109 protein-coding genes and 3 pseudogenes (1 of these 112 running past the window's edge) are annotated in these 114,431 nt (G+C 55.6%); 41 read left to right on the top strand and 71 right to left on the bottom strand.

Annotated elements, in window-relative coordinates; genetic code table 11:
* The 3 genes from CKW31_RS09575 to CKW31_RS09565 form a co-directional block, all read right to left on the bottom strand.
* Positions 1-1,656 carry the 5' portion of a UvrD-helicase domain-containing protein gene (locus CKW31_RS09575; protein ID WP_095094106.1) on the bottom strand. The gene continues 57 nt to the left of window position 1, outside the view, so only the first 1,656 of its 1,713 coding nucleotides appear in the window; its start codon is at positions 1,654-1,656; the stop codon falls past the left edge of the window.
* Positions 1,653-3,533: an ATP-dependent endonuclease gene (locus CKW31_RS09570; protein WP_078566018.1), complete on the bottom strand. Its 1,881-nt coding sequence runs from the start codon at positions 3,531-3,533 to the stop codon at positions 1,653-1,655. Before CKW31_RS09570 ends, CKW31_RS09575 begins: the two co-directional genes overlap by 4 nt.
* Positions 3,534-3,795: 262 nt before the next feature.
* Positions 3,796-7,059, bottom strand: a complete 3,264-nt coding sequence (locus tag CKW31_RS09565; RefSeq protein ID WP_095094105.1) for an ATP-binding protein — start codon at positions 7,057-7,059, stop codon at positions 3,796-3,798.
* 60 nt (positions 7,060-7,119) lie between these two features.
* Here CKW31_RS09565 and CKW31_RS09560 point away from each other — a divergent pair.
* A pseudogene (locus CKW31_RS09560) lies at positions 7,120-7,340 on the top strand (transposase); the annotation flags it as partial.
* A 179-nt stretch (positions 7,341-7,519) separates the two neighbouring features.
* Here the strand turns inward: CKW31_RS09560 and CKW31_RS29815 are convergent.
* The gene (locus tag CKW31_RS29815; RefSeq protein ID WP_053051518.1) at positions 7,520-7,840 is read right to left on the bottom strand and encodes a hypothetical protein; all 321 of its coding nucleotides are present in this window, start codon (positions 7,838-7,840) and stop codon (positions 7,520-7,522) included.
* Between the two features lie 405 nt (positions 7,841-8,245).
* Here CKW31_RS29815 and CKW31_RS09550 point away from each other — a divergent pair, with 405 nt between their 5' ends.
* The 12 genes from CKW31_RS09550 to CKW31_RS09490 all read left to right on the top strand — a co-directional run bounded on the left by CKW31_RS09550 (position 8,246) and on the right by CKW31_RS09490 (position 20,202).
* Positions 8,246-9,793: an MASE1 domain-containing protein gene (locus tag CKW31_RS09550; protein ID WP_095094104.1), complete on the top strand. Its 1,548-nt coding sequence runs from the start codon at positions 8,246-8,248 to the stop codon at positions 9,791-9,793.
* Positions 9,794-10,687: 894 nt separating this feature from the next.
* Positions 10,688-11,461, top strand: coding sequence for a hypothetical protein (locus CKW31_RS09540; RefSeq protein ID WP_011348366.1), 774 nt, complete (start codon positions 10,688-10,690; stop codon positions 11,459-11,461).
* A gap of 31 nt (positions 11,462-11,492) precedes the next feature.
* On the top strand, positions 11,493-12,629 hold the full coding sequence (locus tag CKW31_RS09535; protein ID WP_095094103.1) for a type IV secretion system protein: 1,137 nt from the start codon (positions 11,493-11,495) through the stop codon (positions 12,627-12,629).
* A gap of 14 nt (positions 12,630-12,643) precedes the next feature.
* Positions 12,644-13,192, top strand: coding sequence for a DUF4189 domain-containing protein (locus tag CKW31_RS30320; protein WP_371856712.1), 549 nt, complete (start codon positions 12,644-12,646; stop codon positions 13,190-13,192).
* A gap of 362 nt (positions 13,193-13,554) precedes the next feature.
* Complete coding sequence (locus CKW31_RS09525; protein ID WP_095094101.1) at positions 13,555-14,085, top strand: hypothetical protein; 531 nt, start codon at positions 13,555-13,557, stop codon at positions 14,083-14,085.
* A gap of 65 nt (positions 14,086-14,150) precedes the next feature.
* Positions 14,151-14,741 (top strand): hypothetical protein, encoded by a 591-nt coding sequence (locus CKW31_RS09520; protein WP_095094100.1) that lies wholly within the window; start codon positions 14,151-14,153, stop codon positions 14,739-14,741.
* Entirely contained in the window at positions 14,738-16,108 is a 1,371-nt protein-coding gene (locus CKW31_RS09515) for a DUF6792 domain-containing protein (protein WP_095094099.1), read from the top strand. Before CKW31_RS09520 ends, CKW31_RS09515 begins: the two co-directional genes overlap by 4 nt.
* Positions 16,109-16,319: 211 nt before the next feature.
* Positions 16,320-16,838 (top strand): DUF4189 domain-containing protein, encoded by a 519-nt coding sequence (locus CKW31_RS30315; protein WP_095094098.1) that lies wholly within the window; start codon positions 16,320-16,322, stop codon positions 16,836-16,838.
* 76 nt (positions 16,839-16,914) lie between these two features.
* Positions 16,915-17,445, top strand: coding sequence for a hypothetical protein (locus CKW31_RS09505; RefSeq protein WP_095094097.1), 531 nt, complete (start codon positions 16,915-16,917; stop codon positions 17,443-17,445).
* A 65-nt stretch (positions 17,446-17,510) separates the two neighbouring features.
* Positions 17,511-18,101 carry a hypothetical protein gene (locus CKW31_RS09500; RefSeq protein WP_218192144.1) on the top strand — a complete coding sequence of 197 codons (591 nt, stop codon included), beginning with the start codon at positions 17,511-17,513 and terminating at the stop codon, positions 18,099-18,101.
* Positions 18,098-19,480 (top strand): hypothetical protein, encoded by a 1,383-nt coding sequence (locus tag CKW31_RS09495; protein WP_095094095.1) that lies wholly within the window; start codon positions 18,098-18,100, stop codon positions 19,478-19,480. The genes CKW31_RS09500 and CKW31_RS09495 overlap by 4 nt, the downstream gene beginning before the upstream one ends.
* 191 nt (positions 19,481-19,671) lie before the next feature.
* Complete coding sequence (locus CKW31_RS09490; RefSeq protein ID WP_218192143.1) at positions 19,672-20,202, top strand: DUF4189 domain-containing protein; 531 nt, start codon at positions 19,672-19,674, stop codon at positions 20,200-20,202.
* A gap of 108 nt (positions 20,203-20,310) precedes the next feature.
* Here CKW31_RS09490 and mobH read toward each other — a convergent pair whose 3' ends face one another.
* A complete protein-coding gene (gene mobH / locus CKW31_RS09485; protein ID WP_095094093.1) occupies positions 20,311-22,233 on the bottom strand; it encodes a MobH family relaxase in 1,923 nt (640 codons plus the stop codon).
* 450 nt (positions 22,234-22,683) lie between these two features.
* On the opposite strand from mobH, the gene CKW31_RS09480 reads away from it, so the two are divergent.
* Together CKW31_RS09480 and CKW31_RS09475 are read left to right on the top strand one after the other, a co-directional pair.
* Positions 22,684-23,640 (top strand): GGDEF domain-containing protein, encoded by a 957-nt coding sequence (locus CKW31_RS09480; protein WP_218192142.1) that lies wholly within the window; start codon positions 22,684-22,686, stop codon positions 23,638-23,640.
* 103 nt (positions 23,641-23,743) lie between these two features.
* On the top strand, positions 23,744-24,034 hold the full coding sequence (locus CKW31_RS09475) for a hypothetical protein (protein WP_019237341.1): 291 nt from the start codon (positions 23,744-23,746) through the stop codon (positions 24,032-24,034).
* Between the two features lie 155 nt (positions 24,035-24,189).
* Here the strand turns inward: CKW31_RS09475 and CKW31_RS09470 are convergent, their stop codons facing one another.
* On the bottom strand, positions 24,190-25,116 hold the full coding sequence (locus tag CKW31_RS09470) for a nucleotidyl transferase AbiEii/AbiGii toxin family protein (protein ID WP_095094091.1): 927 nt from the start codon (positions 25,114-25,116) through the stop codon (positions 24,190-24,192).
* A complete protein-coding gene (locus tag CKW31_RS09465; protein WP_095094090.1) occupies positions 25,109-25,867 on the bottom strand; it encodes a type IV toxin-antitoxin system AbiEi family antitoxin domain-containing protein in 759 nt (252 codons plus the stop codon). Before CKW31_RS09465 ends, CKW31_RS09470 begins: the two co-directional genes overlap by 8 nt.
* A 225-nt stretch (positions 25,868-26,092) precedes the next feature.
* Here CKW31_RS09465 and CKW31_RS09460 point away from each other — a divergent pair, with 225 nt between their 5' ends.
* The gene (locus CKW31_RS09460; protein WP_065628848.1) at positions 26,093-26,452 is read left to right on the top strand and encodes a DUF3742 family protein; all 360 of its coding nucleotides are present in this window, start codon (positions 26,093-26,095) and stop codon (positions 26,450-26,452) included.
* Positions 26,453-26,463: 11 nt separating this feature from the next.
* Here CKW31_RS09460 and CKW31_RS09455 read toward each other — a convergent pair whose 3' ends face one another.
* The 16 genes from CKW31_RS09455 to CKW31_RS09375 all read right to left on the bottom strand — a co-directional run bounded on the left by CKW31_RS09455 (position 26,464) and on the right by CKW31_RS09375 (position 40,989).
* Positions 26,464-27,987 carry a conjugal transfer protein TraG N-terminal domain-containing protein gene (locus tag CKW31_RS09455; RefSeq protein ID WP_176469846.1) on the bottom strand — a complete coding sequence of 508 codons (1,524 nt, stop codon included), beginning with the start codon at positions 27,985-27,987 and terminating at the stop codon, positions 26,464-26,466.
* Positions 27,988-28,002: 15 nt separating this feature from the next.
* Positions 28,003-28,350, bottom strand: coding sequence for a hypothetical protein (locus CKW31_RS09450; RefSeq protein ID WP_095094088.1), 348 nt, complete (start codon positions 28,348-28,350; stop codon positions 28,003-28,005).
* Positions 28,347-29,684, bottom strand: coding sequence for an integrating conjugative element protein (locus CKW31_RS09445; protein ID WP_349813152.1), 1,338 nt, complete (start codon positions 29,682-29,684; stop codon positions 28,347-28,349). Before CKW31_RS09445 ends, CKW31_RS09450 begins: the two co-directional genes overlap by 4 nt.
* A gap of 73 nt (positions 29,685-29,757) precedes the next feature.
* Positions 29,758-30,699 (bottom strand): TIGR03756 family integrating conjugative element protein, encoded by a 942-nt coding sequence (locus CKW31_RS09440; protein WP_218192141.1) that lies wholly within the window; start codon positions 30,697-30,699, stop codon positions 29,758-29,760.
* A complete protein-coding gene (locus tag CKW31_RS09435) occupies positions 30,696-31,118 on the bottom strand; it encodes a TIGR03757 family integrating conjugative element protein (protein ID WP_050554476.1) in 423 nt (140 codons plus the stop codon). The genes CKW31_RS09440 and CKW31_RS09435 overlap by 4 nt, the downstream gene beginning before the upstream one ends.
* 250 nt (positions 31,119-31,368) lie before the next feature.
* Positions 31,369-32,313 carry a bifunctional helix-turn-helix transcriptional regulator/GNAT family N-acetyltransferase gene (locus CKW31_RS09425; protein ID WP_095094087.1) on the bottom strand — a complete coding sequence of 315 codons (945 nt, stop codon included), beginning with the start codon at positions 32,311-32,313 and terminating at the stop codon, positions 31,369-31,371.
* 215 nt (positions 32,314-32,528) lie between these two features.
* Positions 32,529-33,167, bottom strand: a complete 639-nt coding sequence (locus CKW31_RS09420; RefSeq protein WP_238558450.1) for a DsbA family protein — start codon at positions 33,165-33,167, stop codon at positions 32,529-32,531.
* Between the two features lie 146 nt (positions 33,168-33,313).
* Entirely contained in the window at positions 33,314-36,190 is a 2,877-nt protein-coding gene (locus CKW31_RS09415) for a conjugative transfer ATPase (RefSeq protein WP_032699467.1), read from the bottom strand.
* Positions 36,190-36,624 (bottom strand): TIGR03751 family conjugal transfer lipoprotein, encoded by a 435-nt coding sequence (locus CKW31_RS09410; protein ID WP_095094086.1) that lies wholly within the window; start codon positions 36,622-36,624, stop codon positions 36,190-36,192. The genes CKW31_RS09415 and CKW31_RS09410 overlap by 1 nt, the downstream gene beginning before the upstream one ends.
* Positions 36,605-38,020, bottom strand: coding sequence for a TIGR03752 family integrating conjugative element protein (locus CKW31_RS09405; protein WP_095094085.1), 1,416 nt, complete (start codon positions 38,018-38,020; stop codon positions 36,605-36,607). Before CKW31_RS09405 ends, CKW31_RS09410 begins: the two co-directional genes overlap by 20 nt.
* Entirely contained in the window at positions 38,010-38,915 is a 906-nt protein-coding gene (locus CKW31_RS09400) for a TIGR03749 family integrating conjugative element protein (RefSeq protein ID WP_095094084.1), read from the bottom strand. The genes CKW31_RS09405 and CKW31_RS09400 overlap by 11 nt, the downstream gene beginning before the upstream one ends.
* Positions 38,912-39,598: a PFL_4703 family integrating conjugative element protein gene (locus CKW31_RS09395; protein ID WP_095094083.1), complete on the bottom strand. Its 687-nt coding sequence runs from the start codon at positions 39,596-39,598 to the stop codon at positions 38,912-38,914. Before CKW31_RS09395 ends, CKW31_RS09400 begins: the two co-directional genes overlap by 4 nt.
* Positions 39,595-39,993, bottom strand: a complete 399-nt coding sequence (locus CKW31_RS09390; protein WP_080721195.1) for a TIGR03750 family conjugal transfer protein — start codon at positions 39,991-39,993, stop codon at positions 39,595-39,597. The genes CKW31_RS09395 and CKW31_RS09390 overlap by 4 nt, the downstream gene beginning before the upstream one ends.
* A gap of 11 nt (positions 39,994-40,004) precedes the next feature.
* Positions 40,005-40,364 (bottom strand): TIGR03745 family integrating conjugative element membrane protein, encoded by a 360-nt coding sequence (locus CKW31_RS09385; protein ID WP_031424004.1) that lies wholly within the window; start codon positions 40,362-40,364, stop codon positions 40,005-40,007.
* 17 nt (positions 40,365-40,381) lie between these two features.
* Positions 40,382-40,615 carry a TIGR03758 family integrating conjugative element protein gene (locus tag CKW31_RS09380; RefSeq protein WP_031424003.1) on the bottom strand — a complete coding sequence of 78 codons (234 nt, stop codon included), beginning with the start codon at positions 40,613-40,615 and terminating at the stop codon, positions 40,382-40,384.
* The gene (locus CKW31_RS09375; protein WP_095094082.1) at positions 40,612-40,989 is read right to left on the bottom strand and encodes an RAQPRD family integrative conjugative element protein; all 378 of its coding nucleotides are present in this window, start codon (positions 40,987-40,989) and stop codon (positions 40,612-40,614) included. The genes CKW31_RS09380 and CKW31_RS09375 overlap by 4 nt, the downstream gene beginning before the upstream one ends.
* Positions 40,990-41,339: 350 nt before the next feature.
* Between CKW31_RS09375 and CKW31_RS09365 the strand changes: the two genes are divergently transcribed.
* The 3 genes from CKW31_RS09365 to CKW31_RS09355 are packed head-to-tail and all read left to right on the top strand — an operon-like array spanning position 41,340 to position 44,164.
* Positions 41,340-42,014 (top strand): hypothetical protein, encoded by a 675-nt coding sequence (locus CKW31_RS09365; RefSeq protein ID WP_095094080.1) that lies wholly within the window; start codon positions 41,340-41,342, stop codon positions 42,012-42,014.
* The gene (locus CKW31_RS09360) at positions 42,007-42,705 is read left to right on the top strand and encodes an RES family NAD+ phosphorylase (protein WP_256582546.1); all 699 of its coding nucleotides are present in this window, start codon (positions 42,007-42,009) and stop codon (positions 42,703-42,705) included. Before CKW31_RS09365 ends, CKW31_RS09360 begins: the two co-directional genes overlap by 8 nt.
* 16 nt (positions 42,706-42,721) lie before the next feature.
* Positions 42,722-44,164 (top strand): Shedu immune nuclease family protein, encoded by a 1,443-nt coding sequence (locus tag CKW31_RS09355; RefSeq protein WP_176469844.1) that lies wholly within the window; start codon positions 42,722-42,724, stop codon positions 44,162-44,164.
* Here CKW31_RS09355 and CKW31_RS09350 read toward each other — a convergent pair.
* The 27 genes from CKW31_RS09350 to CKW31_RS09220 form a co-directional block, all read right to left on the bottom strand.
* Positions 44,161-44,910 (bottom strand): TIGR03747 family integrating conjugative element membrane protein, encoded by a 750-nt coding sequence (locus CKW31_RS09350; RefSeq protein ID WP_095094077.1) that lies wholly within the window; start codon positions 44,908-44,910, stop codon positions 44,161-44,163. The genes CKW31_RS09355 and CKW31_RS09350 overlap by 4 nt on opposite strands.
* Complete coding sequence (traD, locus tag CKW31_RS09345; RefSeq protein WP_095094076.1) at positions 44,907-47,069, bottom strand: type IV conjugative transfer system coupling protein TraD; 2,163 nt, start codon at positions 47,067-47,069, stop codon at positions 44,907-44,909. Before traD ends, CKW31_RS09350 begins: the two co-directional genes overlap by 4 nt.
* Positions 47,070-47,073: 4 nt before the next feature.
* Complete coding sequence (locus tag CKW31_RS09340; protein ID WP_095094075.1) at positions 47,074-47,613, bottom strand: integrating conjugative element protein; 540 nt, start codon at positions 47,611-47,613, stop codon at positions 47,074-47,076.
* Positions 47,610-48,200 (bottom strand): transglycosylase SLT domain-containing protein, encoded by a 591-nt coding sequence (locus CKW31_RS09335; protein ID WP_218192140.1) that lies wholly within the window; start codon positions 48,198-48,200, stop codon positions 47,610-47,612. The genes CKW31_RS09340 and CKW31_RS09335 overlap by 4 nt, the downstream gene beginning before the upstream one ends.
* Positions 48,182-48,901: a TIGR03759 family integrating conjugative element protein gene (locus CKW31_RS09330; protein ID WP_095094073.1), complete on the bottom strand. Its 720-nt coding sequence runs from the start codon at positions 48,899-48,901 to the stop codon at positions 48,182-48,184. Before CKW31_RS09330 ends, CKW31_RS09335 begins: the two co-directional genes overlap by 19 nt.
* A 12-nt stretch (positions 48,902-48,913) precedes the next feature.
* Positions 48,914-49,558, bottom strand: a complete 645-nt coding sequence (locus CKW31_RS09325; RefSeq protein ID WP_256582544.1) for a hypothetical protein — start codon at positions 49,556-49,558, stop codon at positions 48,914-48,916.
* A complete protein-coding gene (locus CKW31_RS09320; protein WP_095094072.1) occupies positions 49,555-50,121 on the bottom strand; it encodes a PilL N-terminal domain-containing protein in 567 nt (188 codons plus the stop codon). The genes CKW31_RS09325 and CKW31_RS09320 overlap by 4 nt, the downstream gene beginning before the upstream one ends.
* Positions 50,122-50,301: 180 nt before the next feature.
* Positions 50,302-52,599, bottom strand: a complete 2,298-nt coding sequence (locus tag CKW31_RS09315; protein ID WP_256582543.1) for a DEAD/DEAH box helicase family protein — start codon at positions 52,597-52,599, stop codon at positions 50,302-50,304.
* Between the two features lie 164 nt (positions 52,600-52,763).
* Entirely contained in the window at positions 52,764-53,873 is a 1,110-nt protein-coding gene (locus CKW31_RS09310; protein WP_095094071.1) for a DUF6094 domain-containing protein, read from the bottom strand.
* A gap of 73 nt (positions 53,874-53,946) precedes the next feature.
* Complete coding sequence (locus CKW31_RS09305; RefSeq protein WP_095094070.1) at positions 53,947-54,597, bottom strand: hypothetical protein; 651 nt, start codon at positions 54,595-54,597, stop codon at positions 53,947-53,949.
* Between the two features lie 78 nt (positions 54,598-54,675).
* Complete coding sequence (locus tag CKW31_RS09300; protein WP_095094069.1) at positions 54,676-54,936, bottom strand: hypothetical protein; 261 nt, start codon at positions 54,934-54,936, stop codon at positions 54,676-54,678.
* Between the two features lie 9 nt (positions 54,937-54,945).
* The gene (locus CKW31_RS09295; protein WP_032699486.1) at positions 54,946-55,293 is read right to left on the bottom strand and encodes a hypothetical protein; all 348 of its coding nucleotides are present in this window, start codon (positions 55,291-55,293) and stop codon (positions 54,946-54,948) included.
* An 89-nt stretch (positions 55,294-55,382) separates the two neighbouring features.
* On the bottom strand, positions 55,383-56,054 hold the full coding sequence (locus CKW31_RS09290) for a DUF3275 family protein (RefSeq protein WP_095094068.1): 672 nt from the start codon (positions 56,052-56,054) through the stop codon (positions 55,383-55,385).
* A 53-nt stretch (positions 56,055-56,107) separates the two neighbouring features.
* Positions 56,108-56,935, bottom strand: a complete 828-nt coding sequence (locus CKW31_RS09285) for a DUF932 domain-containing protein (RefSeq protein ID WP_032699488.1) — start codon at positions 56,933-56,935, stop codon at positions 56,108-56,110.
* A gap of 149 nt (positions 56,936-57,084) precedes the next feature.
* Positions 57,085-57,996 (bottom strand): DUF3577 domain-containing protein, encoded by a 912-nt coding sequence (locus CKW31_RS09280; RefSeq protein ID WP_032699491.1) that lies wholly within the window; start codon positions 57,994-57,996, stop codon positions 57,085-57,087.
* Between the two features lie 334 nt (positions 57,997-58,330).
* The gene (locus tag CKW31_RS09275; RefSeq protein ID WP_095094067.1) at positions 58,331-58,696 is read right to left on the bottom strand and encodes a DUF3085 domain-containing protein; all 366 of its coding nucleotides are present in this window, start codon (positions 58,694-58,696) and stop codon (positions 58,331-58,333) included.
* Between the two features lie 63 nt (positions 58,697-58,759).
* Positions 58,760-59,557: a GTPase gene (locus CKW31_RS09270; RefSeq protein WP_095094066.1), complete on the bottom strand. Its 798-nt coding sequence runs from the start codon at positions 59,555-59,557 to the stop codon at positions 58,760-58,762.
* Between the two features lie 294 nt (positions 59,558-59,851).
* The gene (locus CKW31_RS09265; protein ID WP_031423966.1) at positions 59,852-60,565 is read right to left on the bottom strand and encodes a hypothetical protein; all 714 of its coding nucleotides are present in this window, start codon (positions 60,563-60,565) and stop codon (positions 59,852-59,854) included.
* Positions 60,566-60,693: 128 nt separating this feature from the next.
* On the bottom strand, positions 60,694-61,137 hold the full coding sequence (locus CKW31_RS09260) for a hypothetical protein (protein ID WP_095094065.1): 444 nt from the start codon (positions 61,135-61,137) through the stop codon (positions 60,694-60,696).
* Positions 61,138-61,233: 96 nt separating this feature from the next.
* Positions 61,234-61,620, bottom strand: coding sequence for a hypothetical protein (locus CKW31_RS09255; RefSeq protein ID WP_095094064.1), 387 nt, complete (start codon positions 61,618-61,620; stop codon positions 61,234-61,236).
* Positions 61,621-61,644: 24 nt separating this feature from the next.
* Entirely contained in the window at positions 61,645-61,872 is a 228-nt protein-coding gene (locus CKW31_RS09250) for a hypothetical protein (protein WP_371856711.1), read from the bottom strand.
* Positions 61,873-62,107: 235 nt separating this feature from the next.
* Complete coding sequence (locus CKW31_RS09245; RefSeq protein ID WP_095094063.1) at positions 62,108-63,613, bottom strand: DNA cytosine methyltransferase; 1,506 nt, start codon at positions 63,611-63,613, stop codon at positions 62,108-62,110.
* A 542-nt stretch (positions 63,614-64,155) separates the two neighbouring features.
* A complete protein-coding gene (locus CKW31_RS09240; RefSeq protein WP_095094062.1) occupies positions 64,156-66,177 on the bottom strand; it encodes a DNA topoisomerase III in 2,022 nt (673 codons plus the stop codon).
* Positions 66,178-66,343: 166 nt separating this feature from the next.
* Positions 66,344-68,350, bottom strand: a complete 2,007-nt coding sequence (locus CKW31_RS09235; RefSeq protein ID WP_095094061.1) for an ATP-binding protein — start codon at positions 68,348-68,350, stop codon at positions 66,344-66,346.
* 121 nt (positions 68,351-68,471) lie between these two features.
* Complete coding sequence (locus tag CKW31_RS09230; RefSeq protein ID WP_003413133.1) at positions 68,472-68,873, bottom strand: single-stranded DNA-binding protein; 402 nt, start codon at positions 68,871-68,873, stop codon at positions 68,472-68,474.
* A 68-nt stretch (positions 68,874-68,941) separates the two neighbouring features.
* A complete protein-coding gene (locus CKW31_RS09225; protein WP_095094060.1) occupies positions 68,942-69,487 on the bottom strand; it encodes a DUF3158 family protein in 546 nt (181 codons plus the stop codon).
* Positions 69,484-70,263, bottom strand: coding sequence for a PFL_4669 family integrating conjugative element protein (locus tag CKW31_RS09220; protein ID WP_218192146.1), 780 nt, complete (start codon positions 70,261-70,263; stop codon positions 69,484-69,486). The genes CKW31_RS09225 and CKW31_RS09220 overlap by 4 nt, the downstream gene beginning before the upstream one ends.
* A gap of 212 nt (positions 70,264-70,475) precedes the next feature.
* On the opposite strand from CKW31_RS09220, the gene CKW31_RS09215 reads away from it, so the two are divergent.
* Positions 70,476-71,261 carry a phospholipase D-like domain-containing protein gene (locus CKW31_RS09215; protein ID WP_256582539.1) on the top strand — a complete coding sequence of 262 codons (786 nt, stop codon included), beginning with the start codon at positions 70,476-70,478 and terminating at the stop codon, positions 71,259-71,261.
* Between the two features lie 86 nt (positions 71,262-71,347).
* On the opposite strand, the gene CKW31_RS09210 is transcribed toward CKW31_RS09215, so the two are convergent.
* Positions 71,348-72,331, bottom strand: a complete 984-nt coding sequence (locus CKW31_RS09210) for an IS5 family transposase (protein ID WP_095094058.1) — start codon at positions 72,329-72,331, stop codon at positions 71,348-71,350.
* 157 nt (positions 72,332-72,488) lie between these two features.
* On the opposite strand from CKW31_RS09210, the gene CKW31_RS09205 reads away from it, so the two are divergent.
* A complete protein-coding gene (locus tag CKW31_RS09205; protein WP_176469843.1) occupies positions 72,489-72,851 on the top strand; it encodes a hypothetical protein in 363 nt (120 codons plus the stop codon).
* Positions 72,852-72,931: 80 nt separating this feature from the next.
* Here CKW31_RS09205 and CKW31_RS09200 read toward each other — a convergent pair whose 3' ends face one another.
* The 7 genes from CKW31_RS09200 to CKW31_RS09170 all read right to left on the bottom strand — a co-directional run bounded on the left by CKW31_RS09200 (position 72,932) and on the right by CKW31_RS09170 (position 78,670).
* Positions 72,932-74,131: an STY4528 family pathogenicity island replication protein gene (locus CKW31_RS09200; protein ID WP_095094057.1), complete on the bottom strand. Its 1,200-nt coding sequence runs from the start codon at positions 74,129-74,131 to the stop codon at positions 72,932-72,934.
* A 3-nt stretch (positions 74,132-74,134) separates the two neighbouring features.
* Positions 74,135-74,695: a DUF2857 domain-containing protein gene (locus CKW31_RS09195; protein WP_095094056.1), complete on the bottom strand. Its 561-nt coding sequence runs from the start codon at positions 74,693-74,695 to the stop codon at positions 74,135-74,137.
* 12 nt (positions 74,696-74,707) lie between these two features.
* Positions 74,708-76,393, bottom strand: coding sequence for a ParB family protein (locus tag CKW31_RS09190; protein ID WP_095094055.1), 1,686 nt, complete (start codon positions 76,391-76,393; stop codon positions 74,708-74,710).
* Positions 76,386-76,646: a hypothetical protein gene (locus CKW31_RS09185; RefSeq protein WP_032699500.1), complete on the bottom strand. Its 261-nt coding sequence runs from the start codon at positions 76,644-76,646 to the stop codon at positions 76,386-76,388. The genes CKW31_RS09190 and CKW31_RS09185 overlap by 8 nt, the downstream gene beginning before the upstream one ends.
* Positions 76,630-77,499: a ParA family protein gene (locus CKW31_RS09180; protein WP_095094054.1), complete on the bottom strand. Its 870-nt coding sequence runs from the start codon at positions 77,497-77,499 to the stop codon at positions 76,630-76,632. Before CKW31_RS09180 ends, CKW31_RS09185 begins: the two co-directional genes overlap by 17 nt.
* 11 nt (positions 77,500-77,510) lie before the next feature.
* Positions 77,511-77,750, bottom strand: a complete 240-nt coding sequence (locus tag CKW31_RS09175; RefSeq protein WP_032699504.1) for an AlpA family transcriptional regulator — start codon at positions 77,748-77,750, stop codon at positions 77,511-77,513.
* A gap of 131 nt (positions 77,751-77,881) precedes the next feature.
* The gene (locus CKW31_RS09170; RefSeq protein ID WP_095094053.1) at positions 77,882-78,670 is read right to left on the bottom strand and encodes a protein kinase; all 789 of its coding nucleotides are present in this window, start codon (positions 78,668-78,670) and stop codon (positions 77,882-77,884) included.
* 877 nt (positions 78,671-79,547) lie between these two features.
* On the opposite strand from CKW31_RS09170, the gene CKW31_RS09165 reads away from it, so the two are divergent.
* From CKW31_RS09165 to CKW31_RS09155, 3 genes are all read left to right on the top strand, one after another.
* Complete coding sequence (locus tag CKW31_RS09165; protein WP_141230135.1) at positions 79,548-80,777, top strand: HEPN domain-containing protein; 1,230 nt, start codon at positions 79,548-79,550, stop codon at positions 80,775-80,777.
* Between the two features lie 216 nt (positions 80,778-80,993).
* Positions 80,994-82,061, top strand: a complete 1,068-nt coding sequence (locus CKW31_RS09160) for a hypothetical protein (RefSeq protein WP_095094051.1) — start codon at positions 80,994-80,996, stop codon at positions 82,059-82,061.
* 126 nt (positions 82,062-82,187) lie between these two features.
* The gene (locus CKW31_RS09155; protein ID WP_095094050.1) at positions 82,188-82,907 is read left to right on the top strand and encodes a hypothetical protein; all 720 of its coding nucleotides are present in this window, start codon (positions 82,188-82,190) and stop codon (positions 82,905-82,907) included.
* A gap of 161 nt (positions 82,908-83,068) precedes the next feature.
* Here the strand turns inward: CKW31_RS09155 and CKW31_RS09150 are convergent, their stop codons facing one another.
* Positions 83,069-84,709: an LA2681 family HEPN domain-containing protein gene (locus CKW31_RS09150; RefSeq protein ID WP_141230134.1), complete on the bottom strand. Its 1,641-nt coding sequence runs from the start codon at positions 84,707-84,709 to the stop codon at positions 83,069-83,071.
* A 958-nt stretch (positions 84,710-85,667) separates the two neighbouring features.
* Complete coding sequence (locus CKW31_RS09145; protein WP_141230133.1) at positions 85,668-86,318, bottom strand: hypothetical protein; 651 nt, start codon at positions 86,316-86,318, stop codon at positions 85,668-85,670.
* A gap of 471 nt (positions 86,319-86,789) precedes the next feature.
* On the opposite strand from CKW31_RS09145, the gene CKW31_RS09140 reads away from it, so the two are divergent.
* From CKW31_RS09140 to CKW31_RS09115, 6 genes and pseudogenes are all read left to right on the top strand, one after another.
* A complete protein-coding gene (locus CKW31_RS09140) occupies positions 86,790-88,154 on the top strand; it encodes a DUF1963 domain-containing protein (protein ID WP_095094047.1) in 1,365 nt (454 codons plus the stop codon).
* Between the two features lie 179 nt (positions 88,155-88,333).
* Complete coding sequence (locus CKW31_RS09135) at positions 88,334-89,272, top strand: hypothetical protein (RefSeq protein WP_095094046.1); 939 nt, start codon at positions 88,334-88,336, stop codon at positions 89,270-89,272.
* 205 nt (positions 89,273-89,477) lie between these two features.
* Positions 89,478-89,975 (top strand): DUF4189 domain-containing protein, encoded by a 498-nt coding sequence (locus CKW31_RS09130; RefSeq protein WP_095094045.1) that lies wholly within the window; start codon positions 89,478-89,480, stop codon positions 89,973-89,975.
* Positions 89,976-90,138: 163 nt separating this feature from the next.
* Positions 90,139-90,558 carry a hypothetical protein gene (locus CKW31_RS09125; RefSeq protein ID WP_095094044.1) on the top strand — a complete coding sequence of 140 codons (420 nt, stop codon included), beginning with the start codon at positions 90,139-90,141 and terminating at the stop codon, positions 90,556-90,558.
* Positions 90,559-90,745: 187 nt separating this feature from the next.
* Positions 90,746-92,866 (top strand): annotated as a pseudogene (locus CKW31_RS09120) (TonB-dependent receptor).
* Between the two features lie 123 nt (positions 92,867-92,989).
* The gene (locus CKW31_RS09115; protein ID WP_095094043.1) at positions 92,990-93,481 is read left to right on the top strand and encodes an OsmC family protein; all 492 of its coding nucleotides are present in this window, start codon (positions 92,990-92,992) and stop codon (positions 93,479-93,481) included.
* Positions 93,482-93,839: 358 nt separating this feature from the next.
* Here CKW31_RS09115 and CKW31_RS09110 read toward each other — a convergent pair whose 3' ends face one another.
* The 4 genes from CKW31_RS09110 to CKW31_RS09095 all read right to left on the bottom strand — a co-directional run bounded on the left by CKW31_RS09110 (position 93,840) and on the right by CKW31_RS09095 (position 98,263).
* A complete protein-coding gene (locus CKW31_RS09110) occupies positions 93,840-94,355 on the bottom strand; it encodes a Bro-N domain-containing protein (RefSeq protein WP_095094042.1) in 516 nt (171 codons plus the stop codon).
* A 592-nt stretch (positions 94,356-94,947) separates the two neighbouring features.
* Positions 94,948-96,063 (bottom strand): D-alanyl-D-alanine carboxypeptidase family protein, encoded by a 1,116-nt coding sequence (locus tag CKW31_RS09105; protein ID WP_095094436.1) that lies wholly within the window; start codon positions 96,061-96,063, stop codon positions 94,948-94,950.
* Between the two features lie 168 nt (positions 96,064-96,231).
* Complete coding sequence (locus tag CKW31_RS09100) at positions 96,232-97,602, bottom strand: HAMP domain-containing sensor histidine kinase (RefSeq protein ID WP_095094041.1); 1,371 nt, start codon at positions 97,600-97,602, stop codon at positions 96,232-96,234.
* The gene (locus CKW31_RS09095) at positions 97,586-98,263 is read right to left on the bottom strand and encodes a response regulator transcription factor (RefSeq protein ID WP_095094040.1); all 678 of its coding nucleotides are present in this window, start codon (positions 98,261-98,263) and stop codon (positions 97,586-97,588) included. Before CKW31_RS09095 ends, CKW31_RS09100 begins: the two co-directional genes overlap by 17 nt.
* Positions 98,264-98,421: 158 nt before the next feature.
* Here CKW31_RS09095 and CKW31_RS09090 point away from each other — a divergent pair, with 158 nt between their 5' ends.
* Positions 98,422-99,213, top strand: coding sequence for a substrate-binding domain-containing protein (locus CKW31_RS09090; protein ID WP_095094039.1), 792 nt, complete (start codon positions 98,422-98,424; stop codon positions 99,211-99,213).
* Positions 99,214-99,279: 66 nt separating this feature from the next.
* Here CKW31_RS09090 and CKW31_RS09085 read toward each other — a convergent pair whose 3' ends face one another.
* The 3 genes from CKW31_RS09085 to CKW31_RS09075 all read right to left on the bottom strand — a co-directional run bounded on the left by CKW31_RS09085 (position 99,280) and on the right by CKW31_RS09075 (position 103,444).
* Positions 99,280-100,548, bottom strand: coding sequence for an OprD family porin (locus CKW31_RS09085; protein ID WP_095094038.1), 1,269 nt, complete (start codon positions 100,546-100,548; stop codon positions 99,280-99,282).
* Between the two features lie 383 nt (positions 100,549-100,931).
* Positions 100,932-102,236 (bottom strand): CitMHS family transporter, encoded by a 1,305-nt coding sequence (locus CKW31_RS09080; protein WP_087264727.1) that lies wholly within the window; start codon positions 102,234-102,236, stop codon positions 100,932-100,934.
* 122 nt (positions 102,237-102,358) lie between these two features.
* A complete protein-coding gene (locus CKW31_RS09075; protein WP_095094037.1) occupies positions 102,359-103,444 on the bottom strand; it encodes a 4-oxalomesaconate tautomerase in 1,086 nt (361 codons plus the stop codon).
* A gap of 168 nt (positions 103,445-103,612) precedes the next feature.
* Here CKW31_RS09075 and CKW31_RS09070 point away from each other — a divergent pair, with 168 nt between their 5' ends.
* Entirely contained in the window at positions 103,613-104,503 is an 891-nt protein-coding gene (locus CKW31_RS09070) for a LysR family transcriptional regulator (protein ID WP_095094036.1), read from the top strand.
* A gap of 226 nt (positions 104,504-104,729) precedes the next feature.
* On the opposite strand, the gene CKW31_RS09065 is transcribed toward CKW31_RS09070, so the two are convergent.
* Positions 104,730-105,569 carry a suppressor of fused domain protein gene (locus CKW31_RS09065; RefSeq protein ID WP_095094035.1) on the bottom strand — a complete coding sequence of 280 codons (840 nt, stop codon included), beginning with the start codon at positions 105,567-105,569 and terminating at the stop codon, positions 104,730-104,732.
* A 643-nt stretch (positions 105,570-106,212) separates the two neighbouring features.
* On the opposite strand from CKW31_RS09065, the gene CKW31_RS09060 reads away from it, so the two are divergent.
* The 3 genes from CKW31_RS09060 to CKW31_RS09045 all read left to right on the top strand — a co-directional run bounded on the left by CKW31_RS09060 (position 106,213) and on the right by CKW31_RS09045 (position 108,405).
* Positions 106,213-107,034 (top strand): alpha/beta fold hydrolase, encoded by an 822-nt coding sequence (locus tag CKW31_RS09060; RefSeq protein WP_176469842.1) that lies wholly within the window; start codon positions 106,213-106,215, stop codon positions 107,032-107,034.
* 758 nt (positions 107,035-107,792) lie between these two features.
* On the top strand, positions 107,793-107,975 hold the full coding sequence (locus CKW31_RS09050) for a type II toxin-antitoxin system HicA family toxin (protein ID WP_095094432.1): 183 nt from the start codon (positions 107,793-107,795) through the stop codon (positions 107,973-107,975).
* Between the two features lie 22 nt (positions 107,976-107,997).
* Positions 107,998-108,405, top strand: a complete 408-nt coding sequence (locus CKW31_RS09045; protein WP_095094033.1) for a type II toxin-antitoxin system HicB family antitoxin — start codon at positions 107,998-108,000, stop codon at positions 108,403-108,405.
* Positions 108,406-108,439: 34 nt separating this feature from the next.
* Here CKW31_RS09045 and CKW31_RS29810 read toward each other — a convergent pair whose 3' ends face one another.
* The 3 genes from CKW31_RS29810 to CKW31_RS09035 all read right to left on the bottom strand — a co-directional run bounded on the left by CKW31_RS29810 (position 108,440) and on the right by CKW31_RS09035 (position 109,898).
* Positions 108,440-108,589, bottom strand: coding sequence for a hypothetical protein (locus CKW31_RS29810; RefSeq protein WP_176469841.1), 150 nt, complete (start codon positions 108,587-108,589; stop codon positions 108,440-108,442).
* The gene (locus CKW31_RS09040) at positions 108,582-108,941 is read right to left on the bottom strand and encodes a putative holin (RefSeq protein ID WP_095094032.1); all 360 of its coding nucleotides are present in this window, start codon (positions 108,939-108,941) and stop codon (positions 108,582-108,584) included. The genes CKW31_RS29810 and CKW31_RS09040 overlap by 8 nt, the downstream gene beginning before the upstream one ends.
* Before the next feature lie 543 nt (positions 108,942-109,484).
* Positions 109,485-109,898, bottom strand: coding sequence for a hypothetical protein (locus CKW31_RS09035; protein ID WP_095094031.1), 414 nt, complete (start codon positions 109,896-109,898; stop codon positions 109,485-109,487).
* Positions 109,899-110,096: 198 nt separating this feature from the next.
* On the opposite strand from CKW31_RS09035, the gene CKW31_RS09030 reads away from it, so the two are divergent.
* The 6 genes and pseudogenes from CKW31_RS09030 (at position 110,097) to CKW31_RS09005 (ending at position 114,370) form a co-directional block, all read left to right on the top strand.
* The gene (locus CKW31_RS09030) at positions 110,097-110,813 is read left to right on the top strand and encodes a LexA family transcriptional regulator (RefSeq protein ID WP_095094030.1); all 717 of its coding nucleotides are present in this window, start codon (positions 110,097-110,099) and stop codon (positions 110,811-110,813) included.
* A gap of 146 nt (positions 110,814-110,959) precedes the next feature.
* The gene (locus CKW31_RS09025; RefSeq protein ID WP_095094029.1) at positions 110,960-111,211 is read left to right on the top strand and encodes a DUF1654 domain-containing protein; all 252 of its coding nucleotides are present in this window, start codon (positions 110,960-110,962) and stop codon (positions 111,209-111,211) included.
* 289 nt (positions 111,212-111,500) lie between these two features.
* Positions 111,501-111,743: a pyocin activator PrtN family protein gene (locus CKW31_RS09015; RefSeq protein ID WP_095094027.1), complete on the top strand. Its 243-nt coding sequence runs from the start codon at positions 111,501-111,503 to the stop codon at positions 111,741-111,743.
* Between the two features lie 270 nt (positions 111,744-112,013).
* Positions 112,014-112,742 (top strand): annotated as a pseudogene (locus CKW31_RS30310) (MCP four helix bundle domain-containing protein); the annotation flags it as partial.
* 39 nt (positions 112,743-112,781) lie between these two features.
* Positions 112,782-113,645 carry a methyl-accepting chemotaxis protein gene (locus CKW31_RS30305; RefSeq protein ID WP_371856720.1) on the top strand — a complete coding sequence of 288 codons (864 nt, stop codon included), beginning with the start codon at positions 112,782-112,784 and terminating at the stop codon, positions 113,643-113,645.
* A gap of 428 nt (positions 113,646-114,073) precedes the next feature.
* Positions 114,074-114,370 (top strand): transposase, encoded by a 297-nt coding sequence (locus CKW31_RS09005; protein ID WP_095094025.1) that lies wholly within the window; start codon positions 114,074-114,076, stop codon positions 114,368-114,370.
* The last annotated feature ends 61 nt before the right edge of the window (positions 114,371-114,431 follow it).

The following is a 114,431-nucleotide window of genomic DNA, read 5'->3' as shown; positions in this document are numbered from 1 at the left end:
CCGAGTCACGCCCACCCGCAGTACTAAAAGATCCTGGGCGCAGATTTTTGGATCCTGCGGGGCTTTGGCAATGCGCTGGTAAAGGCCGTCGTAGATGATGACCTCATCGAACTCCTTCCCTTTAGACTTATGTAGCGTCATCAGATGGATGCCACGCCAGTCCTTCTGAGCTGCAGCGAAATGCTCCTGCATCAAGGCACTTCGGACTGCCTCTTCAGCCCCCATGTACTCTCCCTGGGCGCGCCACAACGCACCCAAATTGGTTCGCAATACTGAGCCTCGGTGCAGCAGTCGTAGGTAGCGAGCATCTGTTGCTACCTGCTTCAAGGCTTCCGCAGTGGACGATGCCAACAGGCCGCGCAGGTGTAACCAGTCTTCCGCAGGGTCGCCCGTTAATTGCAGTTGCCGCCGCAATTCTGAGATGCGCTGAACTTCGCTGACAATCAACAGGCGCTTGGAGCCGCGGATCTTTCCCGAGGAGAGGAACCCGCTAAGCGCACCCGCCAGGTCAAGCTCGGTCTGTGGGGTAGACCTGCCCCCGCGCCGCCCGCGAATGTGCGAGTGAAGTGCGCCGAGCATGCGGCTCGCAACATCGCCAGCGGTACCTCCCGCCAGTAACGTGGCGATAACGCCAGCGGCTAAAGCCGGCGGTTCAGCATCCATTGCGACGTCGTGATTTAGTGCTGGCAGACCATCAGCTGCAGAAGAAAGGTAGTCAGAAAACTCGAGCATCAGCCGCCTGGATGGCACCAGGATCGCGATCGATTTGTCAGGTACTTTTTTGAGGCGATCCAACGCCGAGAACACCGCGGCCTTGGCGGTGAAGTGCAGGCTCTTGCCATACATGAAGTCGTAACGCGTGATTTTGACCTGCTGGTAGGCCTTGCCCTTGTTTGCGCCAGTGAGCAGGTCATTCCCATAGGCCGTGATATCGGTACCGCTGCTGCGATGATTTTCACCCGCGAAATCGAAATGGGCGGCGCCGAAGTTCTCCAGAAAGTCTCCCACCCGCCTGGGATCAGCACCTCGAAACTCATAGATCCGCTGTTCGGGGTCGGCCAGTGCAATGAGGCGACTGCGCTTTCCAAGCTGCTGGATCAGCGCCCATTCATCACTGTTTGTATCTTGAAACTCGTCGAGGATGATGATGGGATAGGTGTCGGAGAAGATGGCGCTTAACCGATCACTGCGGCTCAGCAGTTCGCTGGCCAAGCTTGCGAACAAGTCGAAATGCAGGCGGCCCTCCTGTTCGAAAAGGCGTCGCTTCTCATTTTCGTGCTGGGCCTTATCGATATCTGCCAAATGCGCTGCTGCTTCGGGCGGTGGCAGAAGCTGCAGGTTCGGTCTGCCATTCAATAGATAGGCATGGCTTCGGAGAATGCTCCATGCGAAACCGTGGTACGTGCTGACCTCTAGTTGCTTCAGATCCTCGCGAGAGATCAGCTCAGAAGCCTTTTCGATGATGCGCGCTACGGTCGGTCTGGCGAAGCTCAAGAATAGGACCTTCTGGCCTGGCTTGAGTATTCCTGAACGAATCTCATTGCGAGCTTTGACCAGCGCGACGTGTGTTTTTCCGGCACCAGGGCCACCTAGCGCCAGGGCGTGCCTGGCGCACTCCAAAAAGTCGCGCTTTTGATCGCTCCACACTTTCGTCATGCCAGAGGCTGGGGCGGGGACGGTTGGAACTTCCCATAGGCGGGTGCCAATGGCGGCGACTCGGCTGCCGCCTCTGGGAGAGGGGGCACGCCGGCTAGCTGGGGAGGTAGTGGAGGCAGCGCAGGCAGCGGAGGTGGCTCAATGAAGTTCTTGATGGCTGCCAGCGTGGTTCTCACGTATTCAGGCATGTCACTGGCGGTTGGGCAGGAGGCGAGCAAGTCGCCGGCGTCGCCACCACCCTTGGCCCAGCTGAAATAGCTCGACAGAGCCGCCTGCAGATCGGCCAGCGGCGTTGCGGGCGTTGGCGTCCATGCCGCGAGATGCTGCGGCCAATCGCCGCCAGCAACTACAGCAGCAGCATAACTGCGGAGTGCGACCTCAGACACGCCATACAACACAAGGTTTTCGAAGCCCTTAGTCGCGGACTCATAGGCATGATCGACCGAGGCAGTGATGGTTGCGAGCGCCTCATGTGATTGCTTGTCGAACACCGCGAACACGATCTTGCCGAGAGACCGGAAAAATGCACCCAGAGGAGCGACATTGGTCTCGCCGCGAGCATCGACGATAGCCACTCCAAGGTTTTCGAGAGATTTGAAACGCGTGGGATCCAGCTCGGCAAGCCGGCGGGCGGCGGCAGGCAATGCGTCGAACTCCGTACGGCCCTCAAGCACAAGTACGTAGCGGGCAAGTAGAGCTTCGCAGAACCGAGCTTTAAACTCTGTGCGATAAGCCTTGGGCTTGACTGCTGGTGGGTATGTTGCAGGAACTCCGGTCATAACACCGGCCGTGCGCTTGAGAACCACCACCTGGACAGGATCGAACTCCTCCAGCACGTAGGGTGAGTGGGATGTGAAGATGGCCTGTGCCGACTTCTGGCGTAGCGAATTGATAATTCGTTTCTGGGTGTGTGGCGGAAGCGCGATCTCTGGCTCTTCCATCGCGAAGATCACGCTTTGCTTGAGTTCGGCGATGATAGACAGCAGAGCCAATACCAGCGTGTTAATCGTGCCAGTGCCTTGGTGCTGATATGGGGCGGAATAGACGGAGCCGTCCGGCCTTTTCGCGCCAGTGCCCATGAAGACAGTCAGGGTTCGACGGAGCATGTCGCGGGTGAGGTCCGAAACCCGCATGTGGGGTTGCTCTGCCCAGTCGGATGGTACGTAGTGCCGTACTGCATCCTGGACTGCGACAAGTAACTCGCCGATATCCTCGGTCTCTCCAACTGGCAATGCCCTCAGTTGGTCGAGCAAGTCTTCCCACATTGTCAGTCGTGTCTCCTTCAGCCGAAGGATTACGTCCAACAAAGAGCCTCGCTCTAGGCTGAGTGCGCGGGCGCCGGTACGTAGGGTGCGAAGATAAAGAAAACCGCACTTTCGTTTGTCGGGCGCAGAGAACCGCAGGTAGGAGCCATCCGGCATTTCGGGAGTGGCGTAAAAGGTATCGCCAGCGAAGTCGTCCTCTTCTACGTCATACCAGCCGTTGAAAAAGACGCGTATTGCTGCGCCAACATGGGGCGCGTCTGTTCCCTCTGGGGGAGCCCCTACAAGCAATGTCTTGGCCTGTGAATCCCACCACTCGATATGGTCGCGGAAATGCCGCAGCTGCTCATCGGAGAGTCCAGCGACAACAACCTCGATCTGGATCGGGACGACCTCGTTCTTGGCCGGATCTACATACGTACCTGCATAGAAATCGTGCTCATCAATTACAGGACGGCGACTCAGGCGCTCCGGGCCAAGTACCAGATCCACCGCCTCCAGCAATGTGGACTTGCCGGCGTTGTTGTCACCAATAAAAGCAGTGTGTCCATTGAGATGGACCTCACCGTAGGCGATGCCTCTGAAGTTCCGGACGCGAACACGCACAAGATGCACTTCGACCCTCCTTGACTAGCGGAAACCAATCTACTGATCCTAGTACCTCATGGTAGGTGCGATTCGACTGTATCGCCACTTGAGAGCTTCTTCGGGTCGATTCGCGTACCGCGCGCGCAACCACGGGCCGCTACTGGCCGATTTCTGCCGGTCAGGGTCGGCCAGCGGACTGGTCAAATCTGATGCCAACGACTGGTCAAGTCCATGCAATTACTCACAGTAAAGCGAAAAGTCCACCCCGCTATGCTGCTGTGAAAGCCCATTACTCGTGGGACCGAATATCCTGAGTCGGTAGCAGATCCATGACATCACAAAACAATCGCCGATGTTTCCAGTCATTCCTGTCGCCAACCACATAGAGGCGCCGCTTGGCGCGCGTCGCCGCCACGTTCAGCAGGTTTGGTTCCGAAACAGCCCAGTTGCGAGCGCCAGATCCTGCCGTGTTGCCCCCCAGTACGACTATGACGACCGATGCCTCTTTGCCCTGCATAGTGTGGATGGTGCCGGACACCATCTTGCCAGGGAGCATGCGCTTGAGGTTCTGCTGCACAGCCTTGAAAGGAGTGATGACCGAAATATCTTTCGCCTCTACGCCATCGCCCTGTAGCCGCTTGAGCAGGTCTCGTAGGACTTGGCCTTCTGCAGGCACCCAATTTCCTTCGGATGTACCACTGATATGGATCCACCCTGTCGGCAGACTGGCGCGGGTTTCTTTGTCGGCGCGCGGCGCGATCGTTCCATACACCATCGCTCCGTCGTAGGCGATACGGTTGGCGAGTGCATACATGGGCCTGTCGCAGCGGCGATGCACGACCAGTGGCAATCCTATCCAAGTTTTGCCACCGGCAGGCCCAGCCATGCGGCCCCAAGGGGTGGCTTCGTCGGCCAGTACCTGTGCAGATTTTTGGTTGGGAATCCAGTGCACATCAACGCCGTAACGTGTACGCATGCGTTCTAGCACTGCATCGGAGACGGTGACTATGGGCTTGAGTTGCAGAGGGTCTCCAACCAGCAACGCACGCCTGGACCGCCATAGCGCACCTACTGCAGCTTGAGGAGCGGCCTGACCAGCCTCATCCACGAGTAACCAGCCAATTTCACTTGCGCCCAATGAGCCAAACGAACGAGCGAATGATGCAAAAGTGCTGCTCAACACTGGAACGACCATGAACAAAGAAGCCCATGCCGAACGGATTGCGTCGCGCGACATCCCTTGAAAGCGTGAGCCACCCAACATCCCGTTAATCATGAACAAATTAGAGCGCAGTCTTGAAGCTTCCAGCTCGAAAAACGTCCGGTGGAGCTTCAATGCCTGGATGAAAACCCGCGCCCGAGCCTTCCGCCAGCCTTCAATGCGCCAGGGCTCGGCCAGTTCAATGACATCCCCACGCCCGATGGCATTGTCTTTCAACCAAGCGAGCAGATGGTCAGCCTGATGAGTGGTTGCGAGTTCAAAGGCATCGCTCGTAAGCGTTTTGTCCTGCTGCTGCGATCCCTGAAGCACTCGACGCGCTTCAGCGATTTTTCCTTCCACCTGGGCCTTTTCGCTATCGAGTTGTAGAGTGAGGCGCGTGATCCGCGCGAACTCAGCCTTAGCGATGTCATGCTGGCTTTCTAGCAGTGCCCGAGCGGTACTCCAATCGCGTCGAGCATTTCCGAGACTGAATAAATTTGACCAGAAACCGGGCTTTTTTGGCAGCTTCTCAAGCGCGTCAATACACTTCTTGAGCGCCATGTTGGCAGGGCCACCTTCCTCGTTATCCAAGCGCGAGAGTTTATTTGCTACCTCAATCAGCGACTGTTCGAATGCTCGGAGTTTTTCGGAGTCTTCGGCAATCGTCTTCCTGATTTTGAGAATAGCCAAGATCAGCTCACGAATTCGACCGGCGTCATTGCATGCTTTGCGTTCTTCCGCCTTGACGGCCTCGTAATCAGAGACAGCTTGCTGCCACAACGCTTGACGTTGCTCTGGGGAGCGGACCGCATTCGCTTCTGCACTCACATTGAGCCAGCCCCAAAAACCCTTCGGGCCCTTGTCCTCCTCGGGTGGTGCATCTTCGTTCTGGTTCTCGCTATCGTCAGCGTGTTCCGTCTCAGCAGAGGGAGTCGAAAAGAGTGCCTCCACAATGTTGTCGACTTCCTCATCAGGCTCTACCTCAGTCTCGTCTTCTACCTCCGCAGCAGCCTTGTCTTCGCTACCAAACGGGAGCTGACCATAGAAGTAACGATCGACGAACTTGTTGCGTCGTGCCTTGCTCCCCAATGCCCCAGAAATCAATCCCCACGCAGGTTTGCCCGAGACCAGCTCCCCCAGCTCGGCGAAGTACTCTGCTTCTGGCAACCAGCTTTCATCAATCTTGTCTCGCTGAGGCAGTTCGAGCGTGACATTTTCCACTGCACCGTTGTTGGATGAAGCGACCACGATTTCAAAGCCATAAAGTGCAGGATTGAGCTTGTAACTGTATTGCTGCTTACCACCGTCGTTGGCAGCTTCGCGTCCATCGCTCGCGAATGCATCTGATGCGCGACGTAGCTTGGCAAGCGTATCGGCGCGGCTGGTAATAATCGCTGCGATCAGGTCGCGCAATAGCGTCGTTTTGCCCGTACCAGGTGGGCCGTTGACGCCAAGCAGCCCGTGACCATCGGCAAGAGTGGACTGGATTGTGTTGACTGCTAGCTGTTGGGAATGTACTAGGCCCAAATGGTGTTCTGTAGGCCAACAGCTACTGGCATACGCATCCGGCATCAGTCGTCCCATCAATGGCAGCGACGCACGCTGATCGTCCATATGCAGGCGAGGCTTTGGATCGTGATGACGCAGGTACTGATCCAGTGGTTCGCTTTTCACCCCTCTGGAGATCGCATCGGCGACATCTGCAAGATCGTCCAGCAAAAAGCTGTTCAGCGGATCGTCTTCCGACTCGGGTTTGTCGGGCTTGATTGGTTGTGAGCGAAAGCGAAAACGATGGTGGTCCATCTCACCAAAAAAGCACCCCAACCCCAGGAACTGGAGGGTCCAGTGAGTCAGTTCGCGCAAGCCGGCGCTTGATACCTCACCCTCGAACAGAGTGTTAGCGTGCTCCCTGACTGTCTTTTGGTCAGTCTCGAACCCTCTAGTCCAATCTTTGCCGGTCAACACCCGCCCAAGAAACCACGCTTCGCTTGATAGAACGAAACTGTCATCGACCAGTCGCCCTCCCGCCGTAAATTTTGCCGCAAACACGGCTGACTCGCGAAACTTGGGTTCCTGGTAGCCCTGATCGGCGCCATACATCGCATCCAGCTTCTCGGCAACCAGACGACTGTCGTAAAGATGAGCATAGAGCGTGTGGCTCCATATGCGCTTCTTGGGCAGCTCCTGCTTACTGACGATACTTTCCGGGGTCCACGGAAGCAGCGGGCGCTGAATTGGCGTGTCATGGATAAACGCTTCGTATCGATTACTGCGTTTTTTCAGCTTGGGTGCTGATTGCGGTTGCAACAACTCGACCGCGTGCCAGTACCGGACGATGCTTTCTTGATCCATCAAAATGACTTCCCCTAGAGCGGGTTATGAACTTTGCCCTTGTCACACTAACGTATACGGATGAAGCCTCTTAAGCCTCATCCAACCGACATTTCCGAAGAAGAATGGGCCTTTGCTGCGCCGTATTTGACACTAATGGATGCGCAGGCGCCACAGCGTAAGTAAGCGCTACGCGCGATGTTCAACGCACTGCGCTGGATCGCACGGGCCGGCGCACCATAGTGATTTCTTCCCAACGATTTCCGCCTTGGAAGGCGGTGTATCAGCAACCTCAAAGTTGGCTGCAGAGTTCACTGTCCTGCGGGCGAACATACAAAGGTTGCGTGTTCACTTCCCACTGGCCGATGCGTAGGAACCCAATCGCACAGAAAGGCAATGCGCGATCCACATCGCGAACAGGAGCGTGGTGGTATTCCCGCAAAGTCTCAGAAGCATGTTTCTGAGTCAGCAGGCGTGCCCGTCAAGGTCTATAGCCCCACTTCGCGATGATGGCTTCCAAGATGGCTTGATTCGGTGCAGTCGCGCCTGGACATGTCGTCAGATATACCCGGCGTGCCGCCGCCGTGGCCGGCGGGTTGAAGGCCGGGCTCCATACCTGGATGGCGTGGAAGGTTGCGATCGGCGCTGCACATTCAGGAGACGGAGTGCCGAAGCCGGACATGCTGGACATGCAAAGAAAGACCGAGCAAGGATCAGGCGCCTGGGCGCGAGCTGGGGCGCTCAGGCCAAGGCCTAAAGCCGCAGCCAGTGCGAAAGTGGCGGCAGTGGTGCGTGGCTTCATGATGAATACCTCCCTGGTAGTGGTTGAAATGACGTGCTCGCTCTGACGTGGTGAATGATGGCACGCTTTGACTTGGCTGGGACGCCGTGTCTGGCGGCAGCGCTCTGTCCAAGCGTGCCACGGTGTCGTCCCTGTCACCGAAGAGCACACTGCTCATCGCGTGACCAAGCCGAACTGCATTCCAGGCTTTCGCCAACTCACCGCTCCCGCCACGACCTATGTCCATCGGATCAACCTGAGGGGTCCTGAAATATTTTTGCAGCTGGCTCTCCAACACACCTGACGCGCATCTGTGGCGTACCCGTTTCACAGGGGCTGTAGGGGCATGTACCGGTCTTGGTCACCCACACCGTTACGGCTTCCGCTCAGGTATGCTCTGGCGTCGTCAAAACTCAAGGTATTCCCATGGAAGGGCTGAAAAGTGTGACGCAGGGCCTGTTAACCGCTACGGCCTACTGCTTGGCGTTTCAACTGTCTTGGCACTGCTCACTGGATCAGTGGTACCTGCCAGCTGGCCTTCGGATCGCAGCGTTGCTGCTCGCCCCTTCTCGCTTACTGCCCTGGATACTGTTGGGCGATGTCGCGGCGTTGCTGATGATTCGGGTTCCCGCGATCAGCAGTGTCGGTGTCAATCCTACCTGGGCCTACGCAAGCCCTTGGATCCTGGTCCCGGCCATTGCTCTGGTCCCTATCGCTATTCGGGCAAGGTATGGGGCAGTACATCGTGCAGGAGCGTCACTGATCCCGATGCTTCTGGTCACGGCAGTCTGGGGCGCGCTCTGCACTCTGGGGACCAACATCATGCTCGATGGACCTTCGTCGGCAATCAGCGGCGTCAAGTTCGCCCGTTTCGCTGTAGGTGACTACCTCGGAATGTTGATGGTGGTCCTGCCGGTGCTTCTATGGATGCGCCGCCACGACGAAGAGACGCCCAGCCGCCTGACGCCTCATTGCGCACTGGCGGTTCTGGCGACTGCATTGATCTTTGCATTAGCAACACTGCCGCAAAGCAATGTTGCACGGTTGGGCTTAATGTCGTTGCTGATCGTTCCTGCCGTTCTACTCACCTGGCTGCATGGCTGGCGGGGCGCGGCCATCGGCGTTGTGCTGGCGAATACCGCTCTGGCATTTTCACTGCGAAATACGGGTGTGCTGGGGGCCTATGACTCAATAGGCTTTGTTGTGCAGGTGATGCTCGCAACAACGGCTACGGGACTATTCGTGCTGGGCGCGCGTATCTCCAGCACCCTTGCCGAAGTGCGCCTGCGTCTGCGAGGTGAGCAACAGGCATTGGATACGGCAAAACTGAGCTACCTATGGGCTGAGCGGGAATTGCGCGAGCACGTGATCGAGTACGTCGACATCGAGGTACAGATGAACCGACTACGCCGCGACATCGAAAGTCATCTCAAGTCACGCGGACAACATGAAGCCGCCATGCGGATGATTCGTACGGGCTCTATCCAATCGAAGATGCTGCACGAGTACATCAATGCTTTGTACCCGCTGGAGATCGAGACGCATGGGCTCTATCACGTTTTCCGTTCGCCAGGCTTCGCCAGTTCCAGTCACACAGAAATCCACCCAGTCATGCTTCGCGGCAATCCCATGCAATTGTCTGTTGGGCTGCAGCTTGCCGTCTACAGATGCACCCAGCAGGCGATTGCCTGTCTGCCTCCAGCAAGGCGTCATACCATCAAGGCCAGGGTCGGAAAACTGCGCGGGCTCCAGGGCATTGCTGTATCTATTTACGGGGATAAGCCAGAGAGCAAGCCTGCCAGTCGGACCACTCTTGAGAACACAGCAGAGTTGTCCAGCAGGGTGCGCTCGTATGGTGGCACCTGCCGGCGCCACCATACGGGCAAGATCAGCTTCTTTGTTTCCGAACCAACAGGGACACGATCAATTTTTAGGTACGATGAGCCAGCTGTTACCACGCGGGAGTATCTGTAGCAGCACCGTCATACCATCTCCTTCATATACGACTGTACCGCTCGGGCGTGAACCCGCAGCCAGGATCGTGGTGCGGTCTGCATCGATACCAACCGGCATGACCCAACGGGTACCGTCGATCCACCCGATTGCAGTTCGGACATCGCCACTAGGGCCATTGACTTGCAGGTAGCGGATCCCATCTCGCTCGAACGTATATACGTGCAAGGTGCTGACAGCCGAGAGATCAGTAGCAGAGGGACGACTGGCCCCCAGCCCTGTTGTTGCTGCAGCGGGGCTATGACCGACATCCGGACAGCATGCCGCCGCACTGTATGACAGTGCCAGTCCTAGCAGTCCCACAGCCACTTTTGCCGTACGTTGGAAGTTACGCATCACATGTCCTTTCCCCTCGAAGAGGGAGTGCTCGCCTGCGGTCCAGGCAGCTGCGACGGTACGCGATCCAGAGCTTTCCTCGGTTGACAAATATCGTGCGGACTCGACCGGGCACGCCATTGCAGAGGGTGGGGAATTGCCGTTTCCGGATGTCAGATTTTTCCTACCCAGGCAACCTTGTCCCTTGAGGTGGCGGCCGCTAGACGATGAGAGGACGGTCTGGAGGGGGAGCAGGTAGTAGCAATCTGCCTTGACCTATGCCAGAGTTCGACCCAACCTGCCTCAATAGCACATAAGGATAATGGCCCTAGCAGGCGCTCATCTCCGCACCCCCGGCGGCGTCTTTCTCGTCGCTGTGCCTGTGTCTGAACAAAATTCTCTCGCTTCATGATTGCGTTACGCGCTTGACTCCCCACCACCTGCCTGGGCTGCCTATCGCCTTCCGGGCTGTGCCCTCTATATCCCTCGTTTTGCTATCCCCGCCATCCATCTGCACCAACAAGACCGACGAGTCCCGCCATGAATGACCGCTCACGCCGCTCACGCCTTTCATTTTCACGTCTCGCCGCAGGCTTGTTGCTTGCGGCCGGTCTTAGTGTTGGGCCCGCGAATGCAGTGGGAGTGATTGTCAATGACCCAACGTCGATGGCGAAAGCCTTACAGGAGTACGCAGAGCAGGCTAAGCGATGGACCGAGACCCTCAAGCAGTATCAGCAGCAACTGGATCACTATCAGCAGCAGCTCATCAAGCTTCAGCGGTTGAACCTAGGGACCTCCACCATGGCTGACAACTTTGCCGAACGTCCAGAAGACTATGGCCTGGAAGACGACTGTCCTGGTGCCCCAAAGACTGGCCTCGCAGGGGTGCTCCAGCAATTCAAGTCTCTCGCCCCCAACATGAAAGGAAATATGGTGGAGGAGCAAATGAAGGTATGCACACGCATGGTGCTGGCAAAAAATGCCAAGTACAACGAGTCGGTACGCATGCTCAAGCGCCTTATAGAACGCAACAACCAGTTTAAAGCGATTGAGGCGCAGCGCGACCGAGGTGGCACCAGCCAAGGGGCGCTTGCTGCCAACGATAACGAAGTTCAGCGTTTCGTAGCACAAAACGCCATGGACCTGGACTACTGGCAGGCCCAGATGACGGCATATGACAGCTATATCGTCGGGCTCAAGGAAGACCAGTCGCGATTGGCCAGAAAAGCTTTGGATGGCGACCAAAACAGCTGGCTCAAACCGCTGGGACAGCTCGTGCAGGCCGCAACGCTGAAAGCCGCGTTATCCAATTGATCGCTACACCACGACAGACAGGCAGAAGGTAATGGACGCAATTCTCCACGGAGCGATGAACTGGTTGCAGCCTTTGGCGGATATCGGCCTCGGTGAGTTCGTTTTCTTCAAACTGGTCAACGACTACTTCAGCAATGAGATTCAAGAGTTCGGCTTGGAGTTGATGGGCCGCACTATGAAGTGGGTCAGCACCATCGCGCTGACGGTGACTACGCTCTGGGTGCTGATCGTGGGGTACCGCATCGCCACCGGTCAATCGCGCGAGAGCGCGATGGTCACCGTGGTCAAGGCCGCCAAGATCGTGTTCATCGTTATGATCGCAACGTCCTTCGGACTTAACGGCGGCGCACTCCATCAAACCATGACCCAGAATCTGGACAAAGAGATTCATGGCCTGTTTACGGGTGATGAAGACAGCACCGCCTCCGATGCGATCGACGAAAATCTCGCCTACACGCAGGTGGCGCTGACCGCGCTGGATGCGGTGCGCGTCGACCCAACCGATCCGGAGGCAATAGAGAAGAAAGGCCGCGCTGTATTGATGGCGGGCTTCGGCACCGCCAGTCCGCCGATGGCGGCTGGAGCGATGCTGCTGTTGTTCAAGTTCACTATGGCGTTCCTGATCGGGATCGGGCCAATCTTCATCTTGGCACTGATCTTCGACCAGACCAAAGACCTGTTCAAGAAGTGGTTGTTCTACGTGATCGGCACGCTGTTCTCGATGGCAATGCTGTCGGTGGTCACGGCGATGGTGCTGAAATTCACAGCAAAAGTGGCCGCGGCCTACTGGGCTGCCCAACTCATCACATTGGGCAATGCGGAAGGACTGTCTAGCCAAGCCCTGCAGCAGGGCGGTATAGGCCTGATCATGACCGGGTTGATCATCAGCGTGCCAACGTTGGCGGCCGCAATTTGGCAGGGGAATATGGGGACGTTCATGGCATATTCCGCTTTTGATCGTGGCGGCGCGGCAAGTCCTGGGCCGCAGGGGCAGCCTGCGGGGTCGTATATGCCGCAGCGAACCGCTCCCAGCTCTGACAGGGCGGACGATAGTATTCAGAGGACAACTAGCGCAGTAACCAGAACGATTGCTGGCGCAGATTCCACTGAGACAGCCGCTATCGGCTCACGCGGATTGGCTGGACAAAATCCTCGGAATCAAGTTTAGTTATCCAAATCGATATGCCTGAAAGCGGTTTAGATAAATATATGAAAAATAATTTCTTGGTGGCTTTTGCGCTTTTGATGGGGGTTGCCAGCCATAACGCTCATGCCGAGCAAGGGTGTCCACCAGGGCAATATCCAATTGGTGGGCAGGGTGTCGCTGCCTGTGCGCCTATCCCCCAAGACAACCCTACCCAGCAAGCGCCTCGCCCGAGTGGGAAATGGCTAAAAACTTGGGGGGCTATAGCAAGCGACGGTGGTGACAACTTGGGGGTCTCGAAGGGAAAGCTTAAGAAGACAGAGGCTCAAGAGGAAGCATTAGAAAAGTGTAAATCCGCAAGCGGAAAAGAGTGCACAATCGATTTCACATATGAAAATCAATGTGCATCCATTGCTGAGCCATATCTTGGTGAGAGAGCTGTAACAGGAATGCTTGCATATGCCAGAGGGCCGTCTAAAGAAGTTGCGAGTAGTGATGTGATATCGCGATGCCTAAAAGACAATAAAGGGTCTGAGTGCAGAGTTATATATACTGCGTGCTCTGAGCCTATTTTCAAGCCATATTAAATAAGTCAACTTTTACAAAAATTATATCTATACAGAAATGCAGACTGCTTGCGGCTTTCCTATTATATGCCATGGCCATCCAGTCACAGACCTAGAACGGCAGCGTCTATGAATTCACTCCCCATTACAAACAACAACTCATTCACCTTTTACACAGTTTATTTTCCAACGGATTGCTGGCTGCCGGTAAATCCTGCAACGGGCACTTAAATTGTGACCTATCCTAAATGTTTTAACCCCGTCTAGGCACAGATGTTTGCACGCGTGTGCTCAAAAGCGTTTACTTCAGGCATCCCTCAAAGCCGTCCCGTGCCCCTGACCACGTTCGCCGTTAGTTCACTATAGCTCGTAGGAACGATGTAATGGATAGCGTGTCTCCATCACAAAACTCACATTGGTACCAGTCACCCAAGGGCGTTCGAAGCTTGTTGACTATCCTGCTGATGTCAACCTTACTGACCTCGAGCTTGGTTGTCCTGGCCTATCGAACGTCATTTACGGTCCTGCTGGACCTTGCACAGTATGCGGCCACCATCTGTGCTGTATTGCACTTCGCTGTAGTGTCGATGCTGCTGGGGCTCATTGCAGGTGCTTTGACAGTTTGGAAAAAGCTGCAAGCAGAGGAAAAACATACCGAAGAACTGAAACAGCTTCGCCAGGTTATTGTCAGTGCGACTGCAATGACACTGCTAATGTTCATGCTTGCAGTAGCTGCGGCCTGCGTCCCCTTTGTGATGGATGTAATGAGGGAGATTCCAGAGTTCGGTGTAGTCTTCGCGATCATGCTCATTGCCTTGTTGATACATCGTGTCAACATCAACCGCATCTGTGGACGACTAGCGAACTCCATTGCAGCCGCACAGCGTTCTGCAAAGCGTACGATGGCGGCATGAAAAGGAAGCTGGAAATTAAAACTGCTTGCTCTCTTGTCTTGGTTTTCTTAGCAGGATGCAACCCCATGAATGCTGGCTCTGAAAGACACGGTACTGACGCGACCACCACCGACGGCGATCCGGTCTACCGCAAGAACCCGCATCCAACACAGGCATACCAGATCACGATGACCATCGAGGATGCGCCGGGACCGTTTGAGTGGGTATCGGGAACTGCGTTCTATGAGATGACGAATCGCGATGCGTGCACACCCATTGATCGCTCATTGGGCATGTCCACAAAGCAGAAAGAAGATGGGATTCCCATCAATTTCGAAAAGGTCAACGACGCCACATACGTGGCGAAGATTTATGCCGATGGCATGATCGATGCTGACTACTACGGCAAGGGGATGTGCAGCTTTGAACTCAATGGAGTTGGCATCTCGCTGAAAGCAACCGGTAAGCACGAAGATACGCGCTTTCAGCCAGCGCTATTTAAGAGTGAAATTTATAGCTCAGTCCCCAAAGTTACTTACTTTTGGAAAGGACGCTATCCGAAAGAAGATATCGACAACTTCCCCGATGGCGGCCGCCTTGCTATCGATCAATTCAATGATAATGCTCGCAACAACATCTTCAAAGTCACCCTGACTACTGAAAAGGTGATCCCATGAGTCTTACGAGCCAGCAGTACGCCGCACTTTCGAGAGATTCATACGACAAACCAAACGAAGTCGGAGTGGACAGCGGCCCTGTAGACATCGGTGGAGTCTTTTATAAGCGTCTTGAGTACCGTGACAGCCCCTCAGGCTATCAAGGCGTCATCTACCAACGTGTCGATACGAACGAGCTCATCGTCGCCCATCGTGGGACCGAGACTGAGCGTGAGCTCAAGCAGGATGGTGTCTACACCGATGGCGGCATGGTCGCAGCACGTCACAACCGCCAAGCCGCCGAAGCAATTGAGTTGACCAGACATGCGTTGGTCTATGCACAAAAAATCGGTAAGGACGGCGAAGCACCAGACGTCACCGTCACCGGCCACTCCCTCGGCGGCAACCTGGCCCAAGTCACCGCCCACCACTTCGGGCTCAAGGGCGAGACCTTCAATGCCTACGGCGCGGTTAGTCTGGACCGGCGCGTTCCCGAGGGCGGCACCGATGTCATGAATCATATGATGGCCGGCGATGCGGTCAGTGCTGCCAGCAAGCATTACGGCCAGGTCAAGCTATACGCTACCCAGCAGGAGATTGCCACGCTGGAAAAGGCCGGTTACGCCAATGACCGCAGTGTTTTGGACGCTCGCAATCCAGCTGTCGTCAAACCGCTCGCCGACTCGCACCGCATGCACAACTTCCTGTCCGTGGATGCCAACGACGCCCCGGACCGCTCGGTGCTGGAAGACCCCAAGGCGCAGCAGTTAGCCCGTCAATACGCGCCGATGATCGACAAATACCGCGATGACGTGGAGGTGTTGCGTGGTGGCGTAACGCTTGGTGCACGCGGTGGTTATGGCATGGCCGTCGATGCCATCGACCGTTTACGCGGCCCCCTGGAAACCGGGGCCGGAACGACAGAGATGGCGGCGGCACGCTGGCAAGAAGTGCAACAGCACATGCAAAGCGAAAACGCCCCGACGTATGTCGCGCCCGGCTGGAAGATTCCTATGGGCTCATCCGGCAGCGAAGTGGATGCACCGGCAGCGCTGCGTGGTCCGTTCGGTGAGCCTGTATCCGCATCGGTTCCCAACGATCAGCTTTATCAGGCCATCCACAGCAAGCTCCCCGCCGGCACCTCGCCGGCCGAGGCCATGCACGCCACGGTCGAAGCCAAGCGCGTGGGTATCCTGAGTGTCGATCAGCTGCAAAGCGTGACCGCGCATCAGGACGCTGTGTGGATCGTCGGTCAAACCCCGGGCTTCCGAGTCAAGGTGGACTTGTCCGAGGCAGTGCCTCCGTTGCAGGAGAGCATCCGCCATTCGCAGGCGCTAGACGCGCAACGCGCCCAGCCGGACATGACCCCGCCGGCGCGGGTGCTGTAAAAAATAGTTCATAGAACACTATTACGTCAGACCTGGAATAGGCTAGCCGCGTGTACCTTAATCGGCTTCAAGCTCATGAGCCATGGCATGAATTAGTAACCACGATCACTTTATCAGTAACCACATTGCGGATCTGGACGAGACCGAGGTCTGTGTGTTAAAGAAGCCGATATACTTCAGATGAATTAATTTATATTTAGGTCATGCATCTATGAGGCTTTGTGTTCTTTTGGTTTTTCCAATTTTATATCTTCCTATTACTGCTTGGGCTCAAGGCTGTCCGCCAGGGCAGTATCAAATTGGTGGGCAAGGAGCTATCGCGTGTGCGCCTACTCCCCAAGGAAGCTCTCAAGAGACTGCACCAGCACCTCGGCCGCTGGGGAAATGGATCAAGACTTGGGGAGCAATCGCACACGATCCGATAAACGGAACCCTTGGTGTTGCAGTAGGTAAAATGTCTAAGCGTGAGGCGCAGGGAGACGCGCGAGCTAAATGCATTGAGGTTGGTGGAACTCAATGTAAGGACTGGGTCAACTACGAAAATCAGTGCGTCGCAATAGCGGGGCCTCAAAAGAATGGGGCTAACGTTTCAGGAAGTCTCCATTTCGCGCGAGGCCCATCAATTGATGATGTTCAACGAGATGCAGTGAATAGCTGCTCATCAGCAAGTAGCATGCAATGTGGAACTCTTTACTCCGCTTGCTCGGAGCCGATTTTTCAAAAATATTGACTTCGAAGTTAAAATCAAAAACGTTGCCCCTGATCACGTTCGCCGTTAGTTAAATAGAGCTCGTAGGAGCGATGTAATGGATAGCGTGTTTGCCTCCCCAAATGCACATTGGTACCGGTCACCCAAGGGCGTTCGGCGCGTGTTGACTATCCTGCTGATGTCAACCTTACTGACCGCAAGCTTGGTTGTTCTGGCCTATCGAACTTCGTTCTCGGTCCTGCTGGACCTTGCACAGTATGTGGCCACCATCTGTGCTGTATTGCACTTCGCTGTAGTGTCGATGCTGCTGAGTCTCATTGCAGGTGCTCTGAAAGTTTGGAAAAAGCTGCAAGCAAACGGGAAAAATACCCGTGAATTGAAACAGCTGCGTCGGGGCATCGTTAGTGCAACTGCAATGACGGGTTTGATGTTTCTGCTAGCAGTGGGAGCGGCGTGTGTCCCCGCAGTGATGAAGATAATCAGACAAATCCCAGAGTTCGGGGTGGTGTTCGCTCTTATGATCATTGCCTTGCTAATACATGGCATCAACATCAACCGCACCTGTCGACGACTGACCGACTCAGTAACGGCGGCGCAGCGTGCTGCACAACGCACGATGGCGGCATGAACGGGTATCTGAGGATCAAGATTGTCGGTTGGTTTTTTCTAGTTCTCTTAGCAGGATGCAACCCCATGAATGCTGGCTCTGAAAGACACGGTACTGACGCGACCACCACCGACGGCGATCCGGTCTACCGCAAGAACCCGCATCCGACACAGGCGTACCGGATCACGATGACCATCGAGGATGCGCCGGGGCCGTTTGAGTGGATATCAGGAACTGCGTTCTATGAAATGACCAACCACAAGCAATGCACGCCAATCGAGCCGATTGCAGGTGTCTGGAGCAAATCTAAAGAAGATGGAATACCCATCCATTTCAAGAAAATAAACGAATCTACATATGTGGCGACGATCTACGCAGATGGAATGGTGGATTCAGACTACTACGGCAAGGGCGTCTGCCAATGGGAGCTAACTAGCGCAGATGTTTCGTTAAGAGCTACGGGCAAGCAGGAAGAAACACGATTTCAGCCAGGGATTTATAAAGATAAATTGCTTAGTGGCGAGCCGGTGGTGACATATTTCTGGTCTGGCGGTTATCCGAAAGATGAAATGGATAACTATCCCGACTCTGGCCATTCGGACCCCACTCAGTTCAAAGAAAGTTTGCGCAACCAGTTGTTCAAAGTGACCCTGCTTTCCACCAAGGAAACGCCATGACTCTGACTGCGCAACAATATGCTGCTTTGGCGAGCGATGTTTATGACGAGCCACGCGAAACCGGTGAGAATAGTCGAACGGTAGATATCGGCGGTGCTCCATACAAGCGGCTCGAATACGTTGATAGGCCTTCTGGCTATCAGGGCATGATCTACAGGAGGGTCGAAACAGGCGAACTTGTTGTCGCCCATCGCGGCACCGAGTTTGAGCGGCAACTCCAGCAGGATGGTGTGTCCGCGGATGACGGAATGGTTGCAGCACGTCACAACAACCAGTCAGACGATGCAATTGAATTGACCCGCCATGCACTGGAGACAGCTGAGCGACTAGGCAAGCGTGACGGGCACAAACCCGACGTCTTTGTCACCGGCCATTCCCTGGGTGGCAACCTGGCCCAGGTCACCGCCCACCACTTTGGGCTCAGGGGCGAGACCTTCAACGCCTACGGCTCGGTGAGCCTGGATCGGCGCATCCCAGAGGGCGGCACCGACGTGATCAACCACGTGATGGCTGGCGATGCCGTCAGCGCTGCCAGCAAGCACTACGGCCAGGTCAAGGTGTATGCCACACCACAGGAGATTGCCACTCTGGAACAGACTGGTTACGCCAATACAACCAGTGTTCTCGATGCGCGCAATCCGTTTGTGGCTATCCCACTGGGCGATTCGCACCGCATCCACAATTTCCTGCCAGTGGACGGCAGCGGTAAGCCGGATAGCTCGGTGCTGGAAAACCCTAAAGCGCAGCAGTTGGCGCAACAGTATTCGCCGATGATCGACAAGTACCGCGACGACGTAGCGTCGATGCGCCTCGGTGCCACGCTCGGTACACGCAGCATGCAGGCAATGACCTTGGCCGATGGCATCGATCAGTTGCGCGGCACGCTCGCACCCGGCGCAGGGCGCGCGGACATGGCAGCGGCACGCTGGGAGGAGGTACAGCAGCGTATGCAGAGCGAGTATGCGCCGACATATGTCCCGCCAGGCTGGAAGATACCTTTGGGTCCATCTGGCGGCGAAGTGGGTGCTCCGGCAGCACCGCGTGGTCGGTTCGACGAGCCTGCATCTGCATCGGTTCCCGACGATCCGCTTTACCAAGCCATCCACAGCAAACTCCCCGCCGGCACCTCTCCAGCCGAAGCGATGCACGCCACTGTCGAGGCCAAACGCGTGGGTATCCTGCGTGTCGATCAGTTGCAAAGCGTGACCTCGCATCAGGACGCGGTTTGGATCGTTGGCCAGACACCGGGCTTCCGGGTCAAGGTGGATCTGTCCGAGACCGTGCCTCCACTGCAGGAAAGCATCCGCCAGTCACAGGCCTTGGATGCTCAGCTGTCCCAGCCGGACATCGCGCAGCAGTCGCCGATGCGGGCGCTGTAAAGATCATTTAATAGAGCGCTATCACGTCAGTCGTAATGAAACAGGGTAGCCGCGTGTTCGCCGTTTTCGGCTTCAAGCTCATCAGATTGGGTAACCTCCATCACTTTATCAGTAGCGTTACTGCAGATATGGACGAGACTGACGTTTGTGTGTTAATGAAACCGATGTACTTCAGATGAATTAATTTATATTTGGGTAATGCATCTATGAGGCTTTGTGTTCTTTTGGCTTTTCCAATTTTATATCTTCCTGTAATTGCTTGGGCTCAAGGCTGTCCGCCAGGCCAGTATCAAATTGGTGGGCAGGGAGCTATCGCATGTGCGCCTATTCCCCAAGGAAGCTCTCAAGAGACTGCACCAGCACCTCGCCCGCTGGGGAAATGGATTAAAACCTGGGGAGCTGTTGCACTCGATGGAGAGGGTACCGTAGGAGTTGACTACGGGAAACTTTCTAAGCGTGAAGCGCAGAAAGGCGCCATCGCTAGTTGTGTAAAAGCGGGTGGAAAGGAGTGCCGTGATTGGGCTACCTATCACAATCAATGCGCAGCTGTTGCAGAACCTTACAAGGATGGAAAATCTGTTGGTGGGAAGCTGCAGTTCGTAGGAAACGCGGAACTCGAAGAAGCTAAAGCTGACGCAGAAAAGAAGTGCACCGCCGCTAACAACAACTCATGCCGGGTAATTTACTCCAATTGTACCGAGCAGATTTTTGAAAAATTTTGAAATCCATTGGGTGGATCCGACATCCGGTTTGACGTTCATAGCAGTGGCTCGGAGATAGACGTGAACGCTACTGGCTCACACTCAAGCACACCAATGAGGGGTACACCTTCAGTCATCAAGCGAAGTGGATGCGTCCGTATGGATCGGCGGTTGTAAGTTTCCTTCCCGGAGCGTCAGGTATGGGTTGTTTGGCGGAAGCTCCCCGAATACACCCTGCCAACGCTCAAGCAGGTAGCCGTGGAGCCGTCGCGATTTGCGAGGTCCGGTTACTTCGCACGTCCAGATGTTAAGGCCATTGGCTTGCTTACGGTGTAGATGCAATTTCTCAAATCTCTTTTGCGCCCACTGCCAATCCGCCATCTCTTCACGCTTTGCATAGTCAGCGATTTGAGGATGTTCTTGCGCATAGCGCTGAAACACACCTGGGCTCACCAGATAGACGGCATCCGCCACGATATGCACCAGCGCCTTAGCGTCGTTGATGACGAGTCGGCGCGATGCAATTGCCTGCTGCAGCCATGTCACGAAATGATCAGCTGACATTTGAGTTGATATCCCATTCGACTCATCCCTAGATGGGTGGTTACTAGTGGATATTGGATTTTCTTTCGCTGGGACGAACTCGCTCCCCTGGTGTGGCTTTCCGGGAGCTTCAGGGGTTGGCTGAAACGATGAGTTTTCTTGGTCATCGGCCTTCGGTTGATCTGGTGCCCCAATCATTGCCAGCAGTTCATCCATCATATCCGGCGCGTTTCTCGCTACGGGTTGTGTGCTCAAAGAAGGCTTCGATTCCAACGGTGGATTGGCTCGATCATCGGCGGTGTCCTGCATGGCCGAGTCAAGCAAGTCCGGCGCACTCTGGCCGGTTGCATCGGCACCTTGGCCTGCTTCAACAAGCACCGTCCCCGCGTAGGCGGCCGGCCGCCCACCAGCCTCCCAGATCAGAGCGGGCGAGAGCCGCAGTAACGTAAAGGCATGTGACCAGCCGCTTGAGCTGGTCACCGTTGCACGCCAGATCGCTTTACCGTCCGGAGCGGGCTGGAGCATGCGGTGCTCTTGAAGAACGTTGAACACAGCTGAGTTGTTCGCCGGGATGCCATCTATGCCTTGCGATAACAGGTGGGCACGCAACTTGTCCGAAACGGTCTTGCTCACCAGCCATAGCGCATCCTCCGTGAGCCAGCCATCTGATGCCTCTGGCTGGTTCAGCTTCAGCTGCTCTTTTAACAGGTAGCGCAGCCCCTCAAGCAGCTTGCGTTGCAATGCGTGCTTTGGTGCGGCCATCACCTTCGCCGGATCTCCACCGAGCTCCTGCGCAACCGATGCGCGATCAGCCTGGACCACCAATTCGCCAAGCATGTCAGCATGCTCATATTGGCCAGACAGCACGTAAAGCAACTGGGACCATAGGGCTGGATAGCCGCTGAGCCAGTCAAGCGCGGCGCTATCGAGTATCCGGGTGTAGAGCAATCCAGTCGCAGCCCCATGCAAGCGATATTCGCGACCCTCACGATGGCGAAAACGATACGGCTGACTCAGTGGTCCATGCCAGGGGTGCCAGATCCTCCCCCCCTGCAGCTCTACATGCAGATCGACAGCGATCTTGCCGATATCGTGTAGAAGCGCGGCATAAGCAACAGCTGCAGTCCAAGCTTCCGCTTGCGCCGCTTGGTCCTCAGGCGAAGCTCCTGCGGGAAGCAGGTGCGACTGTCGCAACTTCAACGCGAACGCGACGATTTCAAGGCCATGATCCAGCATGCCTCCCAGGTACGCGTGGTGATGGCTTTCAGACGCTGGGAATTGCTGCACAAGATCCGCATAGCGCTCAAGCGGGACTCGATAGAGCGTGTGGAACTGCTTGCGGGATAGAGAGGTACGCTGCCAGATATGTTCCAGAAGCTTCTGGCGTCGAGGTGTGGCCAGTAGTTCCGCTGCCGGCTTGGGCTGCAACAGCCCTTTGCTAAGCGCCGTCTCGGTCACTGCCGCAACAGGTGGCAGGACGGCGGCCTTTCGTTGAAACAATCTGAGCATGCCTACTCCCAGTGATGATGCAGGGCAGGGATGGCCTTTTTCCTTTTCCAGGTAGCCCCATTTCCCTTGGGCACCATTCCCTTAGCACCGCCCTTCTACCCTTCTGCCTTTGGGTTACACCATTTCCGCCAATCACTAGCGAGCATCAATCGGATGTGGGCGCTCCCCTTTTGCGCCTTTACCCGGCCTATCGGCTCAAGCACGCTGGCCGCAACCAGACCTCCTATGACTGAAAGCAGCTAAAGCCATGCTGGCATCAACGCTGCCGAGGCCTGGTCAGCATTGTTTCAATGAGTTAAAAATAACCCATAATGGATAGGCACGGATCAATGCATTGGACTGCAGCGGGCCGATGGCCACGGGCGATACCACGATGCAGATTTGCCACACATCGAGGCCTGGAGCATCAGCAGCAATGCCCCGATGCGCTTGGAGGAAAGGAGCAAGGACATGATGGTTCAGCATGAGGACGAACTACGCACCCCACCAAAGGCGAGCACCCTGCTGCGAGTGCTGAGCGCTCTTCCGTTCGGCATCGCGTGGGCCAGCTTTCCTGATGGAAAAATTCAGTACTGCAATGCGGAGTTCGTTCGTCTATTCGGCCACGACGCCAGCCACTTCCGTACAGTCGATCAATTCGTGGACAGTCTCTATCTTCATGAACGGCAGCGCGAGATGGTACGCAAGCGCTGGCTAGACATCGAATTGCATCACTCGGCACATCCTGTTGCGACCGGTGATATGGAGATTGATGTCGTGACCAGCGGAGGGTCAATCCGCACGGTGTTGCACTCGGGTTTGATACTTCACGACGAGAAGCTGGCGGTAGCGATCTTCAAAGATTTTTCTGGTGTGCAGTCCAATCGGCGGCAGCTTTTGGAGTTGATCTATCTAGACGATCTGACTGGTGTTTCCAATCGGCGTGGCCTTCGCGAGCGTTGGCATGCGGAGGTCTCCGAAGATCCGCAGCGTCGTCTTGCATTCCTCATGCTGGATCTTGATGACTTCAAAACCATCAATGATTCCTATGGACACGCGGTAGGTGACACCGTGCTTCAGATCATCGCAGAGCGACTGAAAGGGGCTGTGCGAGAGACAGACTTGGTATGCCGCCTCGGTGGCGATGAGTTCGGTATCTTGCTTGTTGCACCAAGTGACCTGTCTCATATCGAAATGGTCTGCAGCCGCATACTGGAGTCGGTGAATACGCCGCTTCTGGTGGACAACCTAAAACTTAGCGTCGGCGTCAGCATCGGCGCCTGCCTCTATCCAGATCAAGCTGCTGATAAGCACGAACTGCTGCGGCGCGCGGACCGGGCCCTGTATCAAATCAAAAGGACCGGGGGAAAAGGTTCCTGGCGCTGGTTCCAAGGAGAGCATCCAGTCGAAGGCCTGGCTATTTCTTGAGAGAAATGCAGTCTTCATACGTAGCGATTAAAGCAGTACCTACGCACAAGTTCTGAGTCAAATTTTGAGAGCAACTGGCGAACCAAAGGCCAAGGGGGCCGACATGAACCTTCCGAATGACAGCAGCTTGATTTCCGTGCCCGCAAGTAAGTCTTGCGAGCTCATCATACGGGGTGTGGCAGAATTTAAGGGGTTGAAAGATCAACGCATCTTTCTTGACTCACTGATGTTTCAGTGCGCTCTGTTGACCCGCATGACTGGCGGAGACAAGGAATATCACGCGTTTCTGGATCGTCTGCGAGACATGAGTTTCGAAGAGCTAGAGCACATTACCCATCCTCGCACGAAGCAGTCGCCTTCAGAGCACGAGGATGACATGTCCTTGCCAGCCTGATCGACTGTCTGCGATCAAGCCCCCACATTGATCATTCTGGGGCATCGCGACAGGTACCCGTGTCGCGATGCCGGACAAGCACAATGCCCAGCCTCCAGAAGCCTTTACCCGCTGCGGCCATGCTGATCTGGCGTGGCCTTTCAGCCGGACTAACCTCAGGTCCTGGATGCAGCGAGCGCAGCATCCAGGGCATCGGCCTGGGCCGCGAAATCACTAGGCCGACGCTGCTTGAACGTCCTTAGGTTGGTGAGCTTCCAACGTAATGCTGGCAACTGTTCGACGTACGCACACTGCAGCAATGACCACTCGGGCTCTCCCCTCGCCAATCCACTCAGGAAACCTCGGTGGGCCTCAGAGAGGCGCGCGGGCAATTCTTGCCGCAGCCGTGCACGAGTCTCCAGCAGTACACCCAGCGGGCAAGGCGTCTCTGTCATGCCCTGAAAGGCGCGCTCGTACTCCCCGGCGATGTCTTTGTCATTGCCGAACAGTACTTCGTGCGTAGGGCGGTTGTGGCCAGCCAGATAGACCACGAAGCATTCGATCATTTCATCGGTGATCCCGCCCGTTTCATACATCTGCCACGCGTCGAACAGATCACGCGGATGCTGACGATCCATCGCGGCTACCAACTTCCCTGCATAAAGCTCATCCGGGGCTAGGGTGGGGACGTCGAACTCGACTCCAAAACGGTCGCGCGTCCTGGCACTCAATGGCAGTCGGGTAATCGGAAGGACGGATCCGCGAAACACCACGTTGACCTCAACCTTAACCTGAGTGCTGTCATTCTCAGCAATCAGCTTCGTGTCGCCCAGATCTTTGCTGTGTATCAGTCGTGTTTGCACACCCATGGGTGCAACACGCTCTGCGATCGCAGCCAGCTCTTGGTTGATTGCTTGAAGTGCTTGATCACGGGGAACTTGCCAGGGCAGGTACACCACATCGATGTCGACGGAAAGGCGCGGCATATCCTGTACAAACAGGTTGATGGCGGTGCCGCCCTTCATGGCGAAGATGTCATTGGCGAATACAGCAGGAGCAATGTCCAGCAGAAGCCGAACAGTGTCAGCGTAGTGCTTATCCATGGGGGTTTAGGCTCAGCAAGGTGCCATCTTCCAGCCGGCTCATCCAGCGCCTGCTACTTCCGGTTCTGACCTGGTTGTGCTCAAGCAATAGGTCGACGTCGACGACACCTGACTCTCGTGCCCATGTCAGAAACAATCGCACGGCTTTTACACTGGTACAGCAGGAAAGCAGCTGTCCAAGCAGATCCTTACGCGGTGATCGAAGGCCATCAAAAATGTTGCGGCACTCCTCAAGGCTTTGCCTCGTGCCGGCGTCATAGAGCAGCTCCAGAACAGCTCGTTCTGGCACAGCTACCTGCAGGCCCTGGGGCTGTCCTGGGGGAGTGTGTAGGGTCTTTCCGGCGAGAGTATCGTCTGGCCAGTCGAAGAGCTTGGCCCCGACATAACGCGCCGGAAAACGCTCGGTGAACCAGGTAGGTATGACGAAACGGGCATCGCCCCAAAGAACGAGGATGTCCCACGACGCCAGGTTGTGGCGGACCCCCTGAAGCGCCAACGCGCTTTTCCCTCCGACGTGCAGGCCAGCCACTTGGCCTTGAAGGAAGCGCAGCGCGCCATTGACATCAAAGTCGTCGTTCGGGAATGCGTAGACGCCATGGGCGAGGCGTACGAGCCAGCCTCCCTCCACATAGCGGGCAGCCAGCTGTGGTGACACGCCAAACGATTCGAGCGTAGCTAGACCGAACGGCGCACCACGTGGGAGCTCAGCCTGAAGGCGTTTGATTAGTTGATGTCGTATAGTTCTACTCATATGTTAAATGTAAAACACAATCTAATCACCTGTCATCCCGATGCACACTTATCGGGAAAAAATAGCCTCATAGTTGAATTTCATGTGTAGATCTAATCATACTCGGCTGGTATGCATTGCCTAACCAGCTGAATCATGTGTCGGCCGAAGCTCATTGTTGGCACCCATGCCCGGGGAAAAAGGCAAACTGGACCGTACACATATCCCCCAAGATAGGTGACAGCCATGAAGACGAACCCTCAAAGCAGCAATCCGGAGAAGCTAGGTCGCTGGCTTGGCAACGCCTGGCGTTCCTATGCCATGGGCGAGCGGCGGTTGTTTGATCAGTTGGCATGCAAGGGTATGAGTCCAGCGGTCCTCAGGATCCTGTTCTGGACAGTAAAGCTAACCGTAATCGCTCTGCTGCTCTACTTCGTATTCTGGGTCGCCCTTCTACTGGTGGTATTGGTGGGCGCTGCGCGGTTGGCGAGTAACGCTGACTTAGGCGAGATGCCTGAGCCCGAATGGAAGAATGGACCGGCAGGTTTTGGGCTTTACACCTACGACGGCTTCCGTATAGACCCTCATGTCTCTGACGAGGATTGAGAGGATCTGGCTCACTTTTTCGAAATTGCGCCCACCACCGTACTGGCACCCTTCCCACCCGCTGCTTTGGCATCGCCAGTTGCACCGGCAAGTCCCTGGAGCACATTCCCTGCGCGAACACCCGCCCAGCCTAGTGCCATGATCCAGAAGGTAGGGAGCACGATAAACATCGTCCCCATCACGAACATCAGCAGCAGGTCGCCAAACGCATTGTTCAGGCCTGCAAGCGGGTCGAAGTTTGCATGCGGACGGTTGTAGCCAAAGCCCCACCCGTAAAGCGCGTCCAAAATAGTGCTGTCGATCCAACGGGCGAGCTGGAACCAGAAATCTACAAAGAACAATGCGAACTGCACGATGCTGACAGTCACCAACGTCTTCAGGTCGTAAGTCCCCACCACCAAGACCAGCGGTATGCAGATCACCAAGGCCATCTTCAACAGCGAAAGCACCATCGGCAAAGCCTGGCGCACCACATCCATTGCTGGGAAAGCTGCAAGCGAACCGACTGCAAGACCGACATCGCTGGCTGCACGATTGACGACGTTGGGCAATGTCTTGTCAATCTGACCGCCATAGTCGGTGTAGACAGAGCCTTGATTAAGCTTCTGCTGCCGCGGTGAAGCGATGGCTCGAATCACCGAGTCATCGACCTCCTGGCGACTCAAGAAACCAGCCCATCCAGCGACTCGGTTGAGCAGGTTTGGATCGACCTGAGACAGGAGCCGGGCACGCAATCCGTTACTGCCATCGCTCCACCACTGGCGACATGTCGGATAGCCCGCACCGCTGGGCACTTGCGCAAGACCCGCATCGCGATTGCTCTCGTAAGCCCAGCCGTCTCGCGGCGTCTTGGCGTGATAGGTGTCGTAGAAGCCGCTGGTATCAACGAAATAAGACGAGCCGATCCAGGACACATCATGCATTTGCGTGTCATCGAGCTGCGGGCGGTTCATGAACAACTTGGCACGTGCCGGCCCGTAACAGTCGTGCGTGAAGTCAGCAACTTCCTGAGCTAGGACCGGATCGTCAATGCGCGTGGCGTTGATATCCATCCGAATCTGGCGCACGTCGGTTCCGCATGGAATTGCAGCGACTGAGGCACCAGTGATTGCGCGCGATACTGCGTGTACGAAAGCCCACCAGACCGGCAACTTGGCACTCTGATTGTTGAGCGTGCTGAAAGACTGCGACCAACCGGTTGCTGCGGGTTCGGGCATGTTGACCTGACACTGCGTCGAACGTGTTTGGTCATACTTGATGGTGTTGAGGTCGACGTCGATAAATGGAATGCCGGCGAACATCACCACGACGATGGCAACCCATACCCTGTTCTCGATTCGCAACGAAGACAGGACGCCCTTGTTGCCTTCATCAGCCCCTTCGGCCTTCGCCTTCAGCCATTCTTGGACAATGATGGCCAAGAAAGGAATTGCAAACACACCACTGGAAACCAGCACAGCCCAGATTCCATTGTTGACGATCCAGCCTACCAGGGTGAGGTAGTACTCAAGGTAGTCAGTCGTGAAAAGCGTCATCGGCTGGATCTCCAATTACGACTGAAGCAATAAACTGATTTCCAGAGCGACGATGGCTGCAACGCCGGCGACTTCGGTGCGGATCAGCCGGTAACGCGCTTCGGAGTCTGGCTCGCGAGCGAGCAGCCGACGGCGCATCCAAAGCCAGCCGCGGGCCGTAGCTGCATAGAGAGCCAGCCGCCACACCAAAAAGTAACCGGAAGCGGCGGCCATCCAATGCTGCCAAGCGGTGACGCTGCCCACGAGATAGATACCGACCACGTTGGCTAGCAATGCCATAGCGAGCAATACCATGGTCCATAGCAGCACATGTGCCGTCTTCCGATTGAAAAGCCAGCGAAAGCGCAGCCACTCGAAATTCATTGCACCCGCCCTGGCGATGGCCGCTGCAATTGGTCGAGGCGGTCAGGGACGGGATCACCTTCGTAGACCCCACGCGAACCCGATGCCCTTGTACCGTGGCGCTGGATGATCGCCATCGGCGAGTTGTTAGCGAGCTCACGGCGTAGTTCAAGTTCGGTCTTCAAATTCTGGATCTCACGATCCAGCGTATTGCTCTCGTGGTTGATAGCCTCCACCGCAAGCTGATTGGCTGAAACATTGGGCTCTTTCTGCCCTGTCAGCAGCGTGCGTTGCAACAGCAATGCCTTCTCTAAAACAGAAGACAGCGCCACCTCTGAGGCCAGTCGGCGCGCGAGGATATCTTGGTCCGGTTCATCTCGCAGCGCTTCAATAACACCCCGGGTGATCGGCAAAGATGTGCTGCCGGCCGCGCGCAAATTTTCGAACGTGGTATTGCGGGTTCCGTCGATCAGCTCCTGCAGGGACTGCAATTTGGCTTCGTATTCTTCCTGGATAAGTGGCGTCAAGCCCACACCCGGCATGGTTTGAGTCTTGGTACAGTCTTCGCAAGTACGCTGCTCCTGCTCCCCCAAGACACGGGTTGCCCATTCAGTTGCTGCTTGCGGGGTGGGCCATGTCTGGCAAGCCAAGCTGTTGCAGCTAGTTGCATCTATCGACGAGGTATCGGTAACGCTGCGGCCATTGACCAGGTTGTAGCCCGCACGGGTCACGTCGGCGACCACTTTGATCGAGGACTGACCCGCACCACCAGCGTTATTGCCACCGACCCAAGGAACGCCGTCATTGCCACGCGTTGTTTCGGCCTGCTCGATAGCGGACACTGCATCGGTACTGGTCACCGCCTGGCGAAGAGCCATGCCCTCTGCTATCTGGTTCCAGCCGAGTTGGCCACCAGCCGTCTGGGCCATCCGTTCAGCCATAGCGCGACAGGTGAGTTTGGAACGGTCAAAGTCCAGGCGGGCCTGCAGCACGCCATTGGTCAACAGGTTGTACAGACCAGGGTCTGCGCGCTGGATGATCAAGGCGGGCAGCGACGCGACGGCACTCGTCGCGCTCTGAATCACGTTACCCATGATGTTCTGAAATCCATTCGTCAGCCCATTGAGCTGGTTCTGAATCGTCGTGCTGATATTCATATCCCCACAGACCAAATTGCTGTTCCAGCCAGCGCCCACGCCTATCGAGCGCATACCAGCAGCGCCGCTCATGGAGACGGCGTTGCCGCCACCGATTGAATACATGACCTCATCGCCGATCACGCTTCCACTGTTCTGGAAGCCACCGCTCTGAGCCCAGACAAATCCGCTTGCAAGGCCAAGTGCACACGTCAGCAAAACAAGGCGCGAATGTCCCTGTCGACGGCGGTGAAGTGGGGAAATTTCACGAGAGAATTTCATTGACGTGCCCTTAGTTGAAATCGACGCTGCCCAGGAAGACCTGACCTTGACGCTGGCAGCAGCTATAAGGGCGCCATAAAGCCCACGCGTAGTCGCCCTGCGCTGCCTGAGGCAGCAAGCCGCTTTGGGGGAATACCGCACAGGTAGAGGACAGGCGCGGTGTGAGTTGCTGCCACTTACCTGTTGAGGCATCGCTTTCTACCAACTCGCCAGCCGGCCAATAACCATCGCGACTACTGGCGAGCAGGGGCTGATAGACGTGAAGTTGGCCTCGACGCGTCACGATGTCGCCTGCGCGTTGCGCAACCACAGCGCCGGCCTTGTAGTCATCGGCCTGATGCAGAAATCCTCCGCGGGGGTAGACGGCGCCCCACAAATTCATGCCAGTACGAGAGCCTATCTCTCGCATGCCAGGGATGAGCGCTTCGGGGTAAACGACTTCTGGCAAGTTGTAGCGCCATGCAATCGTATCCAAGGTGCTGAGCAAGTAGGGCATGAAAGCAGTACCAGCACCTTCGCACGCATAACCCGATGCGCTGGCGAATTGACTGAAAACCTGCCCACCGGGGTGGCCGATCACATCCGCGTTTTTGAACTTGATCAGGTTGTTTTCGTTGTCATGATTGGTTGTTCCATCTCCTCCAGAGCGAGCAGTCGCGTTGGGCTTACTCATCGCACGCACTTCAAGCCAGGGATTTTCACCGACGTTGGAATAGCTGGAGACCACAGCATCTGGAACGTAATGACGTACTTTGATTGAGGTGCGAACCGTGCACCCCGTCAACGTGCAATAAAGCCAATAGCAAATGCCCACCACCCGATACTCCAGGCAGTCTGGCGAAAGCGTTGATGACACGATGCTGGCCGTATTTAGAGCGAAGCTCGACGTAGCACCGCACAGCAGCGCTGCAGCGGCACCCATTCGTAGTCGACGTGGAACACGGGCCATCATGGGGTTTTCCTGCGGTACTGCGCTACGCGCGCAAGTGCCCTGTCCAAGTTGGGCTCCCCATACACCACATAACTCTGGTCCACAACAACCGCTGGGAGCGTGGCGATGCCCAAACTCCAGGCGTCGGCAACGTCTTGGTAAGCACTACGAAGGCGTTGTTGCAGAGCTTGGCCACCGCGTTCTATGCGTTGCTGTACCAGCGCAGCGGCACGCTGGGGGTCGCTTGGAAGCTGCTCTGACAACTCGATTTCAAGCTGCTGGGCTTTGTCTAACTCTATGCGTCGTTCGACGGCCGCGTTGCCAGTCACAGAGTGCTTGGAGTCAGTGATTACCCAGACTTCTTGAGCCTCGGAACTCCCCGGAACCAGCATCGCCAGTCCGAACAGCGCGTGTCCGAAAACAATGTAGAGGTTGCGCATGGCGTGCTGCCTGGCAGTTGGAGACCCATGTAGTCCAACGCATCCGGCTGACACATACCACGAAGAATGAGTAATGCAGCACGCCCGCATTTCCTGCGTATCGCATCCAGCAAAAGGTCGATACGCTGTAACCGTCCGGCCTAGTCATCTACCCAGTCCCGCAAAGCCAAGACATGGTGTGCACTTAAATTTAAGTGGTCACTAGTTCTAGCCTTTTGTGCGAGTTTGCAGACTCTTCATAGAATGCTGCTCAGCGTTTACGCGTGAACTGTTGCTCAGTGACCGCCGTACCCCATTGATTGCCTTGCTCTTCATGAGTTAGCTCGAAACCCAACGATTCGTAGAGGCGCCGGGCAGCTTCCAACCCTTTGAATGTCCAAAGTTGTATAGCTGAGAAATTCTGCCGGTCGCAGAAATCTAATGCCTCGGTGAGAAGGTGACGACCTATACCGCCACCACGGCAGCCATCGTCAAGGATGAACCAGCGCAGGTGGGCTTCATCGTTTCCGAGATCCTCTCCGTCGATAGCCAGCGATCCCACAATCCGGCCAGCGCTCTCAGCGACCCAAATGGCGTTACGCGTATTGTTCAATCGTCCCGCAAATTCCGCAACGCCAGCTGCAACCTGACTCTCGAAAAACTGACCAAAGCCGGAATGGCGAGAGTAAAAGCTAGCGTGCATTTCGGCCATACGACCGATCAGGCCAGGGCGATATCCGGAAGCGATTTGAATCTTGGCTGCCGCCGTTTCAACTGTTTCTTGGCGATATGTCTTCAACGCTTGGGCATACGCGTTCAGTCCTTGGGCGATGGTCTGCTGTTCCTGTTGGGTGAGCGGAACCAGCGCTGACGAGACCTGCATCTGTCCGTAAGCATGAATTTCTTCGAGAGTGCGCTTTCCTTGCTCAGTCAGGCTGAGTTGTTTCGTGCGGCCATCCTCTTCACCTCGACTTTCTTCCAGCTCCCCAGACTGAATGAGCTTCGCAACCATCCGACTGACACTTGACTTTTCAAGCCCGAGCTCTTGCACGAGTTGAGCCGAAGTCAACGCTCCGTGTTCGCCTAACTCAAGCAGGGTGTGAACAGCGGAGGGCGAGTACCTCGTGCCCGCCAATGTAGTGCGCATAAAGCCCAGCTCACGAACCATCGTGCGTGATGCGGAGCGGACTTGTTCCACAACTGACGGATCGATCATTTCTGACGCCTCACCCAAATTTGTTGCGCCATACAACCATATTTAGTTGCAACGCACAACCATGCGCTCTGCACGCAGGCGTTGAATCCGATCAAATGCTCCCGCGATTGAAATTACGAACGAAGCACTCTTCTAGAGCAGTGTCCTCAGGCGGTTAGGCACCGTGATTCAAATCCTGCCAGTAATCAGCTCGGCCAGCAGGATAGTGCCTATCGCTAGGGCTCTCTAGTGAAGTGAGGCGTCGTGTCACTTGGGGTTTTTTCGCGGGAGCTTTGAGGCGCTTCAGACAATCGTGAGTCTGCCACAGCTTCCATGCCATTCTCAGGCGAGCTCAGTAGATCCATTGCGGATAGCAAAGCATCTCCAGAGACTGGACCCGTTAGGCTCATCGAGCGACTCGTTTTGTTGTCAATCAAGCGAAGCGAGGGAGTTGCATCAAAGCCATCATGGCGGGCTTGCTCGGCTTGCAAGCGCACTGCCGCGCCAGGACGATCACTTTTCAGGCACTCCCGCACGGCAGATTCATCGGGGTAACTCACACCAGCCGGAAGGCCTTGCCCGCCTCCTCGCGTATGCTGATAGACCCACTGCACGGCTTCCCAGAAACGTGCATGGCCGAACCTTTCTCCGACACACTCGACCCAGCGCGCTTCATCTCCCGCTGCCGGTTCGTGTATCGCCAAGGGCAGGTGATTCCACTGTAGGTTGACGTCAGGATGGGCATCGACCCAGGCGCGCAGGGTAGGTGTGTAGGTTTGGCAAAAAGGACATTCAAGATCCGCGTATACGACAACGGTAAACCGGGCTGTGCTTGAGCCGTGACGCCAGGGCGGGCCATCGGTTGGTTCAGGCATGGACGCACTTAGCGCTGTAGGTCGAGTCAAGACCAGCACGCTATAAAGCAGTGCTGCGAGCGCCGCAATCACAATCGTGGTCAAGCACCAGAAGCGCAGTCCCTTGCGAGGGCGAGCAGATAGGTGTTCGATAGTCATAAGGAATCTCAAACGAACAAGTCGTCGTATGGCAGTGGGCTAATGCCCCTGGCATGGTCGATCTTCTCGGCGATCCTGAAGGCTGCCTCAAGTTCGCCAATGCCAAACTCCTGCATCACCAGGAACCGCTCGGCTTTCTCTTCCGGCTCTGTTTGGGCCAATGCGAGGTAGAGGCTAGGCGGCACTGCACGGAACAAGACTTCCATCGACTTGGACAGAATCACCCCTTCGCTGAACTTGCCGGCCTCTTTGCGAGCAGACAGCATTAAGGCCTTCTGAGCGGGGTTCAACTCGCGAAAACGCGCGATCTTTTCAACCTCATCCGGCGGCATCGACAGGCAGATCCACCATTCGATCATGTTCAACATTGGTTCGGCGGACTTGGGCAGATCGTCCACGTTCTGAGTAGCCAGCCAGAACCAGGCGCCCAGCTTGCGCCACATCTTGGTGATCTTCACCACGTAGGGTGACAGCAGCGGATTCTTGGTGATGATGTGGCCTTCATCGGTCACGTTGACGATGGGCCTCCCCAGAAATTGATCACGCTCGGCAATGTTGTTAACTGTGCTGATCAGGGAGATGTAGGCAATCGACAATTGGGCGTTGTAGCCCTCACGCGCATACGTTGCTAGGTCCACGATGGTGACGTCAGCTTCCGGCCACGGGGTTCCGGGGCGATCAAACATCTCGCCGTCCGAGCCTTGGCAAAACATGTCCATAGCGTCCGCCATTTCAAGCAAACGGGAACGCCGGATCTCCGGAAGCGTTGAATCACGGCCGCGCTCGCGTAACGCTTCACGTACGTCGCGAGTGAGCACTGTGCGATTCTCTGCACTGCAACGCTGCGCAGCATCGAGTATGCATTGACGAATCAGCGAGCGGTCGGCGCGGGTCATTCGCGCCTCCTCCTTGTCCTCTCCCCCGGTAATCATCAAGCGTGCAGTGATTTCGAGCTCGCCCAGCACGTCGCGTTGCTCATCGGCCTCATTGGCGTCGGCCTGATCAGACAGCTCCTCTTCGAGGGCGTCGGCATCCAGCGTCTGCACATCGCTGGGCGTATCGATCAGTCGATGGGCATCAGCAAATGGCGCAAGACTCACGCCAGAGCCAGGCGCAAGCTTGACCCGGTTAACCGTCAGTCCAAGCCGCTTCGCAAAGTCACCGAATAGCCCAAAGGAATTCCCTGCCTCCACGATGAAAATGCGGGGCCGATAGATTGCGGCAACCTGATTCAGGATGTTATTCAGAGTTGCAGATTTGCCAGATCCAGTCGGGCCAAAGAGGAACAAGTGGGCGTTCATTTGCCGATCAAGCCGGTTGAACGGATCAAAGGTAATGACCCCGCCACCTCGGTTGAAAAAGGTGATGCCAGGATGTCCAGTTCCTTGGCTACGCCCCCAGACCGGCGCCAAATTCGCTGCATGTTGAGCGAACATCAGTTGGGTGTACCACTGCCGGCGATCCACGCCTGGGTTGTAGACGCAGGGAAGCCAACGGAGGTAGCTGTTGAGCGGCGCAACTTCGTCCTCCTCCCGTACAGGCTGCAACCCGGCATTGAGCATGACGTTGGCGAGCTGAAGCCCACGGCGATCAAGCTCGGATTCGTCACGTCCGTGCAGATAAAAGGCCAACGTGCCCCGATACAACTTGTGAGCGCTGCCAATCAGTGAGCGGGCCTCGTGCACGTCCTTGAGTGCTTGTTCCGAGGCGAGGGTTTCTCCAACCGCTTTCTTGGCCAAGTGGTTGAGGTGAGCCTCCAACACATCTTGCGGTGTTGCGACGAGCGTAAGGCACAGCGTCGTGTCTTCCGGCATTTGGTCGAACAGAGTATTGATAGCGTCACCTTTGCGGGTTTCGCCCGTGAGGTGGCCGGTTACCGGCGGCATACGCAAACGGTCGGTGACCATCACACGATGAGGGAGGCTATCGAAATACCACAAGCCTTGATCGACATCTGAGCGTGGATGGCCGAAGAACAGCCGCTGACTGAAGTCCACCCCGCTAGCCAGCTCAATTTCATCAGGCTCCGGGGTTTGCGGATAGGCGGCAAGCTGGTAGAAGCGCTCGCGGTCCTTGGCCTCGTGTCCCAGTACCGTCGGGTGTGGATTGAACCATCTCAACAACCACGCATGGATTGCAGGTGCACCGAGCCGGTTTGACTGAATGCCGGCGTTGCTCAAACCACCTACCAATCGATCGCACACAGTATTAAGGGCTTGCTCGGGCGTCTGTCCGCGACGCCTGCTCTGGCTTGAAGACCGCCGGTACACCACCATTCGTACGCGACGGGTCTGCCCACGCCAACGAAGACGTGTCACAACGCTGTCCTCAAACAAGCCACCTGGCTTCGCAACTGCTCGCAGGTGGTGAGCAAAAAACCTGAGATAAAAATTCGTAAATTTCGACTCCTTCGCACGGGGCTGAATGTAATCGTTCAGCGTCTGAAGGTATTGGTCGAAGTTTGCCTCGTCCTGAGCATAGAGCTGGACAACCCAAGGATTCTCGTCGAGCTCGTCGAAACTGTCCTGCAGCGCATTCTCCAGTGCATCACGGGCTTGAGCGAGCCATACAGCCTCTCGCCCCTCGGTGCCCAGCGGCGTCAGCTCAAAAAAAGCGGCGACTGACTGGCCGTCTTCGAGCAGCATGCACTGTGTCTCCGGCAGGAACTCCACCCAAGGCAGCAGTGCTACGAACGACGGAGCCACATCATAAAGTGCCTCCTCGTCGTCTGAAGTAGCCGGGGACTCGCGCCCAGCTTTACCAGGAGCTCGAATGCCTGCCTCGCGCAGCGCTTGTAGGTAGCGCTGCCAGCCGTCGGGGCTCCCATCGGCGCCAGGCATGGAATGGCATGCTTTTGGGCGTAACCAAGGGAGTGTCCAGGACATCAGTAGTCCCCCACACGCTCGCCAGGCATCGCGTACTGAATCCGCTGGTAAAGCGGAAACACAGTCGTATAGCCAGGCACCGGCACAGGGTCGGTACCGGTCAAATGTGGGAACACATACATCACCAGATCGGGATTGGGGAGGCGGTGAAACTGTCGATAGATTTCATTGGACGCCGTGCGTGTGTAACGAGATTGCTCTGAGGGAGCTTCGGCCAAGTCTGCCTCTTGCAAGGGCCGCCGCAGCGTCTGGCGTGCATCTAGCAACTGGCGACCAGCGATCTGGCCTAAGCCACCATCACCAGCCTCTTGCTGCCAGATGTCCTGCATGCTTTGTCCACCATGGGTCAACAATTGATCCTTGTCGGTCGCACAGCCGACGAGCGTCACCGCTGCCATGGCGAGCACCACGGGTTTAATCCAGTTCGAGCGCATGGGCTTCTCCTGCACGGTGATCGACCTTGCGGCCTTTGGTGTCGTAATCGATGGCTAGGGGCTTATCGAGGTGGACGGCAACTTTGGCGCCTGGCTGTACATACACCGCAGCGAAGGCCTGGCCGTAGAGTTTGTTAACCCAGCTCGACATTTCCTGGACACCACCGGCCAAGATCCGGCCGACCGCTTCCTGACCAGTGATGCCGACGGTTCCGACTGAGCCATCGGCTCCGACATAGGAAGCCCGGCCACTATCAGATTCGATCATTGAAGCGACGCCTGCGCCGGCAGCGGTGATCAGGGCTTGTGAGCCCAGATATTGTTGCGCGTTGCTGCGACGTTCGCCGTTGACACATGGGATGCCATAGGGATCGCTGATCCAGCCAAGACCTTCCTGCTGTTTGTCACTCTGCTGGTCGCCGTCCCGGTCCTCGGGGATCGTGCGGATGGTGCCGTCATTGAAGACAAAGGTGATGCTGCGCACCTGCCCACGCACGCAAGAAAGCGTCCAATCCCCTGCGGCGGTACCGCTGAACACTGCCCCTGCCACATCAGGGAGGTCGATGCCATTTGCGGTCAGGTTATCCGGGCCCACCAGTACCTTGAATGGATAAGGATCGTTGACAGTGCCATCGACCGGGACTCGACCGATCAGTGCAGTCATCGCCACCGAGCCCATTAATGTCGAGTTGGTTGGCACGGTGTAGACCGCTCTGGTCGTGGTTGCTCCGACGGCTTTGGCGCTGGCTTTAACGGTTGATTCGGCTGTCTCTTCCAGCGTGCGCTGGGCCGGGCCAAAGCTGGTTGGAAAGCTGGGTGTATCCCCGCTGCTTCGTCCATCAGTCTGCTTTTTGTCTTCGGGTTCCACCCAACGCATACCACTGCCGGAGCCAGACATGCCATCAGCGTCGCCATCGCGTAATCCCAGCCCCACAGGTAAATCGGCATTGCCGCCGGTGTTGCCGATCTTGTCCAAACGCCGTTGCAAATCCTGTAGCAAACCTTCGGTCTGCTGGCGTTCTGAGTTGAGCTGTTGCTGGTCACGACGCAGGTTGGCGCGCTCAGATTCCAGCGCATTGCCAATGCGTTGATCTATTGCAGATTCACGCTGGCGAAGTCGCTGATTCTCATCTCGTTGCGTCTTGTTGTCCGATGTGGCCGTCTGCAGCTCTGTACGCAGCTGCTTCACCTGGGCGACCAAGGTGGCTACCGTGTCGCGTGGTGTATCGCCCTCAATGCCCAGCGCCTTCATTTCTTCAGGGGTGAGTTGGGCACCCGCATCGGCGGTGGACGGGGCCTGATGAGCACCGCCGCCCGAAAATTGCCTGATGCCGAAGAACAACACCAGCAGTGCCACTGGAATCATCAACCACTTCAGCAAACCGTTACTGTGCATGGCCATATCCTTGCGCAGGCGCGGCCGGTTGCGGCAGGTTTACTGCTGGGTCGAAGCGCTGTATAGCTGGTAACAGTGACTGGGCCAAGCTACGACCACGAGTGACCACGTAGACGACTGTGGTGTCTTCTGACTGGCCGTGCGGTCCTAGGGCCGGATGCTGGAACGCCGCAGTCAGGATGTCGCCCTGAAGCGTACGCGGGTCAAGATCGATCCAGGTTCCGCTGGTATTGGTCAACTGGACGGCGGTGACCCATTGGTCCTCCAATCGCCAGGAGGCAAGCGCTGTAGCTTTGACCGGCAAGGTCGGTAACAGTGTCTCAAGCGGCAGGTTACGGCGCAGGTTCACACGCGTCACTCCAGGAGCTGCTTCGACGGTGCGTAGCGGCGCATAGAGATTTTGGGCGGCGTATCGCGTGAGGACTACTGCAACCGGAGTCTCGCGCTTGTCTTGAGCAGGCTGGGACTTGATGTCCGGATCAGCATCATCTGCCTCGGATGGCTTCTCGCCGTAGCGTGTTGACGTGCTGGGACCATCGACGATGCGCACCGGTTCCAAGGGAGGAACGCCCTCACCCCCAACCTGCGCAGTGATGTCGAGCAAAATCAGGGCTCCGGTATCGGCATCTTGCAGCTGCAGCCGGGTAGGCTCGATGGGTGCGTTCGCGCGCAGATAGACTGCGCCGCCTGCGCTCTGGACACGGAGACGCTCGCCTACGTTAGTCGGCACCCCGATGCGGACATTGCGATCAACGAATACAATTCGCTCTTGGTCTACGACCAGCGGAATAGCCAGAGGCAGCCGCTCCCAAGTCAGGATTTGAACCGCATGAGCCTGGGGCGTCATTGCGATGGCAATGACGGTGCTAAGCCAGAAAGCGAACTGATGCTTCATGGTTTCTCTCCTTGGGCATCCAGGCCACTTCGAGTCGGTGCAGGATCAGGTACATCGGGTGCTCCAATGCGCTGAGGCGCGCCGTCATAACAGTCGATCGCCAGACCGAATGGGTTGCGCGTGGGATCCACGTCGGTCCTCACCACTTTGATCAGATAGCGCACCAGAGCGCGCTTGACCTGTTCGGAGCCGTAGTACTCGTCCGCGCTGATGTCTAGGGTGACCACCCAATCGCGCTCTGATACGACGCGCACGCGGAGCCCAGGGTTGTCGCCGTAGCCGCGACCTGGAATTTCATAGATTCCGCGCACACGTTCGCGCAATTCACCCGCGTTACGCCGATAGTCGTAATCGGCCTGAAGGAATCCCTTGCATGCAGGCGTGAAGTACGGCGAAAGCGCATGCAGGTTGCGCGCGTAGTCGTTCTCGCCATTGGTCGGCCATCGGTTGAGTTGCTGGAATACGTAGAACGTGAAGGCATACACCGATTCCGGCGGCACCTCCCACCACTTGCGTGTGCTGCCAGAGCGCAGATCCGGCGGGACATGGACGGTGAGGTCGCGCGGCGCGCTCCACCAGCCACCGCCCATGACCAAGGCAATAATCAGCAGGGCTCCAACGCCAAGGCGCAACGTCTTGATGTGTGCCTGTAGGTGCATGACCTCGTTTTTGAATCGGCTCATCCTGCTTTCCTTCGAACCGACCAGAAACCAGAGCGGGTGACCAGCGCCTGCCCACCAACCCAACCGGCGACGGTGGGGTGACGCGTCGTCAACCACCACTGCAGATGTCGGTAAAGCCATGTGTCGGGTCGGCCGCGCTTCTGTCGACGCAGGATGCCTCCACCAACGAACACGCCAATAGCTACCGCTGCCACCATGAAGGTCGGTGCGAGCGCTATGGTCGAGAACATCCAGGATAGAGGTCCACCAACGACCAGCCCGGTCGCGCCGGACAGGCCGCAGCAGACCCACAGTTCATCTGCGGTCAGTCCACGCACCACCACTGGATGACGGTTGAGCCGGTGCGGCAAGAAAGACACTGTGCCGTCCTCTCGAACATGCGGGTAGTCGGACATGACCAGCCCCCTTACAGGATGCCGGTGGCTTCGGTGAGCAGCCAGATGCCGACTACGAGCAACACAGCGCCGATTGCCACCGTCAAACCGAATTGGCCCCAGGTCTTGCGACCATTGTGAATCTCGGCGTAGGTGCCATAGGCGTGGTAGCAGACCCCGATAAACATGGACGCCACCACCAACAGCGCCACCAGCAGCACGATGTCGTAGCCATAGTTACGGATGGTCTCCATGATCCCGTTGCCAGTGCCGCGCGAGGGATTCTCCAGCGTGGGAAGCCCTTGGGCTGAGGACACAGTTGGCAGACCCAGCACTCCAAGCGCAGATGCCAGCCGGAGAGAGATACGAGAGGAGAGAAAGCGCGTCTTCATGTTCTGTCCCTTCAAGATCAAGAGAGGAGGAAAAACGTCAGCACGATGTACATGGCAAAAAAGCGCACCACGACACCCAGGAACTGCCGTTGGTTGATTCGGCTCTCAGCCCAGCCCACATAAGCCGTGCGGATCGCCCATGCGCCCCAAAGCAGCAGAACGGCGAACACCATGCCGATCAGCACGGTGGTCATCGCGGCGGGTGCAATACCGCTGTTGGCTTGAAACGCCGAGACCTGTGCGCCGTTCATGGGGAGGAATCGGTATCGCCGGGCTGGCCCTCTGCCTGTTCGGCTCGGTATTGGCCGACGATTTCGACCGGATCTCTAGGCTGAGCTCGTGGCGGCGTGAGGTAGTCCTGTAGACCGACACGTACACGTGCTACGTCGGCGCGCAGCCGGCTGTAATCGAGGTAGTAGCGCTGGTCGGGGGCAACGACAGTTGAGGTTTCGCTGTTCTGGATCAGACGATCCAGCGCGTCGAGTTGTCGGAGTGCCGCGGCGACGTCCTGGCCCTGTGCAGGCGGGCTTGCTGCAGCTGCAAGGGGGTGCATGACCATGAAAGCAGTCAGGGTGAGTACCGGTGCGCTGCAGGCCACATATCGGCATTGAAATGAACGCATCATCGCGCCCTCCTCGTCAGATCAACAGTGGAGTGATCGTGACCGGGAGTGCGGAGGCAGACTCCAAAGAATAGGAACCCAGCAAACCCCGGATTGATTGAACACCGTCATTTTTTTCGCAAAAAATGCCTGACGATTGATGGGATTGCTGTGATGTAGCGAACTCTAGAGCGTCAGCGGCGTGTGTGGCCTTGGAGAGCAACCGGCCGCCCTGCTGATAGAAGACATGCTTAGCCCCCAATGCCTCGCTGGGCAAGGTGGGCTCAACGCAGTTGGATGCCCCCACCACCATTGAAAGTTATCTAGGATATGGTAGAGTTGGATAACCCATGTAACCCTTCAGGTACACGCTCATGAGCGCCGTTACAGATCATTCTGGTGTCTCCACCCTTGCTGGGACCCCCAAGGAAGTCAGGGCCCAGCTCGTCAATTCGCACGCAGATCGCGTTCTTGTGATGGAGTTCGAGCGCATCCAGCCGGGTGTTTTCGAGACCTTAATGGAGAATTTCACGAATGTGACGCGCTCGTTGCTGGACATACTCGGGGAGCGGCATGACCGCGAGTCGCTACAGCGTCTGGCAGAAGTCTTGGTGCCTCGCACTCCACCGTCACCGCGCCTGCTGAAGGAAGCTGCAATGCTGATTCAGGCCCGAAAAGCGGTGCTGGAGAGTGGCGACTGGTTAACGGCTTCCCATGTTGCGCAACTTGCGGAACTCAGCACACGCAACCCTAGTGCCCAGCCTAACAAGTGGAAGAAGCAAGGCCAGATCTTCGCCATCAATCATGGCGGCATCGATTACTTCCCTGGCTATGGCCTAGACAGTGCAGCGGGTTTTCGCCCCATCAAAGCTCTGGCTAAGGTCATAGAGATTTTCTCCGACCACAAGGACAGCTGGGGAATGGCCTACTGGTTTCGCTCCGACAACAGTTTTCTCTCGGGTAAAAGACCACAGGACGTAATAGCCTCATCGCCGGACCGTGTGATTGCGGCAGCCCACGATGAGGTCCAGGAGATCGCCCATGGCTAAACGAAAAGTTCCGCCAGTGGTCGATGGCCTAGCTACAGAAGGAGCGTCTATAACGCCTCCACCGCCGGGCACCCTTCACGTGACTCTGGAAGAATTGCCTAAGGATCAAGTGCTTCACCGGGTACATCTAGAAAAATATCAAGCGGACGAATTCAACCCAGGCTTGCATGGAAACGCGAGATTTAGCCCTATTCAGGATGAGCACGCGAATACAATACCGACCCTGTACGGCGGTACTACAAGGGACTGCGCATTGATGGAGACTGTTTTCCATGGCGTACCCCACACTGCGGGCTTCAAAAGTTTCGATAAGGGAAAGCTGGCGCATCAGATTCATTCAACTGTAGCGCTAACCCAACCGTTGAAACTGGTTGATCTGGCGAGTGTGCCTTTGCGCAAGCTAGGCATAACCCGCAAACAACTCATCGACACCGAAAAAGATCAGTATCCGGCTACACGAAAGTGGGCGGAAGCGATCCACAGCAAATGTCCTGAGGCCCAAGGTCTATCCTGGATATCGCGACAAGATGACTCGGCGCGCGCGGTGGTGTTGTTCGGTGATCGCATACCGGCTGGAGTTCTGATTCAAAAGGGTGATTCGCTTAGCCTGCTGAACGATGGCGATACTTACGACGCCGTACTTGATCTGGCCGACCGCATCGGCGTGGACATCATTCCCGGAAAAACCTGAAGAAGGTACGAGCGCAATGGTTGACGACTTCATCATGGACGACGAATCGGTGGGCGAGGAACCTGTTGCCGATCCGGAAAGCCGTGCCGCAAAGGACCAGGACCCTCCATCGATTGAACTGCGTTTCAAGCGAGTAGAAACGGCAGACGGTCCCCATGTGGAGGTCACAGCGATCCCTTCAAAAGAGGTACGCCACCTGCTCATCGATGATGTTCCCGAGACGCTGATCGCTCTGGTCATGGAGGACAACATCGTAATGTATCCGGTGAACGTGAACCCTACTAAGGCAGATTTCCTAAAGCCAAAATACGATCAGATCCATCAGATTATCTTGGATGGTTGTGGGCCAAATTTTCCGTTGCCTGAGGATCGATACTCGTTCGACGAACTGCTGGAGTCGTTGCCTGTAGGATTTAGCCGAAAGGCTATATATGGGCTTGGTTTAAAATGGGAATATCGGCTAATTCCTGCTGAATTGGCAAAAGTAGCAGGCATTAACACTATTAACATGTCACCCGGAAACCATGCCTTAATGGACTCTGGGTCATATGAGTTGGGCTATGCCCGTTTCGACGCGCTACGCAGGGGGTTAGACGGTATAACCCGACGTGCCCAACAAAGTGCGCTTGACGAACGCATCTGCGTGACACACAACGAACTCCTTAGCTCGATCGACGCGACCCTGTATCCAGTCAGGCAACCGCGCGTGAAAGCAGGGACCCTCGTCAAGATTGTGCAAGCCCAAGGAGATGGAAGCACACGCAACGCATCTGATCGCAAAGCCATCGTTTCAGCTGCGCAAAAAGATTTAGAAAGATCCGCTAAAGAAGAATTGGATACGGTGCTGGCCTTAGCTCAAAGCATCGAGCGGGTTGCGTTGAAAGAGCTGACCGAGCGGTTGGAGAAGATGCTCACTGGTAATCATCAGGAGGCTGCTTGGCAAACATTTTTCAACAACAATGCTTTCATTCTCGGACTGGCTTTTGCCTATCCGGTCTACCTTTTGCAGGATCAGGCCTTCATCGGCAACATCTCCCTTAAGGGCGACGGCCACAGCATTGTAGATTTTCTGCTGGCTCAGCGTTGCTCAGGCAACATCGCTCTGATTGAGATCAAGCATCCACAGACAAAGCTGCTAGAAAAAAATAATTATCGTGGATCTATTAAAGCGCCGCACCGTCAACTGACCGGAGCTCTCACACAGGTATTGCATCAGCGCTATACGTTGATGACAACCTTTGGCTCAAAGCTTAGCGACCCTGGTCTGGTCGGCACCGATGTGGCTGCCGTGCACTGCATCGTCATCGCGGGAAGATCACCAGAGACGCCAGAAGACCGGCGATCATTTGAGCTTTTCAGGAATGCCGCGAAGGACGTTTTGGTTATCACCTACGACGAGTTGCTTGAGAAGCTGAAACAGCTAAAACATATCGTGGATGCCTCTACAATCGAAGATTAAAGGTACTTTTTAAAGCTGCCAGCGGTGAGGTTCGTGACAAATCCCAATAGCGCAGCGCTTGGGAGCAAGATGAGCAGCGGGTGTACTGAAATCGGTAGCGCCAAGTAGATAACCCAAGGCAGGACCGCCAGCGGCATGAGCGAAGCCTTGGCGCGGTGGTAGATGAAGCCCGACTCCCGACCAGCGCCGAACTTGCGTACATCGCGACGCACCAAACCGTCCACGAAACCGACAAATGCCGCCATGACGAATAGCGGCAGCGTCAGCACCAACACCAATAGCCGGACCAAAAAAGTGAGCGCTGTAAACGCTGCGGCGATCAAGTAATTCTCCGCCCACACATACACCTGGCTGATGTAGTAGCGAAAATCCCGTGTCCCAACCTTGCTAGGGGCGCGGGCTCGCTCGGCAGTTTGCTCCATGCGCGAGAGTAAGCCGGTGCGAAGGAATATCCAGCGATAGCCCGTCTCTACCATTTGGTGCGCGGAACGCCCAGGTTCATGGATGACCGCACTACGGGTGAAATGCTTGGACAGGTGAGTGAATTCGTACTGCAGCATCTCTTGAGAGTGCCGCCATCCTTGCTCCTTCCAGAAAAAATGCATGCCCACGCATTCGATAACAATCGAAATCAGCAATGACCCAACCAGTACACCAAAAAGCCGGAACGGCAACGTAATCAGACCAACCAGCAGCCCGTCACGACGAACCTCCTGGCGCTTTGCGGTACTTGCCACGTCGCTCATGACAGCGGCTCGCGAACTACCGCTGCAGGCTCTGCTGCATCGTCTACCAGACTGTCGGGCAATCCCTGACTCTGCAGGGTAGGTGATCCAGAGTTTTCCCACCATTGGGCGGAGTCGCTGTAGCTCTGGCGCATGTAGCCTGCTAACTGCTGCAGATCCTTTGGCATGACCTCATCGGGATCGGGCGCTGGCAACGGCATGCGGATCTTCCACAGATTTCCACCTTGCAGAAGCGCAAAACACTGCCCCTTAGGCAGCCCCACTACTTGCGAAGGCTCGATCATCGGTACGCTGGACATGCTGATGCGATCTTGAGTGTTGGAGGTGAAGTCCGTGGTACCTCGGATGTCCGAGCTGTCGGTGGCTCCACTGACAATGGTTGTGGAATAAATCTCGACTTTCGGTAGCTGGCGGGTGAGCAGTTCCGCCGTGGCTGTCTCCCGCACACGCAGCATGAACAGGTTGTTGAAGTTGCCCACTACCTGACCGGCTTTGGCACGATTGCCGATGCGCGCCTCGATGTCGCTGAGGGTCTGGGTGTACGCGGTGACTTGGATGCCAGCACCACCGCCCTTGTTGATCATTGGAATGAACTCATCGCCCATAAGCTCGTTGAATTCGTCAGCATGAATGTTGATCGGCAACTTCTCACCAGGAATTGCGCCTGGCAGACCGTCATCGATACCGAACTTGTAGATATGGCCGGCGACCGAAACAAGATCCGAGAACATCGAGTTGCCCACTGCTGCGGCGACCTCAGCATCTGACAGCGCATCTAAGCCCACATAGACAACCGCGCGTTTGCGGATGATCTGCATCCAGTCGAAGATCGGTCGCGGGTCGGCCAAGTCGGAATAGTTCGGCGCCAGCAACTGGGCAATTTTGCCGCTGGTCAGCTTCTCCAGCAGTGGCAAGAGCGAGGCAACAATCTTATCGAAGTAGGTCCTGTCGTAACGTACCGCGCTGCGCAGGCCCTCCAACACGGGATCGTAATTGCGCACCTGCCCCAAGTACTGCTCCAAGGCAACAACGCGCTTCTCCCGTCCAATCATGTTGCGCGGCATGTTCTTGTCATTCAGTCGCGCTTCTATCTGGACAATCACCTCCCAAGCCTTTGGCTCATGTTTGGCAAAGTAATGCTGCGCATACTCAATGAACAAAGCATCGATATTGATGACGTGTCGTTGGATCAACAGGTAGTCCGGCCGCTGCCCCAGTTCAATGAGCGCGCGGGCGATGATGTTCACGAACCGCCAGGCGAACTCGCGAAAGGCAGCACTGTTGCCTTCGCCCGATAGCTGCCCTGCGATGCGCGTGGCAACTTCGGAAATACGCCCGAAACGGCCAACTGCGTTATAACGGGCGCTGATTTCGGGCCAGCCAAGGTGGAAGATGTAGAACTCCCCTTCTCGCCCGGCGCGCTTGGCCTCGACGTACATACGTTTGAGCAAGTCCGCATCACCTTTGGGATCAAACACAATCACCACCTCATGTTCCCCGGCTGGATTGCTGCGACGGATATCCTGAGTGATGAACAGCTCAGCCAACCGTGTTTTTCCAACACGTGTGGTTCCCAACACCAGCGAATGACCAACGCGTTCGCCTAACGGTAGGCTCACATCAGTTTCTTCGGGCTCTATGCCATGCAATCGAGGTAGCCCGCCCACAGGCGGGAGCGGCCGCACCGGATTGAAGGGCACATCCCAGCTGGTAATCCTGGCCAGGTTCAACAGTGGGAATGGCGCGAACTCCAGTCTTTCTTCCAGGCGCCGGGCCATACGGTACATGGGCGTTGGCTCGACATAACGTCGAAACTCCGGGCGATAGGTCTGCATCAGTCGGTGGGTGTGCTTCTGCTCCCAGAGAAAACCTTTGCCGATGAAAAGCCGTTGCCGGCTAACCGGAACGTCGCGGCTGGTCATCACGTAGCGCGGCAGGCGCCGGATGTTTCGGCGATAGCGCAGGATGGTCTGGGCCTGGCGCAAGCGGATAGCACCAAAGGCCAGAAAGGCCAGTCCGCTGCCGATCCCTAGGGCAGGGCTCAACGCAAGCGACCATGGAGCTACGAAGGAGAGAAAAGCCGCACCAGCACACACAGCTACGGTGTAGAGCTCAACCGCAGGGCGTAACAAGACTTCTACCGGCTGAGTTTGCGCCATGGCGTCACTGCTCAATGCCGGTGCTGGTAATCAGCACGGGGTAATGGCGTACGCCCAGCCGTTCGGCCAGATCATCGGCGGTGACTGCGGCGAGTTGCATGTCTGGCGCCAAAGCTCTCAGACTGGCGAGCCCTTGGGCTGACTCAACATTGACGAAAAGACCAACCGCTTTGCGCTCACGCAGTGCTACGGCATGAAGGCGCAACCAGGCATGCGATGCTTCATCATCTCCGACCAGAAAAAATGGCTGTAGCCCCGGAGCCTCTATGACCCTGCGAGTAACAGTGCCAGGAGTGAGCTTGGCACTGCGTACAGGCAGCATGTCTACTTCACCTACTGCTTTGATGGGCGGTATCGGTACAGCGACGGGGGGCTTAGCTGAAGCGGATGTACGCGGTTGCAGATTGAGCGCTTCGTAGTACGGTAATGCTGAGGCACCGCCAAGATCCTCGACGACTATCAAGGGCTCGCCTGCCAAAGCCATAGCGGGCAGAGTGAACAGCATCAACAGGCTTCGGGCATCCGCGATAAACCAACATTTCATGGTGATGTCTCCTTTCGAACGTTGAAGGTTGTTCGTGAAGAACCGCGAACGCGGTCAAGATGCCGGGCCACGCTTTGTCGATAGCGTGCGGCCGGTGCACCGCCTGCCGGACGGTGATAGCGACCAATCGCCAGTAACCAGTCGTCCCCCGGTATGTGTTGCTCCCGCAGGATTTGCGCTGCGATCGCCAAGTTGCCGTAAGGGTCGAGCAAGTCGCATGGGTGGCTGTAGCGATGCTTCTGATAGCCTAGATTGATCTGTCCCAAACCAGCATCGACGCGCGTCGAAGGCACCTTGCGCAACGCCTGCTGCAACTCGAAACAAGCTTCAGCACGGCTGGAGAAGCGCAATGACTCGCCTGCAACATTGACTGACCAAGGCCAGGGAATGATGCGCCCCCCTCGACGGATACCGCTTTCCTGGAGTGCAACTGCGTACAGCACCGTTGAGGGAATACCGGCACTCTGTGCCGCGAGCTGATAAGCAGGCGGTGGGATCTCCTGAGCATGGGCCGGCATATAGAGCATGCCGACAGTCAGCAGGAACATTGCGCCCGGCAATGCCAGTCCTAAGGTTGGCGTTGCCATTGACCGTTGACTTGGCGTACGACAGCAGGCAGCTCACCTGGTAGCCCCAGAGACAGCCAGCGACCGGCATCGTGGTTGAGGGTAATCGTGCGAGCGCTGACTAGGGATGCATCGATCTTGTTGCGCCGCGCCCATTCGCGGATGCGAGCATCGTCAGACCGGCTACCCACCATATAAATATCAAAAGCTGTACCCGTGGCTTGAAGGCGATGGATGACCTGATCGCAAGGCAAGCAATTGTCGCGCACAAAAACTGCGGTTCTGCCGCTCTCTCTACTCGCGGTAGCGGCGTTGCTGGGCCCGGCATCTGGTAAATTGACACGTTGAAGATTCGGATGCAGCCGCTGCCATGCCTCGTCATAGGCGCGTTGGTAGGCCAGCAACTTGTCGACACGGCGTGCCTCTGCCTGCACCTGTAGCTCAGCATAGTGCCGCCGTTCCTCATCAGAGCGTGCTTCTGTCCCGAGGGCAGATAGCGGATCCAGATTGGGTGAATAGATGCCCAATGGGCCAGCCATCAGCTCCCGGTATCGTGTCCACTCCTCCTGCCGAAGTCCCCAGTCGCGCGCAAGCTTCTCGTCATGACTGTGATCGATTTGACTAGTCGACACCTGGGACTGTTTGGTTGTCACCTGCTGTGCCCAAGCAGGTGATTGAAGTGTTGCCAGGAAGAGCGCGAGAAACGGAAATAGTGACCTCATGGCACGCCTCCCTCAGGGGATCGCCAGACGGCGGGTTTGCTCGCCTGCGCGGAACACAGCGGTGTTCCGATCAATTTCTACCAGCCGCCATTGCCCTACTGCTTCACCGGGCAGGACTACCTGGATCTGAGAGGCTAAGAGGTCACCACTAACGGGAGCGACTGAAACCGTGCGCTGACCGGCACGCAGTTCCGATCCAATAACCCGAAATGGAATGGGAATCTCAATCGGCTTAACCACCTTGGTTTGCGTTGCACGTGATTTACTTTCCACACTGCTTTGAATCGCAGCCTGATGCGCTTTGATTTGATCCATCTCCATACGAAGTGCAATCAAATCATCCGAAGTCGCGCGAGTGGCGAGTGCTTGCTCAAGCTCATCAATTCGATGTTCCGCAGCCTCACGCACATCGTTTAGCGCTGACGCGGTGGCCGATTCCGGCCGGGCCTGTAGCGCGCGATTTGCATCAGCGATTTGCGCCTGACCTACCTCCAGCGCGTGCAAACGATTGAGGGTCTTTTCGCGTTGCGACTGCACAGCGAGCAACGCGATCATCACTAAGGCCATAAGCCCGACAAGCCACACCCACAGCAATATCTGGATGATCGAGTAGGCTCGTGAATGTTTCGCGCCGGAGATGATCTTGGATCTAGTCATTGCTGGGCTCCAGCTTGCGGAAACACCTGAGCCGGCCTGGAGCTCTGAAGATCCTGAGATGGAAGTTCAACATGAGTTCCAGGACGCACAAAGCACACCTGCCGTGTGCTGTCATTGACCTCAACATCCCAAGCAGGGCCTGCCAGAGTGAGTAACGCATCGCGCAGTGTCATAGGGCCCAATTGCAGGTGGGCGGCGGGCATTGGGAGCGGGTAGAGTTCAAGGGCGGCAGATCCCGTCTCACACATTTGGTAGCCACTGCGGTTGAGAACGTGGCGTAGGCCATCGCCAACGCTAGCTCTCGCTTCGTCTGGCATCCGCACATCGATGACCTGCAGCAGTAGGTCACGCTGTGCTGAGCCAGGAGACAGTTCAACCAGGGTGTAGCGCCCATAGCGGATCACTGGAATCAACTCCGGATTGGTCTGGTCGCGGGGAGCGATTACCTCAGCAGTAGGGGGTGGCTGAACTTCTGAAGACGTAGTGGCGCAACCACCAATAAAAATGGCAGCGACTACCAGTCCACAGCCAGCCAGGAGTGAGGAGCAGCAGATGTCTTGCATGAACCGGCTTCCTGTTGCAGTAAGCCGACACCTTCCCTGCAGACCGCAACCCCGGTCAGTAAAGAATGCGAATTAGCGCTCATCCATGTTCTGGCGTGCTGATTGTCAAACCATCGGTAGCAGAAGTATGCATTAGAAAAAAAAGCCGGCGCCCCGAAGGGTGCCGGCTGATTCTGGACATCAAGCAGCAACAAGCTGCCTTGCCAAAGCGACCTCAATTGAGTCGCCGTCCTGATTGAGCACGTCAAGCCCCGATTCCGGGACGTCGCCCGACGTGCTTTGCGAAACCAGGATTTTTTTGGCCATCAGAGCAAGGCACGTCATCTGCGACGTGGCCATGTACCCCAAGTAGATAACCCTCACACGCAACTTCTGGCCTATACGCCATGAGCGACGTGCGGCCTGCTGAAGCGTGTAGATGTTCCACCCTGATTGCATGAAGACAATCGTAGGGAACTCCAGCAGATCCAGCCCTGTTTTAACGAGCTCAGGGTTGGTGATGAGAACATCAATCCCACGGTCAAGCTGCTCGGCAATCCAGTCCTCGCGGCGGCTTGCATCAACGCTTGCGCGCAACACGGCCACCTTGAAACCCTCCTGCTCCAGCAACCCCTTCAAACGCGACGTGGTGTCACGCTTGCCGGTATAGACCGAATAGACCAGGGTCTTGCGACCCGCGTCCTTCTCCTCGCGACAAATATCAATGAGCTCACGCTCTTTAGGCATGATTTCCAGCTCATTGAACTGGGCTGGTGTGAACGCCAAGACCTGGCGTGTCCTCGGATGACGCACAGTTTCAGCACGGAAGCAGCAGTCGGACCATGCCAGTAGCACGTTGAGCACTACGCCCAACAAGGTGGTATCCCGCTTGCGCAGGGCCTCCTTGAGCTCAGCAGTGAGACGAGCAGCCAATTCCCGGTAGACGGCTGCCTGCGCCTCACCCATCGCGACCTCCCGGAGCTCTTCTTCATACGGTGGCAGGACGCCTCCGATGTCGCGCAACTTCAGGAAGATCGTGTAGGGCAGGACGCAGCGCAGCACCCCCTTCGGACCGAAACCCGGGGCCTTTACCGTTCGGACAGTAATCTTCGAGCCCTTGGCGGTCTTGTGGGCCGGCCCATCGCTCTCGGAATAAATATCCTTCAGTACGCCGTGATCCCTCATGAACGCCATGGCGGCGGCATTCATGCTGCCGCTGCTGCTCGGACGGTAGCCGTCTTCGATCATGCGTCCGGGCAAAGCCCGGAATAGCAGATGAAACAGATCATCGGCATAGCCCCCCATCAGGGTGCCGGTGAGTAGCAAGGTCTTACGGACCTTGGCCGCAATAACGCCCATCGCCTGGCCCTGCGCAGACCCACCCGTCTTGTACTCATGCGCTTCGTCTGCGATGAGCAAATCGAAGGTGCCCTGCGGGAGATAGCGTTTGACGTACTCGGAAGCCTGGTAGCCACCTTCGCCAAACCCGAACTCCATGCTGGACATCGCACGCTCCATCCGTTGGGCCTGCCTATCAGAAAAGACCAGCTCTCCCTTGTCGTCCATCAAGTTGATGAAATTGTGGAGGTTGTCGCCAAGCATCGAGGCCAAGAAGCTATCCCCGAACGTCTTCATCAGTTTCTGCGCAGTGGCCTCACCGATTGTCGGGATACGCTTCAAAGCTCTTAGCACAGCCGATGACTGATCGCTGCTGGAGAGGGTTCGCGGACGAACCAACGTCCACAATGCGGTATCGCAGACGCTGCATCTGCGGCGTGCTTCTTCTGCTTCAAGCTCCAGAGCGTCAAGCGGCTCTCCATCCATGTTGTTGACGACGCTTCCGCAATGCGGACATGCGCCCACAACGCCGAATCGAGTGCGCTTGCGTGCGAAAGCAGGCCTCCAGTGAAAGCCCATGCGCATGCGCACTCTGCCGATGATAAAGAACTCCTGACCGGCGGCCGGGACGCCCAGTTGCTCGCGCAGCTTGATGAGTTTGAGCAACGTGTCCGGTCCGTTAAGCACCCAGACCTTTGCGCCGGCAACAGTTTCCAGAATTTCTCGGCGCCACTTGTAAACCAAGTGCGGCGGGCTGAGAACCAAGGTGCGGCGATATCCCTCCGCGTGGAGAACCGCTGCCAGCGCGATGCCGACAGTGGTTTTACCTGTGCCCATTTCACCGTTGACGATTGCCGCACGCTCGCCGTGGTTAGCGAGCAGCTCTGCAGCCGCGTGGACGACCTCTGCTTGCGCTGGAAAAAGTTTGCGCTTTAGGCCCAGCAGGACAAGCTGACGATTGGTGCGTGGTGAACCGCTGTAAACAGGCGGATTAGCCTGATTGAGAGAGTTCAAAAGCTCGTCGCCAAACTCTGTAACGAAATCCTGCAGAGTGAGTGAGAGCTCCGACGATACGGGATCAATCTGATCAAGCAAATCAGGCGGATTGCTGTTAATCAGCGCCTTATCTGCGGCAGGAGCCGCATTGAGTTGAGTAGTCATGGTGATGCTCCATAAAAATCGGGGCACGCACCACCCCCTAGGGCGGTGAACGCCCCAAGGGGTTGAAGGTTGAAAGGCGACGCAAGGCCGCTGGAAAAGAAGTTCTACTGAGCGAGCAACAACGTGGTGGTGCTCCATCTATGAAACGAAACAGCCGAAGCGGGTCAGTGGATGGTGATAATTCGGCCGAACGAGTCAGAGTTGGGAGACAGGTCCCACGCTCGGATTACAGGTACGAATTTGTCTGTGAGGATTCGCGTCTCTGCAACTGAACCATCGTCGCGCTCGTGGTATTCCACGGCGGTGGCCTTCTGCTTGTAGGTATCGCCTTTCACAGCCAGGACTCGGCCATTTTTGGATTGCACGACACCAGATATGGCGCCAGCCGCGAGGGCAAGTGCCAAGTGCCAGTGGGACAACGCACGTACCGGGGCACGCATCGATTGCTGAGCCGCACCAAGGTGCGTTTCGAATGCGGGCCACAAGCCTTGGAGACGAGAAACCTCCTCCGCAAATTGCGTCGGCTCCATGCTTAGCCGGTAGAAATGCTCTGGCTCAGACGTGGTTACAGGAACGACATAGGGAAGTAGCGTCCACTGGGCTGGTATTTCATCCAGGTCGAGCTCACCTTGCCCGATCTGAAGCAGTCGCCCACGAATGTCCTTAGTGTCGTCTCCCACCAACTCACGCTGGCGAACTCGTCGTCCGAATACCACCACTTGTTTGAACTGTGTATCGACCGCACGGTAGATGCTCAGATCAGCGAAGTGACGTGTCAGCCACCCGACCAGTTCGCGGTCGAGCACGTATGACGGCACCATAAAAATGAGGATGCCGTCATATTGCAGGAACTGCAGCGTCCTCTGGTAGAAAAGCTTTTCAAGACGGGCACGCCCCTTGCCTTCGTAGCCAATGTTGCCATTGGCATCTCTAGCTAGATCGCCGTAAGGAGGGTTAAGCCACAGCAGGCCGAAGCTCTGCCGCGCAATCACTGTGTCCATAACATCGCCATGGAGGCAGTGGTCGACCAGTGAGTGAGCGTGGTTTGCACGCTCCTGGTCGTACTCGACCGCGTAAGAGGTGGTCCTCCCGTGCCCGAGTACGTGTGCAGCTTCTGCGATGGCAACGCCTTCGCCGGCACAGGGATCGATGATGCACATTGGCCCATCGCTGGGCGCCAGTGCGGAAAGCGCTCGTTCGAGCGTCGCTTCGTCGGTCGGGTAGTACCCGTTCTTGGCGAAATTGCGGGCAAGCCGCGGAAACATGAGTGCCATAGCAGTCTCCTAATTGGCTAGGGAAATTAAAGGCAGAAGCGCGCGTGGTGCGCGCAACTGCGTGACAGGTAGATCAGGCCATTACATCAATCAGCAACTTCGGGTCAGCCGACTGCGGATGGGCAGTGAGGACACCGCTACGGATCAACTCACTCAATGCCTCAGTAAGCGCCGGGACATCGAGCGCCAACTGAAAACCTTGCAGTGGACCGAGAGCTACAGGCATGTTCTTGAGCATGAAGCGCTCGCGTAGCAGTGCCAGTACAGGCTCTTGCCAGTGATCAAGCAACGGCAGCGGACAGGTATCTTTGACGAGGTGCCACAGTCGTGAGGTCGGATCAGTTGCGTGGCGCGGCAGCAGGGCAACCGCGCTGGCTTTGCTCTTATCAGGTTGAATGCAACGTCGGTCGAACAGCCAAAGATTGACCATGGAACCAAACAGCGTGCGGCGATATGCGCGGGTTAGTCGCTTATCAAAACGGTCGATTGACCCCACGAATACAGGGACATTGCCCCCATGTTCGTTGATGAGATGAAGCTGATCCAGACCATCCTCGTCCCGACCCAGGGTCAACCGAGCCAACAACTGCTGGACCGCAGTATCACGAGCCCATACGGAGAGGAAAACTAGATCACCTTGATCGCCGCAGACACAGGCGTCGGCCATGAGGTCGCTGCACTCGTCGATGCGATAGAGAGGGTGTGTGAAAGCACCTTTAGACATGCTGGTGTCCTCGTAGATAGCGAGGGGCAGCAGCACCCGCGAGGGCAAGGCTGCCCCGTGGGATGGAAGAAAGAGCCGCTAATCGGCTTCGAATTCGCCCTTGTGCGGATTGAACCGCAACACGATCCCTACATTACGGATCGGAGTGTGGCCAGCGAGATACACGTCGATCCGATAGCGCGGCCGAAAGCTGATGGCGTCACGCGCCTGTACCTCTGTCAGGCCAGATTGGATGAAGTACTGCACTAACTCATCGTCAGACGAGACTTCATCATTGGAAAGCTGACCCTCAACCAGGCCTAGCAGTTCGGGTGATAGGGATTGCAGCGAGGTCTTCATCGTGCACTCCTAATACGAACCGCAACCCGCCGGGCAATAACCCAGCTCGATGCCGTGCGTGCAGCAGCCATTCTCGGCATTCCAGTTCTGAGCCTCCTGCCTCTCGGCAGGCGTTGCGTAGCTCCATTCCTGTGTTGCAATTTGCAAAGCATGTGCACGCTGTGTTTCGGGCAATCGGACAACGTGACTATCAATCGCCGAGCTGAAGCGGTCGACGTAGTATTCGTAAGACAAGCCGCAACCATTGTTGGCCTGTGCGGCAACGGTCTCACAGACGGCGCGCCACATATTTTCATCAAGCGCAGCGTCAGCATCACCGGAGAGCTGTAAGTGTGTATTGCCAGCAAATGTGGACATGATAGAGACCTCAAGAAAAAGGCCAGAGTCCTCCCCGGCCGGGAAGGAACTCCAGCGGGGGATGAAGCACCGTGTATACGGCGCAGTGATTACGCCACCTGCGGATGCAACTGGCGTTTCCATTCCTGCAACTTGAAATCAAGCGCATAGCCTAAGTCGCCTAGACGAGCGATCTGTGCGCGAAGCGTTCGCCGGTCAATGGTTGAATCCAGCTTCACGGATTCTCCCAACGGCCATAGCGTGCCGAACAACGCAACGTCATCGCTGTCAGGGCTACCAGAGTCGGCCACCACTACCAATGGCGCTTCCACACCAAAAGGCGTGGTATCCATCAGAGGATCAGTCGATGCCCGCACTGCGGCAGATTCCGAACTGAGCGCTGCGCGCGTTTCCTCCACTGGTTGCGTCCCGAGTTCCTCATCAAGTGGATCCACCTCCTGAGAAGCGAAGCTGTGAGCATCATCTCGGCTCAATCGGTCGATCCCTGAAAGGGTCATTCCGTCCAGATTGGCCCGGATCTCGAAACGCATTCCACCAGCTGTGGGATAGGCTTTTGGATAAATGAAGCGTATGTGGAATTCGCCGTCGTACTTGCCTTCGGCGTATTGCTCAAGCTCTGCATCCTTGACCGCAAACTCACCGTGAGGTGTGACGAGACGTCCTACATTGAACGGGCCGTTACGTCCGCGGATGGTGCGCAGCGTGAGCTGTCCAGAGACAATTATCGGTGAAGCGAATTGAAGGGTTGATTTAGCCGCCATTACGGTGCTCCTTGTGATGAAGCTGATGATGAAAAAAAGCGGACCGCGCGGCACTAGGCCTTCAACTGACGCATACCGTCGGCCAGGATCCACAGCGCCCTGTTGAGGCGGATGTTTTGGTCGATGCCTTGCACTTCTCGAGTACGCTGTCGACGGCCGTTGGCTGCACGTGCCGATAGGCCGCCTCTCACAATGTTTTCCTGAACTCGGTTAAAAACCGACCACAGGTCTGAACGGCGATCATCGAAACGCCGTGGTGCAAGCAGCTGTTTTTCCGTAATAGGCGCAGGCTTGCTCGGATCGTCGTATCTGAGTGCCAACGCGGATCGAGCGAGGAGTTCTTCTTCGCCCGCCTCCAGCGTGATGGCTTGCATGGCATCTCTCGACGCCTGCACTCGCTCGAATCCTCGCAGGACTTCGAACGCTCCTTCGATCACTTGGCCGGCTACATCGCCCTTATGGGGCACGCGTATGTCTGCAGTGGTGTCACCGCAGACCAAACCGTTGTGACACACGAAGCGGAACATGCCAGCGAGCATCTGGTAGCTGCTCGTTCCATCGTGACTGTTGAGCAGAATGATTTCGTTAGCTTCCGAACCATTGATCTGGCTGGCATGACGCATGCGAATGAGATGCTTCGTGTACTCGCGCCGGTCCTCATTGCGGACGCGAGTTTGGCAGACCATGAAAGGTTCGAAACCTTCGTTGCGCAACTTGGTAAGGACGGTTGCGGTTGGGATGTAGGCGTATCGGTCAGACCGACTTCCGTGAGGCGAGTCGGCAAAAATTGAGGGTGCTACGGCACGTATTTGCTCGTCAGACAGCGGACGATCTGCGCGCAGCACAGGGGAACGACCTGAGAAACGGTTTGCTAGAGGCATGGGGATGCTCCTGAATGATGTAACAACCAGGCTGCTCGGTGGGCTTGTGGTTGCATGCGATTGAAAAGACGAAGACATGCGCCTCCCCGTAAGGGAGGTGCATGCTAGAGGGAGGGAATGATCAGCCCCTTGGAATGGGCTTTGTCGGATCAGAACGAAGCAGCCATCGCTGGCTCGCTGTCCTCTACTTCGACCTCAGGCTCGCGCTCAGCTGTCTCGGTAGTGGTAACGTTCTCGGAGCTTTCATCGGCCTCGGAAACGTGTGCGTCAACTGCAGGCGGCAACTCGTTGCCCACTGAGGCGGGGGGGTAAACCCGCTGACCATCGATCTTGATCAAACCGATATGGACTAACGTCGATTGAAGGCTCGCTGCTGCTTCGCCTGCATGTTCGCCCTTAGTGCGGATGTACGAATCGGCCTTCATGTCGTTGAGACGGAAAGCGATCAGCACTTTGCGCTCGGACTCAATGGCCTGCACGCAACGCCGCACCAAATGCTGGGCGTCCTGAGTTGTGACAATCGCATCGATGTAACGGTACTCCGGTTCATCGACGGGGCCAGCCAATGCAGCAATGGAGCAGGACAGAAACGGGTCGCGATCCCTGGGAGTGACCTCCTTCGGGCGATTGAGATATCCAATGCCGCGTGTGATCAGTTCGTGCTTTTCGATCAGCGCCAGTTCGGCACGATCGACAAGTTCGGCTTTGAGCAAGCGGCCCTTAAGGGTGGCTGCTGCTTCTCCTTTACGCTGTCCTTTGGGACGGATAAAAGCATCGCCCCAAAGGTCACCGATCCGAAACCGAATCAGCGGACGCTGACGTTGATCTTCAATGCCGATATAGCGCTGGACCAGCTTCTTGGCTTCGCTACCTGAGACCTTTACATCGAAGTACCGATAGCTCGGATCTTTAGCAGATCCGAACATCGCGGCAACTGTGCATGCTAGAAATGGTTGAGCTCGACGCCCGCCCCTGACGGGAACCTCGCGGACACGCTGCAAGTAGCCGATGCCGGAAGTGTGGAGGTCGAAGTAGGACTTTTCGTTGGATGTGGTGTTCATGGTGAATCTCCATAGGAAAAGCGGAGACACACCAGCCCCCAAAGCGCGGGAAGAGGTGCGTAACCCCGCGATGGGTTGATAAGGCGATGCATCCACTACCGGCAAACCGATAGCTGTTCGCGAACGGATGCGAAGCGAACTGGCTCGGTCACACAGCAAACGCTGCGCCGCAACCTTGAAGACCGAGGTTGCGTGGCATGTCGCTGACAACGTCAGCGGGCATGCACGCAGGGTCGTGCTTGCTTTGCTAAAGCGCCATCGCCAATCGGTATCGGCGAGCGACCGGTTTTTTGATACGAAAAGCCCCCGCATGCGGGGGCTGGAAGATAGGTGATCAAGGAGCGCCTATGAGACGTGGCACGTTCTGAAGGGAAAGATGGGTTGATGTTGCCGAAAGCTCCATATCGTCGTTACTGGTCAAAATGCGTTCAAATACATCACCGTTCGGGTCGAAGTGTTCTGCGAAGTCGTCGCCCCCGAGCTCGGTGTGAGCCAGGTTCCACCAGCTGTCGAAGGGATCAATATCAGGGTTGCAGCCAATCGCGTAAGCAATCAATTTTTGCCGACCATCGGGCCGTCTTTCACCATGCTCAGCCAACCAGTACACACCGTGGTCTTTCACCAGAATGACGCGGCACTTGTTAGCTACCGCTTCGGCGAAAACTAGACGCAGCTCGTCGCCATTGAATCTAAGAGACATATGAATGATCTCCTGTGAAATGGATGGAATTCTCCATGCCGTAAAGCTGGAAGTTAAAACGACTCACTGGTGAACAGATTTGCGTCCGTGTAGGCACTGCACGTGGATACGACGCCAACTGCCATCGTCGATCAATTTTTCCAATACGCTTCCAAGATCGTCGAAGAAAACTTCCTCAACGCGGTGGATGGATTTACCGTCGCGCTGCAGTTCAACCACGTACTGGTCAGCCCCCCGGTCATACGACACGATGACTTGGCCCGAGAATTTCGCAGAGGCAACCGTGAAGCCGATGGCTGGAGGTGTCTTGATGATGTCAGCCGGCAACGGATCGACCCATTTAAAGTCTCTGGCGCCTGCATCAACCAGCAGGTGAGTGATGCGCCGGAAGCCGTCAGGTGCGGGTAACTGCTCAAGTTGATTGATAAGTTCTTTAAGTTCAAAGCAACGAGGTTCAGGCACCGGCAGCTTGGCTGGCGCGTCACCCAGTACGAAAGTCTGCACCGTATACGAATGCCCTCCGGCAGTTCGCTCGCTACGCTCTTCGGGTGTGTCCGCGCGCAGCCCATCAAAGCGACGCCTGGCATAGGGAGCAATCTGCACCTTGGCCCCTTTTTCAGGCACCTCGGTGACAAGCGTTCGGTCAAGGACAGCGAACGCCGAGCGCCCGGTCTTGACGACGATAGCTTCGTCGGTAGTCGCAATTACTTTTCCCTCAAAGGGCCTCGGATCGATGTCGAAGCCCAGTGTGGAGACCTGGGGCTCACCATCGAAGATGTTGTAGTTGATAACGCGTGCGTTAGAAGGCACATGATCGCGAACCAGGTCTGGCATCTGGGCACGAATGGCTTGTTTGTCCATGGGAGATTCCTTGAAGAAATTCAAGGGGCTCCCGCCCGCAAGGGAGGGAGACCCCTTGCAGGTTGATAAAAGGCGCAGTGTCACGCCGAGACATATGTAACCAGTGTGGCGGGCACACCGTAGCCTTGAAGGTCTAGGCTACCTGGGCATGTTGCTGAACTCGTCAGCGGAACATGGCGCTCAGCTTGGCGCGTCGACTGTGTAACGTCGCGCACAAAGGGATACTGGTGAAAGCCCGATTGATACGTGAGAAAGATGAAGAAAGAGCCACCGAAGGAGGCCCTTAGAGATATCTCAATCCACAATGACGGGTAATCCGGCAAGCAGTGGTGCGTCGGGATCAAAGACCAAGAACCGGGTATCCGCGCGGCTAGCCAAGTGCAGAACTTCCAGTAACAGTTCCGGTACACCTGCTGACTGCTGCTCCTGAAGAAGCTCTACAGAGCTGCGGCCATCGATGAGCTCCAGGTTGCGGTCTGTCCACGGCGTGGATACCAATTTCACACCGATGCAGTGACCATCGGGGATTCGAAAAACCTCAAATAACAGACCTAGCGGAGTCGGCGAATCGGCTAATTCTTCGAGGTACTGATTTGCTTCCTCAGTAAGATGGCTTTTACTGATTTCCCATGCCCGGCTGTAATGCCCCGTTTCAAACTTAAGGCGCTGGATGACGGCACAAGCGTCGGCCCACGAATACGTGTCACCGATATGGATCGGCTGGCCGCCCTCCTCGCACATGACGGCATAGATCACCGCGCGGACGATGCCACTGTTCGAATGACCTGAGGCGATCTCGTTTGGGATATCCTGACCATCGATCACTAATGCGTGGTCGTCGTTGAAGATGCACCGATGGCATACGACAGATTGATCATGCAGTCGGATCTGAGACTCATGCAGAGTGCGATAGATCAGCGCTTGGTCATCATCTGTCGAAATGGCTAGCGTGCGGCCGATACTCAAATTCTGATAGCCACGAATGAAAGGATTGGATAACTGGGACATGAGACTTCTCCGGTGGAAAAAACGGAGCCATGTCCTCGCGGACAATAGCATCCGCCGTGACGCCTGAATCTTGTTCGATTCAGGCGATAGTTGATTGGAAGTACGGATGCACATCCGGGTTTAAATGACTACGAAGATTGCTGTGTCAACTGATTCACAGCTGCCGTTAGATCAGGCTCGTCCAGCGTGATGCACAGTTGAATAGCTGAGGCCTTTACTGCAATGCGCGCAGCACTCAAGTCGTTGAGTTCAATCGCGTACTTTCGAGCGATGATGCGAGCCAGCGCAACAACTGCTTCGATACCCAAGTCGTGTAAGGCTTCGATGACTGCTGCCGGAGATACGACATTGAGGCCGGGTTGGTATAGCTTGGGGTCAAGCTCATATCCGCTGGCTTCGAACACTGAATAACCTACTCGCAGCTGGAACAGGTCGTCCTTAGGCACGTGGCTTGTGTCAACGTTAGCGATGGTAAAACGCGGGATAGCGACATTCTCTGGCCAGCCTTCAATGATGATGTCCTTGACCTGATCGTCATCGACGATAACAGCGACAATTGGATTTTTTGACATGATGCGCTCCTTGAAAAGACTACAAGGAACACTCCCCAGAGGGATGAGTGTCCCTCTTGAGATGGTGTGAAAATTGGTTAAAGCAATAACTGCAGATCACCAGCCGTCATACTGCACAATCAGTTCTGCAAGCACTTTGCGTCGTTGGAGATCGAGTCCACCAAGATCGGCAAGCCCCTCAAAGCCACATCGTTTGAGCATCGCAGCTCCCTCGCGGGCATTGTAGAAACTGACCATGGCAGCGAGGAACATGCGCTCGCCTGAACTCAAAACACCGAGCGCTTTGCCGATCATCAGAACGTTGGGCTGAAGGTCCCACTTGCTGGCCGCTCGAGTAAGTCCATCATGAGTGCCATCGCCGAACCATGCAGCACCAGCAATCTCGGCACCACGTTTCCAGGCTTGGAAGAAGGACCTTGGAGATTGGGTTGAATGCGCAAGTTCCTGTGAGAAATAGTCGAGTGCCCCTTGAGGAAGGTTCATGACATGACTCCTTTAAGGTTGGGATCAAAGATACGAAAGCTGACGCCACTGCCCTGATATCAGAGCCGCTGCGGCAGCATCGCTGGTGGGGAAATATTCGACGGATTCGCGAGATACAGGATCACCGTCTACATCTACGGTGCCGAGGTAGTAGCCTGCAGCACTCTTTAAGACTTGAAGTTGAAGCAGCTTTCCGAGGTGTATTAAGGCCAATTGGCCGTAGGGTTCGTCCTCGATGCTGGAGTTCATCATGGTGTTTTCCTGATAACTATAGAAATCAGCCACGTGCTATTGGCGTGCGGGAGACCCCCAGAGGTAGTAGAAAAGCATCGACGTCGCAGGGACGCTCGTCCGCGAATGATGCGAAGCGAACTGGCTGGGTCAACGCAGAGGATTCCGCGGCGCAACCGGCTTGACCCTGGTTGCTGGCGTGATGCTGAATCAATCAGCGACGCATGGCGGAAATTAAGCAGACATGCTCATGTCGTCACTTGTTTAACGGTAACTGTGAATACCCGCTTTCAAGTGCCTGCTGCAGGCGCCATCCCAGCCAGGCCACGCAATGCACAGCCATGGAATTACCAATTGCTTTATAGCGAGGCGCGTCGGCTGCTAGCTTGCCGCGGTACGGCACTAACGTGTAATTGTCTGGCATACCCTGGAGGCGCTCGCATTCCACCGGCATCAGCCGCCGAACCCGCCATTTCGACCAGGCTGCCCACTCATCTTTCCCAGGAGGCTCCATCGTGTATTGAAAGTAAGCCTCAATGCCGGGCTGCAAGATATGTTCTTTGTCGCTACCGCCAGTACTGGCGCGCAACGTCGCAGATATACCATCGCCCAATTCAGCGATGGAGCCGCCGGCACGGCCACGGAGGGAAACACTCGCAATCATTGGTCGCCCCTGACCGGGCTTTCCTCCACCAGTTGATAGAGGGCCGGTAACTTGACCATGCCCGGACTCCAGGCGCAGCTCGCCACGCGAATTCTGTGCAAACGCAATGCTTTGCGGCGCGAAAGTGGCGACAATCGGCACACCACGGCCGGAGCCATCCTCACTGCAGCCTTTGCCGCCGTTGGCGGTATTGAGCGCATGAGCCAAGTGGCCGGTGAACGACTGTGCTGCGAAGGTCTCCACCTCGAAGTCGCACTTGTGGCCCCGGGCTGTCAGGCAGGCTGCCTTGTCGATTGGACCGCTGGTATTCCCACCGCCGAAGCAGACCGTTACCGACGCATTGGGATAAGAGCTGCTCAAGCTGTTGACGAAGTGGATTGCGCTATCAGTACGGCCTGAAGCAACTCCGGCAGGCATTTGCCACGTTTGGCCGCCCTGCGCAGGATTCCCGCACAAGCTATCGGACTCAAAAAGTACTTCAGCGGGATCGAGGTCGTATCGACCACTTGCCACAAGAAACACACGGCGACGTCGTTGGGCGACGCCGAAATATTGTGCGTCGAGTACCCGCCACGCGATACGACGGCGGGGTCCAGACACACAACCTGCGTGCGTCCATTTTTTCCCTGCTGGTTCGAGCGCATGGCGTTCCCCTGCCAGTGCACCCAGAAGGCATCCGAAGGCGTTAGAGCGGTCAGAGAGAACGCCTGGGACGTTTTCCCAGACGATGACCGATGGAGGTTTCTGGTGTTCCTGACGGGTATGGTCGATGGCATCGGCAAGCTCCGTGTATTTAAGGGTCAAAGCGCCGCGTGGGTCTTGCAGTCCAAGACGCGTGCCCGCGACGCTGAACGTCTGGCATGGCGTGCCCCCAACCAGGATGTCAGGTGCAGGCACGAGCCCCGTGAGTACCTTATCGGCGATCTGTGTCATATCTCCGAGGTTCGGGACGTCGGGGTAGTGATGAGCGAGCAAGGCATTCGGAAAGGGATCGATCTCCGAGAACCAAGCCGGATGCCAACCGAGCGGTTGCCAGGCCAAACTCACGGCCTCGATTCCGCTGCATACACTGCCAAATTGAAGGGCTGTTTCGTTCATGTCATATCACCTGTTTTGGTTGGGGCGAAATCGCCCGTGGCCGCAAGACCGAATGATCGGCGGCGCGTAACGCGATGAAGGAAAATGACAAAGGTGCTGGAGGTATGGACCTCCAGCGCAGGACAGAGAAACCACCTGTGGGCTGTCGCATGGACTGGCTGTCGTCAAAGCCGCCGCTGCATCAGCTATCGCACCCGACCCGTATCGTGGCGGGAGTCGGTATCGCCTGGCACACATCCGCGCACAAAAGGCGCCCGTTGTTTCACCGGCGGGCACCGGCATAGAACACCGTCGTCCCCGAAGGGTCTCCTGGCCTCTTGCACGCAAGAGGCCAGGAGACCCTTCGGATCACAGACTGCAATCACCGATCAAGAGGCCGCAGAAAGCGGTCTGACATGAAAATACCTTCATCCCTCCAGCGGCTGGAACCGCTGGACGCATGCCGTTGCAGAAGGTGGAGGCATGTTGGGGTTGCCCCACTAGGTGCGGGGCCACGCCTGGCAACCGCTGGAAAGCGCGGTCGTGGCAGGATGTTTGTGGCGTCAGTGCGCCTTCGGCGCGCTGCGCCGCTTACGTGGGGAGCCACGTTTTGCACCGGGTGACTCGATTGACACCGTACCCTTGCACTCCGGATACCGGCTACATGACCAGAAGACACCAGTCTTCCCAGTGCGCTGGCGCGTCGTAGCACCGCACAGAGGGCAAGCCGGACCTTGGGGAACCCGAATAGACAATGTAGTTCCTCGGTACTGCTGCACCAGCTGAGCGACCCAGGCCGACTGCTTCTCGATGAAAGTGTCCAACGTCAGTTGGCCGGTCTCGATCATGTCGAGCGCCTGCTCCCAGACTGCTGTCGTGCCAGGATCAGCGATGGCAGCTGGTACTGCGTCAATCAACGTGAATGCGGCTTCTGACGCGCGAACGGATCTACCTCGCTTCACTAGGTAACTGCGCTTTAGCAATCCATTGACGATACTTGCGCGTGTGGCTTCGGTGCCAATGCCAACAGTGTCTTTGAGCTTTTGCTTCAGACGCGGATCCGAGACCAGCTTCGCAACTCCCTTCATCGCTTTGACCAATTCTCCCTGGGTGTATGGCCGTGGAGGCAGCGTCTTGAGAGCTTTGCATTCAGCGCCTGTGACCTGACAACTTAGCCCGGCGCGCAGTGGAGGCAGGATTTGGCTGCGGGAAGAGGTATCGTCTCCCGCCTCTTCAGGATCTGCTTTCGGCTCAGCTAGAACCAGATGCCAGCCTCTAACAACGATTTGTTTGCCTACGGCTCGAAGAATCAGGTCTGCACATGACAGCATTGCCGTCGTGCGGTCGAATTCGTGATGTGGCAAAAACTGCGCGAGGTAGTGAGCACGTATCAGCCCATAGACTGCCAGCTCTTTCTCGCTCATGGCTGACAAGTCCGTCGGCTCAAGTGTCGGAATGATGCCGTGATGCGCAGTAACCTTGCCGTCATTCCATGCACGAGACCTTTGCGTGCGATCAAGCTGATCAACTACGGACTTAAGAGTGGGATCAGATTTGAGCAAGCTATCCAAGACCGTGGGTATCTCGGTGAACATGTTTTCAGGAAGATAGCCGGAGTCTGAGCGTGGATAGGTCGTGGCTTTATGTGTTTCATAAAGCGACTGTGCAATGTCTAGCGTTTCCTGCACATCCAGACCAAATTGCTTCGAGCACACTTCCTGCAAAGTGCTCAGATCGAACGGTAAAGGTGGGCCTTCTCGGACTCGCTCGGTCTCCACCGCCTGGACCTGAACTGCGCCGGCGGCACGAATTCTTTCAGTTGCCTGGCGGGCAATGCTCTCTTGTAGGCATCGGCCAGCATCGTCCGTAGCGGACTGCGGAGGTAGCCAAATTGCGAAAAATTGCTGTGCTTCACTGGATAGTCCGACTTCCACTGTCCAGTATGGAACAGACACGAAATGAGCAATTTCCCGATCTCGATCAACGACCAACCGCAATGTGGGAGTCTGCACACGTCCGACGGAAAGCACGCCTTCATAGCCAGCTTTCCTACCTAACACGGTGAACAGGCGGCTGAGGTTCATGCCAATCAGCCAATCTGCACGCGAGCGTGCCAAGGCTGAGAAGTACATTGGAAGCGTCTCGCTTGAAGGCTTGAGCGCACCCAGCGCCTTGCGGATAGATGCGTCGTTTAAGGCGGAAAGCCAGAGGCGCTGGATTTTCCCGCGATAACCGCACAGCTCAATGATTTCACGGGCGATCAATTCGCCTTCACGATCGGCATCGGTTGCGATGACTAGTTCGGTTGCCTTGCCAAGCAGTTGCTTGACGACTTTGAATTGCGAAGCGGTCTTGGGTTTGACCTCAACACGCCATCGCTCAGGAGCAATAGGTAGCTGCTCTAGGGACCAATGCTTGAACTGCTCACCGTAGGCTTCGGGTGGAGCGGCTTCTACGAGATGTCCGATGCACCAAGTGACTGTGACACCAGAACCAGTGAAGCACCCATTGCCACGCTGTGTCGCGCCCAGGATTCGTCCTATATCTTTACCCTGAGAGGGCTTCTCGCAAAGAAATAGCCGCATACCGCTCTACCCGAATGACGTTGCTGAAGTTCATGTGCAACAGCATGTCGGGACGGATTTAAGCGGGCAGCAAAGAAGCAGAAATGCAGCATGACCAGCTTGTTGAGTCGCAATCCCCGCGGACTTGGCTCACGCGGTTTTGAATGCCATATCGATGTTTTTTAGCTCAACAGCTGGCGTCCTGGTCGATCCAATGACGCTGAGTAGCGATACGTTGCTTTGCATTGGCGCTAACTTGCATGCTGATATGTTTCTGATCATGCGCGGCGCGTATCAGAATTTCAGTCCAGTTCGGCGGTTCGGCCGTGACGACTGCATCGGCCATCAAAGCATTCTGATAGTCAATGAAAGCCACACTCTCATCCGGGATTGCTCCGACGACCACAGGGTCGTCGCTGACATCTTCGATGGTCGGTGACAGGCCGCGCTTCAACCGGCTGTCACTCGCACGGTTCACAAGATAACGTTCGCGCCATGCTTCACCCTGCGCGCGCTTCCCCTCTGCCTCCATGCTTCCTGTGTACTTCATTAGCCACATGTGCATGTAGCGCTGCCGTTGTTCGCTGTGCAGCAGCACAAGATCGTGAAAGCGTTGGTAGAACGCTTCATCATGACCACAATCCAGGCTATCGCCCTCATGAGCAATCTCGTGCTCAATCAGTGAAAAAATGTACGCTGCTGTTCTGACCGGGGAGGATTTGAGCCGCTTCACGATGGTGACATCGACGGCGATGTAGCTACTGCCGTCGGTCCATGCCTCGGCAACGTTGGATTGACCAAGCAGAATGTGAAGTGATTTGCCCTCACGGACCTGGCCGCCGTAAACGGACCGGCCCCCCGTGCAAAGGGCGACATAGTGGTGCATGCACCAGCGCAACGCAGTCCATGCACGACGTGTCTCACGATCAAGCGCATCTTTCTCCGTAAGGATGCGCGTCCGCTCCACGAACGCTTCTCGCAATGTCGAAAATGCCAGCAGTTGCGGGATATAGAGAGCGTTTATTCCCCAGTACTGAGCGCCATTCAGTTCAATGTCCTCCCTAAGATTGTCGTGGATACGAGCGATACAGTCAGCAAACTCTTGGGCGCTATAGCACCCGAAACGATCAAGGGTGACGGGATGCACGATCACGGCAATTCCTTCACGAGCGATAGCTTCCCCCTTTGGCACGTCGAAACCGCTTTCAACAACTGCAAACCTGCCGCCATGACGCTTGCCATGGCTGTAGCGGCATTTGCGCAAGAAATCCTCCATTGAAATGTGCCGCTTGCCAGGAAGAAGCGTCACGACTTCTTCCTTGGAATAGGTTTGCACAATGCCAGCGTCACCGGAAAGGAGTGCCCGAGCAGACTTCTCACGGCGCGCCTCTGTCTTGCGATGATTGCCGAGGCGAGAGGCAATCTGATCAGCCATGTGACCAAACTGCTTGGCAATAGCCTTCCATACCGGGCAAGTCTTGCGCAGGATTTCTGTGCGGGAAACATTCAATCCAATAGCTTTCTTAGACACGATGAGACCACCTGCGCCCCATACATGTCCCGAGTCGTGGCGCACCAGTACGCCCTGGTTGTAGATGGCGACGGCGCCGTCGGCTTTGACCCGGTACCAGGCGAACTCGTCTTCAGCATCCCAGCGTTCGCCGTGAGGGTCGCGGGTGATGCGATTACCATTGAGTTCAACGCATACAGGGGTGTAACGCACCAAGTCCCGTATTTCCTGAAGGGTCGACATCAGCTCGACCTCGCTCAGGGCTTCATACCAGTCGCCCTTGATCGCACAGCCAGGTGAAATAACCTGTAGCTCGTCTAGATCGTAGTGGTAACCCATGACCCGTGTATTGACGGTCATGTGCCAAACATTGGAGTGCCAGGTTGTAGACGCGTGGGCCATGATTTGGCCGCGTCCAAGGCGGAAGCAGCCATAGGTTGCATCGCCCTCTTCGTGCGGCGTTCCAAACCGGCCGAAGTAGCGAATGACATCTTCACGGCTCGCAAAGCCTTGACCGTCGTCCTGGCACGAGAAGCCCGCGCGTGAAATCGATAGTTGAACGTTACTGGCTTTGGCATCCACTGAGTTCATCAGCAACTCGATGATGGCTTTGCCGATCGAGCCTGCCTGACTGTAGATGATGTGATGGATGATCTGTGGGTCGAGTTCAAACGGTAGGCGCATGGAGCCTCCTAGGTTCACTGAAGCGGAATTGGGATCAATGCCTCTCAGCCGCTAGCAATTGCGGGGCACTGCTGGAGCATTTAGGGCGACGCCAAGCAAGGGTGCCGCCCCAAATGCCGACTCAAGGTGTAACGGGTTCCGAATCGCCATTGGCCGGTTTCTGGCTGAGCGTTACCGAGGCGAGGCGGAAGGGAAGAATGCCGACACGCCGAGCTTCGATCTTGAAGGTGGTGCGTTCGTTTTCGTCCGCATCCTCCCATTCGTCTTTAACGGTCCGGCCCTCTACCAGAACCCGCATGCCCTTCTGATACAAATCCTTCCAGTGCTCGGCATCGCGGTGCCAGAGCTCTACCGGAGCCCAGAAGCCGCCACGGTCCTCGAACGTGCCGTCTTTCTTAGGCACCGGGTTATCGAAATAAATGTTCAGCCGTAACAGCCGGTTCGGCTCATCGTTGCCATTTGGAAACTCGCGAAACTCTGGGATCGATCCGATATTGCCTTCGCCAGAGAAATGAGTGCTCATGGTGCTATCTCCGTGGTGGTGAAAAAACCCGCTTGGCACAGCGTTGGGGCAGGGAATAAATGGATAAGTCAGGCCTGGGGCGGCATCCCGGAACGAGCAGTTCCTTTGGCGCCCGCGACTCGGTGCAGGAAGGTGGACTCGGCCTGACTCATCTTGTTGGCGCACTCCAGAGCCTGACGACCTAAGGTGTGCATCAGGCTGATCTGCATGTTCAGTACGAGGCGTTGCTGTTCGATGGCATACAAATCGGCTAGCAGGCTTGCCGGCGTGGCATCACTGAGAACCAGGTCTTGCCATAGAGCAACCCCCATCGCGGAGCGGTCTGGCCTGCGCCAGCGCAGAAAGGTCGTGCCTGCGCCAGTCTTCTGCTGGGCCAGTTCCACCGGCAACAGATGAAAGGGATGTCCGGCTGCCTGTTGCAGCACGCGTCGTTGTGCCAGGACGATCAACTGATCCCTTTGCGCCAAGCATTGGCTGGCCCACACATCGAGAGCCCCTTTACCTTTAAAAGGCTTTAAAAGGCCTTTTAGATAGGGAGCCTGTTCCAGCCGGATGAAGTCAGTCTGTTCCAAGGGATGGAAGCGCGTGGGTTGATACAGATGCTGGTCGATCATTCTGGCTCATCCTCGCCGGCCACGACCGACTCTGGCGACACCGGCGCATCGTCGGTCGCTTCGGTGACGGTCGCAGAGGTACTTGATGTTGCACGCGATTGCAGGCCGCGGCGAATGATCGGGGGAGCGAAACGCGAGCGTCGTACGCCTTCCAACACGTCCTGCGGCAGCTCTCCGTACTTCTCCAACGCAGTGCGAGCCGCCGCATTCTTGGCAGCGAAATCGTCGCGCGTGGTGCCGCTGAAACGGTATTGTTGAGCCAGTGAGAAAAGACTGCGCAGCGCGTGAGCGCCTTCGTTGAGCCAGCGTTCCAATGTGCTGCGGTCGATCAGCGCGGTGTGATGCGCCAAGATGAGCTTGCGAGCAATGTCGTCGTAGTCAGCCAGCAGGTAAACCGCCGCGAACCCCAACTGGGCGTTGACGAACAAGGGCAGTTTGACGGGTTGGACGTTGAGGTTTTCGCCAAGACTGAGCGCCGTAGGTACGCCAGCTAAAGACTGGTCAACCTGTTCGCGCAGGTTTTGCAAGGTGGCTTTGGTCTGCTCCAGCTTCTCTTCAATGCGTAACATCCACCAGTCCGAGTAGGGATCGTCCTGTTCAGCACCGCGCTTCATCTTGTTCATGACAGATACGTAGCCGTTCAAGCCGACGATAGCCGCCCGACCTTCTGAAGCTGCGCGACCATGCCAGATGCGCGAAGCGTGATGCGTGTGCAGCGTTAGCGACATCGCGCTGCGTAGGGTGCCGAGATTCAGCTGCAGTGATTCAGTAGCCATAGTGAAGACTCGCTGTAGATAACGAGCCATCAGCTTTCCCGCGTTGATGAGGGGCGTCAGTCAACAAACGGAACTCACCGCCCTCCCAGTTCGCGCGCAATACTGCATGTAGCTATCCCCAGGGGATAGCTACATGCGCCATTCAAGCTGCGCTGATCTTGAGCTGGCTGAGGTAGGCTGTCGCTTCTACGGGTATTTGCAGGGGGAAATGGATGAAAAGCAGTGTTGAGCTGGTAGTCAACGGTATGCAGGTGACACACGTAGATGCGTTGCTGGATTTGCTCGAAGGCGCGGAGCACCTGGATTGCATGGTCGCATTCGCTAAATCGTCTGCCTTGAAGTCCCTGCTAAAGCCGCTGACGAAGGCACTAGAGCGAGGGATGACAGCAAGGTTTGCAGTCGGGCTGAGCTTTCATCTGACCGAGCCAGCAATGCTGCGCAAGCTCATGTCACTGAGGAAGGAGCACCAGTTGGCGTTGTATTTGAGTGATACCAAAGCGACGTTCCATCCAAAGATCTATGCCTTCAGTGATTCCGTCAGATCAACAGTGCTAGTCGGATCAGCCAACCTGACGTCTGGCGGTCTGGCTGACAACTATGAAGCTTCGGTACTAGTCACTGACTCAGATGGTTCGCTAGCGAAAAAGGTTGCAGCGCACTTCGACGAATTGATCAGCGAAGAGTCTATCGTCGCGGCGACCAAGAAGAGAATTGACGACTACGCCCTGGAGTTCACCATCCAGGAAGCATGGCGCAAAATGGCGCAGAAGCGTGCTGAAAGGATCAGTCGTGAAGGCACGCAGGACCTTAGCGTCCTGGCGTACCAGTTGGACGAGATGAAGCGTAATAAGTCGAACAATGGTTTCGCAGCGCAGCAAACAGCGAGAAGAGGAAATCTGATCAGGGCGAAACAGCAGATCAAGGATATGGCTACCCTGCGTCGCCCATCGGCAGGCACTTTTTTACCTAAGGATGGTCTGATCAACACTACCCAATGACGAGACATGTGATATCGGCACGCTGAGCTGCGCTCAGACGTTGGAATTTCCATCGTTTTCGGCGCTTTTTCGCGCAATTCCCCGGATCACAGGCACATCTCGGCCACGACAGGCAGCAATTGCTTTCGCTTCATGCACAGGTTCGACAGCGCAAACAGCGTCAGCACCTGTGCCGTGTTCTTCGCCAGGCCGCGATAGCGTACCTTGACGTAACCAAACTGGCGTTTGATCACCCGGAACGGATGTTCCACCTTCGCCCGTAGGCTGGCCTTGGCGTGCTCCCAGCGCTTGGTCCACTGCAACTCGCGCGCGTTCTTGACCTGCTTGAGCTTGGACGGCTTCTCTGCAATCAGGTAGCGCAACTTGCGCTTGCGCGCCATCTCCGCACGCTTCTCCAGACCCGTGTAACCGCTATCCCCGCTGAGCGTGTCTTCCTTGCCATGCAGCAGCTTGTGCGCCTGTGTGATATCGGCGACGTTGGCCGCCGTGCACTCCACGTGGTGCACCAATCCGGACACATCGTCTACGCCAATGTGCGCTTTCATCCCGAAGTAATACTGATTGCCCTTCTTGGTCTGGTGCATCTCAGGGTCACGTGCATGGTCGGCATTCTTGGTCGAACTAGGCGCAGCGATCAGCGTCGCATCGACGATCGTGCCCGACCGCAGGCTCTGGCCCTTGCGCGCCAGATGCGCGTTGACGGCCTCCAGCATTCGTGTGGCGAAGCCATGGGTCTCCAGCAGGCGCCGAAAGTTGAGAATCGTGGTCTCGTCGGGAATGTCGTCCAAGCCACCGATCTGGGCAAAGCGCCGCAAGGTCGGAATCTCGTGCAGCGCTTCTTCCATCGCCGGATCGCTCAACGCATACCACTGCTGCAGCAGATGAATCCGCAACATCGTCGCCAGTGCGTACGGCTGCCGACCCGGCCGCCCCGACACCGGATAGTGCGGGGCGATCAGCGCAAGCAACTGCTTCCACGGCACCACCTTCTCCATCTCACTCAGGAAGATCTCGCGGCGGGTCTGCTTGCGCTTGCCCAGGCCCTCAGCGTCACCGAACGTCAGTTGCATGGATCACTCCTCAACGTAGGTGTGTAGTGTCGCGCATCTGGGGGGCGTTGTTCAGAGGTTCCCTAAGTACAACCAGCTAATTGTTCAGTTCCACTCCGGAGGCCTGCACAGGCAGAACACGCGAATTGCTGAGCAATCTGCAAGATTCATAGCCGCATTGGCCGATATCGTCAGCCGGAGCAGACTCTCGCCTGAGACAGCCTTCGAAGTGCTCCATCACCACTTCGATGGCATAACAGGTGCAGGTATCAACCTGCTGACGGAGGTGCTGCATACGCTGGACAACAAGCGCTACGCAGTGATGAATCAGAACGCCGTTTCGGGTCTTGCGGCAGCAGGTATCACTGGGTACCCGCTTCATCCGAGCAAGGGGAATGTGAATGGTCAGCTCTACGCAATGTACTGCCAGCATGCTCAGGATGTTCAACAGCATCTTGGTTTGACCAACCTCTCTGAACTCGACGCATTGTTCAACTACCTCTATTGGCAGCAAGATGAGGACGAAGAAGAGCAAACGTAGAAGGCTGCATGCCCGAAGCTATCCCCTGGGGATAGCTCTACTGAAGTCAAAGGGACATCTCAGCGTGTCTCCCAGCAAGGTCAACTGCTGCGCAACATCTCTCGTAATCGTGCGATATGTTCTTGGGCTACTTCAGGTGCCGCGACTTTAGGTGGTTCCGTCGGCGCAGTGGCTGGCTGCGTCGCCTTCGGTTGGTTTTGGCCAGCCCAAGCATTGAACTCTCCGCGAATAGCTCGCTGAATTATGCCGAACAGATAGCCAGCGGGATTCCGGATGGAACTGGCCCTGCAACGTGCCTCCCATTCGTCTAGCACAGCTTGCCTCACTGACGGGTCAACCTGCTGCAAGGCCACCGCCGCCCCTGTTTGCTGCTCTTCCTTGAGAAGAGTGAAACGTTTGGGCAGTTGCAAACCGTTCAACACATGGGGCCCCGTAGTAGTAGTACGTATTTTTTTATTACTTTCTTTACGTACTGTACGGCCCTCATTCGGATTCCGAAGAGCACCATCTGGCGAGGGTTCCAGCCCTGCTTCGGATTCCGAAGAATGCGGATCGAGATTCCGAAGAAGGGCTGGCTCACCTTCTTCGGATTCGTTGAATCTGTCTGCTTGTGGATAGCTGTCAGGGTGGAGGCCCGCCTGGTTCAGACGAGTCGTCATCACCTGCAGGCGTGTGGGCAACGTTCGTCCGGTAAGCAGCGGGTCCTCAGCGATCTCTTTCAGAGTTTGTATGCCCACTACTTGCACGGCCTTGGCAGCATGGCCTAGCGCCTGGCTAACCAACCCCAGGTAGTCCGGGTCCAATTGCATCGCCTCAAACGGTGTCAGCGGCTCATCGTGCAGCACGTAGAGATTGCCCAAAATGCGTCCGCTTTTCGGGTCGCGTCTTCTGCGGACAAGACTCAGCCACCGGCTCAGACGGAGCAATGTGAGCGCCCGTGCAACAGTTTCGTGCGAAGCTTGGGCACTGCCGGGCATGGAGCCCAACCAGGGGCGTAGCTGGTCATAGGTGGGGAATGCGGTAAGGCCGTCATCGTTGAGCAATAACCGGAACACCTGCCACGCGTTGCGCTCCAACGGTGTCAATCGTCGATCAAGGAAAAGTGCACTGGGAACGCTCTCATGTCGGTTTCCGCTATACAAAAATCCGTCGCTTGGTGTTGGCGAGGGGGACGCGATGGTCTTTGGGGTGGACGTTGCAGCAAGAGTGTTCAGCGCTTTATCGAAAAGATCCGACAACGCTATTGGACCGCGACCTCGGCGTGGATCATCCACTGCCATGACCTAAACCAGTCCCTGGTCGATCCAGGAATTGATCGTGGACCAAACCACAGACAGTGGCAGCGCCATGCTTTCGGACAGATCCATTGCGATGTGCAAAACCGATGCATCATCGTTCATAGAAGGGTTTTGCTGGGTGGTGAGAACTTTCCATCTACGCCACAGCTCCGTATCCTGAGACTCATCCAGTACCGGGTGACGTCCTTTGCGTTTGGGCATGCCCAAAATTTCGCGGCGCAGCGCTACTTCCTGGTGAGTCAAACCATAGAATCGGCTGACCATCTCTGTGCTGGCTCCCAATCGCAGCATGCGATCGACTGTCGCAATCTCCTTCTCAACATCCTGCGCTTGCATCAGCAGCCGACGCAGAACATCTCGATTGACGGTGACAGAACACCATGAGACGGACGCATTGAGCAGCACACTGACCTGAGATGGGTGCTTGAGAGCATCGAGCTCATCATCCCCAAACCCCATGGCTTTGCATCGGCGCAGTTGACCGTTGCGTAGATCATGTAGTGCCTGCGCAATCACTGCTTGGTTGAGCGGATGCGGTGACGACATGGATAGGCTACCTCACTCAGATCCGTGACCAGTGCTACCGATTTCAATGTCCAGCAGACGCCGAGCCAACCTTAGGAGCCGGAACAGCTTGACCAACGCCGTGTCACTCAGTCGTTTTGCAGGATCACCTGCACCATGCAGCAGCTTGGGCAAGACACTGCCAAATCGGTCCATTTCGACAATCGAACCTTGGCCACTTAGCGCGGCCAAAAGCATCACCACATCGCCGCCGACGTCGGATGTCCCTTTCAGCTCAGGTTTGCACTTGAACCCAATGCCGTCGTTGCAGGGAACGATGCAATCTGCAAGCGACGCCGCCTCCGCAATTTCGCTAGCAAATTGTGCAATGTGCACCCGTAGCCGGTCTGGAATGTCGAGGCCTGGATCGATGTACCAGACGTCAGTAATGGGATAGAGCCCACCCGCCTGGACGGGAATTGCCTGTAGAACATTGCCTTCGAAGTCAGGAGGCACGGCATCCCCGAGTTCATTTGCAATCAGGCGTTGGATCGACTGCAACCGTTCGGTCGTCTGGGCTGGAGATACGATGTGCTCTTGCACGAGATCGCCCACCTCCTGATCAGCCGACGCAGCTGGGACCGACAGTGGTTTGTCCGCAGCTGGGATGAGATCGGCCTGTAACGCTCTTTTTGCGGGCGCAGGATTCTCTTTCGATGGTGCTTGTGTGGTACTCAGGCTCTCGACGTTGCCCTCCGGTGTTGTGACGGACGAGAGATTGGACTGGGGAGCCGAAGACAAGGCAGGGTGGGGGATGGAAATCGAACTGGCGGCTGGCTCGGTAGCCAAAGCACGTTGGCGGCTTTCACTATCGTTGAGATCCAGAGTAAGCGTGTCATAGTCAACGCCCAACAGATCTGCCATCTGGCCCACCAGCTCGTCTTGAACGCGCTGTATGTTGAAGGCGTCAGGTTGTGCATCAAACTGTGCCAGAACATCCTGGAAGAACTCCCTGAAGTCCACAGTCAGAGTTCGGTCGGCCGAATACCGTTGCCAAATCCGCTCGCATGCCTTTCGCAACACGGCAACGCGCTCGACCTGGTGTCGGCCCAGCCCTCCATAGAGCAAGGTAGGGATGGCTGGCAAGAGATGTTGAACAGCATCCTGCATTCGGCTGATATGTGACTGCTGGATGGGGTATCCGTCCGCTGACAGACGCCGGGCAAGTTCAGACTGGCTCAACGCACTTCCCTTCTCCTTCTCATAGAGTTCTCGTACTTTCTCGACTCCGAGGGCGCGTTCGATGAAGGTCAGACCGCCGCGCAGCTCGTTCTCAGCGAGGTGACCGGTCAGCGCTACAATCTCACCGCGCTCAGGCCAAGGACGGAAAAGGCAGGAAATACGATAGAAGCGTTCCTGTTTCGTCTCCGACCACAAGTCACGCAGGATGGCGAGACGGGTGTTACCGCCGCTGCGGATAATGAAGTGCTCCTCACCCGGCCGTCGTGTGATAGAGGGAGGTGCATCAAGCCCACGCTCACGAATAGACGCCTTGATCTCTTCATAAGCAGGGTTACGCTTCACGCGCGGGTCGTGCTCATAAGGACGCAACTGGTCCAGTGTCACGACCATCGGCGTGTCGGCAATTGGGTCGCTAAGGGCCGAGGCGGATTCCCCGTTACGCTGGAATCCGGCGGCGAGCAACTTCCCGGCCATGTCTTGAGGGGTGATCTCAACCATGGCGTTTACTCTCCATTGAAATCGCCACAGCGTCTTCCGCCTCACGCTCAGCTCGCCGGAGCTGAGCTCGCGCATTGAGGCTGGCGCGATGGTCACTTGCCGTCGAGCTGGTGTAGATCGGGGCGCAGCCCACTTTGGTGAACTTCAAGTGCCCGCCTTGTGTCCGCTGGATGTGCCACCCTTCGGCGAGAGCAAATTCGATCAGCGTTTTCAGACGCTTGTTCCCGCGGGCCAGTTCATGCACGTTCGCCATGGCGGGCTCCCGAGGAATCAGTGGGTTTGCCCTTGACCAACGCAAAGCGTTCACGCCAGTTCGGGAACAACTCTCCGGCCAGTGACTGCATCGTCTCTAATGCTGCGGGGGCGACTCGGCCAGAGGGCTGGCGATGTTCAATCCGATGAACCGGCAGGCCCCGCGTTGAGGCGCGCGGGTAGGCTTCGATCGCCGGAACATCAGTATTGAGCACGTAGACGCCTGGATGTGCATCGAATACATCACGCAGGGCTTGTTGGATGAGTCGAGCGTTGGAGGAGACCGGATGCACTCGGTTGATCAATAGATGTAGCGTTGGAGGCTCTATACCGAGGTGACGATAAGGAGCGATGTCCTCCAGCAGCTGTAACGTACCGCGACGCAGCTCCCGCGCGGCCAGTATCTCTGGTGTAACCGGGGATAGGGCCATGTTCGAGGCAAGAACGGCCATCTCAAGGAGTACACTGCGAGCACCCTGCGTGTCGATCAATACGAGGTCGTAATCTGGCGCAAAGATAGGTAGCAAGTGCCGTAAGCGCAGACGCCCGTCAGGGGCATGTAGGAGCAAAGTATTTAGATCGCCGCGATCATCGTTAGACAGAACAAGATCTAGCCCTTGGATCACGGTCCGAGATATCAGTTGATCGGTGCGCTGTTCATTGAAAGCAAGTAGCTCATAGATGCCACCAGCAGCCCTGTGCCTCAGCTCGAAGTACGATGACAAAGTGGGCTGGACATCCAGATCAAGCAGCAGTACACGGATGCCCGCGTCAGCGGCCAAGCCACCTAGGTTCGCTGCGGTAGTCGTCTTACCGACGCCACCCTTCGTGGAAATAATGGATACGATCTGCATCGTTGCTCTCCCTAGACGTTACGTGGGAGAGCGGGTTGTTGCACCCGGTTATTTAGCCGCTCACTGATCCAGAGGTCTACTTCTACGGAATCCCAGCCGACTGCACGAACGCCCAAGCGCAGCGCCTGTGGGAACTCACCCTTTTTCATCAGTGCGTAGATGTGGGCACGCTTGAATCCCGATTTGGCTTCAACTTCGTCAAGCCGCAGAATGCGGCGCTCCCCCTGTGGAAGGGCAGGCACTTGCAACATCGTGGACACTCCTTAGCGCTCAGTGGCGTTCGTTGGCGTGCCCCCTATTCAATACACATGGCTGGCAAAAGACATTGCAAATGCAGTTTTTGATCTTGCACATACAAGCTTGCAAGCTGATGGTTGGACTGCTAAATGCTCGCTAAATCCGCCACAAACGAAGTGCGCCCCCCCGGTGTCTCTGCACTTCGGATCTTGCGACGTGCTTGAGCAAACTTACCGTTCAGGGTTCGCTCCGTGATGCCCATCAAACCGCCGTGGTGAGCAACAAGAGCAGAAACAATGGCCTCTTGGGTTCTGAAGCTGGAGTACGGCTTGCCTGCTGGCGATCGAGAGAGCATCACGTCCAGCATGCCCCCGATAATATTCTGATACGTGGACTCAGCCCTATCCGTGATGGAGCACTGGCTGCAGATGCATTTCCGTGCGCTATGGCTGAGCACCTCGTCGTATTGCTCCTGCAGAATTTGGAGCCGACGTTTACACTGTTGCAGTTCTGCTTTCATTGCCTGACGCTCGATCAACAAGGCGTGGCCAGTTTCAAGCGTGATGGTTGGATGCGCCATGCGTTCGCTTCGGCTGAAGAGAAAAGCGGGTCTGTGTTCTGGGTAGTGATGTCGCATCCACTGCTTGAGATCGACATGTCGGATAGTCAACTCCGGTGAGTCCCATAGGTCTTCGTCCTCCACCGTAATGCCGTTGATGCCGTAAGGTAGTTCATGGTGGAAAATAGCATCATAGAGACGCTCGGTATAAAGACGGAGCTCCGTCCAACGCGGGAAATCGAGTATGTGCGGGAGACTCCTGGGCGATGTGATCTGGGTCAGAATCGCACGTTGATGCTTGAGTAAGCCCGCCCAGCGTATAGCCGCTTCAATGGGGCGATAGAAAACCTTTGAAATGGGTACACCTTCGTGCATTGATCCATCTCCTACACGCAATTGCTATATCCAAATCTTCGTGGGCCAAGTATGTCTTGCGCTACGGTGGCGCATAGCAGACATGCTGAGCGGGTCTTGGCATGTGTAAGCATTACTACACAGCGCAGCACCAGCGATGATCGTGATATGTGCGTCTAGAATAAATCACCGACGTAGCCTATCTAATACGACAGATGTGAATGGTGAAGTATTGCGGTGGAGATTTGATCAAGCTTCCCATTCGTCTATCACAGGTGCCTAAGCGAGCTTTGATGCTGGTCGGTACCCCATCAAGACGTATTGGGTATCAACTGATCGCGTCAGCGTCTCGCCGTTAGCTTTGAGCGGCGTGATTGGCTCTACATTGCATATTTCTTACATGCAGTGAGACTTCTGAAGCATCATGATAGATCTAGAAAGACTAATGCAATGCTATTCGAAAGGGGGCTAAAAGGCTGACTCCGTCCCTGCTTTTAGGGATGACTTTTGGGCCTCATTGTTGTTCAGCATGAGATTGTCTGGCTTAAACGGGCTGACTACCTCCGTCAGGTTGATAGGTGAATTATATCAAAAGCATATTAGCTATGCTGGAGCGATCAAAGAGTCGCGGCATCAACGAATACAGAAACGATTAGCAAACGATGTATCCACGGCAGCAGTCCACTCCATATGCGGCCACTGCAAGCATCGGGCTCGACTATCGGTGTGGCTGGTACAGCCCATAGAAAGGCCTGCTATGCACCCTTAGCCAACTCTAAGCAGAAAACATTGCTCCCCCCTACACAGACTGTAGACATACTTCCACCGAGCTTATAACCTCCAGCCAGTGTTTTTTTACACAAAGCGAACTTTTATTGATCGGTTACGGGGGTTTAATTTGAACAAGAAGACCGAAGGCACAAGTTTGATTTTTAGCTCATGCATATTAAACCGTCAAAATTCAGGAAATTGGACCTACAGTGATGCTGGATACACCGGTAACATATTATTAATAACTGAAATCCAAAGCTTTGAGAAAGGGCTAGATGAATTTTTAGAAACATCAGAAGGTAGGTTTATTTCGAGAAACTTTCTAAAGCGGTTAATTGAAAGAACTTTGGTAGGATGTGAGAACGACCGCGACACGGAAGTGAACTCTCGGATCGAATGGTTTAAGAACCATATTAGAGCTCTGGCAAAAGAACGTGATTACAAAGTAGTAAAAACCCTATATGGCGGGGATATTACCAAGAGTGAACATCCTGTGAGGCTAGGCCCGTTGGTGTTTTACGAAATCCCTCGTCATGGCGGGCTTATTAAACTCCCGTTCCCTGACCCATTTTTTTGCAAACATCAAGCAACAAAGACAGTTGCTGAGTACTGCGCACAGGCAAAAGACCAAGATAAAGCCTTGGAATTTGCAGACACAATCTTCAATGCTTTCGACTTATCGATGGCGTTTCTTCTGGCCGAACAGAACTTTGACTTCTCGATTGGGATATTGAGGATGCGTTTCTCTCCTGTCCAGCAACCTATAGTCTTCACACAAGGAGGGCTATTTGGAATACAGGAGGCTAATCATAACTTTAAATCCGGCTTGGATCTGACAGAGGTGGCAAATTTCGTTCCCGGAAAGAATAAAAACACTATGCTGTCATTTTTTAATTCGGTGTTATCACCCGAAACTGAAATTGAACGAAAGATATCTAGGGCTGTAGAGTGGACTGGGGAAGCCTATCTAGACAGCAATCGCTCAAGCGCATTTTTAAAAATTGTAGTCGCTCTAGAGGCGCTTTTCAAAGTCGATGAAACCGGTGTTATAACAGCCTCAATTATGGCAAGCATGGCCGAGCAATGTGCATATTTGAATGGCCAGTCCGTAGCAGAGTGTTTGCAAATCGAACGCTACGTCAAAAACCTTTACAAATTGCGTTCTAAGATCGTCCATACAGGTTCTAACTCGGTTAGGGAGAGCGAACTAAAGAACGCTCTTGCTTTCACAAGAAAGACAATTTTTAATTTGCTGCTCTTAAAGAATAACCTAAAATTTAATGCATTGGGAGAATTGCAAAATCTAATACGAGAGAGTAGATATAAAGCGTGCCCCTTGTGGCAACCTGCACCGTAGCATTAACAGATTTTTGGCACTATAGCGATCCATAAGTAGTGGCTTTGCTTGGGAATGGGGAACAAAGTGAGCAATAGCATTTAGCTTGTATTGGCCTTGGGAGTGCAGCTTTGACTCGAATGCTGCTATCCCTTTCGTAATTTGGGACTAGGAGCTAAGATCAGATAATGCGGTCTTGAAGAGATCACGTCAGCGGATCAAAAAGGGAGTTTTACGGTGAAACGAATCAAGAGAAATCCTGGAAAATTTGAGGTTATTGATTTGTTTACAGCACTCGGCAGAGAGCACGGATTCAAAGTTTCTGAGGATGCTGATGCTAGACAATTTATGGGGCTGGTTAAAAGCTCACTCAAAGACTCCTTTGAGGATGCCAAACTCTTACACGGCAAGCGAATTGAATCATTATTTGCTCACGTCGCCGGAGCTCTCGGCGGATGCAAACTCATAAAGCAAGAGGATAGCGGAGTAATATTTACTAACGACGAGAACCTTCAACCTCCAGACTATTTTCTCGTACTCAAAACTGGTGAGCGAATCTTTATAGAGGTTAAGAACTGCCACTTCCCTAACTTTAAATCTCCTTACTCCATTCAAAACGACTACATCCAGCGACTTGAAAACTATGCAGAACTCACTGGGGCCTCTCTAAAATTTGCCATATTTTTCTCCCGATATAATAAGTGGGTGCTACTTTCAAAAAGCTCCTTTAAGGCTTATAAAACCAAGCACTCCATTAATTTTATTGAAGCAATGGCTAGAAATGAAATGTCAATCATCGGAGATAGAATGATTGGCACGATACCGCCCTTATCAGTGGTTTTTGTAGCGAACCCCGAGAAAGAGGCATTTATTACGGAAGATGACCAAGCCAGGTTTACAGTCTCCGAACTTAAGTTTTATTGTGCTGAAAAGGAGATAACTGCAAATACTGAGAAGAAAATAGCTTTCTATCTAATTCAATTTGGAAAATGGGCAGAGTCTGAAGGTGAACCACTGTATGACGGTGAACGATTAGCCGGAGTGAGGCTGAATTATCAGCCCGAGCATGAAGAGGATATGGTAAATGCTCGCCAGCAGGGCTTTGGAATCGTTGACCACCTGAGTTCCATGGTGAGCACAGCGTATAAACAACACACGGTTTACGATCAGCGAGTCATAGCGCTAGATGCCGCAGCAGACCCGGAAATATTCACCATTGAGATTCCAGAGGGATACAAAGGGGATAATCTTCCACTTTGGCAAATAGAGCTTAAACCCAATACAGATTTCAGCATGGCTAAATAAAATCGTTATAGGCTGATTTTATTCGGTTGAACTGACTGAAAATCTCGCGACTGCTTCTATCGTGGTTTGTCGAGGCATTTAATTCTATTGGCCTCAACTTTATCTAAACCTACTTTGGGGATCTTTATGGACTATTTCGTAATCATCGTGGCTTTTGGAACAGCTCTTGCTGCAATTGTAGGTAACACATGGGACAGGAACGCAAACGGTATTGCTAAGTTGACTTGTACTGGCCGAGCCACCCTGTTTTTTGCTGTGGCTGCTCTTGTTGGTTCAGGTTATTTAGCATATCAACAGCGAGACGAAAAAAAGAGCCAAGAGGTTGAGAAGAAAAAATTAGGCTTGATCATTAGCGGTGAAATTACGAGGAGTTTGGATGCGATTACTTCTCCGTTCCGCTCTCTGTATAAAGAAAATAGTGGAGGCCTATACATAAAGGACGAAAAAATCACATATGATCTGATGCTTGAGGATTCAATGATAGAAAAAGCTCAGGATACGTGCCTTGAGTTGAGGCCCAAGACGTTTTACTCATTCCCGGACAGTGGTACGTGGAATGACATATTTCGCTCTGGTATAACTAACGGTATCGTCCGCTTAGACGAGGTGGTTGATCGTTACGGTGTATCAATGAATACGGAGATGCTAGACGCAATCCAAGACCTTAAGGTAAACGGATATTTCAGTAGGTATGCCTACACCAATCCGCGTCGAAACAGTTCAGATGTATCAAAAGATGCGATCCCACAATGTGTTATCGGACAGGCAATCGGCTCACACAAAAAATATTTAACAATGTTAAAAAGAATCGAGACTTTAAATGATAGTGAGAAATTAGTGCGCTGAATTTGACTGGAATGCTGCGAAAATTAAGGCATGGCGATGAATGTGAGGTCAGGAGCTGACAATGATGGGTCAACTAGAAGATAGTTATTGTTATCTAGCGCCTAACACGACTACCCGTCGTCATGCGTTGAGAATTGAAGATTAATAGCCATTAATAAACCTCAATACAAAGGGGTTTCATAAGGTATTACCAAGCATGAATCAGGAAGTTTCTCCTCTTCATAATGAATCGCAAGTGAAGTGTACATTATTGCGTAACGAACTTTGCTCATAAGTCTTAAGGTCTGATTTCGTAATTCTTTATCTGTGATAACAAGTGGGTAGCCAGATAAATATTTCTTAGCATCAATTAATTCTTGATCAGACCTGATTTTCTCCCTAATATTTTTTTGCTGTGCTTTTGAGACACCGCCTTTTAATATTTTATTGTTAGCCTCTATGCGAGCCAAAATTTCCACATGCGCGGCCTCGGCTAGATTCTTGTCAAAAGGATTGGTTATTTTATACAAATCATCTATTACGACTCTAAAACCACCATGCTCTAGCTTATTTCTTATATCCGCCAGCTTCGAGGCGTTGGAATCCATCCAGTGGTCATGCCCTTCAGCCTCGTCATCATTGATCTCCCTAGACAACCAATACAGCGCTAGAAGATAAGGGTTGTCGGACCTTAAAAAATCTTGTTTTACATTCTTACCTTCCCCGTACCAGACGTGTGAAAAGTAGACTCTAGCCGCAGAGCTAGGATCAAGGTATTTAAAAAGGAGGACGGCCAGCTTATCGAAACAAGAGTACAGTAACCTAAATGAAATTTTTACCTGTTCGATATCACGTCGATAGATACAATAATCTAGCGTATTGACCAAAAACAATTCATTGCTCGAATAGTGTGAAATCTCTCGATGTGAATAGACACTTTCAATTGCTTCATAAAAGGTGAATCTTGCATGTGCAAACTGGTGTTTTATTTCTGAAAATCCTCCGCTCAGGCTTAGGCTTTCAGTTATACCAACAAGTGGGTTAACTGAATAGCGGATACTAGGCAGTCCCATTACGTCCTGAGCCGCCAGAGGTTCCGCTGTTATTTCATTCAAGTCATTAATGAAAAGAGTGTTGTCCAAGCACCACCTTTTATAAGAACGCTCTTTGTCTGACTTTCCAGTCGAACCTTTAATCTCAGAAATGTGAGGGAAGTCCTCACAGATCGATTCGAAATGCAGGTCGAAATGATTGACAAAGTCTGAGTAGGGAGTGGCGGCCTCTACAGCTTTAAGATGATCCGCATCGAACAATACGTCTTTACACTCATAGATATATTTCAATATCGGATAGGCTTCTTTCTGAAAATAAACAGCATGCCCCTTATCATATAAGCTGCTCGACACCTCTAGCAATGCTCGCCCTTTTGAGAAATAAGCCAAAGGATTATTAAAAGCCGCCATAGCCTTGTCGTACTCTTTTAGCGCCTCAAAAAGTCTGCCTTGCATGTAAAGGGCATTTGCCAAATTTGTAAAAACTCTGCTTCGCAAGTCGTCACTTAGCTCCAAAAAGCCAGCCTCATACTGCGCTCTCTTATAAAACTTTACTTGAAGCCCAATTCTTTCATCCCACGGGGATTTTAAGCTATATGCAAGGGCGGCATGACCATTACCGATAATGTAATAATTTTCAGCTCGACATTTAGAGCTTTGATAGTGCCGATTTTCAAGTAAATCAATGAATGACTTTAAGTGCTCATATTGACGGCCAAGTATTAACTCGTCCATTTTTGCCGCATCCAAAATTATGTAGGATTCTTCCATGTGATATACCGTGCTTATAATGAATATGTGATCCGCAAGCTTAATGTACCATTGTGTACGTCGCTCTTTCACCTAGCTCTGCGCGGTTGATTCCATTGCCGCTATCTCGTGACCTGCCGAAGCTCGGCTGGGACCCGGCCAATGAGCTCACGTCTGGGGATTGCGGGCAAACGACTTCCGGGATCGCCAGGAGGACCTGGCGGTCCAGAACTTTGATCGCGTGGCCGCGGTGGTAATGACATGAATCACCCGCGCAGAAATGCTGGGGACTGCTCGCGGGCTGGCAGTACTGGCGCCGGCAGCTTGGGTACAGATCGAGGCGTCGCTAGTGGCGCACTTTGTCCGTCAGATGCACTGGCTGTCCCGTTGCACGGCAGGATCTGCTCGTCCCTTCCATTCAGGTAAGGCAACGTGTTAGTGGCTGTTCATGGACTTCAGTGGCGTTCAGTGGACACAGCGGAGTTGTCGAGGACACAACGGCGGTACATAATGCGGTCTAATCCTGTCGCCCATGCGGGATAAACGTCTTTAACTACAATGGGTTGGGCGCGGTGTACTGTTCCCATCGCCCGCTCCACTTCTTTCAAGGCTTTTGGCCTTTCTTGCATCACATCTGTACCTTCCCGCTTATTCTTTTCGCTCCCACTTAAATACCTGACTGCACTGGTCCCTGTAGGAGCTGCCGAAGGCTGCGATAGCGGTGTGTCAGGATAAATGCTTCGCAGCCTTCGGCAGCGCCTACAAGGAACGTATTTCAAATTCAAAAAGTGCGTAACTCAGCTGGCTTCAAGGAGCTCGCTGAGATTATCCAGGTCAGGTGGATCAGGAGTGCCGAAGCGAACCGTGATGAGCTTTTTCGCCTCTGTGGGATGCGTTCGGAAGACTGCCCGGATGAATACTGAGCAGATCAATCGAAACCCTAGGAGCACCGCCTCTTCGTCAGCGGTATTTGCCCCGACTAAGATAAAACCAGAACTATCAGCTTCGATACACAGGCTTGCGCGTTACCCTCGCGCGTATCCACGCCAACCAAGGCCGTAACCACGACATTGCCACGCTCGAAATGCCATCTGGCATGACTTCCACGACGCGGCGAGCCGACCCATTGTGCTTTGAAGTCACCATTGATCAACGACTGGCGATACAGCGCGATGGTTTGCGCGCAGCCTACCTGGTCTGGCGTACCGGCACTCTTGGTGAACTCAAAGTCCAGTCGGCTGACAGGTTGGCCATTCGCGTCCGATATTGATTCCAGCGAGTAGCGCTTACCGCCTCCCAGTTCGCCTGAAATCCAGAACGCCTGCGGATCGTTAGCGTCGTATTTCAACTTCACGCCGAATTCCTTCTCGACCTGTAAACGTGCCATATCCTGCTTGCCATGGATCGAAAGAATCAATCGCACAATACGTTGCGCCAACAACTCTGGGGTCATATCCAGCACGGTATGCCCGACAGCATTATTAGGAGCGGGAATGAATTCGGGCTGTGGGCTCGCGAAAGAAGCCTGCAGCACACCGGCCCATAGTACGGCGGCGCAGCAATTAACCAAGCTGCTACGCGCTTGGCGCAGTGGAGCAAGCTGCTTTCCAAACGGCGAAACATGGCTCACGGTGAATACCTCTACTGGCAGCCTGTCACTTGCGATGTCTGCTGTGCTTTCAGTAATGCGCTGTTAGCGAATTGCAACGTCGCGACAATCCGGGTCGTTCTTCAGAAGCTCTTTCAAGCTTCCCGAAACCCGACCCGTTTAAACCCATGAGCCACCTGCCCTAAACTCCTCAAATGAAAGCCAGTGCCGAGTATTTACAATAATAATCAGCAGAAGATCGCCCAAGACCTTCAGCATTTCAATAGCACACCTGTGCTATCGAAACTCATCAACCTTTCAATTATGTTCTAACTTCCAGGACAAGAGCTGTGGGTTCGCTAAACACGGTGATCTAAAGGCCCTGCGCCATTTTTTCTTGTCGTTGTTAATGCTCACGGTATCGCACCCGGCACTTGCCCAATTGGCGCGGCTCGTTGCGAACATTGCCCAATAAAGGCTTCGTCCTAACGCTGTAACGTAGAGGTTCAGGAAATGGAAGCTCAAACACAGTCCCCTTATGACGCGAGCCTGCGCGACCACCGGGCGGAAGCCGAGCTTGAGGCTTATTTCCAGAAGCACCGCAAAACCGGCATCGTGCTGCAACGGGTCTATCCACCCACCGCATTTCCCAAAGTGCGCAGTCGGTTGGGCGGTCTGCCGCAATTGCCGCAAGCTTTTGAATGGCCCATAGGGGTAAGTTACGGTGAGTCGACGCCAATGCATTTCCTCGCCCAGATCGACTGCGCGGAGTTACCACGCGTCGAATCGCTGATGCCAACGCAGGGCATGTTGTTTTTCTTCGCTGTAAACGACGAAGAACAGATCTGGGACACAGATCCTCCGCAGGAACGTGTGCGGGTGCTGTACGCGCCGAATGTGCCAGCGGAACAGCCTGAGCGCCAGGCGCCGGAACATCTGCGTCCGATTCAGGACGTGAATAAAGCGGACAGCCCACACACGGAACCGGGGTGGCTGCTACCTGGTGAGAGTGGGCCGCGCCTCCATGCGCAATGGCCATTGGTAGGACGGCGGATGGACACTTGGCCATACGACATGCCAACGCCGGAAGGCAGCTCGAGGCCTGCAATGGCGGCCTACCACCAGCGATGGTCAGAACTGAGCCTGGGAGCAGCCGTGGCGGCGACCGGTCTAATGCCCAACGCCAACGCTATTTTCCGTTGGGAGCGGCCGCTGTCCCAATCCTGGAAGTTCCCTGCCCAGTGGCTGCGCTACCAGCTTGATTTCCCCCAGGTGGGTATCATGATAGATCGCCTGGCGCGGATCGCAGGGAATTCCCGAATCAAGGAAACACGCAGTTTTGTGGCTGATCAGGATGTGCTGGACTGGGTGGAGCACGCCAGTCGAATTGGCTGGGATAACGTCCCTGATGAGGCCACGAGGGAGGCCTTCCGAAACTGGATCATTGGACAGATCGGCGACGAGAATGAAGGCACCACGATCACCGATGCAAGAATGGGGGAAGTTTTCACGAAAGGTCTGCTGGCCTCTATTGCGTACGTCGCTGGCTCACCTGACACCGCCCGGTTGATTCCATTACCGCTCTATCGTGACCTTGAGGGCGAGCACTTGCCGTATGAGGAAAGTTATTGCAAGCATGCCGATGGACGAAGGTACTGTGCCAGGGCCAGAGTCCATCAGATGTTGGGGCATGTTCCGCTTTTGCAGGGCGCCATGCCTGATATCGAGGGCGAGCCGGTATGCCTGCTGCAGCTCGCCTGGGATCCCGCGATCAAGCTCAAGTTTGGGGATTGCGGCCAAGCAACTTTCTGGATCTCCAGGGAGGACCTGGCGGTCCAGAACTTTGATCGTGTGGCAGCGGTGGTTGAATCACATTGAGTTTATTTCCAGGCGTTCCCTCGGCGCTTGGGCAATGATCGAATTTTCGCCAGTGCCCGGTTTATTGGTGGATTGATGATGTCTTCCGGACTGAATACATCATCAATCCCGATTGCCGAGACGTCCTGATCGTTCCTGTTGATTTCATGTGTACCGGGCGTTAGCGCCGGAGGCCACAGATGCAAACTGTCTCTCGCGCCATAATCTGCCTGGCCTTGCTGATGTCCGCACTCAGCGCTTGTGCTCAACAAGCACCTGCGACTCCGTCAGAAGTACTTACACCACATAAAGGCCCAGTTGCCGAATCAAGCCCAAGAGACACGCTCAATCGCGATGCATCCCCACCGCTACCGGGAACCGCAAGTCTCAACAACCGCACATCAGCGACTGGCAATTACCGGCCGATTCCGCAGCAACTAATCGACGCATTGCTGTCGCTTCCCGGAGCAGGACTGCAAGTCCCCCAATCGACGCTTAAGCAATTACTGGCGAAAAAGACCAGCTACGTTGTCGAGATCCCCCGCCTGCCTTCCCGCCCGGACATCAGAATCACTAGCACCCGTCAGCCAGGCGCCTCTTATTACGTATGGGCACGCAGCTTTCAGGGCGAGTCTGCTGGCGTGACGGGCTATCTGGTCAACGTAAGCGTCAGTTGTAAGCCGCCAGTCGACGATCTGACAGAAGAAGCCGCCAACGCGTTGCGTCATCGCTGTGCTCAAGCGGGCACTCAGCGCCTGGGCAGCGGCTTGCGGGCCTATCGCATCACAAATGGACGGGCGGAAGACGTCACCGCTACGATCCAGCGCCCTCAAGATGTCTTGGGAGTCGACCTCTATAACCGCTATCAAACCCAGGGAGGAGGTCAATTGTTCCTGGACGATTCTCGCCTCGATCAGGTTTCGGCGGCCCGCTGGGTGATGGAGTTCAACCCTGAGCAGCCACTTCAGCCTGAAGCACACGATGCCTTCGATAACGGCAGACTAGCCCACGCTGGCTTTCTAGTATGGGAAGGCGACAACTTCAAAAGCAGCAATACTGTCCCGGCGCGCCTGTGGCCATGCCCTGAACGGCGGCGCGCTGAATGCCCGGCCGATGACCGCTTCGTGACCGAAGAGTAAGTAACTCCCGGTATAAGTACTCATGTTCAAAAACCAGGCTCAGATGAGGATGCAACCTTCCTCGATCACGTTGATGAAACGTCATCTCGGACATTGATCGATCCCGGCAATAGCACACCTGTGCTATCGAAAACCCTCAGCCATTCGATTACTGTCTTTTCCGCCAGACCAGAGCTTTATCCAATCGCCAAGCAGGATCACCTATATGTTCCGCACTGTGTTGTTGTCATTTTTGTTTTTGCTCATGACATCGCATCCGGCACTTGCTCAAACGGCATGCCCAATTGGCGTGGCACCGGGAAGTCCACAATGCGGCCTAGACCCCGGCAACTCTAAAGCGGAATCTTTGCCGCCTCGCCCCACTGGCGAATGGATCACTACCTGGGGAGCCATAGCAGGTACCGATGATGGCGCTGGGGGCTGGCCTTCGAGTGGAAAACTCTCTAAAAATGACGCCGAACAAAATGCACTGAAACAATGTCGCGATGAAGGTGTTTCCAATTGCAAGGTACTGATTTCTTACCACAATCAGTGCGTGGCAGTCGTTGCCCCCTCTTCAGGTAGAGGAGAAAATGGGATAGCAAGTGCCAAGACTGAAGATCTGGCGGCTGAAGCAGCGTTCAAGAATTGTCGAAATGACAGGCGTGGGGAGTGCTCTGTTATTTATTCAAACTGCACTAAGGCTGTTTTCAAAAAATATTAAAATCATATTTATTAAAGTAGCTGCGGACAATCGTCCTGATTCTGTCAGAGTGAACCGTTCTCTGCCGTATCATTGAAAACGCTGCAGTAAACCGTTTGGGCATCGATTATTTATTCGAATTTACGCTCGTATTTTAACGCGTGACGTTTATAAGGGCAGCGACATGAAACCTTGGCTAACAGCCTTCACTGTTATCGGTTTGTTTCTTTCCTTGGGAGGATGCAACCTGTTCTTGATTACCGGAAATACCCCAACAGCTTCTGATCACATGGTGATCCCTTCCGATATGTCAAACCAGCGTTTTTTTGATTGTGCGGAGCTCAGTATCAGCAAACTATCGGAGACCAATAGTTCATGGCAGGAAGTCACCTTAAAGAACGTTACGAACGGCGTGCTTGAATCCGGAAACTTTGATGATAAGATCATCACCGGCTTCCGCACGCGTATTGAGCGTGCCCAAGGGTCCAGTGAGGCGCAAATCGTGATCAAAGGGGGTGGTCCCTATTTTATTGACCTAGGCGTGGCGAGGGCGATAAAGGACTTCAGAACCCTGCTGGCCTCATGCGTTTCAAGCCCGCCGTAGCAAGCTGAGCCCCCTCCCCTGAATTTAACAGGGCATGCGATACAAGCAACCACTCAATTCGCCAGCAAAACCCGGAATTGCCCATCCCGTCTTCTCGCGCAACCGGACCGTACCGGAATAACAGGTACTTACTTTCTAACAGTAATGGTTATCATTCATAAAATAATTAATACAAAAGGTATATACGGTGACTCTATCCCGCATTTATCCAGCGTCTCTGTCGTTGCTGGGCATTCTGGTTGTCCCTGATCTGCAGGCAGAAACGGCGTCCGCGCTAAACCTGCCCGCAACCGCGGTGAACAGTGAATACAGCGAGCAGAGCTACAGGCCAATCGAAACCAGGAGCGCATTGAAAATCGATGCTCCGCTCCGGGACATCCCGCAAACTGTCAACGTTATTCCCCAGAGCGTGATCAAGGATCAGGGGGCGCAGTCGATGGAAGACGTACTGAAAAATGTCCCCGGCATCGGCCTGTCCAGTGGCGACGGCCAGCGCGATCAGGTCACCATCAGGGGTTTCAGTGCCGTTGGTGACATGTACATCGATGGCATTCGTGACGATGCGCTGTACTTCCGGGACCTGTCCAACATCGAGCGGGTGGAAGTCATCAAGGGTCCGGCCGCAGTGCTTTATGGACGCGGCTCATCCGGTGGCCTGATCAATAGCATCAGTAAAAAGCCTGATTTCGCCCCAAAGCAGGAAGTGGGTACCAGCTTCGACAGTGAGGGCAAAAGGCGCACTTAATTCGATGCTGGCTGGGCCGATCAGCAGCAAAACGACAAGGCATTCCGGGTGACCGGTGCGCTGGAGAACAGCGACACCTTCCGGGATGATGGCTACATTGACCGCAAGGCCATCGCGCCTTCGGCCTACTTCAAGCTCTCGGATGATCTGGAACTGGATCTGGGGGCCAGCTATTTGTATGACAAGCGCCTGATTGACTTCGGCATCCCCGCACGAGGCGATCGCCCGGTCAACGTGGACCGCGACAAGCGCTTCGGTGCCGCCGATCCGGATGATGATTACACCCGCAGTGAAGTGTTCTCGTTCACGGCGGGCGTCAACTACCGGATCAACGACGATTTCAGCTTGAGCAATACCAGTCGTTACTACCACTACGACCTGGATCGCAACAACACACTTGCTGACTCCAGCCCCACGCGTTTTGTGACTGCCCCCAATGGTGAACTGCTGGTAAAACTCAATCGTGGCAACGTGCAGCGCAAAGAGGACGGGTGGTTTAACCAGACCGAACTCAAGCAGCGCGCCGTCCTTGCCGGGATGAACCACAACCTGCTCTGCGGTGTGGAGTTGGGGCGTCAGGTGAAAGACCAGTCAGTATTCAATCGATCTGATGTGGCAAGGGTGCCGGTTTATCGCGATGCTTTGGTCGACGTGCCGTTCCAGGCCAGTACGCGAACCGCCAAAGGGGCCAATACTCAGGATACCGCTGGCTTCTACATACAAGACCTGATCGAACTGACACCACAGTGGAAGGCTCTGCTGAGTGTGCGATACGACGTATTCGACCAGGAATACTCCGATGACCTGACGCGCAACACTATGTCCCGGACCGATACGACGTGGAGCCCGCGAATCGGCCTGGTTTACCAGCCTGATCAAGTTCAGTCCTACTACGTCTCGGTGAGCCGTTCCTACCAGCCCTCCGCCGAGACCTTCGCCCTGAGTACCACGAACCAGAATCTTGAACCCGAGGAAACCACCAACTTCGAGATCGGCGGCAAGTGGGATCTGCTCGACAATCGCCTCGCTTTGACAGCGGCGCTATTCCGGCTGGAACGCACCAACATGAAAACCAGCGACCCGGCGAATCCGACCAGACTGGTGCTCGCGGGAGAACAGCGCACCGATGGTCTTGAGCTGACCGCCAGCGGACAGCTGAGTGATAAATGGCAGGTCTATGCCGGTTACGCCTACCTGAGTGCGGAGATCACCAAATCAACCAGCCGAACCAACGGCGTCGCCAATGAAGGTCAGGTACCCACCTTGACGCCGCGCCACAGCGCCAACCTTTGGCTAGTGCGTTCGTTGACGCAAAGCTGGCGTGTAGGCATAGGGGCAAACTATGTGGATGATCGCTACACCGCACTGGATAACAAGGTGGTCATGCCAGCCTACACGACAGTAGACGCCGCGCTGCTGTATAACCAGCCCAAATGGGACATGGCCCTGCGCCTGCGCAATGTCTTCGACAAGGACTATTATGCTTCGGCGCACGGCTCGGTAGACCTGATCATGCCCGGCGCACCCCGCACGCTGGAAGTAAGCACCGACTATCGTTTCTGAGTGCCGACCTTAGGAAAAGCGTCCGGCGTTGTCGGGCGTTTGTTTAGGGGATTTCCACGCTGTAAAACAGCAGCGCCTGAGACTTAGAGGCACTACCGGGCACCTATCCACAAGGAGCACCAAATGGCAGACAAAGCACACCATTACGAAGTCCAGGTCACTTGGACGGGTAACCAAGGTGAAGGAACATCGTCCTATCGCGGTTACAGCCGGTCACATGTCATCCAGGCTGAAGGGAAGCCATCCATTGAAGGTTCTTCCGACCCAAGCTTCCAGGGCGATCCAAAACGCTGGAATCCGGAGGAATTGCTGCTCGCCTCGTTATCGGCCTGTCACAAACTCTGGTACCTCGGGCTTTGTGCCGGGGCAGGGATTGTGGTGCTTGAGTATGAGGACAATGCAGAAGGGACAATGATCGAGGAGAGCAATGGCGCGGGCCAGTTCACCTCGGTTGTGTTGAAGCCGAAGATCACTCTGGCTCCGGGCTCCGATATGGAAGCCGCTCACGCCCTGCACAAAACAGCTCATGAAAAATGTTTTATCGCGCGCTCGGTGAATTTCCCGGTCAGTCATGCAGCTGTCATATCCGCGTCAGCCCCTCTCGCCAACACCTGAACGGCCTGACACGCGGCTGCCCGGTAGGAGCGAACTTGTTCGCGAGGCGGTGTGCCTGAATGACCGCGTCAGGCCCTCTCGCCAACAAGTTGCCTCCTACCTGAACTGCCTGACACACCGCTGCACGGTAGGAGCGAACTTGTTCGCGAGGCGGTGTGCCTGAAGACCGCGCCAGCCCCCCTCGCCAACAAGTTGCCTCCTACCTGACCAGCCTGACACGCCGCTGCACGGTAGGAGCGAACTTGTTCGCGAGGCGGTTTGCCTGAATGACCGCGTCAGGCCCTCTCGCCAACAAGTTGCCTCCTACCTTGAAAGCGGCAAGCCTGAAACTCTGCATTGTCGGGGACAGGGCCGCCGCTTACATCGGCAAAAACCGCGTCGCTCTTCTCCACCATGGGCGTTTCTCGCGGGTTTCGTGCAGCAGGATGTTGGGCATGTCTCGCAGACGAATCCACGATTCATCCTGCCAGTGCAGCAGGTTCATCGATGCGCCATCCCAGTCCAGCATACCGAGGATCGGACGTTCGGTGCGGCCTGGGTTTTGAACGTCACGCAGCACAGGCACGACCTGCAGCGTCAGCCATTCACGCAGCTCACGATTTTGCGCGGAGGGGTGGTAAATCAGTAACGCGTATGCGCCTGACTCATTGACCATCAGAGTGTCCTGAGTCGAGCCATAGCAATGCAGCGGCAAGGTGCGGCACTCGTCGCGTCCGAGCTTGCGGGTTTTGCGTTCGTCGATGAACAAGCCCATCAAGCGGCCCAGATCGCGGGCGCAGAACCAGGCCTGGTTTTCCAGCATGAGTGCGTGGAGCGGGAGGGTTTGGCGGGTGAATAGGGTTGGGATGAAAGGCGTCGTTTCAGTTGTCGGCATCAGTCTATTTCTCTTTGCTAGTTAGACTGCCAGCTACCGTCGCCAAACGAATAGGGTGGCAGTTGTACGCAGGTTGGCGAACCGGAGCAAAGAACCGGCAGACCCGAAAGTCTCCCACGTACAACCGCCATAGCGGATCGCGGACAATATCTGCCCGCTTCCGAATGGTACACGCTATACATCATTGCTAGCCGGATCGCCAAATCCAGTGCTGAGTTATTCAGCAGCCGCGGAGGTTACGGCGCACGCCCCGTGCCCGGCAAGACAAGAAATGTAAAAACCGGGCGATCGAACCAGCAGTGTCCATTGGGGACAAGCAGCAGAACTCGATGCCAATGAGCAGCGCGCATCCCTAAATTCGATTTAGTGGTTATAGTCACCACCATTTCAAGCATTCAACCAATACCTGACTGCACCGTTTTCTGTAGGAGCTGCCGAAGGCTGCGATGGCGGTGTTTCAGGATAAATGTTTCGCAGCCTTCGGCAGCTCCTACAGAAAATGCATTTCAACCCAGTAGTTTGCATGTTGTTAGCGAGGCGGAGCGTCAGGTATACCGCCTCGCCAACAAGTTGCCTCCTACAAAAATAGACCTCAATCCTCTGCAAACCCCGCAAACCACCCCTGAAACAGCAACCGCACCGCATCCGTCCAGCGGGTCCACCAACCGCCCTCTTCGACACCCTCCAGCGCAATCAACGGTCGGGTTGCCAGTTTTTGCTCGCCGTCAAACACGTCGATGCTGCCGACCACTGCACCCTCTTCCACCGGGGCAATCAGCGGGGCATCGATGTGGACGCGGGTTTCAGGCTTGTGCGAACCCTTGGGCGTTGTCAGCGTAATGTCATCGAGAACGCCCACGGCCAGGGTGTTTTCAGCCCCCTTCCAGACTCTCGGGCGGCTCAAAGGCTGAAGCGCTTTCTCGAAGGTCTGGTTCTCGTAAAACCGGAAACCATAGGTCAGGAGTTTCTCGGTATCCGTCGCACGGGCCAGCGCCGAACTGGAGCCGAAGACGGCGGTAATCAGTCGTCTGCCATCCCGCACGGCAGAGGTGACCATGCAGTAACCCGCTGCCTCGGTGTGCCCGGTCTTGAGGCCGTCAACGGTTTTGTCACGCCAGAGCAGCAGGTTGCGGTTGGGTTGTCGAATGCCGTTCCAGGTGAAGTGCTTTTTCTTGTACAGCGGGTAGTACGCCGACTCGTCGTTGATGATGGACTGGGCCAGCATCGCCATGTCATGGGCCGACGAGTAATGGTCGGGTTCAGGCAGGCCGGTCGGGTTATCGAAATGGGTATTGCTCAGCCCGAGGCTTTGCGCTGTTTTGTTCATCAGGCTGGCGAAGCTGTCGGTGCTGCCCGCGATGTGTTCGGCCAACGCTACGCTGGCGTCGTTGCCCGAGTCGATGACGATGCCTTGCAGTAAGTCGTGAACGCTGACGCTGCTGCCCGGATCGATGAACATTCTGGAGCCTTCGGTGCGCCAGGCGTTTTCGCTGACGGTGACCAGTTCGTCCGGTTTCAATTGCCCGGCCTGGATATCCCGGGTGGCCACGTACACCGTCATCAGCTTGGTCAGGCTGGCGGGCGGAAGACGCTCATCTGCGTTGTGCTCGACGATGACATGGCCGGTATTGGCGTCCATCAACACCCAGGCGCTCGCTGATAACTGGGGCGGGGAAGGAATCATGGCGCCCGGCGTGGGAGCGGCCATGCCGACGTTCGCCCACAGGGCACAAACGCAGATCAGGCTGATCCGCAATAACAGTGGTTTCACAGGAAGCGGGTCCAGATTGGCAGAAGGTCCGCCAAAGTAGGTGATGACCTGCCCTGTCTCAAATTAAGCAAAGTTAAGAAAAGTTTAAGCGCGCCAGTGCGTTAGCTACGTTTGCGGGCAGTCGATCACCACCCGTGTGCCGCCCGACTCAGAGGCCTGAATCTGCAAGGTAAAAGCATGCAGGCGCACCACCGCAGCCACCAACGAAAGACCAAGCCCGTAACCCGGTTGCTGGCGACTGGCATCGCCGCGATACAACCGGCGCAACACACTCTCCCGCTCGGCTTCGGGGATGCCCGGACCGTCGTCAACCACCTCAATGCGCAGACTGTCACCCACGACATGCGCCCGCAGACAAAGACGCCCGCCCGGCGCGGTGAACTTGATTGCGTTATCCAGCAGATTCGTCAGCGCCTCAAACAGCAGCGCCTGATCACCTTTCATGACGGGTAAATCAGCACCCAGCTCAAGCGCAAGAACCTGACCTTTTTCCTGCGCCATGGGTTCGTAAAACTCGTGGGCCTGACGCAGCAATACGTCGGGCTGAAAAGACGCAAAGGCCAATCGCCGTCGGGTGTCTTCCAGCTCGGAAATCCTCAGCAGTCCCTGAAAACGAAACATGATCGCTTCGCTCTCTTCCAGCGCCAGACTGAGGCTCGATGCGTGGGCATCGGTCATGGGCAGTTGCTGTAATTGATAGAGTCGAGCACGCAAACGCGTCAACGGCGTGCGCAGGTCATGGGCGATGCCATCGCAGACGCTTTTGACCTCATGCAGCAGCCGCTCGATATGTTCGAGCATGGTGTTGACCGCGCTCGCCAGCATGTCCAGCTCATCCCGGGCGGGCGACAGTGGCAGCCGCTCTGAGAGGTTGCCGGAGACGATGCGTTCGGTGCTGCGCTGTAGCCGTTCGACACGGCGTAATGGCCTGCGCCTGAGTAATTGCCAACCGATCAGACCCGGTATGAGAGTCAGGGACAAGCCCCAGAACAGCGCCTGACCGATGATGCCTGCGACAGCCGATATAGAGCCGCCGTCGCGGGCCAGCACCAATATGCGACCGTCATTGCGGCGCTGTAGAAATGCATGGCTACTGCGGGTTTCGCTCAAGGTGTCCGCGATCCGCAAACCGCGTTTCAGGTAATGCACACGGCCGTCATCGGGCAAGCTGGACCGGAGCTTCAAGAGATTGCCTGCGATGTACTGCCCGTTGCCTTCAAACAACCCATAGGCGTCGATGCCGGGAATGGAATACGCCTCACTGCCCTGCAATTCATCGAGCAGGTTGGCGTCATCGATTTTCTGGTAATAGTGCGCGCGCTGCATCAACGTGCGCTCTGCCACGGTGCCGAGATAATCGGAAATCTTCCAGTACAGAACGCCGGTGAACACCGCGCCCCACGCCACAAAGAACAGTGCGTAGAGGCCGATCAGCCGACTGTTGCTGGAGCGCCAGCGCTCAGTCCTGAGTGCCAAGCACGTACCCCGACCCGCGAATGGTATGAATCAATGGCGCGCCTGGTCCTTCGATCTTTTTGCGCAAGCGACCCATGTGGACATCAATGATGTTGGTGCCGGGATCGAAGTGATAACCCCAGACCTCTTCAAACAGCATGGTGCGCGTCACTTGTTGTCCGGCATGACGCATCAGATAGGTGAGCAATTTGAATTCGGTGGGCAGCAATGTAATGCGCTCGCCGGAGCGCGAGACGGTGTTCTCGATCAGGTCGAGGGTGAGGTTGCCGACGTTGAGCTGATGGATCTGCGACTCGGCAGTCGGACGTCTTAATAACACTTCCAGACGCGCGACCATTTCGACCATCGAGAACGGCTTGGTCAGGTAATCATCGCCGCCGCACCGCAACCCCCTGACGCGTTCGTCAACATCGGATAACGCGCTGATCATCAACACCGGCGTGCGAATGCCGAGGCTGCGCAACGTAGTGACGATGGTCAGGCCATCGAAGTCCGGCAGCATTCGGTCCAGGGTAATCGCGTCATAGCTGCCAGCGATTGCCATCGCCAGGCCGTCACGCCCCGTACTCGCTCGTTGCACGTCAAAACCATGAGCTTGCAGCTCAGTGGCGATGGATTGTGCGGTCACCTCATCATCTTCGATGACCAGCGCCTGATTCATGATTATCCCCGCTGACAGTCCGCATATGCGGCGTTGAAGAACCGCGAGCCTAGGGAGTTGGCTGCGGTGGGTAAACTAAATATTTATTAACGCAGGGTAACTTTTTAAGGGCGCGAGCGCCGTTTAGTGTCACGTTTTTCTTCAACGAGTCCCCTGCCATGCCACGCTTGCTCACCCCCCTCGCCTTTTCATGCGCATTGCTTACAGCCCTCGCGGCCCATGCAGCGCCGGTGCCCGCACCGACCACGCTGACTGTTCTGAGCTCCGGCGGCATCATGGGTGCCGTTCAGGGAATCGCGCCGGACTACGAGAAAGCCACGGGCGTGAAGCTGAACATTGAAGCGTCGCCGTCCATGGGGAAGACACCTCAAGCCATCCCTAACCGGCTGGATCGAAAAGAGCCGGCTGACGTGGTGCTGATGGTCGGTTCTGCGCTGGACAAACTCGTCGCGCAGGACCAGGTCGATAAAGCCAGCCGCGTAGACCTGGGCAAATCGTACATCGCCATGGCCGTACGCAAGGGCGAGGCCAAGCCGGATATTTCCACCATGGACGCGTTTCGCAAGGCGCTGCTCGACAGCAAGTCCATCGCCTACTCTGATAGCGCCAGCGGTGTTTACCTCTCGCGCATCCTGTTCCCGAAAATGACCCTTGGCGCTGACTTCACCGCCAAGGCACGAATGATTCCTGCCGAACCAGTCGGTGCAGTTGTGGCCCGCAAGGAAGCGCAATTAGGCTTTCAGCAGCTCAGCGAACTCAAGCCCGTTGAAGGCATCGACATTGTTGGCCTGATCCCGGACCAGGCGCAGCAGATGACGCTTTATTCGGGTGCAGTTACCCGTTCGACTGAACATGCAAAAGAGGCTCAGGCACTGCTGAAATACATGGCCTCCAAGGAAGGCGCAAAAGCCATTGAAGACAGCGGTTTGAAGCCGGTGACAACCCGATAAACCGTAAAGCTGTAGGAGCGCCACCCCGGTCGCTCCTATAGAAAAACACTTCAATTAGAGGTTTGGTCACCAAAGCGCTATGTCATAGGTGATGTAGATCCGGTTGCTGTCACGGCCGCGGGCGAAGTCCGAGCGGTACACGTAGTTACGCAGTTTCACGCCAAGCCCTTTTAAAGTCCCGCCTTGCAGCACATACGCCAGCTCTGCATCGCGTTCCCACTCTTTCAATTGGGCTGCACCCGCTTTGCCGTTGTCGCCACTCAGGTAGCGTGTCGAGAATGTAAGGCCTGGTAGCCCAACGCGAGCAAAGTCGTAGCCGTAGCTGAGCATCCAGGTCTTTTCATCCTCCTCGATGAACTTGCCGATCCCGACGTTGCTGAACGAGTACACGGTAGCGCCGCTGATATAGGGCAGGCCCGCATCGCCGCTCAAGGTCTGATAACCGCCGCCAAAACTGTGGCCGGCCAGTGCATAGGTCAATTGCCCGCTGAGCATGTCGTTATCGATTTTGCCGCCGCGTCCCGTCCCGGCATCGACGCTGTTGAAATAGCGCAGGTCGCTGGTCAGCACGCCTGATCCCAAAGGCAAATCATGCTGGATCGATGCAAATTGCTGCCGGTAGAAGTTTTCCAGTTCGCCGTAGAAGTAGCTGAGTTTGACGTTTTTTCCGAGTTTGTAATCACCGCCCGCGTACGAGAAGTCCGAACCTCGACCCGTGAAGCCGTCGGGGACGATTGAACGGCTGTCCGACGAATCGCGCAGTTTGAATTGATCCAGATGACCGCCCGTAAGCGTCAGGTTATCGATGTCAGTGCTGGTGAATTGAGTGCCCTGATACGTCTGAGGCAACAGGCGCGCATCGTTGTAAATCAGCACCGGCGTCTTGGGCAACAGCGTGCCGTACTTCAGCGTGGTCTTGGCCAGACGCACCTTGGCCGCAGCGCCGAGGCTGGCGAACTCATCGGCCGCACGACCGTCGTCATGCACGGGCAGCAAGCCGGTGCCGCTGCGGCCCTTGCCCGAATCGAGCTTGACGCCCAACAAGCCCAGCGCGTCGATGCCAAACCCTAACGTCCCTTGAGTAAAACCGGACTGGTAGTCGAGCAGGAAACCCTGCGCCCACTCGGTGCGTTCACCTTTGGCGGTCCTGGCCGCGCGAGCACTCAGGCCGTTTTCATCGCGGAAGTTCTCGTTGAAATAAACGTTGCGCAGTTGCAGCTTCAGCTTGCTGTCTTCGATAAAACCAGCGGCTTCCAAACCCGCCCACGGCAGCAGGGTCAACAGCGGCGCGCCTTTCATGACGGCGATGGCTCCACGCTTGAAAAACATAGTCATGCTCAATACTCATTGTTGTTATTGGAGATGCAGAGATCCGCACGCCCTCTTCGGGGCGTGTGGTTGGTTCAGTCATAAGTGGCTGCAAACAGAGTTGTTGTAGGAGCTGCCGAAGACTGCGAAAGCGGTGTGTCAGAATGACCGCTTTCGCAGCCTTCGCCAGCGCTCATCAAACTCCATATAACTCACTGAATAAATGCGGCTTTTTGTGGGAGCGGTGCTTGCCCGCGCTAAGAACACCGCGATTTATCCTTCAGACCGCCTCGCTCTTATCGCGGGCAAGCACCGCTCCCACATTGAACTGCGTTTGCTTTGCGACAGCGCTGTGTCAGGGACACAAGATGGCATCTCCTGCAGAAATGCATTTCAGTTCAGTTTTTAAATCAAACAAATAACGTCAGCGCACCGGTCAGCAGCGCCAGGGCTGTGACCACCAACGATGTCAGCACCGCCCATTTGACGGCGGCTTTCTGGAAGTCGCCGATGTCGCGGTCGATCATGCCCATCAGCAGCAGAGTCGAAGCCACCAGCGGGCTCATCAGGTGCACCGGCTGCCCCAGAATCGATGCCCTGGCAATCTCCAGCGGGCTGATGCCATACGCCGCTGCGGCATTGGCAAGGATCGGCACCACGCCGAAGTAGTAAGCATCGTTGGACAGGACAAAGGTCAGTGGCATGCTGGTCAGTGCCACCACCAGCGGGAACAGATGGCCCCACTCCGGCGGAATCCAGGCCACCAGAGTTTGCGCCAGCGCGTCCACCATTTTGGTGCCCGAGAAGATCCCGGCAAACACACCGGCAGCGAATACCAACAGGACCACGGTCATGGCATTACCGGAGTGGGCCAGGATGCGTTCTTTCTGAATATCCAGTTGCGGGTAGTTGATCATCAGCGCCAGCACAAAGCCGATCAGGAACAGGACAGCCGAGTGCATCAGGCCCATGACCAGCGCGATCATCACAACAACAACCAGCGCCAGATTGACGTACGCCAGTTTTGGACGCTTGTGCGGGGTATCGCCCAGAATCGCTTCGATATAGCAGTTACCGCCGCCGCTTTGCAGGTTCACATTACCGATGCGTTTACGCTCGGCGCGCCCCAGCAGAAAGGCTGTAAACACCACCCAGGCAGCGCCGCCGATCATGGTCGGCAGCAACGGAATGAAGTACTCCCCGGCATCCAGCCCCAGCGCAGCAATGGCGCGTGTTGCCGGGCCGCCCCACGGCGTCATGCCACTCATGATGCTCAACGAAAGCATCGACACGATGCCAAGGATCATCGGGTTCATGCCAATACGTTTGTACAGCGGCAGCATTGCAGCGCAGGTGATCATGTAAGTGGTGGTGCCGTCGCCATCAAGCGCGACGGTCAGCGACAACAACGCGGTGCCCACCGCGATTTTCATCGGGTCGCCATTCACGCGCTTGAGAATCTTGCGGATCAACGGATCGAACAATCCGGAATCGATCATCAAGCCAAAAAACAGGATCGCAAACAGCAACAACGCTGCAGACGGCGCGACCATTTTCAGGCCATCGAGCATCATCTTGCCGGTGGTGCCACCAAAGCCGCCAATGACAGCAAACACTATCGGAACGATCGTCAACGCCACGATGGGAGACAAACGTTTGGACATGATCAGGTAGGTGAAGACCACGACCATGGCGAGGCCAAGGAAGGCAAGCATATGGATATTCTCTTGTTGTTATTTTCTGGCCAAGCGAATGCAGCCGGGCTTGCCGAGAACCGTGTGGACGATACCCGATCTACTCGAACAGCGATCGATTGGAGTGGGTGTTACTACAAAATTTAACTGGCCAACTGTTGCGCGGCAGGCGCATAAACCTCACCGGAAAACAGGCGACGTGCGGTGCGCACCACTGAGGCGCGAATCGTTTGCCCGTTTTCCCCCACGTAAGCCAGGGCGACCTGGATAGAGCCACTGGGGTGCTCTATCCGGACCTGCTGCAAGCGCGGTGACTCGCTGCCAATTCCGAGCAACTTCGCCACGACGGTGCCGTCGCTGACGCAGGCAGTGGCCAGCCCGATAGAGCCGGTAATTGCCAACGCCTTATGACAATTGTGAGGCATGAAGTAGCGAACCTTGAGAGTGCCACCTGTATCCGGCCGCGAGACCAATACGGGTTTGGGAATCACTTTTTCGCTGACATCGCCCAACCCCATCGCCATACCCGCGCGTAAACGCAGGGCCTCAAGCTTGCGCAGGAACTCGCTGTCAGCGTCCAGCTCCGCAGGCGTTTCGTCACCACGCTTGCCCAACAGCGAGGCTTCGATGATGACCATCGGCATCGCCATGTCGATGCAGGTCACCGGCACCCCATCAAGGATGTCAGTCTGCTGGCCTGTCGGAAACAGCTTGCCGGTCTTGCTGCCCGCCGCATCAAGAAACGTCAGTTGTACGGGAGCTGCCGAACCGGGCACGCCATCGATACGGGTCTGGCCTTCGTAGCTCACCTCACCGCCAGGCGTGTTGACGTCAGCGCAGACGAACGTGCCGGTATTGAGGTTCCGTATCCGCACCTGTGTCACGTCACCGCTCGCCTTGACCAACCCCTGCTCTACTGCAAACGGGCCAACGGCGCAGAGCATGTTGCCGCAGTTGGGCGCGGTATCGACACGGCGCTGGGACACCATCACTTGCACGAACAGGTAATCCACGTCGGCGTCTTGGTGGGTCGAAGGGCTGACGATCGCGACCTTGCTGGTTTGCGGACTGCCGCCGCCGATGCCGTCGATTTCCAGTTCATGACCGGAACCCATCAGCGCCAACAGAAGTTCATCACGCTCAGCAGTCGAAGCAGGTAAATCACTGGCAAGAAAGACCGGCCCCTTGGAGGTGCCGCCGCGCATCAGGACGCAGGGAATCGGTTGCATATTTGCAGACTCTTGTTGATCAATGGGGGTCATTGATGTGTTGAAAGCAAGAGTCCCATGGATAATTTTGCTTATCCAATGCAAAGATCGTAGGGATTATTCCACTTTGGTAAATAATAGCCCCTGACATTAAATCGCCCATGATCAACCACCGAGAGGAGAATAAAAGTGGAATATGAGCTGCAAGACATTCGATCTTTCGTGAAAATCGCCGAACTGGGTAGTTTTCACGAAGCTGCCGAAGTGCTGCACATTTCTCAGCCAGCATTGACCCGGCGCATCAAAAAGCTCGAACAGGGACTGGGCACCTCGCTACTGGACCGAACCACACGCAGGGTCAGCCTGACCAGCGTAGGTCGCGATTTTTTCCCCAAGGCGCGACGTCTGCTGGACGATTTCGAAGACTCGATTCTGAATATTCGCGAGCTGGCGGAACGGCAGATTGGTCAAGTGACCCTCGCCTGCATTCCTACCGCGGCGTTCTATTTTTTGCCCTCGGTGATTCGCCTTTACAACGAACGCTATCCCAAGATTCGCATTCGATTACTGGACCTCAGCGCCAATGAAGGACTGGAAGCAGTGCTGCGGGGCGAAGCGGATTTCGGCATAAACATGATGAGCGGCCAGCATCCGGATATCGAGTTCGTGCCACTGGTAAAAGAGCCTTTCGTGCTGGCCTGCCGTCGCGACCATGAACTGGCGAAACGTGAGTCTGTGTCCTGGATCGAACTCAGCGAATACCGCCTTATTGGTGTGGGACGTCTGAGCGGCAACCGGATGATTCTTGACCATGCGTTGGCGGGTTTGAGCTGGCGGCCCAAATGGTTTTATGAGGTGCAGCATTTGTCGACGTCGCTGGGCATGGTCGAAGCAGGTCTGGGCATATCGGCCATGCCCAGTCTGGCGATGCCGGCCGAAGGTCACCCGACCCTGGTGAGCGTGCCGCTGATTGATCCGGTGGTCGACAGGACATTGGGCCTGGTATCGCGGCGCGGGGCCTCGCTGTCTCCGGCCGCGGAAAAATTCGTCGCCATGCTGCTGGAGCAATGGCCGCAGTGATGCCAAAAGGCGCGGTAAGAGTTCCCTAAGCAATAAGAACTCCCCCAGCATCCCTGACACCTCTCTGTCGCTAAGCAAACCCAGATCTGTAGGAGCGCACGAGCACCGCGAGGCCGCGATGGCGTATTGTCTGACACACCGCCATCGCTGCCTCGCGATGCTCGTGAGCTCCAGACAAGCATTACAAATCAGATAGTTGTTACAGGCGCAGCCAGCATCGTCAGTTTCACACCACGCTTTCACGATAAAGACTGCTCTTATGCCCAATACCTGCGGCATTCAACCGGCCCACAAGATCCAGACGCGCTTTACCGCCGCCTGAACGCACGTATTCAAGCTCCGAGGCGGTGATTAAAACCACCGGCACCAAACGAACGGGGGAAAGTGGCATGTCATCCAGACGGGTGTTGAAATCCGGTTCAGGGCCGCCCAGCAGAACACCGACCGCATCGTCTTCGGTCACAAAATGCTCGGGCACCTGATCACCAATGTGATGCGAGAGGCTGACCCCAGGCAACTCCAGCGAGAGCACGCCATATTGGTCCAACTGGTGAGTAACGCCGCCAGCATTGGCTACTGTTGCCGCAACAGTCTGGATCACTTCAAACACCCAACTGCGCTTGAAAGGGTCAACGTCTCCCAATGCGCCGCGTGCCTGTTCGGGAATATCAGAGGTCTCCAGAAACAGCTCCATCTCGAAACCATTGCCCGTCTCTTCAGCATCATCAAACGGATCTGACAGACCCTCCGTGGCCAGAATGATGGCGTCGTCGCGCCGAACGATTCGATAAGCCTGACGGGTTGAAGGCCAATACGGTCCGCCTGTGAAGCTGGGGCTGATGATGTGGGCAATGACATCTTTTTCGACGATGCCGACAGATGCCCAGTGACGATCAAGACACTCCTCGCTCGCTAAACGAGCGGCCTGATTCGCAATGTCGGCTTCGGTCTCAACAGGGTCGTCGAAAGTCTCAGGATCAGTTGGCTCTGCGGATTGCCCGACAGGTTGAACGACCTCCGGCTCTGGTTTTTTCTGTGAACCAAAAAGTTTCTTGAAGAAATTCATGTGCACTCCTTGCTGGATGCGAATCGCTGATTGTCCGGGAACCGATGAGGCCATACCCCTGCGACGCTTGGAACGCTTAAACAGCGGAAGGTTGCGGGATCAACTGCTGTGGAGACTTAAGCAATAAAGCCTGGCGGATGTTCGCTGCGCTAGCACTGCGTTGCAATCCAGCATCTTGCTGGCGCATCGGTGCAGCAGACAACAGCACATACGTTACATCGGTATTTCGCAATACGCGGTCAACTCAACGACTAGAACACTCATGGCAACGGATGCCCCCAGCCCTGTAAAGAAGCTCCGCATGGGGTCGTGGGCCCAATCCGAAACCAGCAGTACACACCATTGAGGCAGCCGCGAATGCGAAATGAGCCGTCGGATTCTTCCAGGCATTCGTAACTGACTCTGTTAATGCTCACGCGTTGAGCTAACGTCTTTAGCTGACTCTCGTGCAATGCCGAGAGCTGGAGGTTATGTGTCTGATACTTACAACACCCAAGTCGATTCCCCAACGAGTTCACGCAGGCAAGTGCTCAAAGTTGGCGCCACAGCGCTGGCCGTAGGCTCACTCTCGGCAATGGCGTTGGGCAGCAATAGCGCCGCTCAAGCGGCAACTTCAGCCCCTACTGGAAAAGGACATAACGACATGACAAGTTTCACGACCAGCGACGGTACTGAAATTTTCTACAAGGACTGGGGCACCGGTCAGCCCATCGTTTTCCACCACGGCTGGCCGCTCAGTTCCGATGACTGGGACGCGCAGATGCTGTTCTTCGTGTCCAAGGGCTATCGCGTGATCGCTCACGACCGTCGTGGTCATGGCCGCTCAACCCAGACCGCTAAAGGCAACGAAATGGACACCTACGCCGCCGACGTATCTGCGCTGGTGACCCACCTGAAACTCAAGGACGCCGTGCACATCGGCCACTCCACAGGCGGCGGTGAAGTCGCTCGCTACGTTGCGCAACACGGTGCTGGCCGCGTGGCCAAAGCGGTATTGATCGGCGCAGTGCCACCGATCATGGTCAAGTCCGAAAAGAATCCGGGCGGTCTGCCGATAGACGTGTTCGACGGCTTCCGCGCAGCATTGGCTGCCAATCGTGCCCAGTTCTACAAGGAAGTGCCGATCCCGTTCTACGGCTACAACCGCGACGGCGCCAAAGTCTCCGAAGGCATCAAAGACAACTGGTGGCGCCAAGGGATGATGGGCGGCGCCAAAGCCCATTACGACTGCATCAAGGCCTTCTCGGAAACCGACTTCACCGAAGACCTGAAAAAAATCACCGTGCCTGTGCTGATCCTGCACGGCGATGACGACCAGATCGTGCCGATTGCCGACTCGGCCGAACTGGCCATCAAGCTGGTGAAAAACGGCACACTGAAAGTCTACAAAGACTATCCGCACGGGATGTGCACGACCCACCCTGAAGTGATCAACGAAGATCTGCTGGCGTTTATCAAAGGCTAATGGGTTTTGAGTTGAACTCAATCCTGCAGGAGCTCACCGAGTTTACGAGGTGAGCCCTACGGGGTGAGATGGCTAGCTGTATGTCAGGTGATACACAGGATGCGGATGTACCCTTCGCGAACAAGTTCGCTCCTACCCCATCCAGCATTCATGCGCTCTCTCTGGCCAGCCTCGGTAGGACCGAATTCATTCGGGAGGGCTTTATGCCAGGTGATACACAGGGTGCGGATGTACCCTTCGCGAACAAGTTCGCTCCTACCCCATCCAGCATTCATGCGCTCTTTCTGGCCAGCCTCGGTAGGACCGAATTCATTCGGGAGGGCTGTATGCCAGGTGATACACAGGGTGCGGATGTACCGCGTCATATAGCAGGGTGTGCAAGAAGGTACCCACATCCCATTGAGTTCAGCGTTTTCCTATAAATCAAAAAACCACGCCTTCATCACTCCCTTGAGCCTTTCGCGCTTCTGGATTTGCATGTTGAGCATCCTTGCCTACCGAATTCAAGCCTGCCCTTTCAGCGCAGCAAGCCTACTCATCGTCTCGATTCCGCTGCCACGGTGAGGCCCTAGAACGCACTCATATTCAGACGCATAAAAACAGCAATGCCCCTCAGCCAAAGCAAAAGATCAGCATTCTTTTCGGGTAAGTTCTTTGCCCATCACCTAATTGGATAAACAGCGATATCAGCATGCCCTCACATGCTCAAAAAAACAGTGTGTATAATACACACCGCGACTAAGCTAAGGGATGAGCCGATGCGCAGTAGAGAGATGATCAAAGCAATCGAGGACGACGGGTGGTATCTGGTCGCTACGAAGGGAAGCCATAGGCAGTACAAGCATGCAACCAAACCCGGCAGGGTTACCGTTAAGCATCCGGATTCAGACATCCCGATCAAAACGATCAATAGCATCCTGAAACAGGCGGGCCTGAAATGACTCGCGAGATAGGTACGAACATATGAAATTCACAGTCGTCCTGCACAAAGATGATGCTTCTGATTACGGTGTGATTGTCCCGGATGTGCCCGGTTGCTTCTCAGCCGGAAGCTCTGTGATCGAAGCACTGGATAATGTCCAGGAGGCTCTTTCACTTCACTTCGAAGGTCTCGTCGAAGATGGCTATCCACTGCCGTCGCCTCAGGCCATCGATGTTCATATCGAAAATCCGGATTACGCAGGCGGGATATGGGCAGTAGTTGAGTTCGACGTGACGCCCTATTTCGGCAAAGCAGTACGATTCAACGCAACCCTCCCGGAAAATTTGTTGATGCGCATTGATGATCGCGTGAAGAACGATCACCGCTATGCATCACGCTCTGGTTTTCTTGCGGCTGCGGCACTTAAGGAATTGCGGTGCGAACACTAGGGACGGACCCGGCATGCAAAGGCAAGAGGATCAATTAACCGGCCCGCCCCAGACAAACCGTCTCAACGTACTCCTGCAATGCATTCAATTGGCGGATGGCGTCATCTCCGTCGACGCCGGTATGGAGAATTCTTTCTGCAACCGCCGGGTCAAGTTGGTTTGCGCTAATCAAAAGCTTATCCATCCTGATTTCCAGACTCTAATCTGCCACGCCGATTGATGGCTGCCAGCGCCACAGTGACCACTAGGACGGATGCCCCGAATGCGGCGGGCCCCGAATGCTTGAAAGGACGAATCCCCCACAGCTCGAAATCCACCAGAGCGGGGGCGAATAAATAACCCATTACGAAGGAAACCATCAGAAAGACTATCCTTTTCCAGACCGGCATTTTTTCTGTGGTGGTATAGAAAACCAATGCACCCGCCAACGCGCCGATGGCGGCAACTGCATCGATGCCGGTCCAAAACCCTGGGAAAACCGCACCGGCCGCACCAGCGACCACGACAGATGCGGCCGTGCTCGCTGGCTCGGCCATGCTCATACTCCATTGCTATTCCAGAGGGGAAAAAGAAAACCCCGCCGAAGCGGGGTGGGTGACTGCATGTAGAAGGCCTGATTAAGTGGCTGAAAAAGCCTGCCTGCCGTTGCTGCCTCAGGCGTAAATCTCAGATCGTGCCGCCTTTGTACCTGCCGCCGGAAAGCATGGGAAGAGGCGATTTTGAGGGGGTTCACATGCGACTTGAACGCGACAGGAATGTGACAACAACACGACAAAGTAGCTCGACGAACGGTTGCCAGGTCATCATTTCAGGAGCTCGGCAAATGGATGACACCGCTGTCGCGAAGTAAACAAAGGATCTGTAGGAGCTGCCGAAGGCTGCGATCGCGGTGTACCGGAAGAAATGCTTCGCAGCCTTCGGCAGCTCCTACAGAAAATGCATTTCAATTCAGTATTAGCTGTTGAGCGCACGAGCAACGCGAGGCCGCCATTGCGTTCTGCCTGACACATCGCCATCGCGGCCTCGCGTTGCTCGTGCGCTCCTACGGGAAGTAAATTTCAACTCAGGGCTTGCATGCGTCACTTGCTGGACGGCATGCCACGCTTGCTCACACTCGCCATCACCATCGACATCACCTGCTCATGCAGGCGCTGCACCCAGTTGCGGTAAGTTCGATCTGCCCCTTCGGCAATCCCTGCGGTGCGCATCTGCTCGCGCACCGGCACCAGTTCACAGTAGCGTTGCGTGGCCAGTCTGGCTAAAGCCGCCTGACCGGGTGTGCGCTGCAACTGCGCCACCGCGCGATCTATCGCGGTGGCAATTTCGTCCAGGCCAGTGCCGCCAGCGAGAACCCGCGAGCCCGGTGTACTGCGCGGTGGTGCCCCACCCCATTCGATCAATGCGCCCAACTGGCTGCCAAGGCCGCCACCCAGACCTCGCTCACGTGTTTGCTCGCCCCAATGCACCATCAGCTTTTCAATTTCCTTGATCACTTTGTTCCCTCTCCATTCAACTCGATGCCCGCCACGGCAGGCAGCGTGAAAAACCCAGGGCGCGACGAGGCAACCTGACCGAAGTCAGGCAAACCGTCGTAAACCAGTGGGATGAACAAAAAGATTAGCAACCGCTAATATTTACATCAATAGCAAAATGTAATTTACTGTCTGCTAACGCAAAGCGATGATTAGGCCATGGATATCTACGAACAACGCCTTATAGCCCTTCGCCATGCGATGGCTGGCCTCACTCAGAAAGACTTTGCCAACCAGTTCGGTCTGGACGCGTCTTACTTGTCGCAACTGTTGAACGGCCATCGAAAGCTGGGCGAGAAGGCAGCTGCCACCCTTGAGGGCAAGATTGATCTGCCCGCAGGCACGCTGGTTACGCCGGAAATCTCAGACGCCAATGAACTGCTGGATGGAGCTGCACCGAAAACAGCGCCTCCCGTCGATACCAAAAAAGTCATGGAATCCTTGGGGTTCATTACCATCCCGCACCTCAATGTCGCCGCGTCAATGGGCTACGGTCTGGTTCCGGAAAACCAGGTCGAAGTCATCCGAGAGATGACAGTCCACCTGGACTGGCTGAAAACCCAAGGCGTGCCGTACTCCAGCCTCGAAAACCTGGCAATCATCACCGGTGATGGCGACAGCATGGAAGGCACCTTTCGCGATGGAGACTCGTTGCTGGTAGACCGGGGAATTACCGAAGTCCGCACCGATGCGGTTTATGTATTTACCCTTGATGGTGATCTATTCATCAAGCGTCTGCAGCGACTGACCGGTGGGGCGCTGCGGATGATCTCGGACAACCCTGTTTACCCCCCCATCATGATCGACGGCGCTGATCTGGAAAAAATCCATATTCAGGCGCGGGTATTACTCGTGTGGAATGCCAGGAAGCTTTGAGCCTCTGACAACGTCAATGAATCCGCCCGCCTCTGCGGGCTTTTTAACGCCCCAACCGAAAAAGAGTACACGCGTACTCTTTTTTTCTTGCCGTTTAGCCCTTCGATACTTACTGTATGTATATACATAATGCCAAGGAGGATCACATGTCCAACACGCAACCCAAAGCCCTCGTTCCCCCTACATCGCTTGAATTGCTTGGCGCACGCCTTCAGAAGATCATCACCTCTCCCGCCGCTCGTAAGGAGCACGCCGCGCTGGTTTACAAGGCACCGGATGAGTCCCAGCAAGACTGGGATCAGATCATCGATGCCATCACCGAGACCGACGGTGTGTATGCAAACGTTCAGGACGATGGGTCAGTGCGCGTGTTCTGGGATGTCCCGGCTCAAGACTGAGCGACCATTTACAGGAAAGGAAATATTTAGCAAACGCTATTGTATAAATATTTAGCTATTGCTAATTTAATCTCGTACCCATTCATTACCGAGTACGAGTCATGAAAAATCCAAAGCAACATCCTCGCTGCCAGGTGTACTTGCATCCGGCAGCGGCTGCGAGTCCTGATGCGATTCGGGCTATCCAGCAGCAAGTTGGTCTGCTCCTGATCATCACACCGCGAAAACGACGTGAGCAGTGCAAACCAGCCAGTGCAACTGAGTTCAACCCATGGGGAGGTGACGCGGCATGAGCCAGACGCTCAATCAACTGAGGTCCCAATTCGCCACGCCGTGCCCTACCCTGAGTGCCGTTCGAGAGCGATATTTCTCTCACATATCCAGTGATCGCTATCTGATGCGCAAGATCAGCAGTGGCGCAATTGCCCTCAAAGTCACTCGTCTGGGCGGCTCCAGTAAAGGACAGCCCGTGGTGTACCTTCACAATCTTGCGGACTATCTGGATGCTCAAGATCAACTACAGGCTGCATGACCCTTGCGAGTGCCGCTGTCCGGGAGCGGCACTGATTTCATTCCTGCAAAGCAAAGACTGGACACCCACATCTGCGTTTCCAGCAAAAGTCATGCAGGCGATAAGCTATCACGACATGTCTAAATCAATGCTCTTAACCAATGCCTCTGATATTTAAGACTTTTTTCCGCTTATTACTGGATATTTCAAAATAATCAACTAAGAGGACTCAAGCTGAAACGTTAAACGTCGATAGGTTACTAACGTTTCCTCTCTCGACAGGCTATTCGCATGAATCTGAGAAATCTCAACATCGCCCCCCGATCGCTGCTCTGCTTTGGCTTTTTTGCCTTACTGATCACCGCTCTGGGCCTGTTCTCATTACAGCAGTCAGTTGGCCTGAAAGAATCACGAGAGGCATTGCAGGACAACGTGTTGCCGACCATCCAGGCCATTGAGCAGATCAAGACAGATCTGGTGACCATCCGTCTGGGCAATACCGGCCTGCGCGCGGCATCAGACGCGGATGGAGCAAAGCGACAGCTTGATCGCATCAGCCAGGCGCGTGCCGGCCTGGAAACAGACGTGCGCAAGTTGAAACCTTTGTTGATCACAGAAGCCGGCCAGAAAGCGTTCAGCAGTATGGAACGCAACCTGATGGCGTACCTTGCCGTGCATACGCGCTTTCTGGACGCGGTCGCCCAGAAGCGTGAAGACCTTATCAACGCAATGACCAACGCCACGGGCGAGATGACTCAAGCGGCCGAACAGTTGAGCAAGGACATCACCGAGGTTTCGCGCCTGGCCAATCTCAAGATGGCGGAGTCCGATGCCATTGCCGACCAGACGTATTCCCAATCGCGCAACGTCACCATCATTGCCATTATCGTAGCGCTGATTGCGACACTGGCCCTGGCCGCACTGTTCACCCGCAGCCTGGTTGCGCCCATTGCCAAGGCCTTGGCTGTCGCTCAGCAGATTGCCTCCAACGACCTCAGCAAGCCAATCGATGTGGACGGCAAGGATGAACCGGGCCGATTGCTGCAAGCGCTGTCGGTCATGCAACAAAATCTGCGTCGCACACTGGGTGAACTGAGCGATTCGTCATCGCAACTGGCATCGACTTCAGAAGAAATGACCGCCGTCACCGAAGATTCATTGCGCGGTGTGCAGCGTCAGAACGATGAAATCAACCAGGCGGCTACGGCCATCAACCAGATGAGCGCGGCCGTTGAAGAAGTGGCCCGCAATGCATCGCTGGCCTCGACCGCAGCACGTGATTCGAGTCAGTCGGCAGAAAATGGCAGCAAGCGTGTTGGCGAAACCGTGAGCGTGATCAATGAACTGCATCAGGCAGTCGGCGTCACCGCAGTGGAAATCGACGGGCTGGCCGTTCAAGTGCAAGGCATCAGCGGCGTGCTGGATGTGATTCGTGGAATCGCCGACCAGACCAACCTGCTTGCCCTCAACGCGGCTATCGAAGCCGCACGAGCAGGCGAAGCCGGTCGTGGTTTTGCGGTGGTGGCAGACGAAGTACGGGCGCTGGCCCATCGTACTCAGCAGTCCACTGCCGAAATCGAAAAAATGATCGCCTCGATTCAGGACGGTGCCGGTAAAGCGGTCAGCGCCATGGGCCACAGCAGCGAGCGCGCCCGCGCCAGCCTTGATGTCGCCGAAGCAGCTGGCCTGGCGCTGAAGGAAATTACTGCCGCCATTGTGCAGATCAACGAACGCAACATGAGCATTGCCTCGGCCACCGAAGAGCAAGCGCAAGTCGCCCGCGAAGTTGACCGTAACCTGACCAGCATCCGCGACCTGTCCCTGCAGACCTCGGCAGGTGCCAACCAGACCTCGGCAGCCAGCAGCGAGCTGTCGCAGTTGGCAGTGGGCCTGAATCAGTTGGCGTTGCGCTTCAAGATGTGAGGGTGATTGAGCTGTCGCCGTTTTTTCGACACGGCGCAGTTATGCAACAAATGCCTGAGCCTGCGCCGTGCAGGGTAGGAGCGAACTTGTTCGCGAGGTGGCGTGCCTGAAGAACCGCGTCAAACCCTCTCGCCAACAAGTTGCCTCCTACCTTCGAACGCGGCAAGGCTGAACCTGTGCGGTGCAAGGGTAGGAGCGAACTTGTTCGCGAGGGCGGCGTGTCTGGAAAACCGCATTAGCCCCTCTCGCCAACAAGTTGCATCCTACCTTCGAACGCGGCAAGTCTGAACCTCCGCGGCCGGGGTAGGAGCGAACTTGTTCGCGAGGGCGGCATGTCTGGAGAAACGTGTTAGCCCCTCTCGCCAACAAGTTGTTGTGGCTCAATATTTATGGACCATGATGTAGGAGTATCAACCTAAGGAAGCATCATGGGATTTCGAGTCGTTACAGCCGAAGAAAAAGCCGAGGCTATTCGCCTGGTCGTTGAGTTGAACTACTCAGTGCCTAAGGCGTGTGAGCAGACTGGCGTAGGGCCTACCGCGTTGCGGCGCTGGGTTTCACGGTGGCGCAAGGAGCAGGTAGGAGCCGCGCAAACTACTCGGCCTCAGGATCAAGATCTCATCGACTCGCTGCAGGCCAGGTTGGCAATGCTGGAAGCAGAGAACGATGTTTTAAAAAAGCAGTTGCCCTCTCATCTAAAGGTGCTGTTTGGCCGAAGAAAATGATTGAGGGCGCGACAAAGAAGCTGTCGGTTCGACGCTTGTGCTGTGCACTGGGCATACCTCG

The sequence above is a fragment of the Pseudomonas sp. Irchel 3A5 genome, from assembly GCF_900187575.1.
Taxonomy (GTDB): Bacteria; Pseudomonadota; Gammaproteobacteria; order Pseudomonadales; family Pseudomonadaceae; genus Aquipseudomonas; species Aquipseudomonas folii.
This window is presented reverse-complemented; position numbering and strand designations above follow the sequence as displayed.

Bases quoted from the DNA above. Each gene is read 5' to 3' on its own strand.
- CKW31_RS09320 (WP_095094072.1), bottom strand. From the start codon at position 50,121: ATGCAAGACATCTGCTGCTCCTCACTCCTGGCTGGCTGTGGACTGGTA.
- CKW31_RS09255 (WP_095094064.1), bottom strand. From the start codon at position 61,620: ATGAACCTTCCTCAAGGGGCACTCGACTATTTCTCACAGGAACTTGCG.
- CKW31_RS09050 (WP_095094432.1), top strand. From the start codon at position 107,793: ATGCGCAGTAGAGAGATGATCAAAGCAATCGAGGACGACGGGTGGTAT.
- CKW31_RS09400 (WP_095094084.1), bottom strand. From the start codon at position 38,915: ATGAAGCATCAGTTCGCTTTCTGGCTTAGCACCGTCATTGCCATCGCA.
- mobH (WP_095094093.1), bottom strand. From the start codon at position 22,233: ATGCTCAGATTGTTTCAACGAAAGGCCGCCGTCCTGCCACCTGTTGCG.
- CKW31_RS09515 (WP_095094099.1), top strand. From the start codon at position 14,738: ATGAGTCTTACGAGCCAGCAGTACGCCGCACTTTCGAGAGATTCATAC.
- CKW31_RS09375 (WP_095094082.1), bottom strand. From the start codon at position 40,989: ATGATGCGTTCATTTCAATGCCGATATGTGGCCTGCAGCGCACCGGTA.
- CKW31_RS09450 (WP_095094088.1), bottom strand. From the start codon at position 28,350: ATGAATTTCGAGTGGCTGCGCTTTCGCTGGCTTTTCAATCGGAAGACG.
- CKW31_RS09175 (WP_032699504.1), bottom strand. From the start codon at position 77,750: ATGTTGCAAGTGCCTGCCCTTCCACAGGGGGAGCGCCGCATTCTGCGG.
- CKW31_RS09500 (WP_218192144.1), top strand. From the start codon at position 17,511: ATGAATGCTGGCTCTGAAAGACACGGTACTGACGCGACCACCACCGAC.
- CKW31_RS29810 (WP_176469841.1), bottom strand. From the start codon at position 108,589: ATGGATAAGCTTTTGATTAGCGCAAACCAACTTGACCCGGCGGTTGCA.
- CKW31_RS09240 (WP_095094062.1), bottom strand. From the start codon at position 66,177: ATGCGGCTATTTCTTTGCGAGAAGCCCTCTCAGGGTAAAGATATAGGA.
- CKW31_RS09180 (WP_095094054.1), bottom strand. From the start codon at position 77,499: ATGCAGATCGTATCCATTATTTCCACGAAGGGTGGCGTCGGTAAGACG.
- CKW31_RS09315 (WP_256582543.1), bottom strand. From the start codon at position 52,599: ATGACTACTCAACTCAATGCGGCTCCTGCCGCAGATAAGGCGCTGATT.
- CKW31_RS09080 (WP_087264727.1), bottom strand. From the start codon at position 102,236: ATGCTTGCCTTCCTTGGCCTCGCCATGGTCGTGGTCTTCACCTACCTG.
- CKW31_RS09380 (WP_031424003.1), bottom strand. From the start codon at position 40,615: ATGAACGGCGCACAGGTCTCGGCGTTTCAAGCCAACAGCGGTATTGCA.
- CKW31_RS09350 (WP_095094077.1), bottom strand. From the start codon at position 44,910: ATGAGCGACGTGGCAAGTACCGCAAAGCGCCAGGAGGTTCGTCGTGAC.
- CKW31_RS09385 (WP_031424004.1), bottom strand. From the start codon at position 40,364: ATGAAGACGCGCTTTCTCTCCTCTCGTATCTCTCTCCGGCTGGCATCT.
- CKW31_RS09185 (WP_032699500.1), bottom strand. From the start codon at position 76,646: ATGGCGAACGTGCATGAACTGGCCCGCGGGAACAAGCGTCTGAAAACG.
- CKW31_RS09465 (WP_095094090.1), bottom strand. From the start codon at position 25,867: ATGAGTAGAACTATACGACATCAACTAATCAAACGCCTTCAGGCTGAG.
- CKW31_RS09280 (WP_032699491.1), bottom strand. From the start codon at position 57,996: ATGAACACCACATCCAACGAAAAGTCCTACTTCGACCTCCACACTTCC.
- CKW31_RS09390 (WP_080721195.1), bottom strand. From the start codon at position 39,993: ATGTCCGACTACCCGCATGTTCGAGAGGACGGCACAGTGTCTTTCTTG.
- CKW31_RS09505 (WP_095094097.1), top strand. From the start codon at position 16,915: ATGGATAGCGTGTTTGCCTCCCCAAATGCACATTGGTACCGGTCACCC.
- CKW31_RS09095 (WP_095094040.1), bottom strand. From the start codon at position 98,263: ATGAATCAGGCGCTGGTCATCGAAGATGATGAGGTGACCGCACAATCC.
- CKW31_RS09365 (WP_095094080.1), top strand. From the start codon at position 41,340: ATGAGCGCCGTTACAGATCATTCTGGTGTCTCCACCCTTGCTGGGACC.
- CKW31_RS09110 (WP_095094042.1), bottom strand. From the start codon at position 94,355: ATGCCGACAACTGAAACGACGCCTTTCATCCCAACCCTATTCACCCGC.
- CKW31_RS09085 (WP_095094038.1), bottom strand. From the start codon at position 100,548: ATGACTATGTTTTTCAAGCGTGGAGCCATCGCCGTCATGAAAGGCGCG.
- CKW31_RS09355 (WP_176469844.1), top strand. From the start codon at position 42,722: ATGGTTGACGACTTCATCATGGACGACGAATCGGTGGGCGAGGAACCT.
- CKW31_RS09030 (WP_095094030.1), top strand. From the start codon at position 110,097: ATGGATATCTACGAACAACGCCTTATAGCCCTTCGCCATGCGATGGCT.
- CKW31_RS09040 (WP_095094032.1), bottom strand. From the start codon at position 108,941: ATGGCCGAGCCAGCGAGCACGGCCGCATCTGTCGTGGTCGCTGGTGCG.
- CKW31_RS09155 (WP_095094050.1), top strand. From the start codon at position 82,188: ATGGACTATTTCGTAATCATCGTGGCTTTTGGAACAGCTCTTGCTGCA.
- CKW31_RS09420 (WP_238558450.1), bottom strand. From the start codon at position 33,167: ATGCCTGAACCAACCGATGGCCCGCCCTGGCGTCACGGCTCAAGCACA.
- CKW31_RS09200 (WP_095094057.1), bottom strand. From the start codon at position 74,131: ATGGCAGTGGATGATCCACGCCGAGGTCGCGGTCCAATAGCGTTGTCG.
- CKW31_RS09250 (WP_371856711.1), bottom strand. From the start codon at position 61,872: ATGATGAACTCCAGCATCGAGGACGAACCCTACGGCCAATTGGCCTTA.
- CKW31_RS09220 (WP_218192146.1), bottom strand. From the start codon at position 70,263: ATGGCTACTGAATCACTGCAGCTGAATCTCGGCACCCTACGCAGCGCG.
- CKW31_RS09235 (WP_095094061.1), bottom strand. From the start codon at position 68,350: ATGCGCCTACCGTTTGAACTCGACCCACAGATCATCCATCACATCATC.
- CKW31_RS09360 (WP_256582546.1), top strand. From the start codon at position 42,007: ATGGCTAAACGAAAAGTTCCGCCAGTGGTCGATGGCCTAGCTACAGAA.
- CKW31_RS30315 (WP_095094098.1), top strand. From the start codon at position 16,320: ATGAGGCTTTGTGTTCTTTTGGTTTTTCCAATTTTATATCTTCCTATT.
- CKW31_RS09475 (WP_019237341.1), top strand. From the start codon at position 23,744: ATGAACCTTCCGAATGACAGCAGCTTGATTTCCGTGCCCGCAAGTAAG.
- CKW31_RS09520 (WP_095094100.1), top strand. From the start codon at position 14,151: ATGAATGCTGGCTCTGAAAGACACGGTACTGACGCGACCACCACCGAC.
- CKW31_RS09395 (WP_095094083.1), bottom strand. From the start codon at position 39,598: ATGAGCCGATTCAAAAACGAGGTCATGCACCTACAGGCACACATCAAG.
- CKW31_RS09210 (WP_095094058.1), bottom strand. From the start codon at position 72,331: ATGCAACTGACGTTCGGTGACGCTGAGGGCCTGGGCAAGCGCAAGCAG.
- CKW31_RS09245 (WP_095094063.1), bottom strand. From the start codon at position 63,613: ATGAACGAAACAGCCCTTCAATTTGGCAGTGTATGCAGCGGAATCGAG.
- CKW31_RS09525 (WP_095094101.1), top strand. From the start codon at position 13,555: ATGGATAGCGTGTCTCCATCACAAAACTCACATTGGTACCAGTCACCC.
- CKW31_RS09340 (WP_095094075.1), bottom strand. From the start codon at position 47,613: ATGAAATGTTGGTTTATCGCGGATGCCCGAAGCCTGTTGATGCTGTTC.
- CKW31_RS09215 (WP_256582539.1), top strand. From the start codon at position 70,476: ATGAAAAGCAGTGTTGAGCTGGTAGTCAACGGTATGCAGGTGACACAC.
- CKW31_RS09270 (WP_095094066.1), bottom strand. From the start codon at position 59,557: ATGGACAAACAAGCCATTCGTGCCCAGATGCCAGACCTGGTTCGCGAT.
- CKW31_RS09190 (WP_095094055.1), bottom strand. From the start codon at position 76,393: ATGGTTGAGATCACCCCTCAAGACATGGCCGGGAAGTTGCTCGCCGCC.
- CKW31_RS09265 (WP_031423966.1), bottom strand. From the start codon at position 60,565: ATGTCCCAGTTATCCAATCCTTTCATTCGTGGCTATCAGAATTTGAGT.
- CKW31_RS09060 (WP_176469842.1), top strand. From the start codon at position 106,213: ATGACAAGTTTCACGACCAGCGACGGTACTGAAATTTTCTACAAGGAC.
- CKW31_RS09130 (WP_095094045.1), top strand. From the start codon at position 89,478: ATGTTCCGCACTGTGTTGTTGTCATTTTTGTTTTTGCTCATGACATCG.
- CKW31_RS09045 (WP_095094033.1), top strand. From the start codon at position 107,998: ATGAAATTCACAGTCGTCCTGCACAAAGATGATGCTTCTGATTACGGT.
- CKW31_RS09330 (WP_095094073.1), bottom strand. From the start codon at position 48,901: ATGAGGTCACTATTTCCGTTTCTCGCGCTCTTCCTGGCAACACTTCAA.
- CKW31_RS09550 (WP_095094104.1), top strand. From the start codon at position 8,246: ATGGAAGGGCTGAAAAGTGTGACGCAGGGCCTGTTAACCGCTACGGCC.
- CKW31_RS09325 (WP_256582544.1), bottom strand. From the start codon at position 49,558: ATGACTAGATCCAAGATCATCTCCGGCGCGAAACATTCACGAGCCTAC.
- CKW31_RS09295 (WP_032699486.1), bottom strand. From the start codon at position 55,293: ATGTCCACATTTGCTGGCAATACACACTTACAGCTCTCCGGTGATGCT.
- CKW31_RS09015 (WP_095094027.1), top strand. From the start codon at position 111,501: ATGAGCCAGACGCTCAATCAACTGAGGTCCCAATTCGCCACGCCGTGC.
- CKW31_RS09025 (WP_095094029.1), top strand. From the start codon at position 110,960: ATGTCCAACACGCAACCCAAAGCCCTCGTTCCCCCTACATCGCTTGAA.
- CKW31_RS29815 (WP_053051518.1), bottom strand. From the start codon at position 7,840: ATGAAGCCACGCACCACTGCCGCCACTTTCGCACTGGCTGCGGCTTTA.
- CKW31_RS09290 (WP_095094068.1), bottom strand. From the start codon at position 56,054: ATGGCGGCTAAATCAACCCTTCAATTCGCTTCACCGATAATTGTCTCT.
- CKW31_RS09470 (WP_095094091.1), bottom strand. From the start codon at position 25,116: ATGGATAAGCACTACGCTGACACTGTTCGGCTTCTGCTGGACATTGCT.
- CKW31_RS09335 (WP_218192140.1), bottom strand. From the start codon at position 48,200: ATGGCAACGCCAACCTTAGGACTGGCATTGCCGGGCGCAATGTTCCTG.
- CKW31_RS09170 (WP_095094053.1), bottom strand. From the start codon at position 78,670: ATGCACGAAGGTGTACCCATTTCAAAGGTTTTCTATCGCCCCATTGAA.
- CKW31_RS09065 (WP_095094035.1), bottom strand. From the start codon at position 105,569: ATGAATTTCTTCAAGAAACTTTTTGGTTCACAGAAAAAACCAGAGCCG.
- CKW31_RS09460 (WP_065628848.1), top strand. From the start codon at position 26,093: ATGAAGACGAACCCTCAAAGCAGCAATCCGGAGAAGCTAGGTCGCTGG.
- traD (WP_095094076.1), bottom strand. From the start codon at position 47,069: ATGGCGCAAACTCAGCCGGTAGAAGTCTTGTTACGCCCTGCGGTTGAG.
- CKW31_RS09425 (WP_095094087.1), bottom strand. From the start codon at position 32,313: ATGATCGATCCGTCAGTTGTGGAACAAGTCCGCTCCGCATCACGCACG.
- CKW31_RS09455 (WP_176469846.1), bottom strand. From the start codon at position 27,987: ATGACGCTTTTCACGACTGACTACCTTGAGTACTACCTCACCCTGGTA.
- CKW31_RS09075 (WP_095094037.1), bottom strand. From the start codon at position 103,444: ATGCAACCGATTCCCTGCGTCCTGATGCGCGGCGGCACCTCCAAGGGG.
- CKW31_RS09135 (WP_095094046.1), top strand. From the start codon at position 88,334: ATGCAAACTGTCTCTCGCGCCATAATCTGCCTGGCCTTGCTGATGTCC.
- CKW31_RS09005 (WP_095094025.1), top strand. From the start codon at position 114,074: ATGGGATTTCGAGTCGTTACAGCCGAAGAAAAAGCCGAGGCTATTCGC.
- CKW31_RS09535 (WP_095094103.1), top strand. From the start codon at position 11,493: ATGGACGCAATTCTCCACGGAGCGATGAACTGGTTGCAGCCTTTGGCG.
- CKW31_RS09480 (WP_218192142.1), top strand. From the start codon at position 22,684: ATGATGGTTCAGCATGAGGACGAACTACGCACCCCACCAAAGGCGAGC.
- CKW31_RS09310 (WP_095094071.1), bottom strand. From the start codon at position 53,873: ATGGCACTCATGTTTCCGCGGCTTGCCCGCAATTTCGCCAAGAACGGG.
- CKW31_RS09410 (WP_095094086.1), bottom strand. From the start codon at position 36,624: ATGCGCTCGAACTGGATTAAACCCGTGGTGCTCGCCATGGCAGCGGTG.
- CKW31_RS09090 (WP_095094039.1), top strand. From the start codon at position 98,422: ATGCCACGCTTGCTCACCCCCCTCGCCTTTTCATGCGCATTGCTTACA.
- CKW31_RS09495 (WP_095094095.1), top strand. From the start codon at position 18,098: ATGACTCTGACTGCGCAACAATATGCTGCTTTGGCGAGCGATGTTTAT.
- CKW31_RS09435 (WP_050554476.1), bottom strand. From the start codon at position 31,118: ATGCGCAACCTCTACATTGTTTTCGGACACGCGCTGTTCGGACTGGCG.
- CKW31_RS09405 (WP_095094085.1), bottom strand. From the start codon at position 38,020: ATGCACAGTAACGGTTTGCTGAAGTGGTTGATGATTCCAGTGGCACTG.
- CKW31_RS09225 (WP_095094060.1), bottom strand. From the start codon at position 69,487: ATGATCGACCAGCATCTGTATCAACCCACGCGCTTCCATCCCTTGGAA.
- CKW31_RS09300 (WP_095094069.1), bottom strand. From the start codon at position 54,936: ATGAAGACCTCGCTGCAATCCCTATCACCCGAACTGCTAGGCCTGGTT.
- CKW31_RS09195 (WP_095094056.1), bottom strand. From the start codon at position 74,695: ATGTCGTCACCGCATCCGCTCAACCAAGCAGTGATTGCGCAGGCACTA.
- CKW31_RS09415 (WP_032699467.1), bottom strand. From the start codon at position 36,190: ATGTCCTGGACACTCCCTTGGTTACGCCCAAAAGCATGCCATTCCATG.
- CKW31_RS09285 (WP_032699488.1), bottom strand. From the start codon at position 56,935: ATGCCTCTAGCAAACCGTTTCTCAGGTCGTTCCCCTGTGCTGCGCGCA.
- CKW31_RS09105 (WP_095094436.1), bottom strand. From the start codon at position 96,063: ATGGCCGCTCCCACGCCGGGCGCCATGATTCCTTCCCCGCCCCAGTTA.
- CKW31_RS30320 (WP_371856712.1), top strand. From the start codon at position 12,644: ATGCCTGAAAGCGGTTTAGATAAATATATGAAAAATAATTTCTTGGTG.
- CKW31_RS09260 (WP_095094065.1), bottom strand. From the start codon at position 61,137: ATGTCAAAAAATCCAATTGTCGCTGTTATCGTCGATGACGATCAGGTC.
- CKW31_RS09140 (WP_095094047.1), top strand. From the start codon at position 86,790: ATGGAAGCTCAAACACAGTCCCCTTATGACGCGAGCCTGCGCGACCAC.
- CKW31_RS09230 (WP_003413133.1), bottom strand. From the start codon at position 68,873: ATGAGCACTCATTTCTCTGGCGAAGGCAATATCGGATCGATCCCAGAG.
- CKW31_RS09540 (WP_011348366.1), top strand. From the start codon at position 10,688: ATGAATGACCGCTCACGCCGCTCACGCCTTTCATTTTCACGTCTCGCC.
- CKW31_RS09565 (WP_095094105.1), bottom strand. From the start codon at position 7,059: ATGGATCAAGAAAGCATCGTCCGGTACTGGCACGCGGTCGAGTTGTTG.
- CKW31_RS09305 (WP_095094070.1), bottom strand. From the start codon at position 54,597: ATGTCTAAAGGTGCTTTCACACACCCTCTCTATCGCATCGACGAGTGC.
- CKW31_RS09115 (WP_095094043.1), top strand. From the start codon at position 92,990: ATGGCAGACAAAGCACACCATTACGAAGTCCAGGTCACTTGGACGGGT.
- CKW31_RS09275 (WP_095094067.1), bottom strand. From the start codon at position 58,696: ATGTCTCTTAGATTCAATGGCGACGAGCTGCGTCTAGTTTTCGCCGAA.
- CKW31_RS09150 (WP_141230134.1), bottom strand. From the start codon at position 84,709: ATGGAAGAATCCTACATAATTTTGGATGCGGCAAAAATGGACGAGTTA.
- CKW31_RS09440 (WP_218192141.1), bottom strand. From the start codon at position 30,699: ATGATGGCCCGTGTTCCACGTCGACTACGAATGGGTGCCGCTGCAGCG.
- CKW31_RS09125 (WP_095094044.1), top strand. From the start codon at position 90,139: ATGAAACCTTGGCTAACAGCCTTCACTGTTATCGGTTTGTTTCTTTCC.
- CKW31_RS30305 (WP_371856720.1), top strand. From the start codon at position 112,782: ATGCAACAAAATCTGCGTCGCACACTGGGTGAACTGAGCGATTCGTCA.